General features: G+C 61.4%; 103 protein-coding genes, 2 tRNA genes and 1 pseudogene (1 of these 106 running past the window's edge). 53 read left to right on the top strand and 53 right to left on the bottom strand.

The window, feature by feature from the left end; genetic code table 11:
• Nucleotides 1–59 precede the first annotated feature (59 nt).
• The gene (locus EOC83_RS22985) at nucleotides 60–959 is read left to right on the top strand and encodes a LysR family transcriptional regulator (RefSeq protein ID WP_013532748.1); all 900 of its coding nucleotides are present in this window, start codon (nucleotides 60–62) and stop codon (nucleotides 957–959) included.
• 86 nt (nucleotides 960–1,045) lie between these two features.
• Here EOC83_RS22985 and EOC83_RS22980 read toward each other — a convergent pair whose 3' ends face one another.
• The 4 genes from EOC83_RS22980 to EOC83_RS22965 all read right to left on the bottom strand — a co-directional run bounded on the left by EOC83_RS22980 (nucleotide 1,046) and on the right by EOC83_RS22965 (nucleotide 4,945).
• Nucleotides 1,046–1,918 carry a phytanoyl-CoA dioxygenase family protein gene (locus EOC83_RS22980; RefSeq protein ID WP_164745819.1) on the bottom strand — a complete coding sequence of 291 codons (873 nt, stop codon included), beginning with the start codon at nucleotides 1,916–1,918 and terminating at the stop codon, nucleotides 1,046–1,048.
• Nucleotides 1,919–2,086: 168 nt separating this feature from the next.
• On the bottom strand, nucleotides 2,087–4,177 hold the full coding sequence (locus EOC83_RS22975) for a glycosyltransferase family 25 protein (RefSeq protein WP_013532746.1): 2,091 nt from the start codon (nucleotides 4,175–4,177) through the stop codon (nucleotides 2,087–2,089).
• A gap of 221 nt (nucleotides 4,178–4,398) precedes the next feature.
• Nucleotides 4,399–4,473 (bottom strand) — tRNA-Gln (locus EOC83_RS22970).
• A gap of 127 nt (nucleotides 4,474–4,600) precedes the next feature.
• Nucleotides 4,601–4,945 carry a VOC family protein gene (locus EOC83_RS22965; protein ID WP_013532745.1) on the bottom strand — a complete coding sequence of 115 codons (345 nt, stop codon included), beginning with the start codon at nucleotides 4,943–4,945 and terminating at the stop codon, nucleotides 4,601–4,603.
• 222 nt (nucleotides 4,946–5,167) lie between these two features.
• On the opposite strand from EOC83_RS22965, the gene ppdK reads away from it, so the two are divergent.
• The 3 genes from ppdK (at nucleotide 5,168) to EOC83_RS22950 (ending at nucleotide 9,977) form a co-directional block, all read left to right on the top strand.
• On the top strand, nucleotides 5,168–7,846 hold the full coding sequence (ppdK, locus tag EOC83_RS22960) for a pyruvate, phosphate dikinase (RefSeq protein WP_013532744.1): 2,679 nt from the start codon (nucleotides 5,168–5,170) through the stop codon (nucleotides 7,844–7,846).
• 118 nt (nucleotides 7,847–7,964) lie between these two features.
• Entirely contained in the window at nucleotides 7,965–9,068 is a 1,104-nt protein-coding gene (locus tag EOC83_RS22955; protein ID WP_013532743.1) for a glycosyltransferase family 9 protein, read from the top strand.
• Nucleotides 9,069–9,236: 168 nt separating this feature from the next.
• Entirely contained in the window at nucleotides 9,237–9,977 is a 741-nt protein-coding gene (locus tag EOC83_RS22950; protein WP_013532742.1) for a polysaccharide deacetylase family protein, read from the top strand.
• A gap of 35 nt (nucleotides 9,978–10,012) precedes the next feature.
• Here the strand turns inward: EOC83_RS22950 and EOC83_RS22945 are convergent, their stop codons facing one another.
• Both EOC83_RS22945 and EOC83_RS22940 read right to left on the bottom strand, forming a co-directional pair.
• Nucleotides 10,013–10,402, bottom strand: a complete 390-nt coding sequence (locus EOC83_RS22945; protein ID WP_013532741.1) for a DUF427 domain-containing protein — start codon at nucleotides 10,400–10,402, stop codon at nucleotides 10,013–10,015.
• 147 nt (nucleotides 10,403–10,549) lie between these two features.
• Entirely contained in the window at nucleotides 10,550–10,906 is a 357-nt protein-coding gene (locus EOC83_RS22940; RefSeq protein WP_013532740.1) for a hypothetical protein, read from the bottom strand.
• Nucleotides 10,907–11,088: 182 nt separating this feature from the next.
• Between EOC83_RS22940 and EOC83_RS22935 the strand changes: the two genes are divergently transcribed.
• Complete coding sequence (locus EOC83_RS22935; RefSeq protein WP_063167687.1) at nucleotides 11,089–12,717, top strand: fatty-acid--CoA ligase; 1,629 nt, start codon at nucleotides 11,089–11,091, stop codon at nucleotides 12,715–12,717.
• An 80-nt stretch (nucleotides 12,718–12,797) separates the two neighbouring features.
• Complete coding sequence (locus tag EOC83_RS22930; RefSeq protein ID WP_013532738.1) at nucleotides 12,798–13,583, top strand: DUF1499 domain-containing protein; 786 nt, start codon at nucleotides 12,798–12,800, stop codon at nucleotides 13,581–13,583.
• Between the two features lie 31 nt (nucleotides 13,584–13,614).
• Here EOC83_RS22930 and EOC83_RS22925 read toward each other — a convergent pair whose 3' ends face one another.
• Nucleotides 13,615–14,523: an MBL fold metallo-hydrolase gene (locus tag EOC83_RS22925; protein WP_013532737.1), complete on the bottom strand. Its 909-nt coding sequence runs from the start codon at nucleotides 14,521–14,523 to the stop codon at nucleotides 13,615–13,617.
• A 117-nt stretch (nucleotides 14,524–14,640) separates the two neighbouring features.
• Here EOC83_RS22925 and EOC83_RS22920 point away from each other — a divergent pair, with 117 nt between their 5' ends.
• Complete coding sequence (locus EOC83_RS22920) at nucleotides 14,641–15,231, top strand: biotin transporter BioY (protein ID WP_027164125.1); 591 nt, start codon at nucleotides 14,641–14,643, stop codon at nucleotides 15,229–15,231.
• A 92-nt stretch (nucleotides 15,232–15,323) separates the two neighbouring features.
• On the opposite strand, the gene EOC83_RS22915 is transcribed toward EOC83_RS22920, so the two are convergent.
• Entirely contained in the window at nucleotides 15,324–15,836 is a 513-nt protein-coding gene (locus EOC83_RS22915; protein ID WP_244514275.1) for a hypothetical protein, read from the bottom strand.
• A 6-nt stretch (nucleotides 15,837–15,842) separates the two neighbouring features.
• Nucleotides 15,843–15,896 (bottom strand): annotated as a pseudogene (locus EOC83_RS33600) (Fic family protein); the annotation flags it as partial.
• A gap of 482 nt (nucleotides 15,897–16,378) precedes the next feature.
• Between EOC83_RS33600 and EOC83_RS32860 the strand changes: the two are divergent.
• Both EOC83_RS32860 and EOC83_RS22910 read left to right on the top strand, forming a co-directional pair.
• The gene (locus tag EOC83_RS32860; protein WP_158515784.1) at nucleotides 16,379–16,531 is read left to right on the top strand and encodes a hypothetical protein; all 153 of its coding nucleotides are present in this window, start codon (nucleotides 16,379–16,381) and stop codon (nucleotides 16,529–16,531) included.
• The gene (locus EOC83_RS22910) at nucleotides 16,531–17,556 is read left to right on the top strand and encodes an NAD-dependent epimerase (RefSeq protein ID WP_063167688.1); all 1,026 of its coding nucleotides are present in this window, start codon (nucleotides 16,531–16,533) and stop codon (nucleotides 17,554–17,556) included. Before EOC83_RS32860 ends, EOC83_RS22910 begins: the two co-directional genes overlap by 1 nt.
• Nucleotides 17,557–17,578: 22 nt before the next feature.
• On the opposite strand, the gene EOC83_RS22905 is transcribed toward EOC83_RS22910, so the two are convergent.
• From EOC83_RS22905 to EOC83_RS22875, 6 genes are all read right to left on the bottom strand, one after another.
• Nucleotides 17,579–17,872, bottom strand: a complete 294-nt coding sequence (locus EOC83_RS22905; RefSeq protein WP_013532734.1) for a hypothetical protein — start codon at nucleotides 17,870–17,872, stop codon at nucleotides 17,579–17,581.
• A gap of 6 nt (nucleotides 17,873–17,878) precedes the next feature.
• Nucleotides 17,879–18,088: a hypothetical protein gene (locus EOC83_RS22900; protein ID WP_013532733.1), complete on the bottom strand. Its 210-nt coding sequence runs from the start codon at nucleotides 18,086–18,088 to the stop codon at nucleotides 17,879–17,881.
• A gap of 11 nt (nucleotides 18,089–18,099) precedes the next feature.
• Nucleotides 18,100–18,279, bottom strand: coding sequence for a hypothetical protein (locus EOC83_RS22895; protein WP_013532732.1), 180 nt, complete (start codon nucleotides 18,277–18,279; stop codon nucleotides 18,100–18,102).
• A gap of 558 nt (nucleotides 18,280–18,837) precedes the next feature.
• Entirely contained in the window at nucleotides 18,838–19,548 is a 711-nt protein-coding gene (locus tag EOC83_RS22885) for an SOS response-associated peptidase (protein WP_013532730.1), read from the bottom strand.
• A gap of 192 nt (nucleotides 19,549–19,740) precedes the next feature.
• On the bottom strand, nucleotides 19,741–20,520 hold the full coding sequence (locus EOC83_RS22880; RefSeq protein ID WP_244514276.1) for a thermonuclease family protein: 780 nt from the start codon (nucleotides 20,518–20,520) through the stop codon (nucleotides 19,741–19,743).
• Nucleotides 20,521–20,569: 49 nt separating this feature from the next.
• On the bottom strand, nucleotides 20,570–20,995 hold the full coding sequence (locus EOC83_RS22875; protein WP_224674090.1) for a calcium-binding protein: 426 nt from the start codon (nucleotides 20,993–20,995) through the stop codon (nucleotides 20,570–20,572).
• A 77-nt stretch (nucleotides 20,996–21,072) separates the two neighbouring features.
• Here EOC83_RS22875 and EOC83_RS33290 point away from each other — a divergent pair, with 77 nt between their 5' ends.
• The 8 genes from EOC83_RS33290 to EOC83_RS22840 all read left to right on the top strand — a co-directional run bounded on the left by EOC83_RS33290 (nucleotide 21,073) and on the right by EOC83_RS22840 (nucleotide 27,659).
• Nucleotides 21,073–21,822, top strand: a complete 750-nt coding sequence (locus tag EOC83_RS33290) for a hypothetical protein (RefSeq protein WP_244514277.1) — start codon at nucleotides 21,073–21,075, stop codon at nucleotides 21,820–21,822.
• A complete protein-coding gene (locus EOC83_RS33285) occupies nucleotides 21,815–22,303 on the top strand; it encodes an O-antigen ligase family protein (protein WP_244514278.1) in 489 nt (162 codons plus the stop codon). The genes EOC83_RS33290 and EOC83_RS33285 overlap by 8 nt, the downstream gene beginning before the upstream one ends.
• 143 nt (nucleotides 22,304–22,446) lie before the next feature.
• Nucleotides 22,447–23,328: a glucose-1-phosphate thymidylyltransferase RfbA gene (rfbA, locus tag EOC83_RS22865; protein WP_013532727.1), complete on the top strand. Its 882-nt coding sequence runs from the start codon at nucleotides 22,447–22,449 to the stop codon at nucleotides 23,326–23,328.
• Nucleotides 23,329–23,883 (top strand): dTDP-4-dehydrorhamnose 3,5-epimerase, encoded by a 555-nt coding sequence (rfbC, locus tag EOC83_RS22860; protein ID WP_127325984.1) that lies wholly within the window; start codon nucleotides 23,329–23,331, stop codon nucleotides 23,881–23,883. It begins immediately after the preceding gene.
• 22 nt (nucleotides 23,884–23,905) lie between these two features.
• A complete protein-coding gene (gene rfbB / locus EOC83_RS22855; protein ID WP_013532725.1) occupies nucleotides 23,906–24,976 on the top strand; it encodes a dTDP-glucose 4,6-dehydratase in 1,071 nt (356 codons plus the stop codon).
• Entirely contained in the window at nucleotides 24,973–25,860 is an 888-nt protein-coding gene (rfbD, locus tag EOC83_RS22850; RefSeq protein WP_013532724.1) for a dTDP-4-dehydrorhamnose reductase, read from the top strand. The genes rfbB and rfbD overlap by 4 nt, the downstream gene beginning before the upstream one ends.
• A gap of 94 nt (nucleotides 25,861–25,954) precedes the next feature.
• Entirely contained in the window at nucleotides 25,955–26,704 is a 750-nt protein-coding gene (locus tag EOC83_RS22845) for a class I SAM-dependent methyltransferase (RefSeq protein ID WP_063167689.1), read from the top strand.
• Nucleotides 26,705–26,876: 172 nt separating this feature from the next.
• Nucleotides 26,877–27,659, top strand: a complete 783-nt coding sequence (locus EOC83_RS22840; protein ID WP_064995165.1) for a sulfotransferase family 2 domain-containing protein — start codon at nucleotides 26,877–26,879, stop codon at nucleotides 27,657–27,659.
• On the opposite strand, the gene EOC83_RS22835 is transcribed toward EOC83_RS22840, so the two are convergent.
• Genes EOC83_RS22835 through EOC83_RS22810 form a run of 6 tightly spaced genes read right to left on the bottom strand, consistent with a single transcriptional unit; the run spans nucleotide 27,645 to nucleotide 36,014 of the window.
• Entirely contained in the window at nucleotides 27,645–28,340 is a 696-nt protein-coding gene (locus EOC83_RS22835; RefSeq protein WP_013532722.1) for a class I SAM-dependent methyltransferase, read from the bottom strand. The genes EOC83_RS22840 and EOC83_RS22835 overlap by 15 nt on opposite strands.
• 32 nt (nucleotides 28,341–28,372) lie before the next feature.
• Entirely contained in the window at nucleotides 28,373–29,824 is a 1,452-nt protein-coding gene (locus EOC83_RS22830; RefSeq protein WP_013532721.1) for an ABC transporter ATP-binding protein, read from the bottom strand.
• A complete protein-coding gene (locus tag EOC83_RS22825; RefSeq protein WP_013532720.1) occupies nucleotides 29,814–30,608 on the bottom strand; it encodes an ABC transporter permease in 795 nt (264 codons plus the stop codon). Before EOC83_RS22825 ends, EOC83_RS22830 begins: the two co-directional genes overlap by 11 nt.
• Nucleotides 30,605–33,415 carry a glycoside hydrolase family 99-like domain-containing protein gene (locus EOC83_RS22820; RefSeq protein WP_013532719.1) on the bottom strand — a complete coding sequence of 937 codons (2,811 nt, stop codon included), beginning with the start codon at nucleotides 33,413–33,415 and terminating at the stop codon, nucleotides 30,605–30,607. Before EOC83_RS22820 ends, EOC83_RS22825 begins: the two co-directional genes overlap by 4 nt.
• The gene (locus EOC83_RS22815; RefSeq protein ID WP_013532718.1) at nucleotides 33,415–34,299 is read right to left on the bottom strand and encodes a class I SAM-dependent methyltransferase; all 885 of its coding nucleotides are present in this window, start codon (nucleotides 34,297–34,299) and stop codon (nucleotides 33,415–33,417) included. Before EOC83_RS22815 ends, EOC83_RS22820 begins: the two co-directional genes overlap by 1 nt.
• Nucleotides 34,296–36,014: a sulfotransferase family protein gene (locus EOC83_RS22810; protein ID WP_013532717.1), complete on the bottom strand. Its 1,719-nt coding sequence runs from the start codon at nucleotides 36,012–36,014 to the stop codon at nucleotides 34,296–34,298. Before EOC83_RS22810 ends, EOC83_RS22815 begins: the two co-directional genes overlap by 4 nt.
• 565 nt (nucleotides 36,015–36,579) lie before the next feature.
• On the opposite strand from EOC83_RS22810, the gene EOC83_RS22805 reads away from it, so the two are divergent.
• The 3 genes from EOC83_RS22805 (at nucleotide 36,580) to EOC83_RS22795 (ending at nucleotide 40,253) form a co-directional block, all read left to right on the top strand.
• A complete protein-coding gene (locus EOC83_RS22805; RefSeq protein WP_063167692.1) occupies nucleotides 36,580–38,565 on the top strand; it encodes a nucleoside-diphosphate sugar epimerase/dehydratase in 1,986 nt (661 codons plus the stop codon).
• Between the two features lie 93 nt (nucleotides 38,566–38,658).
• Nucleotides 38,659–39,594 carry a glycosyltransferase family 2 protein gene (locus EOC83_RS22800; protein WP_013532715.1) on the top strand — a complete coding sequence of 312 codons (936 nt, stop codon included), beginning with the start codon at nucleotides 38,659–38,661 and terminating at the stop codon, nucleotides 39,592–39,594.
• 122 nt (nucleotides 39,595–39,716) lie between these two features.
• The gene (locus EOC83_RS22795; protein ID WP_013532714.1) at nucleotides 39,717–40,253 is read left to right on the top strand and encodes a sugar transferase; all 537 of its coding nucleotides are present in this window, start codon (nucleotides 39,717–39,719) and stop codon (nucleotides 40,251–40,253) included.
• Nucleotides 40,254–40,288: 35 nt separating this feature from the next.
• Here EOC83_RS22795 and EOC83_RS22790 read toward each other — a convergent pair whose 3' ends face one another.
• From EOC83_RS22790 to EOC83_RS22780, 3 genes are read right to left on the bottom strand one after another with little or no spacing between them, the layout of a single operon-like run.
• Nucleotides 40,289–41,224, bottom strand: coding sequence for an NAD-dependent epimerase/dehydratase family protein (locus tag EOC83_RS22790; RefSeq protein ID WP_013532713.1), 936 nt, complete (start codon nucleotides 41,222–41,224; stop codon nucleotides 40,289–40,291).
• The gene (locus EOC83_RS22785; protein ID WP_013532712.1) at nucleotides 41,221–42,519 is read right to left on the bottom strand and encodes an O-antigen ligase; all 1,299 of its coding nucleotides are present in this window, start codon (nucleotides 42,517–42,519) and stop codon (nucleotides 41,221–41,223) included. Before EOC83_RS22785 ends, EOC83_RS22790 begins: the two co-directional genes overlap by 4 nt.
• Nucleotides 42,516–43,004 (bottom strand): hypothetical protein, encoded by a 489-nt coding sequence (locus EOC83_RS22780; protein WP_127224166.1) that lies wholly within the window; start codon nucleotides 43,002–43,004, stop codon nucleotides 42,516–42,518. The genes EOC83_RS22785 and EOC83_RS22780 overlap by 4 nt, the downstream gene beginning before the upstream one ends.
• On the opposite strand from EOC83_RS22780, the gene cysD reads away from it, so the two are divergent.
• Genes cysD through cysQ form a run of 3 tightly spaced genes read left to right on the top strand, consistent with a single transcriptional unit; the run spans nucleotide 43,003 to nucleotide 46,650 of the window.
• The gene (gene cysD, locus EOC83_RS22775; RefSeq protein WP_013532711.1) at nucleotides 43,003–43,908 is read left to right on the top strand and encodes a sulfate adenylyltransferase subunit CysD; all 906 of its coding nucleotides are present in this window, start codon (nucleotides 43,003–43,005) and stop codon (nucleotides 43,906–43,908) included. The two genes, EOC83_RS22780 and cysD, sit on opposite strands and share 2 nt — an antisense overlap.
• 2 nt (nucleotides 43,909–43,910) lie before the next feature.
• Entirely contained in the window at nucleotides 43,911–45,848 is a 1,938-nt protein-coding gene (gene cysN, locus EOC83_RS22770) for a sulfate adenylyltransferase subunit CysN (protein WP_024503688.1), read from the top strand.
• Nucleotides 45,849–45,858: 10 nt separating this feature from the next.
• Entirely contained in the window at nucleotides 45,859–46,650 is a 792-nt protein-coding gene (gene cysQ, locus EOC83_RS22765) for a 3'(2'),5'-bisphosphate nucleotidase CysQ (RefSeq protein ID WP_063170189.1), read from the top strand.
• Between the two features lie 14 nt (nucleotides 46,651–46,664).
• On the opposite strand, the gene EOC83_RS22760 is transcribed toward cysQ, so the two are convergent.
• The 4 genes from EOC83_RS22760 to EOC83_RS22745 all read right to left on the bottom strand — a co-directional run bounded on the left by EOC83_RS22760 (nucleotide 46,665) and on the right by EOC83_RS22745 (nucleotide 50,647).
• Complete coding sequence (locus EOC83_RS22760; RefSeq protein ID WP_013532708.1) at nucleotides 46,665–47,807, bottom strand: DegT/DnrJ/EryC1/StrS aminotransferase family protein; 1,143 nt, start codon at nucleotides 47,805–47,807, stop codon at nucleotides 46,665–46,667.
• 247 nt (nucleotides 47,808–48,054) lie between these two features.
• The gene (locus EOC83_RS22755) at nucleotides 48,055–48,978 is read right to left on the bottom strand and encodes a carbohydrate kinase (protein ID WP_013532707.1); all 924 of its coding nucleotides are present in this window, start codon (nucleotides 48,976–48,978) and stop codon (nucleotides 48,055–48,057) included.
• Complete coding sequence (locus EOC83_RS22750) at nucleotides 48,975–49,421, bottom strand: RbsD/FucU domain-containing protein (protein WP_013532706.1); 447 nt, start codon at nucleotides 49,419–49,421, stop codon at nucleotides 48,975–48,977. The genes EOC83_RS22755 and EOC83_RS22750 overlap by 4 nt, the downstream gene beginning before the upstream one ends.
• Nucleotides 49,421–50,647, bottom strand: a complete 1,227-nt coding sequence (locus EOC83_RS22745) for an ROK family protein (RefSeq protein WP_013532705.1) — start codon at nucleotides 50,645–50,647, stop codon at nucleotides 49,421–49,423. The genes EOC83_RS22750 and EOC83_RS22745 overlap by 1 nt, the downstream gene beginning before the upstream one ends.
• Nucleotides 50,648–50,875: 228 nt before the next feature.
• Between EOC83_RS22745 and EOC83_RS22740 the strand changes: the two genes are divergently transcribed.
• The 10 genes from EOC83_RS22740 to EOC83_RS22695 all read left to right on the top strand — a co-directional run bounded on the left by EOC83_RS22740 (nucleotide 50,876) and on the right by EOC83_RS22695 (nucleotide 67,144).
• Nucleotides 50,876–51,892, top strand: coding sequence for a sugar ABC transporter substrate-binding protein (locus EOC83_RS22740; protein ID WP_024503693.1), 1,017 nt, complete (start codon nucleotides 50,876–50,878; stop codon nucleotides 51,890–51,892).
• A gap of 159 nt (nucleotides 51,893–52,051) precedes the next feature.
• Nucleotides 52,052–53,113 (top strand): ABC transporter permease, encoded by a 1,062-nt coding sequence (locus tag EOC83_RS22735; protein ID WP_013532703.1) that lies wholly within the window; start codon nucleotides 52,052–52,054, stop codon nucleotides 53,111–53,113.
• The gene (locus tag EOC83_RS22730) at nucleotides 53,089–53,898 is read left to right on the top strand and encodes an ATP-binding cassette domain-containing protein (protein WP_224621066.1); all 810 of its coding nucleotides are present in this window, start codon (nucleotides 53,089–53,091) and stop codon (nucleotides 53,896–53,898) included. The genes EOC83_RS22735 and EOC83_RS22730 overlap by 25 nt, the downstream gene beginning before the upstream one ends.
• Nucleotides 53,899–54,130: 232 nt before the next feature.
• The gene (locus EOC83_RS22725) at nucleotides 54,131–56,599 is read left to right on the top strand and encodes a glycogen/starch/alpha-glucan phosphorylase (RefSeq protein WP_013532701.1); all 2,469 of its coding nucleotides are present in this window, start codon (nucleotides 54,131–54,133) and stop codon (nucleotides 56,597–56,599) included.
• A gap of 108 nt (nucleotides 56,600–56,707) precedes the next feature.
• Nucleotides 56,708–58,921 (top strand): 1,4-alpha-glucan branching protein GlgB, encoded by a 2,214-nt coding sequence (gene glgB / locus EOC83_RS22720; protein WP_013532700.1) that lies wholly within the window; start codon nucleotides 56,708–56,710, stop codon nucleotides 58,919–58,921.
• 52 nt (nucleotides 58,922–58,973) lie between these two features.
• Nucleotides 58,974–60,239 carry a glucose-1-phosphate adenylyltransferase gene (gene glgC / locus EOC83_RS22715; RefSeq protein WP_013532699.1) on the top strand — a complete coding sequence of 422 codons (1,266 nt, stop codon included), beginning with the start codon at nucleotides 58,974–58,976 and terminating at the stop codon, nucleotides 60,237–60,239.
• A 3-nt stretch (nucleotides 60,240–60,242) separates the two neighbouring features.
• Entirely contained in the window at nucleotides 60,243–61,688 is a 1,446-nt protein-coding gene (gene glgA / locus EOC83_RS22710; protein WP_013532698.1) for a glycogen synthase GlgA, read from the top strand.
• 3 nt (nucleotides 61,689–61,691) lie between these two features.
• Nucleotides 61,692–63,320 (top strand): alpha-D-glucose phosphate-specific phosphoglucomutase, encoded by a 1,629-nt coding sequence (locus EOC83_RS22705; RefSeq protein WP_013532697.1) that lies wholly within the window; start codon nucleotides 61,692–61,694, stop codon nucleotides 63,318–63,320.
• Between the two features lie 199 nt (nucleotides 63,321–63,519).
• Nucleotides 63,520–65,535 (top strand): glycogen debranching protein GlgX, encoded by a 2,016-nt coding sequence (glgX, locus tag EOC83_RS22700; RefSeq protein ID WP_013532696.1) that lies wholly within the window; start codon nucleotides 63,520–63,522, stop codon nucleotides 65,533–65,535.
• Nucleotides 65,522–67,144: an alpha-glucosidase family protein gene (locus EOC83_RS22695; RefSeq protein WP_013532695.1), complete on the top strand. Its 1,623-nt coding sequence runs from the start codon at nucleotides 65,522–65,524 to the stop codon at nucleotides 67,142–67,144. Before glgX ends, EOC83_RS22695 begins: the two co-directional genes overlap by 14 nt.
• Nucleotides 67,145–67,154: 10 nt before the next feature.
• Here the strand turns inward: EOC83_RS22695 and EOC83_RS22690 are convergent, their stop codons facing one another.
• Nucleotides 67,155–68,936, bottom strand: coding sequence for a TadG family pilus assembly protein (locus EOC83_RS22690; protein WP_013532694.1), 1,782 nt, complete (start codon nucleotides 68,934–68,936; stop codon nucleotides 67,155–67,157).
• Nucleotides 68,937–69,350, bottom strand: a complete 414-nt coding sequence (locus EOC83_RS22685; protein ID WP_174299092.1) for a TadE/TadG family type IV pilus assembly protein — start codon at nucleotides 69,348–69,350, stop codon at nucleotides 68,937–68,939.
• Nucleotides 69,351–69,762: 412 nt separating this feature from the next.
• Here EOC83_RS22685 and EOC83_RS22680 point away from each other — a divergent pair, with 412 nt between their 5' ends.
• From EOC83_RS22680 to EOC83_RS22665, 4 genes are all read left to right on the top strand, one after another.
• Complete coding sequence (locus EOC83_RS22680; RefSeq protein WP_013532692.1) at nucleotides 69,763–71,355, top strand: peptide ABC transporter substrate-binding protein; 1,593 nt, start codon at nucleotides 69,763–69,765, stop codon at nucleotides 71,353–71,355.
• A gap of 164 nt (nucleotides 71,356–71,519) precedes the next feature.
• On the top strand, nucleotides 71,520–72,443 hold the full coding sequence (locus tag EOC83_RS22675) for an ABC transporter permease subunit (RefSeq protein WP_013532691.1): 924 nt from the start codon (nucleotides 71,520–71,522) through the stop codon (nucleotides 72,441–72,443).
• Complete coding sequence (locus EOC83_RS22670; protein ID WP_013532690.1) at nucleotides 72,436–73,560, top strand: ABC transporter permease subunit; 1,125 nt, start codon at nucleotides 72,436–72,438, stop codon at nucleotides 73,558–73,560. The genes EOC83_RS22675 and EOC83_RS22670 overlap by 8 nt, the downstream gene beginning before the upstream one ends.
• Nucleotides 73,561–73,607: 47 nt before the next feature.
• Nucleotides 73,608–75,227, top strand: coding sequence for an ABC transporter ATP-binding protein (locus EOC83_RS22665; RefSeq protein WP_013532689.1), 1,620 nt, complete (start codon nucleotides 73,608–73,610; stop codon nucleotides 75,225–75,227).
• Between the two features lie 33 nt (nucleotides 75,228–75,260).
• On the opposite strand, the gene EOC83_RS22660 is transcribed toward EOC83_RS22665, so the two are convergent.
• The 5 genes from EOC83_RS22660 to EOC83_RS22640 form a co-directional block, all read right to left on the bottom strand.
• Nucleotides 75,261–75,563: a hypothetical protein gene (locus tag EOC83_RS22660; protein WP_224621054.1), complete on the bottom strand. Its 303-nt coding sequence runs from the start codon at nucleotides 75,561–75,563 to the stop codon at nucleotides 75,261–75,263.
• Nucleotides 75,564–75,828: 265 nt separating this feature from the next.
• Complete coding sequence (locus EOC83_RS32855; RefSeq protein ID WP_063167694.1) at nucleotides 75,829–76,269, bottom strand: hypothetical protein; 441 nt, start codon at nucleotides 76,267–76,269, stop codon at nucleotides 75,829–75,831.
• A gap of 6 nt (nucleotides 76,270–76,275) precedes the next feature.
• Nucleotides 76,276–76,491 carry a hypothetical protein gene (locus EOC83_RS22650; RefSeq protein ID WP_024503705.1) on the bottom strand — a complete coding sequence of 72 codons (216 nt, stop codon included), beginning with the start codon at nucleotides 76,489–76,491 and terminating at the stop codon, nucleotides 76,276–76,278.
• Between the two features lie 207 nt (nucleotides 76,492–76,698).
• Complete coding sequence (locus tag EOC83_RS22645; RefSeq protein ID WP_013532685.1) at nucleotides 76,699–76,989, bottom strand: hypothetical protein; 291 nt, start codon at nucleotides 76,987–76,989, stop codon at nucleotides 76,699–76,701.
• Between the two features lie 538 nt (nucleotides 76,990–77,527).
• Nucleotides 77,528–77,604 (bottom strand) — tRNA-Pro (locus tag EOC83_RS22640).
• 201 nt (nucleotides 77,605–77,805) lie between these two features.
• Between EOC83_RS22640 and EOC83_RS22635 the strand changes: the two genes are divergently transcribed.
• Both EOC83_RS22635 and EOC83_RS22630 read left to right on the top strand, forming a co-directional pair.
• Entirely contained in the window at nucleotides 77,806–79,326 is a 1,521-nt protein-coding gene (locus EOC83_RS22635; protein WP_013532684.1) for a phosphomannomutase/phosphoglucomutase, read from the top strand.
• A gap of 11 nt (nucleotides 79,327–79,337) precedes the next feature.
• A complete protein-coding gene (locus EOC83_RS22630; protein WP_013532683.1) occupies nucleotides 79,338–81,578 on the top strand; it encodes a mannose-1-phosphate guanylyltransferase/mannose-6-phosphate isomerase in 2,241 nt (746 codons plus the stop codon).
• Between the two features lie 8 nt (nucleotides 81,579–81,586).
• On the opposite strand, the gene betB is transcribed toward EOC83_RS22630, so the two are convergent.
• From betB to betI, 5 genes are read right to left on the bottom strand one after another with little or no spacing between them, the layout of a single operon-like run.
• Nucleotides 81,587–83,050: a betaine-aldehyde dehydrogenase gene (betB, locus tag EOC83_RS22625; RefSeq protein WP_013532682.1), complete on the bottom strand. Its 1,464-nt coding sequence runs from the start codon at nucleotides 83,048–83,050 to the stop codon at nucleotides 81,587–81,589.
• Between the two features lie 57 nt (nucleotides 83,051–83,107).
• A complete protein-coding gene (betA, locus tag EOC83_RS22620; RefSeq protein ID WP_013532681.1) occupies nucleotides 83,108–84,760 on the bottom strand; it encodes a choline dehydrogenase in 1,653 nt (550 codons plus the stop codon).
• Complete coding sequence (locus EOC83_RS22615; RefSeq protein ID WP_063167695.1) at nucleotides 84,753–85,757, bottom strand: threonine/serine dehydratase; 1,005 nt, start codon at nucleotides 85,755–85,757, stop codon at nucleotides 84,753–84,755. The genes betA and EOC83_RS22615 overlap by 8 nt, the downstream gene beginning before the upstream one ends.
• Complete coding sequence (betC, locus tag EOC83_RS22610; RefSeq protein WP_063167696.1) at nucleotides 85,754–87,283, bottom strand: choline-sulfatase; 1,530 nt, start codon at nucleotides 87,281–87,283, stop codon at nucleotides 85,754–85,756. Before betC ends, EOC83_RS22615 begins: the two co-directional genes overlap by 4 nt.
• Nucleotides 87,280–87,870 carry a transcriptional regulator BetI gene (betI, locus tag EOC83_RS22605; protein ID WP_013532678.1) on the bottom strand — a complete coding sequence of 197 codons (591 nt, stop codon included), beginning with the start codon at nucleotides 87,868–87,870 and terminating at the stop codon, nucleotides 87,280–87,282. Before betI ends, betC begins: the two co-directional genes overlap by 4 nt.
• Before the next feature lie 203 nt (nucleotides 87,871–88,073).
• On the opposite strand from betI, the gene EOC83_RS22600 reads away from it, so the two are divergent.
• Entirely contained in the window at nucleotides 88,074–89,240 is a 1,167-nt protein-coding gene (locus EOC83_RS22600) for an acetyl-CoA acetyltransferase (RefSeq protein ID WP_013532677.1), read from the top strand.
• Nucleotides 89,241–89,265: 25 nt separating this feature from the next.
• Entirely contained in the window at nucleotides 89,266–90,270 is a 1,005-nt protein-coding gene (locus EOC83_RS22595) for an asparaginase (protein WP_013532676.1), read from the top strand.
• On the opposite strand, the gene EOC83_RS22590 is transcribed toward EOC83_RS22595, so the two are convergent.
• Entirely contained in the window at nucleotides 90,263–91,639 is a 1,377-nt protein-coding gene (locus EOC83_RS22590) for a TIGR03808 family TAT-translocated repetitive protein (protein ID WP_013532675.1), read from the bottom strand. The genes EOC83_RS22595 and EOC83_RS22590 overlap by 8 nt on opposite strands.
• A gap of 121 nt (nucleotides 91,640–91,760) precedes the next feature.
• Between EOC83_RS22590 and greA the strand changes: the two genes are divergently transcribed.
• Nucleotides 91,761–92,234, top strand: coding sequence for a transcription elongation factor GreA (greA, locus tag EOC83_RS22585; RefSeq protein ID WP_013532674.1), 474 nt, complete (start codon nucleotides 91,761–91,763; stop codon nucleotides 92,232–92,234).
• A 32-nt stretch (nucleotides 92,235–92,266) separates the two neighbouring features.
• On the opposite strand, the gene EOC83_RS22580 is transcribed toward greA, so the two are convergent.
• The 3 genes from EOC83_RS22580 to EOC83_RS22570 form a co-directional block, all read right to left on the bottom strand.
• Nucleotides 92,267–92,419: a hypothetical protein gene (locus EOC83_RS22580; RefSeq protein WP_244514279.1), complete on the bottom strand. Its 153-nt coding sequence runs from the start codon at nucleotides 92,417–92,419 to the stop codon at nucleotides 92,267–92,269.
• 131 nt (nucleotides 92,420–92,550) lie between these two features.
• Nucleotides 92,551–94,674 carry a methylmalonyl-CoA mutase gene (gene scpA, locus EOC83_RS22575; protein WP_013532673.1) on the bottom strand — a complete coding sequence of 708 codons (2,124 nt, stop codon included), beginning with the start codon at nucleotides 94,672–94,674 and terminating at the stop codon, nucleotides 92,551–92,553.
• Nucleotides 94,671–96,113, bottom strand: a complete 1,443-nt coding sequence (locus EOC83_RS22570) for a methylmalonyl-CoA mutase subunit beta (RefSeq protein WP_013532672.1) — start codon at nucleotides 96,111–96,113, stop codon at nucleotides 94,671–94,673. Before EOC83_RS22570 ends, scpA begins: the two co-directional genes overlap by 4 nt.
• A 329-nt stretch (nucleotides 96,114–96,442) precedes the next feature.
• Between EOC83_RS22570 and EOC83_RS22565 the strand changes: the two genes are divergently transcribed.
• The gene (locus tag EOC83_RS22565; protein WP_013532671.1) at nucleotides 96,443–97,990 is read left to right on the top strand and encodes a helicase HerA-like C-terminal domain-containing protein; all 1,548 of its coding nucleotides are present in this window, start codon (nucleotides 96,443–96,445) and stop codon (nucleotides 97,988–97,990) included.
• Between the two features lie 32 nt (nucleotides 97,991–98,022).
• Here the strand turns inward: EOC83_RS22565 and EOC83_RS22560 are convergent, their stop codons facing one another.
• Entirely contained in the window at nucleotides 98,023–98,847 is an 825-nt protein-coding gene (locus tag EOC83_RS22560) for a L,D-transpeptidase (protein ID WP_013532670.1), read from the bottom strand.
• Nucleotides 98,848–99,017: 170 nt separating this feature from the next.
• Entirely contained in the window at nucleotides 99,018–99,680 is a 663-nt protein-coding gene (locus EOC83_RS22555; RefSeq protein WP_013532669.1) for a haloacid dehalogenase type II, read from the bottom strand.
• 157 nt (nucleotides 99,681–99,837) lie between these two features.
• On the opposite strand from EOC83_RS22555, the gene EOC83_RS22550 reads away from it, so the two are divergent.
• The 4 genes from EOC83_RS22550 to EOC83_RS22535 all read left to right on the top strand — a co-directional run bounded on the left by EOC83_RS22550 (nucleotide 99,838) and on the right by EOC83_RS22535 (nucleotide 102,976).
• Nucleotides 99,838–100,716, top strand: a complete 879-nt coding sequence (locus EOC83_RS22550; protein WP_024505546.1) for a branched-chain amino acid aminotransferase — start codon at nucleotides 99,838–99,840, stop codon at nucleotides 100,714–100,716.
• 106 nt (nucleotides 100,717–100,822) lie between these two features.
• A complete protein-coding gene (locus EOC83_RS22545; RefSeq protein WP_013532667.1) occupies nucleotides 100,823–101,422 on the top strand; it encodes a superoxide dismutase in 600 nt (199 codons plus the stop codon).
• A gap of 156 nt (nucleotides 101,423–101,578) precedes the next feature.
• Nucleotides 101,579–102,019: a cytochrome c gene (locus EOC83_RS22540; protein ID WP_013532666.1), complete on the top strand. Its 441-nt coding sequence runs from the start codon at nucleotides 101,579–101,581 to the stop codon at nucleotides 102,017–102,019.
• A 9-nt stretch (nucleotides 102,020–102,028) separates the two neighbouring features.
• A complete protein-coding gene (locus EOC83_RS22535) occupies nucleotides 102,029–102,976 on the top strand; it encodes a cytochrome c (protein WP_013532665.1) in 948 nt (315 codons plus the stop codon).
• Nucleotide 102,977: 1 nt separating this feature from the next.
• Here EOC83_RS22535 and EOC83_RS22530 read toward each other — a convergent pair whose 3' ends face one another.
• From EOC83_RS22530 to EOC83_RS22520, 3 genes are all read right to left on the bottom strand, one after another.
• Nucleotides 102,978–103,385 (bottom strand): SET domain-containing protein-lysine N-methyltransferase, encoded by a 408-nt coding sequence (locus tag EOC83_RS22530; protein WP_013532664.1) that lies wholly within the window; start codon nucleotides 103,383–103,385, stop codon nucleotides 102,978–102,980.
• Nucleotides 103,386–103,542: 157 nt separating this feature from the next.
• Nucleotides 103,543–104,169 (bottom strand): LysE family translocator, encoded by a 627-nt coding sequence (locus EOC83_RS22525; RefSeq protein ID WP_013532663.1) that lies wholly within the window; start codon nucleotides 104,167–104,169, stop codon nucleotides 103,543–103,545.
• Nucleotides 104,166–106,289: a S9 family peptidase gene (locus tag EOC83_RS22520; RefSeq protein ID WP_013532662.1), complete on the bottom strand. Its 2,124-nt coding sequence runs from the start codon at nucleotides 106,287–106,289 to the stop codon at nucleotides 104,166–104,168. The genes EOC83_RS22525 and EOC83_RS22520 overlap by 4 nt, the downstream gene beginning before the upstream one ends.
• 160 nt (nucleotides 106,290–106,449) lie before the next feature.
• Between EOC83_RS22520 and EOC83_RS22515 the strand changes: the two genes are divergently transcribed.
• Complete coding sequence (locus EOC83_RS22515; protein WP_164745941.1) at nucleotides 106,450–106,821, top strand: SH3 domain-containing protein; 372 nt, start codon at nucleotides 106,450–106,452, stop codon at nucleotides 106,819–106,821.
• Between the two features lie 444 nt (nucleotides 106,822–107,265).
• The gene (locus EOC83_RS22510; protein ID WP_013532660.1) at nucleotides 107,266–107,691 is read left to right on the top strand and encodes a MucR family transcriptional regulator; all 426 of its coding nucleotides are present in this window, start codon (nucleotides 107,266–107,268) and stop codon (nucleotides 107,689–107,691) included.
• 92 nt (nucleotides 107,692–107,783) lie between these two features.
• Here EOC83_RS22510 and EOC83_RS22505 read toward each other — a convergent pair whose 3' ends face one another.
• Entirely contained in the window at nucleotides 107,784–108,212 is a 429-nt protein-coding gene (locus EOC83_RS22505; protein WP_013532659.1) for a SufE family protein, read from the bottom strand.
• 100 nt (nucleotides 108,213–108,312) lie between these two features.
• Entirely contained in the window at nucleotides 108,313–108,666 is a 354-nt protein-coding gene (locus EOC83_RS22500; RefSeq protein ID WP_013532658.1) for a DUF5330 domain-containing protein, read from the bottom strand.
• Nucleotides 108,667–109,201: 535 nt separating this feature from the next.
• Between EOC83_RS22500 and EOC83_RS22495 the strand changes: the two genes are divergently transcribed.
• The 3 genes from EOC83_RS22495 (at nucleotide 109,202) to EOC83_RS22485 (ending at nucleotide 112,124) form a co-directional block, all read left to right on the top strand.
• Nucleotides 109,202–110,935 carry an ATP-binding protein gene (locus tag EOC83_RS22495; RefSeq protein WP_013532657.1) on the top strand — a complete coding sequence of 578 codons (1,734 nt, stop codon included), beginning with the start codon at nucleotides 109,202–109,204 and terminating at the stop codon, nucleotides 110,933–110,935.
• A complete protein-coding gene (locus EOC83_RS22490) occupies nucleotides 110,910–111,707 on the top strand; it encodes a peptidoglycan-binding protein (RefSeq protein ID WP_013532656.1) in 798 nt (265 codons plus the stop codon). The genes EOC83_RS22495 and EOC83_RS22490 overlap by 26 nt, the downstream gene beginning before the upstream one ends.
• Nucleotides 111,708–111,776: 69 nt before the next feature.
• On the top strand, nucleotides 111,777–112,124 hold the full coding sequence (locus tag EOC83_RS22485) for a DUF1491 family protein (RefSeq protein ID WP_013532655.1): 348 nt from the start codon (nucleotides 111,777–111,779) through the stop codon (nucleotides 112,122–112,124).
• Here the strand turns inward: EOC83_RS22485 and EOC83_RS22480 are convergent.
• Nucleotides 112,102–113,136 carry a hypothetical protein gene (locus EOC83_RS22480; protein ID WP_063170191.1) on the bottom strand — a complete coding sequence of 345 codons (1,035 nt, stop codon included), beginning with the start codon at nucleotides 113,134–113,136 and terminating at the stop codon, nucleotides 112,102–112,104. The two genes, EOC83_RS22485 and EOC83_RS22480, sit on opposite strands and share 23 nt — an antisense overlap.
• A 186-nt stretch (nucleotides 113,137–113,322) precedes the next feature.
• Here EOC83_RS22480 and EOC83_RS22475 point away from each other — a divergent pair, with 186 nt between their 5' ends.
• Complete coding sequence (locus tag EOC83_RS22475; protein ID WP_013532653.1) at nucleotides 113,323–113,511, top strand: hypothetical protein; 189 nt, start codon at nucleotides 113,323–113,325, stop codon at nucleotides 113,509–113,511.
• Between the two features lie 139 nt (nucleotides 113,512–113,650).
• On the opposite strand, the gene EOC83_RS22470 is transcribed toward EOC83_RS22475, so the two are convergent.
• Nucleotides 113,651–114,109, bottom strand: the 3' portion of a protein-coding gene (locus EOC83_RS22470) for a DUF1254 domain-containing protein (RefSeq protein ID WP_013532652.1). Its footprint extends 111 nt past the window's final position; the window shows 459 of its 570 coding nt (coding positions 112–570); its start codon lies beyond the right edge, outside the window; its stop codon occupies nucleotides 113,651–113,653.

The following is a 114,109-nucleotide window of genomic DNA, read 5'->3' as shown; positions in this document are numbered from 1 at the left end:
CTGTTTTCTACAAGACGCAGCGGATGGCGGCGGGGCCGCGACGGCGAGGGGAAGGCAAGATGAATCTTCTGACGGCGATGCGGGTGTTCGATCGGGTCTGCCTGCTGGGCAGCCTGTCGGCGGCGGCGCGCGATCTCAACATGTCGACGACGGCCGTCAGCCGCACCATCAAGGAACTGGAAGACGACCTCGGCGTCCGGCTCATCAATCGCACCACAAGGCGCCTCAGCCTCACAGAGGCGGGCCGCGACTATGCTCCGCGTGCCCGCATCCTGCTCGACGACATTTCCGAACTGCAGGATTCGACGCGCGGCCTTCACAAGGAGACGCGCGGCCTGATCCGGGTTTCCTGCTCCAATGTTCTGGGCCACACGCGCATAACCAAGCTGGTGCCGAAATTCCTCGAAGAGAACCCGCTCACCACGATCGAGTTCGACCTCACCGCGCGTTATGTCGTCGGCATTGTCGAGGAAGGCTACGATGTCGCCATCCGCTTCGGCGGTCAGGCCGATTCCGCCTTGATTGCCCGCCGGCTTGGGGAAGTTCGCAACTATGTCTGCGCCACGCCCGATTATTGGGACACAAACGGCCGCCCGGTCCACCCGGATGAGCTGGCAAGCCATTCCTGCGTGCTGAGCAATTTCGCCAAGCGGCTTGGCACATGGCCTTTCATCGGACCAGACGGCCCTTTCGATGCGGCTGTCGGCGGGCGCATCTCGACCAACAGCGTCGAGGCCGCCTACCAGATGACCACCGCCGGTTTCGGCATCGGCAATCTGCCCAGCCTGCTGGTCGATGCTGCGATCAGCGACGGCCGGTTGGAAGTGCAGCTGGATGAGTTTCGCCCCGGCTCCAGCCCGATCTACGCACTCTATCCGCACCGCACCTATATTGCGGCCAAGGTGCGCGCGTTCGTCGATTTCCTGATCCGCGAACTGTCGGCCGACTTCACCGCCTGAAATGCTGCCCGATTGCCGGCCAACGCCGTCAGGGGCCTGGCGCGAACGCCAGGCCCCTGCTGCCCCCGTCGCCCGACGCGGCAGCGTCATTTCCACCAGGCGGTGGTGTCGTACATCGGTCCCGGCTCCTCGAAGAGCTTTTCGTATTTGCACAGTGCCGGCGTCTTGCCGAGCGGCACCGAAACACCGTCCCTGAACGCCCATTCGCCACGTTGCGTCGTATCCGCCCGCACATAGCTGGACAGTGCAAAGGCGCGGTCGTGCTGTGACCTGTTGGGCGAGGAGCCGTGCACGGTGAGCAGCCCCCATAAAGCAAGATCGCCCGGCTCCAGCACCAGCGGAACGATGGTCGCCGGGTCGATGCCGACCTTGCGCAACTCTTCTTCGGCGGTCAGACCCTTCATCAGCTCGCCGGTTCCCTCGTCCGACAGGCCGAGATAGCCGAGCTTGTGGCTGCCGGGCACGACCTGAAGACAGCCATTGTCCAGCGTCGCCCGATCGACCGCGAGGCCTGTTGTCACGGTGGCGTCGGCGACATTGTCGAAGGCGGCCTGGTTACGGAAGCGCAGATCCTGGTGGAAGCGATAACCCGTGACATTGGCGCCGGGCGGCTTCCAGTGCAGCTGTTGGGCGATCTGTTTTATGTCGCGGCCGATCAGACCCTCGAGCAGCTTCAGATAGTCGGGATTGCGGCGGAACTGCTCGAAATAGGAATTGATCCAGGAAAACCAGTAAGCCTGCAGCACATATCGTTGGCCAAAGTCCGATTCAGGCAGGATCTGGAAATTCAGGTTGCCGTGCCGGAAAGTGGCGTGATGCTTGAGGCCATCGGCATAGACCGCATCGGTTTCCTTCTTCAGCCGGATCATCTCGTCGCCGTCGACGAATTGTCGAACGACCGCATATCCTTCCTCGCGGTACTGCTCCACCGCTTCGCGTGCCTGCCTGTCCGTCAGCATATCCGTGACAACCCCCGTCTGTGATCTGTGTCGATCGTAACAAACGGGTTGCCGGCGATAAGCCGTGGATTTTGGCATCGACTTTCCCGATTATCGGGAAATTGAGCGGGGCCTCAAAGGTGCATTGGCCGCAACCGGCTGATCAGATACGTGCTGCGCCGGCAGGCCCTAAAAATAGGTTCGCGGCGCGACAAGGTTCTTCTGCTGGCGAACATAAAAACAATAGAAGCCGAACGCCGCGGCAAACCACATGAAGGCCTCACCCATGGCCAGCCGGTTGTTGGAATTGGTAAGGATGCTGAGGGCGAAGAAAACCAGTGTGGAGATGTAACAGGACCATGCGGCCGGAGCGACAAGCTTGGCTCGCATGGCCAGCAGAACCTGCCTGGCCGACCAGGTGTAGAGAAAGGCAAAGAACGCCAGTCCGACCACACCATAGCGCACGACAATTTCCAGATAACCATTGTGGAAGACGTTTAAGATCATGGGATGATAGGTTCTGTTCTCCCACTCGGTCAGCCAGCTGGAACTGGCTCCGAAGATCGGGTGGCGTTTCCAGATATCGATCGCATCCGCCCACAGCATCAGCCTTTCCTTGGCTGCAAGCGGAACCGCATCGCTCGCGATGGCGCGGTCGAATGCGGGAAGGACGCCATGCCTGAACACATCCGGAACCAGGGTTTTGACGAAGGTCATGGTGTCGCCGGCGGTGGACGAGAAGATGTTGTGTGTTGCGACAATGCCGGCCGCCACGATCGCCAGCACGCCACCCGAAACCAACAGTTCGCGGCGATGGCCTCTCGCCAGGGTCATGACCGTCAACAGGAGCAGCGCAAGCGCAAGCGCAAGCCACACGCCCTTTGACCGCATCTCGATGATATTGACGACGGCAAGCAGCAGGACGGCTGTCGACAGCGCCCAATAAAGGTTCTTGGTTGCTTTCCCGAGGTCCGTTCTCTGGGCCGTGTAAGCCATGAATTGCAGCGTGCAGAGGAAGATGAAACCGGCCGCCACCGACGCGTGGATGGGATTGTTGAAAAGCCACGGGGCCGGTTGGATATCCTGAAACATGTTCGAACAGGCGGTGTCCGCCGCCAGGAAGACAAGACTGAGGATCATGAACCAGAGGACCAGCCGTGCGGGCTGCCTGACAAACAGCAGAAAGGCGAATCCGGTCGTCGCATAGAACAGCGGAAACATGTAAATGCCTTCGGCGCCACCCAACTGGTGGGTGCCGAAATAGACGATCGCCAGTCGGATGAAGACATAGAGCGACCAGCCCAGACACAGGAAGCCGACCCAACCGATCAGTGGTTTGCTGTAGGTCCACAAATCCACCCTGAACCAGCGGATGACCGCGACCAGGGCCAGCGCCAGGCCCGCATAGCGGTAGGTGTCTGCCTCGCGCCACACCGCGGAAACCATGGCGAGAACGGCGAGTGCCGCAAGCAACAGAAGCAAGGTGTGGCGCGGCGCGTTGTCCTTGGCATAGTCCAGGGTATCTCGCGGCAAAGGGGGCCGCAGCAGGACGTGATGCAGGCGGCGCAGCTCGTCACTGGCCCGCAACACCCCGGCACGTAGCCGGCTCGGCCCCCCCAACCTTGCGGATTTGTAGCTTCCCGAGGGACCGGCTATGCCGGAGATCTCGCTGCTGGCGGCGAAGCCAAGCACGTTTTGGCGGGCCGAATAGACCTTCAGACCGGTATCCCAAAAGCGTTCGAGCGCGACGTCCCATGGCATTTTCATGACGGCGAGCGCCGACAACAGACCCTGCGCGCCCTCCCGCGTCACCAGATAGGCGGCGGCCGAGCCTTGCGGGCCATGCAGCGCACGACCGATCTCGTCGCCTTCCGCCGTCTCGACGGCGCGCATGAAGAAGCTGATGCGATGGTTGATCAGTTTGATGACGTCGAAATCCGGCACCGCCGCGATGACGGCCTCGATGCGCCGCATGGTGTCTTCGCTGAAGAGGACGTCGTCCTCGACGATCAGGCCATGGGCGCTGCCACCGGCCACGAACGTTTCCAGCGCCTGGATATGGCTGCGGTAACAGGCATATTCGCCGGAAAGGATGTCGCGCCCGCTCAGCTTGCGTGCGGCTGGCAGATCGATCTCCGTCCAGGCCTCTTTGGCAAGCGCATGGCCGTCGACGGCGGCAATGCGCTGCAAGGTCAGGCCTGCCGCTTCGGCGCTGGCGAGCAATTCGCTCCAGCGCTGGGTCTCGCGATCGAGGTTGATGGCGAAGATAGGAAGGTTCATTGAAGTTCCATGTTGAGCCGCCACCCACCCGGCCGACCTATGTATGGAAAGAAGGAGATGTTCAAGGCGACACTATCCAGATCATGTGCAAGACCTGAATTTGCCGCGACGGCTTTGGCTCATCTGAATTTATGACACAATCGAACTGTTAGCCGATCGGCTTCATGGAAGATCGCAAAGGTACTCTCGGTCCTAAGTGTCCGGAACGGACCTGAGCGGGATGGCTGGGGCGCCAGGATTCGAACCTGGGAATGTCGGTACCAAAAACCGATGCCTTACCACTTGGCGACGCCCCAATTGCCGTCAGAGTCGCTTGTGCGGCGCGTTATTAGCAGAGCAGCCAAAAAGCACAATGCCCCATGAATGGTGGTGAGAACGCCTGTTTGGGCAGCAAAAGCAACGCCACCAGACGGCACCAGCTGGCTATTCGGACCACACCGCCATCTCGTTGCCGGCCGGATCGGCAAAGTGGAAACGGCGGCCGCCAGGGAACGCGAAGATCGGTTTGACGACCGTGCCGCCGGCGTTTTCGACAGCCTCGAGGGTCGCCTCCAGATCCCTGCTGTACAGCACCGGCAGCGGCTTCGATGGCGCTTCGGCGGCGTCGGCCTGAAAACCCCCGTCCAGGCCTTCGGCAAAGGCCGAATAGGTCGGCCCATAGTCAGTGAACGACCAGGCAAAGGCGGAACTGTAGAAGGCCTTCAGCCGGTCCAGCGTTCCGCCCGTAGCCGGCATTTCCAGATAGTCGAGTTTTCCGGACAGTTTCATAGCCACCTCTTTGTTCACTGTATGTTCTACTCCAGAATCCCCGGCATAGCAAACCTTTTTGCCGCATCCTGAGGCACGGCTTTGCTTAATCGATTGTAGTGGCCGGGCGGCTTTGCCGACGCCTTGCCTTTCGCACTGCAGCATCATATCGCTCCAAGGGCGGACCGGCGGAACTTTCCGTTTCGCCAATCTTTCCAATCTCCTGCAACCGGAGAGCGATGCATGACCAAATGGGTTTTCACCTTTGGCGATGGTGCGGCGGAGGGCCGTGCCAGCGACAAGAATCTCCTGGGCGGCAAAGGCGCCAACCTAGCCGAGATGTGCAGCCTGGGGCTGCCGGTGCCGCCGGGCTTCACCATCACCACGGAGGTCTGCAACGCCTACTACGCCAACGGCCGTATTTATCCGGCCGGGTTGGAAGCCGATGTCGCGGTCGCGCTCGATCACATCGGCCGGCTGACCGGTCGTCGGTTCGGCGACCCGTCGAAACTGCTGCTGGTGTCGGTGCGTTCTGGCGCTCGCGCCTCGATGCCCGGCATGATGGACACCGTCCTCAATCTCGGCCTGAACGACGAGACGGTCGAGGCGCTGGCCGCCGATTCCGGCGATGCGCGCTTTGCCTATGACAGCTACCGCCGCTTCATCCAGATGTATTCCGATGTCGTCATGGGTCTCGACCACGAAGTGTTCGAGGAAATCCTGGAGGACCAGAAGGGCGGGCTCGGGCACGAGCTCGACACCGAACTGACGGCGCTCGAATGGCAGGGCGTCATCGCGCTCTACAAGGCCAAAGTCGAGGAAGAGCTTGGCAGGCCGTTTCCGCAGGATCCGCATGAGCAGCTCTGGGGCGCGATATCAGCCGTGTTCTCGAGCTGGATGAACAACCGCGCCATCACCTATCGCCGCCTGCACGATATTCCCGAAAGCTGGGGCACGGCGGTCAACGTCCAGGCCATGGTGTTCGGCAATATGGGCGAAACCTCGGCCACCGGCGTTGCCTTCACGCGCAACCCATCGACCGGCGAAAAGATGCTCTATGGCGAGTTCCTGGTGAACGCGCAGGGCGAGGACGTCGTTGCCGGCATCCGCACGCCGCAGAACATCACCGAAGCGGCGCGTATCGCAGCAGGCTCGGACAAGCCGTCGCTGCAGAAGCTGATGCCTGACGCGTTCCAGTCCTTCGTCACCATCTCCGATAGTCTGGAGAAGCACTACCGCGACATGCAGGATCTCGAATTCACCATCGAGCGCGGCAAATTGTGGATGCTGCAGACCCGCTCCGGCAAGCGCACCGCCAAGGCGGCGCTGAAAATTGCCGTCGAGATGGCGCGCGACAGGCTCATCACGAAAGAGGAAGCCGTTGCCCGTATCGACCCGGCCTCGCTCGACCAGTTGCTGCATCCCACCATCGACCCCAAGGCCGCGCGCGACGTCATCGGCATCGGACTGCCGGCCTCGCCCGGTGCCGCTACCGGCGAGATCGTCTTTTCCTCAGCTGACGCCGAGGACTTGAAGACACAAGGGCGCAAGGCGATCCTAGTGCGCATCGAGACCAGTCCCGAAGACATCCACGGCATGCATGCGGCGGAAGGCATCCTGACCACGCGCGGCGGCATGACCAGCCACGCCGCGGTGGTGGCGCGCGGCATGGGCAAGCCTTGCGTCTCGGGTGCCGGCTCGCTGCGCGTCGACTATAGGGCCGGCACGCTGCTCTCGATGGGGCAGACCTTCCGCAAAGGCGACATCATCACCATCGATGGCGGCAACGGCCAGGTGCTGAAGGGCGCGGTTGCCATGCTGCAGCCTGAACTGTCAGGCGATTTTGCCGCCATCATGGAATGGGCGGACGCGGTGCGGCGCATGAAGGTGCGCACCAATGCCGAAACACCGCTCGATGCGCGCATGGCGCGCTCCTTCGGCGCCGAAGGCATCGGGCTTTGCCGCACGGAGCACATGTTCTTCGACGGCGACCGCATCGTCGCCATGCGCGAGATGATCCTGGCCGACACCGAAAAGGACCGGCGCGCCGCACTCGCCAAGCTTCTGCCCATGCAGCGCTCGGATTTCCTCGAACTGTTCGAGATCATGGCCGGCCTGCCGGTGACGATCCGACTGCTCGATCCGCCGCTGCACGAATTCCTCCCCAAGACCGAGGCTGAAATCGCCGAGGTCGCCGCCGCCATGAACGTGTCGCCCGACAAGCTCAGGCAGCGCACCGAGGCACTGCACGAGTTCAACCCGATGCTCGGCCATCGTGGCTGCCGCCTGGCCGTCTCCTACCCCGAGATCGCCGAGATGCAGGCACGGGCCATTTTCGAGGCGGCCGTGGAGGCCGGCAGGAAGGCCGGCGCCCTGGTGGTCCCCGAGATCATGGTGCCGCTCGTCGGCCTGGTGAAGGAACTCGACTACGTCAAGGCGCGCATCGATGCGGTTGCCAAGAGCGTCATGGAGGAAACCGGGGTCAAGATCGACTATCTCACTGGCACGATGATCGAGCTTCCCCGCGCCGCCATCCGCGCGCATGTCATTGCAGAATCAGCCGAATTCTTCTCCTTCGGCACCAACGACCTGACCCAGACGACCTTCGGCATCTCGCGCGACGATGCGGCCTCGTTCCTGGAAACCTACCGCCAGAAGGGCATTATCGATCAGGACCCGTTCGTCTCGCTCGACATCGAGGGCGTCGGCGAACTGGTGCGCATGGCCGCGCAAAAGGGCAAGGCGACGCGGCCCGACATCAAGCTCGGCATCTGCGGCGAACATGGCGGCGATCCGGCCTCGATCCGCTTTTGCGAAGAGGTCGGCCTCGACTACGTGTCCTGTTCGCCCTATCGCGTGCCGATCGCCAGGCTGGCGGCAGCGCAGGCAGCGGTGCTGGTTGCGAAAACAGGCCGCGGATAGGATCCATCCAGCTTACCGTTTTGTAAGACAATTCACGCGAACGTGCTGGCCGCGCCGCGTAATCTCGACATTGTTCCTGCCCAATTTGCGGCCATCCGCAAATTGCTCCCGGAAACAGATGCTGCAGATCTCTCCCGCGCCGCTCCGCTCGATCCTGGTCATTCAAACCAAGTTCATAGGAGATCTCGTCCTCGCCTCGGCGCTCGCCAAGAACCTGCGGCTCGAATTCCCCGGCGCCAGCATCGTCTTTCTGTGCGAGGCCCGCTTCGAGAGCTTCGTGATCGCCCATGGTATCGCTTCCGAGGTGGTCGCATTCAGGCGCGACCGCATGCGCGGCACGCCCTTGGAGCGCGGGAAGGAGCTCTACGCCATGGTGCGGGCGTTGCGCCGCTTCCGCTTCGACCTGACCATCGACCTGACCGATTCGAAGACGTCGCGCATCCTCACCGGGCTCGTCCACGCAAAGACCCGTGTCGGATACAATCCCTCCGAAAGACCCTTGCGTATGCTGGAGCGGCAGCCCGCCAACGTCCTTGCCAAGCCCTACGGCTTTGATGGCCAGCATTTCCTGTACCGCTACCTCTCGCCGCTCGAAGCGCTCGGCATTGAACTTCGCACGGTGATTCCGAACCTTCAGCCGCTGCCATTGGAGATGGCGAAAGCATTGGCGCTCCTGGATAAACACCATCTGCGGCCAAATGCCTTCATCGCCGTGCATGCGGGTGCAAGCTTCGAGGGGCGACGTTGGCAGCCGGAGCGGTTTGCAGCAGCGATCGTCGAGATTGCCGGCGAGACCGGCCTGGACGTCGTCCTGGTGGGCGGCCCGGACGAGCGCGAGATCGCCGAACGCATCGTCGCCAGGACCGCGCCGCCGGTCGTCAATCTCGTCGGTGACCTGTCGCTTGAAAGCCTGCTGGCGGTGCTGAAACAGGCCCGGCTGTTTCTCGGCAATGAGAGCGGCCCGATGCACATGGCGGCAGCCACTGGGACCCCGGTTGTCGGGCTGTTCGGTCTGACGGAGCCGTCGCGCTGGGGTCCCGTCGGCGTGCCCAGCATCTCGCTCCAGCCGCCGATGCCTTGCGCCTGCATGGCCGAGGACCTTTGCCGCGCGCCGGATCCCAGCAAGGCATGCTGCGTCTGGGGCCTGGAAGTCAAGCCGGTGGTCGACGCGGTGCGCGAGGTTCTTTCGCGCACCGAAATGCAGCTGGAATGCGTCATCTGAGATCATGGGTCGCATGCACGACTCTCGACGCGGTGGAATGACCCCTTCGCCACAGGCACGGTCACATTGTCGCGTGGAGCGCTTTTCTGCTATGCATCATCCTGATTTCCGCCTTCATGCGGGTCTTTGGGATGCCTGCTTGAAATGACGGGTCAGGAAATCGGTTTGATGCGCCTGCTGCAAAAAAATCTCTGGATGATCGCCATGTCGTTGGCGATGGCATCCGCCGGCCATGCCGCGCCGCTCGTCGAGCCGACGCTGCACATCAGGCCGCAGGCGAGCGGCGCCGGCCGTGTGGCACTCACGCTCGATGCCTGCGGCGGACAGACCGACAGCCGGATCCTTTCGGCGCTGGTGGACAACAAGATCCCCGCCACCATTTTCGTGACCGGCATCTGGCTGAAGCGAAACGCCGCCGCCGTCGAGATCATGCGGGCGCATCCCGATCTGTTCGAACTGGAAAATCACGGCGGTCACCACATCCCGGCGGTCGACACGCCGCGGAAAATCTACGGCATCCGCAGCGCCGGCAGCCCGGATGCGGTGCTGGCCGAGGTCGAATCGGGGGCCGCCGCTCTTGCCGGGACCGGCGAGCCGGCGCCGAAATGGTTTCGTGGCGCAACCGCCGAATACAGCCCGTCGGCAATCGCCATGATCCGCAAGCTTGGCTTCAAGGTCGCGGGATTCTCGATAAACGGCGACGGCGGCTCCTTGCTCGGCGCCAAGGAAACCGCGCGGCGCATCGCGGCGGCCAAGGACGGCGACGTCATTATCTCGCATATCAACCAGCCGACCCATGCGGCAGGCGAAGGCGTGGTGCAGGGGCTGCTGGCGCTCAAGGCCAAGGGCTTGACCTTTGTGCGGCTCGACGATGCCGAGGGCATCGGCAATAACGGCACCACGGAGTGAGTGGCCAGCCGAGCGTATCCCGCTTCGGCGTTGGCTCAGTCCGGTTTGGCTTCGATCGTGACCTTGCTGGCGTAGAATGCGCCGTGGTTGCCGATTTCAGCCATCTCGTCGAAAGGCCGTTCATAGGCCCACATGGCGTTCTGGCCGGTCTCGCCGGCAGGCAGCACGCTCCAATAGCTTGCATCGCCCTTGTAGGGGCAATGGGTCGAGTGGTCGGTGCGGCCAAGCTTGCCGAAATCGATGTCGGCGAACGGAATGTAGAAGGCCGCCGGATAGGGAGCTTCGGTCAGCACCTTGGCCTTCGCTGTTGAAGCGATGACCACGTCTCCGGCGCGCACGGTAACGGTGCCGGCATAGGGCTCGATGGTGATGATTTTGTCCGGGTTGCGTTGGAAACCGGGTGCGGGGTTGGCGATCTGATCCATGCGGCGGCTCTCCTTGCGTCGACTTTGAGATGTGTCGCGCAAACGCATTGTTCAAGGCCTGCCGTCGCCATGCAACACGCAAACACCTGCCCAGGCCGGCACTGCCGGATCGCGCCTCCGAATATCCTCGATACTTGTCGTCAGCTGTCAGGCAGCGGCCTTGAACACGTCCATGAGACCCGCATAGGCGGCAGCAATACCGGCGACCGGGTTGCTGCTTCTCGATACGGTCTCGACCTTCAGGGAACCACCGCCGGTCGGCAAGGTGAGCAGCAGGAACTGGCGGTTTCCGCCATCGCCGACTGACGCGGCTGCGACGTGCTGGTCCTCGCCCTGGTTCTGGACGCACATCTTGAACAGCAACGTGCCGCCGACCGCTTCCAGCGCGCCGCCGACAACTTCAACAAATTCATCTTCGGAAACAGTCTTTGTGTCCGGCACCAGATCGGCCAGACTTTCGGCAAGCGTACTCTCGAGAGCCTTGTCGTCGAGCTGCGCGTCCATGCGAACCTCTTTCAGTCGCCAATCGCACCCCTTTGCCCGTTAACGAAGCTTAACGCCGACGATGGCCGGATTGTGGCGGTTGTTCCCAATGCAGTGCTCGGCCGTATTGGCGGCTGGACAATCCGTCGGTTCGCTCCACAATGGGACAAAAAGCACAACGCAAAAGCGTGAGGGAGGACCGAATGCTGGGACTGATGCAGGAATGGCCGCTGCTTTGCCATAAGCTCATCGACAATGCCGAGCGGCAGCATGGCATGCGCGAGATCGTGTCACGCTCGATCGAAGGGCCGATCGTGCGCACCACCTACGCCGACATCCATCGTCGCGCCCTGAAGGTCGCCCAGCGGCTGGAGCGCGACGGCTATGGGTTGGGCGACCGCATCGCGACGCTGGCCTGGAACACCGCCCGCCACATCGAGGCCTGGTACGGCATCATGGGCATCGGCGCCATCTACCACACGCTCAATCCGCGGCTGTTTCCCGAGCAGATCGTCTGGATCATGAACCATGCCGAGGACAAGGCAGTCTTCGTCGACCTGACTTTCGTGCCGCTGCTCGAGAAGATCGCCGGCGCCGTCAAGTCGCTGAAACAGGTGATCGTGCTGACCGACAAGGCACACATGCCGCAGACGACGTTGCCCAATGTGGTCGCCTATGAAGAGTGGCTTGACGAGGCGGATGGCGACTTCGCCTGGAAGACCTTCGACGAAAGCACCGCCGCAGGCATGTGTTACACCTCCGGGACCACGGGCGATCCCAAGGGCGTCGTCTACAGCCACCGTTCGAACGTGCTGCACGCCATGATCGCCGCCATGCCCGACGCCATGGGGTTGTCGTCGCGCGACACGATCCTGCCTGTCGTGCCGATGTTTCACGCCAATGCCTGGGGCCTTGGCCAGAGCGGGCCGATGATCGGCGCCAAGCTGGTCATGCCCGGCTGCAAGATGGACGGCGCCTCGATCTATGAACTGCTCGATACCGAGAAGGTGACCTTCAGTGCGGCCGTGCCGACCGTCTGGATGATGCTGCTGCAGCATCTGGAGGAGACCGGCAAGAAGCTTCCCTATCTCAATAAGGTCGTCATCGGCGGCTCGTCCTGCCCGCGCGCGATCATGACGAAGTTTCAGCAGAACTACGATGTCCAGGTCATCCATGCCTGGGGCATGACCGAAATGTCGCCGCTCGGCACGCTGTGCACCCTGAAGCCGGACTATGCTGGTCTTGAGGGCGAAGCCCGGCTCGATGTCCAGCAGAAACAGGGCTATCCGCCGTTCGGCGTCGAAATGAAGGTGACCGACGACGACAACAATGCGCAACCCTGGGACGGCAAGACATTTGGCCGCCTGAAAGTGCGTGGGCCGGCCGTTGCCCGTGCCTATTATGGCGGCGCCGGCGTGGAGCAGTTCGACGGGGACGGCTGGTTCGATACCGGCGACGTCGCCCACATCGACGCGGGCGGCTATATGCAGATCACCGATCGTGCCAAGGACGTCATCAAGTCCGGCGGCGAATGGATTTCGACCATCGACCTCGAGAACCTGGCTGTCGGTCACCCCGATGTCGCCGAGGCGGCAGCCATCGGCGTCCACCATTCGAAATGGGGCGAACGGCCGCTGCTGGTCGTCGTCCGCAAACCGGGCAAGGAACCGAGCAAGGCTGATATTCTCGACTTCATGGACGGCAAGGTGGCCAAATGGTGGATGCCGGACGATGTCGCCTTCGTCGGTGAAATTCCGCACACCGCCACCGGCAAGATCCAGAAGATCACCTTGCGCCAGCAGTTCAAGGATTATCGCCTGCCGACGGATTGACGCGATGTCGCATGTTTCGGCTTCATGGCATCGCAAAAAGGTTCTAAGTCTCCGTTCGGGTTGGGGTGGTGCGGCAATCGATGGCAAGTATTCCTGAACGGCAAACGTCGAGGGCGGCCGGATGGTCGCGGCGCACGGCCGCTTTTTCGTTGGTGCTGCTGCTGACGGTCTTTGTCGGCCATCGCTTCGATCTCGTCGAAACACCTGTCTTTCTGTGGGTGCTCGGCATTGTCGCGCTGCTGGCGGCGATGGCGCTGTTGTTTGCCGGGTTTGCCTTTTCGCGGCTCTGGAATTTCGGCGACCGCGGCGGTCGCGACCTGACGGTCGGCGCGCTGCTGGCGCTGCTGGTGCTCGCACCCTACGGCGTCGCCGCCTACTGGGCGACGATCTATCCGCCGCTCAGGGACATCTCGACGGATTTCGACGAACCGCCGGCGCTCGACGTGAGCGACCGCAAGAAGGATATGAACGTGCTTGCGCCGTCGACGCCTGGGGAACAGCGGCTGCAGACCGATAGCTATCCGCTGGTCAGCGCACGCAGCTACGACCTGCCGTTCGAGACTGTCGTCAATGCCGTCGAAACCGTACTCGACCGGCGCGACTGGGATCTATCGGAACCCTATCCTGATCTCGCCGGGCAAAGCGAGGTGACCATCACCGCCGTCGCCAAGGGCTTCGTGATCGGCCTTCCCGCCGATGTGGCGATCCGCGTGACGGACGATGGCGATACGGTCATCGTCGACATGCGGTCGGCGTCCCGCTACGGTCGCTACGACCTTGGCGACAATGCCGCGCGTATTGTCGATTTCCTTGCCGAGCTCGACCAGGAAGTCGCCGGTCAGGTTGGCGCCGCGCCGGCCGAGTGAGGCACGGGCACTTGGCAGTGGGCTGCGTTGCCTATCCGGCCGGCGTGAAAATGCCGTCGATGGCCGGTGCGGCATCGGTCACAACCAGACCGCGCGCCGTCAGATCCTCGAGATGGGCAAGCACCGACAATCCGGCGGCGCCATGCAGCCGCGGATCGGTATCCCTGTAGATCGCCCTGACCATGTCGGGAATCGTCCGGTCGCCTTCTCTGACCCGCTCCAGGATGGCTCGCTCGCGCATCTTGCGGTGCGTCTTCAGCCCGCGCATGAAAGCGCGCGGTGCCGTCACCGGCCCGCCATGTCCGGGCAGCAGCAAGCGGTCCTCGCGGTCGATTAGACGGTCCAGCGAGGCCATGTAATCGGCCATCGCTCCATCCGGCGGGGCGACGATGGAGGTTGCCCAGGCCATGACATGATCGGCCGAAAACAGGATGCCGGTTCCTTCCAGCGCGAATGCCGCATGATTGGCGGTGTGGCCCGGGGTCAGAACCGTCCTGATCGACCAGCCGTCGCCATCGACCGCCTCGCCGTCGGAAAGGGCGATGTCGGGAACGAAAGCCATGTCTGCACTGGCGTCGAGCGCATTGGTCTCGCCGATGTGCAGGGCTCTTGCCGGCCGGTGCGGCCCCTCGGCCAGCACGATGGCGCCGGTGCGCTCTTTCAGCCGGGCCGCCAGCGGGGAGTGGTCGCGATGCGTATGGCTGACGAAGATATGGCTGACTGGCCGGCCTGCGATCACTTCGAGCAGGGTCCGCAGATGCGCCTCGTCATGCGGCCCCGGATCGATCACCGCCAGCGTATCGCGGCCAATTATGTAGCTGTTGGTGCCGTGAAAGGTGAAAGGGCTTGGATTGCGGGCCGTGATGCGCTGGACATCGGGCGCGACGCTCACCCCCTGGCCATAGAGGGGGTCGAAGCCGGTCTCGAACTTCAGTGCCATGCATCGGTGCCTTGTTTGGGGAAACGGCAAAACCGATTGCCGCATAACACGCAAGCCAATATAGGAGGATGTGAGGCCGCGAACATCTGGTAGCGGCAATCGGATTGGGGAAATACCATGGCAATTGCAACTACGATGCGTCCGCTTGTTTCTCTGGCTCTGCCGCAAAGCGGCGCGGCGCGGCTGGCAACGCAGCTTTTCCTGGCCATCGCCGGAACGCTTGTGCTGACACTGTCGGCCAAGACCAAGGTGATGCTCGGGCCGGTCGACATTTCGATGCAGACGCTGGCCGTGCTGCTGATTGCCGCCGCTTTCGGCATGCGTCTCGGCGTCGCCACCCTGCTGCTCTACATGGCCGAGGGCGCCATGGGCTTCCCCGTCTTCCAGAGCACGCCTGAAAAGGGTCTCGGCATTGCCTACATGCTCGGCTCGACCGGCGGCTATCTCGCCGGCTTCGTGGTCATGGCGGCCATTGTCGGCTGGGCGGCGGATCGCGGCTGGGACCGCCATCCGATCAAGCTTTTCAACGCCATGCTGGTTGGCGAAGTCGTCATGATGGCGATGGGCTTTGCCTGGCTGGCGCTGCTCATCGGTCCGGAAAAGTCGTGGCAGTTCGGCGTCGTGCCGTTCATCGTCGGCGACCTGATCAAGGTGGCTCTCGCGGCAAGCCTGGTGCCGGCCGTCTGGACGCTGCTCAAGCGCGGCTGAAGCCCGAGCAGACCAGCGGCTTGAGCAATCAAGCCTTGGCTGGCGTGGGGTGATTGGCGGATTTCAGCGTGGCGTCTGCCAAGTAATCACACTTAGGTTTCTGGAAACAGCTTCGGAAACAGTGAATCCAATGCGTTGGCCGGAAAGCGTATCGACACCGGACCTTTGGGTGTTTCCGACGCCAACAGACCGAGCGCGATCACCTCATTGAACACGCGACGCGCCGTGCGTTCGGGTAGTCCGCTAATGCGAGACGCTTCGCCGCGTTCAAATTCGCCGCGCATTAGCGCTTCCTCCAGGAGGCGGGCGGCTTCGGGTTTGAGGCCACTGCGCTCGACGTAGCGACGCAGCCGCTTCGCGAGCGTGTCGAGATCGAACAAGCCGGTCATAAAGTTCACCTGATCGATGCACACCTGCATGAACCATAGCGTAAAGTCGCCGAGTGCGCGCTCGGAGAGGTTGCCCCGTCCGTCGAGATCACCCTGGCGGGGCATATCGGCATGATCCATCATGCGCTTGTAGTCCGTGCGGCTTTTCACGCCGCGCGCTAGACCGCGTGAGATCGACCACAGCCCGTGCGCGGCGATCCCAGCCTCATGGGCCATGGCGTGGCTCATCAAACGGCTGACGCGGCCATTGCCGTCGGGGAACGGGTGAATGTAGTTGAAACGCTTTCTTCCATGTCTGGCCGATCTTGGCTTCTGCTAAATACGTAATTATAAAGATATATTTCGAATTTGCCCGGATGTTTGGCCGATCTTATGGCCGATGATCGGTACCCTCCGCCGGCCATACGCATCTGATTAGGTTGCCGTCCCGACGACACCAACATACAGCTGCTTCGGAACGCAATATCTCCGCTCTCTAGATCGATCTGTCTCGGCTCCCAGGCGACTTGCCAAGGGGTTGATCGCCGAAGCGGTGCTGGAAATTACATCGCATTATTGGCCCTATCGTTCGGCGTTGGTGCGTTGCAGACGGTATCTTTTCAATCGCATAAAGCAATGCTGTTGATCAAAAGTTCCCGCACTGTTGATCCGAGAAATAGATGCTTGCTGGAGCAGCCGCGCTGTCGTAGCTCTTGGTCGTTGGCAGTCGGATTCTGGTGATGGGGGTGGCCTTTGAGGAAAATGTCCGGACCTGAGGAATGAAGGACATTGACGTCGTTATCGTGGCCGTCGGCCACAGGCAGTTCCGCGCTCTGGGCGTCGACGGCCTGCAGGCTCTTTGCAAGACCCCCGGCGTCATTTACGACATCAAGGGTCTGTTTCCCAGGCATGTCACGGATGGGCGCTTCTGATGAAGGTTCTGGTCACCGGCGCGGCCGGCTTCATAGGGTATCACGTAGCCAAGCGGCTGCTGGAGCGCGGTGACGAGGTCGTCGGCATCGACAACGTCAACGACTACTACGATCCGGAAATCAAGGAGGCGAGACTGCGGCTCCTGGACGAGGCGAGCCGCAAGACCAATGCCGGCTACCATTTCATCCGCGGCAATCTCGCCGACAAGAGCGTGGTCGACGCCTGCTTTGCCGACCACGCATTCGACCGGGTGATCCATCTCGCCGCCCAGGCAGGGGTTCGCTACAGCCTGGAAAACCCGCACGCCTATGTCGAAAGCAACATCATCGCCTACACCAACATGCTGGAGGCCTGCCGCAACAGCGCCGTCGCGCACCTGACCTATGCCAGCACCTCGAGTGTCTACGGCGCCAACACCGACATGCCGTTTTCCGAGCATCGTCCGGCCGACCACCCGCTGCAGTTCTACGCCGCGACCAAGCGCGCCAACGAGCTGATGGCGCACAGCTACAGCCATCTGTTCGGGCTGCCGACGACCGGGCTTCGCTTCTTCACCGTCTATGGCCCCTGGGGGCGCCCGGACATGGCGCTGTTCCTGTTCACCAAAAACATCCTTGCTGGCGAGCCGATCAAACTGTTCAACAACGGCAACCACACGCGCGACTTCACCTATGTCGACGACATCGCCGAAGGCGTGATCCGTGCCAGCGACAGCCCGGCCACGGGCAATGCCGCCTGGGACTCCAGCCGTCCGGATCCGGCCACAAGCAGCGCCCCCTGGCGCATCTTCAACATCGGCAACAACAACCCGGTTAAGTTGACCGCCTATGTCGAGGCGCTGGAAAACGCGCTCGGCCGCAAAGCCATCGTCGAACTCTTGCCGCTGCAGCCCGGCGATGTGCCCGATACCTTCGCCGACACCTCGGCGCTGGAGCAGGCGGTCGGCTACCGCCCGACGACGACAGTGACCGAGGGCGTCGGGCGGTTCGTCGAGTGGTACAAGGCGTATTTTGCGCGGGCATAGCGGAAGACGCCGGGTTTCATGCTCAGATTTTAAATGGTGTCTCGTTGCCTTCGTCAAGCTCTAGCGGAACAGGCAGATAAGCATTGGCAATTAGCCAGTCGCTGACGATCGTTTTGATCAAATCGGACTTGGAAACTTCCATCTCCGCTGCGATTCCAAAAAGTAATTCGTCTGTTCTCGTGCCCAGATCGACACCGGCGACGTTTCTAAGCATCAGGGCGGCCCTACGAAGTACAATTTGAAGGTCGGCGCGGGATATGTCCGCTATCTGGTCGGCGGCGCTCTCAAGCTCTCCTGCAAAGATCAGGCGGCTCATTGAAGGTCACTCCAGCACAGGCGGAGTAGGATCGTACCCGATTGAAACTATCCCCGGATGCCGATGGGCGATGGCGAGTATCTGGGTCTCAAGCTCACAGTTGTAGGCCATGAGCGCCTTCACGGTCTCAAGAGGGCTGTCGTAGCGGGCGATCAGCTTCACCGCTTCAGAGTGCAGTTCGGATTTGGCTTCGGTGTCGAAGTGCATTGTGCCCATGGTGCCTACTCCTAACGCGTCGCGCGGCGCTGCGGGGTGAGTGCGTCAAGTCGTTCCTGAAGGTGCCCGTTGAGCACGATCATTTCCTTGAGCGCTTTCATCACATCACCCTTGTGGACTGCAATGAAATCCTCGGCGTGGGCCTGGAGGGCAGCCTCCTGGCGGCTGTTCAGTGTCACAATTCGATCCATGGCATTACTCCATACGCTGCATGGGCGTAGTGAACAAAAAGGGAACATAAATGTCAAGAGTGAATTGACTCGGCGAGGAACTCATTCCTATTTTTGGCTATGCCGGAACAGAGCAGACGACCGCGCCGCCTTGTCCAGACCCTGTGCCGAGCGCATGAGGTTGGTCAGCTAATCCGTGTCCGGTGCATCAACTGCAACATTACACGCCACTATCTCCCCGGGGACCTCGCCAAATTGGTGGGGGACATTCCGTTTTGGGACGTTGACCGGCACATGCGCTGCGAGCGCTGCAAACGCCGCGAGCTTGATGTGGACATTCTGCTGCCAAGCGCATCGGAGGGCATGAAGATACGCGTGAGGCGACTTGTTGAAATCCGCATGGTACGACGCGTGATCTGGAGGGATGAATAACTGGCGCTAACAGCCCAACATTTCAATCACGTGCCGCCGATTTGCTTAGCGCCGCTTACGACGAAAAAACATCACGACCAAGATTGTAAGAAAGATGGCAATCGCAAGGCCCGGTGCAACGTCCGAGAGTATCCGAAGGCCAGCCATCTAGAACAACGAGCCTTGGCTTGGCGGTACTGGTGCCTGCTCGGGAAACTTGATCTGTGTGGCAGGCTTCTCGACAATCACAAGAGCATCATCCGGCGCTGTGCGTTGTAGCCGCTTCGCTTCCGACCATGGCGCTGTCAGCCAAGTCTCTGTTTCCTCTTGCGTCCTCAGGATCACCGGCATAGCTTTTTCATGGATCGGCTTGATGAGGGCATTGGGCGCGGTCGTCATGAAACCGTAAAGCTCGAAATCGCCGGGGCCGTCCTTTACCTTGCGGACCCCATGCCATGGCGTCCAGAGGCCAGCGAAGAAGAATAACGGGCGGTCCTCATTGAGCGCGAACCAATAGTTCCGCTGAATGCCTGTCTCGCGGTCTTTATCGCCGGGAGTTGGGCTGGGCTCTGCGAAGCTTGTTACCGGCACCACGCAACGGTTCTCGACGCCGACATACTGTTGCCAATGGCTGTACTGCGGGTTGCGAATGTTGGTAGTGCCGTAGTCAGCCTTGCCCTTGACGCGCTCGGCCGGCGTCGGCATTCCCCACAGGAGATTGGCTAGCTCACGGCCTTCAGGGGCGTTACGCACCACTGGGCCGGGCTGGTTGGGATAGATGTCAACGGACGGTTCAAGGTTGCCTAGGATGTCCCGCAAAGTCCGGGTCCACTGGCGGACCGCCTCTTGTGACGTGGTGATGTTGTAGAGATTGCACATGCGGTGAATGTGCCTAGCAGCGAACCGATCAGCAAGCCCCAACGGGGATATCCTGTTGCGACTAGCCCCGGTAATAGATCACCGTAGGATCAAACCAGTGTACCCGTACCGACCAAAAGAGAGAAAGAGGGGCTCCAAACCGGAATTTCTCGACTGTTGGGCCACTGACCAGTCCTCCGTCGTTCTCGGTATTTAGCAAAGCGTTTCGCACGCAATCCCGTCACTATCGCGATCCAGCCTGCCGCCCCATGAGCAGTTGCTGAGATACCATTGGGCTTCAGCGCAAGAGCTTATCTGAGAGCATTTACGGCGAGGCTCGCACGAATAGCCTTGTGACTGAGCCTGACGGCCTATGATACCGAGAGGCTGATTGGCCGCGGGCTGCGTATCTTCGGCGTGCTCGGCGCGCCACGTCCATGGGTCTTCGAAGAAGCCTTTCCACAGGCCGAGCTTGGCAGCCTTGGCGACCGCTTGTTGGGATGCATAGCCGCCATGGCTGTATTTGGGCCAGTCGAGGGCCAGCCCATTCTTGACGAGCCAGGCCGCCACGTCGGCTCCGTCCGCCCGGTAGCAATTGCCAACGAAGCGTCCGTATTGATCCCAAGTGACAAACTCGCATCGTAAGGGCTTCGATTTAGCCATGAATTTTTCGAGGGAAGTTTTGGCCTGCCATCCACATGAATACCGAAAGTGCTTCGCATCCTCGCACTGTTGATCATACTCGGGTGCGTCGATGCCGTTGAACCGAACGCGCGTCCCATTGATCTCAATTGTATCGCCATCAACTGCCGATGCGCGGCCTTGAAGCACTTCCCCGTTGGTTTGCTGACTGGGTGCGGCCGGTTCCTCGACCTGCCGTGTAACGCTCTGGGTGAGATTGCTGGCCTCCGGTCTGATCTCAACGGTGGCCTTTGGATTTGGCGAGGTAATGCCCGGTCTCTGGTACGGAACGGGATAATAATACGCGGCCAACGCAATGACTGCGAGCCAGCCTAGCCCTCCTTTCCTTGTTCGAGACAACCTATTTTCCCTCGCACCCAATGCCGTCGCGATCACCATCGAGCCCGTTAGGATCAGAGCCTGTGATCTGCACCCCAGGGGCAACCACTGCATTGTTTCCGCTGCCGCCTGCACAGTCCAAATCAGCGCTACGGGCTCGGGTCGCACCTCGGTATCCGTTGAAGACTGCCACCGCGCGCGCTCCGTCGCCTTCAATACGCGTGTTTTGGCTATTCGGATTGAACGGATCGACAGTTTGCAAAAGCATATTTGAGCGGTTCGCATCGCCGGCAGCGAGCGTCACCGAGTCATAATTATTCAAATAGTCGGCAGTGCAGCCTGAGATGAACGCAACAACTGTTGCGGTCGAAAACCAACGCCAATTCATGAAGGTATCCCCCGACACCAAACCCATCATGCACCTTTTGAATTTTGTTGTCGAATCCACTCTCTAATCCGTTTGCCTTGTGACTGGGCGTTTCCCATACAAGGCGCCGGGAGTGCTTTATTGGGTAAGGTCGATTCTTGAGCTATTGGGTATTTTTGGGTATTTTTTTAGGTATGGCCATGAAGATCGGTTTCCTGCAAATCACCCCTGAAACCCTTGCTTTGGTCTCGGAGATCGACGAATTCAAAGGGGCCGTGTTCTGTTTTCAAATCGTGCCGCTGCCTGCCGCCCTGTTGAGCGGATTGCGGCCTGAGGTTCTACTTGCAAATCCGTGGCTGAGCGGTGAAACCGGGCTGCGTTTCGTCAGTGTCGGCGTGGGACGTACGATCGAGTGTCTGTTGTATTTCGTGGCGATGGCTGCATTCTTTCTGAGCGTCACCCGCTTGCGCCCAGATCAGGTCTACGGCCTTCTGCCCTTCTTTTTCATGGGTGTCATCTGTAACGGATTGGCTGCGGCGATCCAGTATTCACTCTCCGATACGGTTGCCATACAGGGTTTGTTGCCGTTCACGATCAATGCGGGACTGTTTGCCAACCAGAACCATTTTTCAGCTTTGCTCTTCGTCTCCATCCCCTTCGTTGTCTACTACGGCCTGTTTCGCGGGCACCTTCTGTCCGGGTCGCTCGGCTTGATAACGCTGCTGCTGTTGCTTCTGGCCGCCGGTTCGCGCGCCGGTATTCTGATAGGGCTGGCGATCACCATGGTATCAGTCGTCTTTCTGTCCGCGCGCTCGAGGCTGGGCGGGTATGGAATACCCGCTGTCTTCATCGGGCTTTCACTCTACACGATCGGGGGCGTGGACGAAGATCGATGCGGAAGTGGTTGACCCGGCCTTTGGACGGGCCGAATTTGCCCGCACGACGATCGCGGGAATTGAAGAGAACTGGGCGACGGGCGTCGGCTTTGGGAGTTTTCCGAAGGTCTATCAGATTTACGAAAAGGGAGAGATGATCTTCAAGCCCTACGTCAATCACGCCCACAATGATTATCTGGAATTGGCACTTGAAGGTGGCGCTCCTGTTGTCTTTCTGGTCGCAGCTTACGCGATATTGCTTTTTGCGTTTTCCGTTACGGCACGGCGAGATCCGCTGCAGAAAATGGCGTTTCTCTCAGTATCGTTTCTGCTCGTTCATTCTCTGGTCGATTATCCCTTGCGAACGGCGGCACTGGCGATGACCTTCGCCTATATGAATGGCGTTATCTTTCACAAGGGACTTGCTGAGCGGCTGAGCCAGAGAGGCGAGTCGACCGCCGCCCATGATGACAATCTGCTTGTTCCCGTCAGGCCGGCCCTGGCAAGACGATAGCAATGCGTCGCCTGAATTGGCCATGGATTGGCGCCGGATCGTGACCCAGTCATTTGACGAACGCCGAGATTGACAAGCCAGTGCATGGAACCTAAGCACGGGCGGCTAGGGCCGGGGGGTTCAGGCATGTCAAGGAGAGCTTCTTGAAAGGAATTATCCTTGCTGGAGGCAGTGGAACGCGTCTTTATCCACTAACATTAGCAGTCTCTAAGCAAATTCTGCCGATATACGACAAGCCGATGATCTATTATCCGCTGAGCGTTCTGATGCTCGCGGGTATCCGAGAGATTCTGATCATTTCGACGCCGCGTGACCTGCCGGTTTTTCGCGATCTGCTTGGCGATGGATCGGAGTTCGGGCTCGACCTGTCCTATGCCGAGCAGCCGCAGCCCAACGGGCTGGCGGAAGCCTTCATCATCGGCCGCAATTTTATCGGCAAGGACAACGTGTCGATGATCCTCGGCGACAACATCTATTTCGGCGATGGGCTGTCGCAGCTTTGCCGCGACGCTGCCTCGCGCGAAAAGGGCGCTTCGGTGTTCGCCTATCATGTCGAGGATCCCCAGCGTTATGGCGTGGTTTCCTTCGACAAGGCCACGGGAACGGCGCTGACGATCGAGGAAAAGCCGCAGGTGCCGAAATCCAACTGGGCGGTCACCGGTCTCTACTTCTATGACAACGATGTCGTCGACATCGCCCCTGCCATCCGTCCCTCGGCGCGCGGTGAGCTCGAGATCACGGCGGTCAACAACGTCTACCTTGAGCGCGGCCAGTTGCATGTGCATCGGTTGGGGCGCGGCTATGCCTGGCTCGACACCGGCACCCATGACAGCCTGCATGAGGCCTCGTCCTTCGTGCGCACCATCGAGCACCGCCAGGGCATCAAGGTCGCCTGTCCCGAAGAGATAGCCTTTGAACAGGGTTGGCTGACTGTGGACCAGGTTCTGCGTCGCGCCGATCACCTGGGCAAGAACGAATATGCCGCCTATCTGCGCCGGCGTGTCGTCGACCTGTCGGAGGCCTAGGTGCTGGAAGTCAGGCCCCTTGGCATCGATGGCGTTCTGGAAATCGTTCCGAAGCGACATGGCGACGCGCGCGGCTTCTTCGTCGAAACCTACAATGCCGAGCGCTTTTCGCAGGCCGGCATAGACTTGGCTTTCGTGCAGGACAATCATTCTTATTCCGCCGCGGCGGGCGTCTTGCGAGGGCTTCATTATCAGCTTGCGCCGCGCGCCCAGGACAAGCTGCTGCGCGTCATCCGGGGCAGCATTCTCGACGTTGCGGTCGACATTCGCCGCAGCTCCAAAACTTTCGGAAAATGGGTCGCTCTCGAAGTGTCGGCCGAAAAGGGCAACCAGATTCTGGTGCCGAAAGGCTTCGCGCACGGCTTCGTGACGCTCGTGCCCGACACCGAGGTCCTGTATAAGGTGACCGATACCTATTCGCAGGCGCATGACCGGTCGATCCGTTTCGACGATCCCGCCATCGGCATCGAATGGCCGTCATTGACCGGCGGGTTCCCGCTCTCGGACAAGGACCTGAAGGCGCCGCTGCTGGCTGCCGCCGAGGTGTTCGCCTGATGGGTTATTTGAGGACAGCGGCATGAATTTTCTGGTGACGGGCGGTGCTGGCTTTATCGGTTCGGCGGTATGCCGGCATCTATGCGCCAACCCGGCCTATCGGGTGACCAATCTCGACAAGCTGACCTATGCGGGAAACCTGGCCTCGCTGCGGCCGATCGAGAACGCACACAATTATCGCTTCGCGCAGGCCGATATCTGCGACGAAAGGGCCGTGCTCGACATCCTCCGGCGCGACGATATCGACATCGTCATGAACCTTGCCGCCGAGAGCCATGTCGACCGCTCGATCGATGGGCCGGGCACTTTTATCGAGACCAACATCGTCGGCACCTACAAGATGCTCAATGCCGCGCTGGAGTACTGGCGCGGCCTGCCCGAGGACAGGAAGAGCCATTTCCGCTTCCATCATGTCTCGACCGATGAGGTGTTTGGCGATCTTCCGTTCGATGGCGGCATGTTCGTCGAGGAAACGCCCTACGCGCCATCCTCGCCCTACTCCGCCTCGAAAGCGGCCTCGGACCATCTGGTGCGGGCCTGGCACGAAACCTATGGCCTGCCGGTCGTGCTTTCCAATTGCTCGAACAACTACGGACCCTATCACTTTCCCGAAAAGCTGATCCCGCTGGTCATCCTCAATGCGCTCGACGAAAAGCCGCTGCCGGTCTATGGCGCCGGCGCCAATGTGCGCGACTGGCTGTTCGTCGAGGATCACGCACGCGCGCTGGAACTTGTCGCGACCAGGGGACTGTCCGGCGAAAGCTACAATGTCGGCGGCAATTCCGAGCGGACGAACCTTGGCGTCGTCGAGACGATCTGCGATCTGCTCGACAGCAGGCGGCCGCGGGCAGGGGGCAAGAGCTATCGCGACCTGATTTCCTTCGTCACCGACCGCCCCGGTCACGATCGCCGCTATGCCATTGACGCCTCGAAGATAGGCCGGGACCTGGGCTGGACGCCCAATGAGAATTTCGACAGCGGCCTCGCCAAGACCGTCGACTGGTTTCTCGACAACAAATGGTGGTGGGGACCGATCCGCGAGCAGCGCTACGCCGGTGAACGGCTGGGCGAAGCACGCAAGGGGGCGGCGTGAGGCTGGTTGTCACCGGACGCGACGGGCAGGTCGCGGCAAGCCTCCTGGAGGCCGCCCAGGCGGCCGCCGGCGTTGAGGTCATCGCCATTGGCCGTCCGCAACTCGACCTTGCAAGACCCGACACGGTGATCGAAGCCATCGCGGCCGTGAAGCCGGATATCGTCGTGTCGGCTGCCGCCTACACGGCGGTGGATCAGGCCGAGGACGAGCCCGATCTGGCATTCGCGGTGAACGCCGTCGGCGCCGGCAAGGTGGCGCAAGCGGCGGCGCTGCTTGGCGTTCCCGTCATCCATCTATCGACCGACTATGTCTTCGACGGCACCGCCCATGGCGCCTATGTCGAGACCGACGCCACTGCACCGCGCAGCGTCTATGGCGCCTCCAAGCTTGCCGGCGAACAGGCGGTTGCATCGGCCAATCCGCGCCATCTGATCCTGCGCACGGCATGGGTCTACAGCCCGTTCGGCAAGAATTTCGTGAAAACCATGCTGCGGCTGGCCGCTGACCGCGACGAGATTTCGGTTGTGGCCGATCAGTGGGGAAATCCAACATCGGCACTTGATATCGCCGACGGCATCTTTCATATGGCGCGGCACCTCAAGGCGGACCTGAAGTTTGCGGAGTGGGGCGTCTACCATGTGGCGGGCGACGGCGACACAAATTGGGCCGAGTTTGCACAGCGCGTCTTCGTAACGAGTCTGGAAAGGGGCAGGCCGTACGCTGCGGTGCGCGGCATTTCGACGTCAGACTATCCGACGAAGGCGAAACGTCCTGCGAATTCACGCCTCAACTGCGGTAAAATGGCCGCTACGTTCGGCTGGCGGTGCAGATCTTGGTACACCGCGTGCGACGAGGTGGTTGAGCGGCTGACGGCCCGTTTGTAGGACCTTGCCAAAGTCATCTGATTGCAGTGTCAGGCCACGATGATACGAGCGGCAACCACACAGATCAATATCGACTCGCCTGGAGTACTTGCGAATGAAGGATGCCAACCACGGACCAGATGTCGTCGGGAAAAGCTACCTAGAGACGATCGCCGATATCCACTCGGCCCTAAGGCCGCGATCCTATTTCGAAGTTGGAGTCCAGTTTGGAAATACTCTTGAGCTGGCCAAGTGTGAAACGGTAGCGGTCGATCCCTACTTTGTCTGTGCAAAGAACATCATTGGCTCCAAGCCCCGCTGCTTTCTCTATCAGCAGACCAGCGACGATTTTTTCAAGAAAACGCGTCCGAGCAAGATTTTGGGCAAGCCTGTAGATTTGGCCTTTCTAGACGGCATGCATCTGTTCGAGTTCCTCCTGCGCGACTTCATCAACACCGAAAGAGAGTGCGCGGAAGGCTCAATCATTCTGCTGCACGACTGTCTCCCTCCCGGCTACAAGATGACCACCAGGGATATGAAAACGGCGATCGAACCTGCTGACAACAACTTTCCAGGGTGGTGGGCAGGTGACGTATGGAAGGTAGTTCCCACCCTGCTGAAGTATCGTCCCGATCTATCCGTGACTGTCACGGACTGCGCGCCGACCGGGTTGGTCGTCGTTACCAATCTCAACCCCGAGAGCACGGTTCTGCAGGACGCCTATGATGATATCTTGAAGACATTCAAAGCTGACAATCGGGACGAGTATGACGACTATTGGAAGTCGGTCAAAATCGTTCGTGAAACGGCGCTCAATATCGCGGCAAGGCACCGGCCGTTCGACGGATGCGGAAAGAGTTCCTGATATGGAAGCGATGGCCGAGCGGGTGACTGGGTTGGTCTCGTCTGCCCCCCGCGCGCCCGCTCCTATAAGTCGGAAGATCGCATCTTTTCGAAAGGCGACAGCCCAATTGACTCTGCGACGCTGTCAGCGCAAGTAGGTTTTCACTTTTCCGTTATCTGGATGTGATACCTGCATGATACCTGCTCTATTCCTTCATATTCAGAAGACCGCCGGGACGTCCATACTTGCAAAGGCATCCGAGCTGTATGGTCGAGAAAATTGCTGCATGCACGGCGATTATCTCAGCCGCACACCGGAACAACTCGAACCCTTGATGATGGTATCCGGCCATTTCGGTTTCGATTACGCTGAACGCTTCATGACGGGACGTTACAGCTTTACCTTCCTCCGGGATCCCGTTGAACGGCTGCTTTCATATTACAGCTACTGTCGTGGCGCGACGAGAGATGAGTATGAAATCAATACGTTGGCACATGACAACGATGCTGAAATGTTCTTTCGGGCAGGAGAGACGGCTGACTCCAAGTTCGCTTCGCACATGTGGAATCATCAAGCATGCCAACTGGCGTCGGGCTGGGGCGCCTCGTTGGTCGGCAAGAGCGATATCGAGCCAGGCGGGTTGCCGCCGGACGAGCTCCTCGATCGGGCCAAAGCCAACCTAGCTCGCTTCGATTACGTTGGGCTGGTGGAGAATTTCGAGGCCGACAACGCCGCAATCTTCGCCGCGCTTGGCGATACATCGTCGAACGTTTTCCGGATCAACGCAGCGCCGGTCCGAACGATGCGAGAAGAACTGCCGTCATCGACCCTGGACCTGTTGGCGACGTTGACCGAGATCGATCAGCAACTCTACGGCTGGGCGGTCCGATGGCGGGCGTCAGCGTATCAAACCCATAGAGATGGTACTGCGGCGGTTGCCGAATACGGGGCACGGCGTGCGTCACGCCGTGGCTAGCACGAAGCAGCGCTGGCTTCGAGGATGATCGAAGCGAACTTCTCTTTCGATGTGCCAGCCTGTCGATCCCGCCATAAACTCAATGTCGGCGACCTTATAATGATACGGGTCCGCGTCACCGTAAGTGGTTATGCCGCCTCTCGGATGTGAGATAGGCCGCCACAATGGCAGGCCATCATCACACACAAAAAAAGTCGCGAACAACCTACCGTCAGTCGCCATTGTCGGCCGAAGCTTCTCAAGGCAAGTTCGAATGAGGTTGATTGGCAGGTGCGTGAACAGCGACAAGGCCAAGGCGTAGTCGAACGTGGTACCCAATTTGCCAACGTCAAAATCACCGGTCACCAGCAGATTGGCCCGCGGCACTTTGTTGGCCAGTCCCAACGGCGCCAGTTCCCTGTCGTATCCGGCGTCCATGATGCTAGCATTTATGTCCGCGCCGAAATAATTACCCGCGTCAAGATAATTGGCGAAGTGGACCCCGCCCCGGAAACTGCCGCAGCCAAGGTCAATCAGCCTGTGACGGGGCTGCAGGCCATTATCGACCAGCAAGTCGAATTGCAAGCGGCCGATTTCATCCCACATTCCACCGATGATCTGGCGATGGTCGCCTGACTCCATCGCTCGGGCGATGGCGTCCGTGCGATGATAAGCGCTTGGAAGTCTTTGATCGTTGGTCATCGAACGGTGCCCCGAATGGATGCGGAACAAATTCAGGCGGCTGCAATCTTGCGAACTAGGGGCGTGTCCGAGGTCAAATCAGCGGGGGTCAACTTGAAGGTCATTCCCAGGCTGAAGAAGCCGTAGTCAATCTCATCCGGGGCCGGCATAACCTTGAAGATCACGGCATCAAGTATGCGATGAAGGTATTGTCTTTCAAAATTTGCATTCCCCATCGCTCCAACGTTGATGAAATAAACTCCGGCCCGTAGCAGGCACTTAAACTCAAAGTTGACCTGCACAGACTCGCCTACCCCTAAGCTCTTCAGCCGAAGATCCGGCACCCGATCAGTATTTCCCCCACACAGTTCCACACCGTAAGGGGATTTGAACAGGGTGCCAAACGCGAGATCGTCGACGTCCGTGGTTGCAGTGAAGGTATATTGCACCGCGTAGACACAGCCTTGGGTCAGCACGTTGACCATTTCCCCACCGGTGTTGACAATCCGCACGTCGGCAATGCGCCCACCAGTCTCTTCATAGGGCGTGATGGTCTGGCTGGTAAGCGCAGGGTCCCAAAAACCATCATCAACGATCTCCGACTGTTCGGGTCTCTGCGTCGGCAACTTCGTCGCTGGTGCATGATTGCCAATCACCGGCGGGCCGTCCGAATCGCTAGTGCCGGCAAGCGTCTTGATCTCTTCACGCACTTGTCTGGCCTCTTCGCCACGAAGATTGACAAGCCGCTGATATTGGCTGGCCACCCGCTTGGGTGTGCCCTCCAATATCTTCTCGCCGCCATCGATGAGAATTGCGCTGGTACACAATTGAATGATCGTCTGGGCGCCATGCGAGGTAAACAGGATAGTAGCTCCGGCGTCCTTGATCTGCTCGATGCGGGCCATGCATTTGCGCTGGAACGCCTCATCGCCCACCCCAAGCGCTTCGTCGACGACCAGGATGTCGGGATCGACATTGATCGCGGTAGCGAAGGCAAGTCGCATATACATGCCGGACGAATAGGTCTTGACGGGCTGATCGATGAAGTCGCCGATCTCCGCAAATCTTTCGATCTGCTCGAAACGCCAGGCCATCTCCTCCCGTGGGACGCCGAGAATGGAGGCATTGAGGTGGACATTCTCACGCCCGGTGAATTCGCGATTGAAGCCGGCACCGAGTTCAAGCAAGGCCGCGATCCGGCCGTTGACTTCAACCGTACCGCTGGTCGGTGGAAGCGTTCCGCAGATCACTTGCAGCAGCGTGGATTTTCCCGATCCATTACGGCCAATGATGCCAATCACTTGGCCGTGGCCGAGTTCGAAGGAGATGTCGTTGAGAGCCGCGAAGTCCTTGTAATAGCGGCGGGGTTGCATGCCCACTAAACGTTCCAATCGCGGCACGATCATCTGCTTGAAGCGGTCTTCCGGCCGCTCGAACATCGTGTATCGCTTGGTGACGTTGCGAACCTTGATCGCAAAGGGCCGGCTATCGCGCTCAGATGACATCGGCAAATCCCCCTCGTGTCTTCTCGAAGAACAGCCTGCCTAGCAGCGCGACGATCAAGGCAACGCAGAAATAGGCGGCCAGCGCCCACCATGAAGGCAGGGTATCCATGAGGACGACGGCACGGAAATTTTCGATCGGCACCGTCAGCGGGTTTAAAACCACCCAGGGCCGAAGCCATTCCGGCATCGATGTTCGGGGCGTGAACATGGGCGAGAGAAACATGGACGCCGTCAGAACCGGACCGATCATCTGGCTGATGTCGCGAAAATAGACCCCCAGAGAGGCCAAGACCCACGCAATTCCCTGCACCAGCAGGACGAAAGGAACAATCGTAAGGGGAGCGAGCAAGATATAGAGCGACAGGCTTCCGGTTATGATCAGGGTAAAGACCAGCAGCACGGCCAGACTGATTCCGAGTTGCACCATCGCGGAACCGGTGACCACCGCCGGCAGAATTTCGATCGGAAAGACGATCTTTTTCACGAAGGTCGCGTTGTTCAATATAGCCCCCGTCGATTTGGACAGAACCTCGGCATAGAAGTTGAAAAACATGAGGCCACAAAACAGGGCAAGCGCAAAGAATCCGACGGAGTGGTTCTGGTTGGCACCTGCGGCGGCCCATTTGACGCCGAACACGGAGCCAAACATCAGGGTGAAAACGGAAAGGGTGAGCAACGGCGTTAACAGCGCCCAACCAATCCCGAAAAACGAACCCTTGAACCTGCTGCTCACGTCCCTGCGAACAAGATTGGACAAGACCTGAAAATCGCGCTGACTAATCATCGGGTGGCCTTGTGTAGCTCTTTTATCGCCTGATCGATGTGGTCCATGGCCACTTCAACGTCAACCGTGGACTGCATGGCATAGGTCTTTGGCTGCCACGTTTCAGATGATCCATTAGAGTCACATAATATGACATTGTAGTCGAACTTCTTCAGGGCACAGATACGGCTGATCCATAATTCGACTACTCCGCCGCCGGCACCCCAGAAATTGATCCAGGCGTCGGGCATCAAGTCGAAAACCACCGTTCCCGCCTTCGACCATATCAGGTTGGCAAAGGCGGACCCATGCGCTCCGACGATAATTTCGGCATCTGTGAAAAGGTCGATCTGGTCCGAATAAGCCAGCACGGCCGGATCGATGACCTTGAAACCACGCTTGACCAGCGCAGCCTGAAGCGCGGCTTCGTTGGCTATCGTCCTACCGGAATTTGTGGTTTCGCTTGAACGCCCGAGATATATCCGTCTGGCACGATAGTCTTGAACCGCCGGGGGAAGCACGAGCGTTCGCGACATCAGATCGGCTGTTTCCGGATGCGGGAAGAACGTGGTGAACGTGGTCAGAGCATTGGAGACAATGGCCGAACGGAACTTGTAGACAGCGGTGCTGGCCGCGTCGAGGATAAGAAAATGGTGTGGAAGGAAGCCCCAGACCGACAGCATCCTGATCAACCATTTTGGCGCTTTCGTCGACAGGACAACACGCAACCGCTCAGCAATGATCTCATCACGAAACGCCAACAATTGTGGAACCATATCAAAGACCACATGGCCGAACGCTTGGGAGTAGTGCATGGGAATGATCACGTCCGCATCGATCTCGGTCGCTGTTTCAGCCTTCAGATGCGCGCCTGCATCGTCTTCCACCAAATATTCAAGCTCTGTCACTTGCGACCTGACATAGCGGTAGATGCGCATCGTTTCGGCGATGACCTGGTTGTTCCGGGTGACGAGAGCCACGGCGATCGGATGCGCCACACAATTGTGAAACCGACCGAACCGCAATGGCGCTGCCTCATAGGGAACCGTCTTCAGCATGCGAGCGAATTCGTCGCCATTGACCACGCCTTTCGCGACGTGCAGTCGCGGAGCTAGTTCAGCCTCGACGTTGCAGGGAGAGAACGCGGTCCAAATGCAATCCTCGTTCGAAGTGAGCATTTCTTGTTTGCTCGACGCCACCCTGCCAATGGATTCGAGCGAAACCTCCTGGACATCGTGCCCTTCCAACTGGTGACGACTAGAGGCCATCGCAACCTGGTCCGGGAGATCAGCGATTACTTTTTTTTTTTGCGCCGGCTCGGTTGCAGAGGACGGATTAACCACGCGTTTCGCGGCACGATAGGCAAAGCGGACGGCCTTGAACATCATTGGCCTGTCGTAAAGCCGGTGCGCCACCCTGAACTTCAGGGGCACCTTGATCGAACCGGGTTCAGGCATCGTCAGGACCGCCGGGCTCGTCGTCGTCAGCTTCGGCTGAGGTTGCTCAACCGCTTGGGCGTCCCGCGCCTTTTGAATGCTTCTCGCCGCAGTTTCCGTGATTTCGCGCTGCGGCTCAGGAGCGGTTTCATTCCCGGACTGCAAGCGGCTGGCTTCCTGCTTGAGCAAAGTCACCTTGCCATCGAGGTCAGCGACTTCCCGGATTTTTGCGGCACGGAGCTTTGCGATTTCGGCGTCCCTGGCTTCCTCGGGGATCGCCGCTAATTGCTGCCTGAGTTCGAACCGCACGCGTTCCGGCGCAACGTCGTAAATATCGTCAACCATCGACATGCCATTTTTCACGCGAAGCGTGGCCTCCAGGAACCCCCGGCCGTGTCTCCGGTCTGGTTCGAGATAGCATCCCTCGGCCCATTCGTTCCAAGCATTGATGAAGACCAGTTGATCGCCTTCCGCGCGATTGGCGCGCGTCAGCGAACTCGATCCCCGCAGCCAGCGCTCATAATTTGCAACGGTGGAGCCAAGAACGATCAATGAGCGATTCTTTACCCGGGCCGTATTGTCCCAATCGGGGAAAACGGTTCGATAGATCCGCTTGCGGCTATGGTCCCTCGATAGGAAATCGCGCGCAACGTTGGCATATTCGACCGGGTAGCCTTCGAATGGCTTATAGGTCGGCACGATCTCCTTCACACCATGGAATTTCATGTTGTGCGGCGGGAACTCGACGCCTGCGTCGAACTCATACTGCTCGTAGTCGTTATTGCCGTGAACGAGCGCGTTCACGATGTGAATTTCGCCGATACCCATCTTGCGGCAATGCTCCCGCCAGCGCTTACCTGCGGCCTTGGCGTCAGGAAGATGCTGCGGCCGGTAGACGACCAGCAACGGCTTGCCATCGACCCGCAGATAGCGGGGATCCTTGAAATAGGGAAAGAGGCTTTCGATGAAGCGCAACTCCCAATCCGGACCATAGGTCTGCGCGATTAGAACCTCGTGCTCGGCGGCGTCCCATCGGCGGGTCCAGTTTTCGTTCGCCCAGCACAGGCAGAAGCCCATGTCGATGCTCTTGTCGGTCAGGAAAGCATCGACCGGCTTCTCCATCAGCCGGTGGCCGTCGAACCAGTAGTAGTGAAAGCAGAAAGCGTCGATCCCGTGCTCCCTAGCGACCTCGGCCTGATCGCGGATGGTGTCCAGGACGCGAAGGTCGTAGTAGCCGAAATCGGTCGGATAGCGCGGTTGATTATGGCCATCGTAGAGCGGCTCCGCCTTCGCAACGTTGGTCCATTCGGTGAACCCTTTGCCCCACCATTCATCGTTCTCGGGGAACGGATGGAACTGCGGCAGATAGTAGGCAACATAACGCAGCGCCATTATCGCATGCTCAGGATCGACTTCACGATGCGACGGCCGGTCGGGCCGAGCATGCGGCCAACCATCGTTCTGAACGTCGGTCGCTGCTGTGGCGAATAGTGTGGCGGCGGGACAAACGGCAAATTCGAAACAGGCTTGCCGATTTTCGGGGGCGCGCGATCGAGCAGGACAAACTCATTCTTCGGCGAGTTCGCCAGTTCTGCCTTCACGACCGTCTGATAGATCTGCGAATAGGCGCCGAGTTCCAAAGCTGCCCGGACTTGTTCGGGCGTTTTCTTCCAGTTCTCGGCGAACTCTGTCATCTCGGGCGTCCGCACGACAAAGAGCGCGTCGACGATCTTCAGATTGGCTTGGCGGAAGAGGTGCTGAAGGTTCTTGGCGCCAAAGAAGCGGATATGTGTGCGATCGAGAAGGCCCCAGTCCCGGTAGTCGACATTGTCATCAAGCATCATCGCCATCATTGCGGCATGATTGGCGTTGGGGATCGACGAGACCACGCTGCCGCCAGGCCGCAGATAGCGGGTGACCTCCCTCAATGTCTCCCAGGGATTGACCAGATGCTCGAGCACATCCGCGATGACGACGGCATCGAAGCGTCGCTCACCGAAGACCTCGCCCCATCCTGGCGTGTTGAGATCGCCCTGGACCGCGTCGACGCAAAAGCTCTTCAGGATCGGAATGCAGTTCGGATCATATTCGAGCGCGGTAACCCGACAGCCGTTCAGAGCTATCAGTGGCTTGGCGATCGACCCCGGTCCGGCGCCGATTTCGAGGACATCCTTATCCCTGCCGACTAACCGCAACACATTTGCCGCAGCCGTGTCCGAATTCGGGTCGACATCGAAAACGTAGATATCTGCTGATGTCTTCTGTTTTGCGCTCACTTATCCGTGCCTCGTGTGTCTGCGCCAATCTTTCGGATCGGCAAAGCAAGCTTTGACAATGCTTTCGCAACTTTCCACGATTTGCTCTCGTGGATAAGCGTTAGCTCGCGCGCCGCTGCCTGAAGGCTTTCCGTCACGGCCGCCAATTGGCCTCTCAGGGCCGAAACGTCAAGGCCCTGCTTGTCGTACTGCTCGGTGAGCGATCCTAAATCCGCTTGGAGAGCTGACATCTGGCTGACATGCTTTGCGATTTCCTGTCTCGCATCTGTGAGTTGTGCCGAGCGCGTTGAGAGCTCGGCATTCAAGCTCGCGATCTCATCGATTCTCGTGGCCAACTCGCTTGACTTGGCGGCGATCTCCAATCGCAGTTGTTCTGCTTGGTCCCTCAGGGTCGAAACGTCCAGGCCCCGGCTGTCGTACTGCTCGGTGAGCGATCTCAAATCTGCCTGGAGAGCTGACATCTGGCTGACATACCTTGCGATTTCCTGTCTCGAATCTGCGAGTTGCGCCGAGCGCGTTGAGAGTTCGGCATTCAAGCTCGCAATCTCACCGATCCTTGTGGCCAACTCGGTGGCCAACTCGCTTGACTTCAGTCGCTCTGCTCTTATCTCACCCTCGACCGCCTGCCCTTCCATTGGGTTCTGGTCCTCAACCATCGCTACGATCTTTGATTTCAACGCATCGCGTTCCGCGCTAAGTTGATCGACTTGAGACATCAGCGCCCGGACATTGCCGACCAGTCTTAACTCTGTGGCGGCGTAATCGGTTGTCGGCGCGAGGCGCGCCTTGGTCTCACGCGCCAGCAATTCGGCAAACATGACTTGGCCAGCCGGCAGCCAACTGTCCTCAAATTCGTCATAGATTGCATCGAGTTCGGCGGTCGCTGCTGGCGAAGACGCGTCTTCCTCGAGGTCGAGCATGGCAACATAGGCTCGCTTGACCAGATCCGGCACGCCATCATTAGCCATGAGCAAGTCGACGCTCGCCAGATGGTGCTGGTGATCAGTCGACAGATAAGCTGCAATTTCTTTCTCGACAGAGCTAATCTTGCGCGGCCATTCGATCGAAAATCGTTCTGAGATCTTCTCCAGGGCAGGCCCGAAATCTCGAACCATCGACTCGTACGACAAGAAGACACGAGGTGAATTCCTAGTGCTTCTCTCGGAGGCCAGAACGTAGTTCAGCCAAACGAGGGAGGCGAATCCCAGATCCATTCCGTCGCGCTTTGCCAGCGATTTGGCGACCGACAGTGGATTGCGAGTGATCGTTACATAGTCAGTCTTGTACCTGAGCGATGTAAGCAGTTGCTGATAGATCGGCACAATGCGCGAAATCCGCGGCTCCTTGAGCACGATCGTTGGCATGCCGCCATATTCGCCATCGAGTAGGCGAGCGATCTCGTCGTGGTAGAATCTTAACCGGCTTGCCGACAGTTCCTCGACCCGGACCGGCCTCCAATCGTCCCACCGGCTACCAAGTTCGAGCAAGAGCTGCTCGTTCAGCAGGGCCAGATGCAATGGTTCCCAATAACCTGTCCGGTTGCTTTCGTCGGCGGGAATCAAGTTCTTTGGTGGAGCAACACCCAGCAGTTGAAGCACGCCGGCCAACGCGCTGGTGCCGGACCGATGCATGCCAAGAACCATCAAGCAGGTGCGCTCGCCCTGGCTTTCTCGCTTTAACTTCGAACTCTTCATTGTCGTCGCGGCAACAGCCATAATTGTATCCCATGGATGGGCAAGCCACAGAGCTGGCTTCTGCGATCATGAGCCTTGCCTGTACTCTACGCCGGTTTTGGAAGCTGCAACCGAGTCATTACGTCTCTGAAGGCCGTCCCAGTATGGAAATGGCCAGCGTGCCATCATGTCGCGACATGTTATGACTATAATGTGGCGCGCCCGCGCCCCACCTCTGGTAGCTTTGTCCTCTGCACGCACTCGACCCGCAAACTTGGCCTTCATAGCCATTTCGACCAGTTGCGTCGTAGCGAGGTCGAGAGCAGAGTCAATTGCGGCAAAACCGAAACAACGCTGACGCGGCGGCAGTGTCCAAATCGCAACGCACCGATCGGACTCCACCGATCCAGTAACAGGGCGTCAAGCTTACTCGTATTCACGCTCTTGTCCGAAAAAACCTCTGGCTATGCCCTCGCACCCGCAGTATGCGATACAGGACGGCGGGGGTCGGGGATGGCACGTGGGTAAGGTGATTGATCGCGAAGTATCTTCGTGTTCGCACTTCGCTGGTGTCGATGCCCTTGAGCCTGGAGTCTAGTGCCGTCCAATGAATTCCCATCTAGAAGCTGTGTTCGGGCTCAGGCCACAGATGCGGCGCGCCTTCATCATGGTCCAGGACGTGGTCATGGTCCTGGTCGCCGTGGCACTCAGCCTTATTCTTTCGCGGTCGAATCTTTCGTTCGAAGCGTTCTCCAACGAGGGTCTGGCGACATGGGCGGGCATCGTCGTCATCAGCCATTTGTTGTTCCGCTACAGTGGCCTTTACACCACTGTCTGGCGCTTCGCCTCGACGCCGGACTTTTTCAACATCCTGAAGAGCTGCGCGATTTTGACGTTCACTCTTTACATGGCGTCGCTGCTGCTGCGTTTTTACCGGCCGGTGGCGGGGCTCAACGAGCGTCAGTTCATCGTCTTCTTCCTCGTCTCCTTCACCATCATATCGGCACCCCGGCTGTTCTACCGCTTCCTGCGTGACGGCGCGAGCTGGGGGATTCTGAGCCGCAAGACCGACCAGCAGGCCAAGCGCGCTCTGTTTGTCGGCCGGCTCGGCGAGGCCGACCTGATCATTCGCTTCACGCGCACGGCGCAACCGGCGGACTATTCCATCGCAGGCATCATGGCCACCGAGCGCGGCGCACCGTTGGGCACGCGGATTCAAGGTGTTCCCGTGGTGGCGACAATGCCGCGCCTGATCGATGTCCTGGAAGACTATGCGACCGGCACCAAGAGCCTGGACTTGCTGATTTTCGGCAGCGGCGCCGAGCACGAAATCGAGGACTATTCGGAACTTGTGCGCATTGCCCGGCACGGCGACATAAATGTGGTGCAGTTCTCAGGCCTTTCGGAGTTGGAACAGCACGGAAAGCTGGTTCTCGACACCGTCGAGATGGAAACGATCCTGCGCCGGCCGACGGTCGCGTCCGATATCCAGCGTATCGGCGCCTTTGTCGGCGGCAAACGCGTTCTGGTGACCGGCGGTGCCGGTTCTATCGGTCAGACGCTGGTCAGGCGGTCGCTGGAACTCGGAGCCGAGGCGGTGCTGGTCGCCGACAACTCCGAGTTCGGCATTTTCCAGCTGAGCCAGTATGTTGACGAGAAGGACCACGACCGCCTCAAGGTCCGCATCGTCGATGTCGCGGACCGGCGCCAGATAACGCGTGTCGTCACGGAATTCCGGCCGGACATCATCTTTCATGCCGCGGCCCTCAAGCATGTTCCGCTGCTCGAGGAAAACTGGGATTCGGCCATCCAGACCAATATCTTCGGAACGCTCGTCTGTGCCGAGGTCGCCGCCAAGTGCGGGGTTGCGCAATTTGTCCTGATATCGAGCGACAAGGCGGTGGATCCCTCGTCAGTGCTCGGCATGACGAAGCGGGCCGCCGAACAGATCATCAGCGCCTTGCATGGCACGCCGGCAGGCGAGACAAGCGGGCGTCGCCCGGCCACCAAGTTCATTGCAGTGCGGTTCGGCAACGTCTTCGGCAGCAATGGTTCGGTGGCGACCATATTCCAGGCGCAGATCGAGGCCGGAGGGCCCGTCACCATCACCGACCGGCGCATGACACGCTATTTCATGACCGTGGCCGAAGCCGTCGATCTCGTCATCATGTCGGCGGCCGATGCCGCGTCGCGGCAGAGCGGAGACGATTATGCCGTCTATATGCTCGACATGGGCAAGCCGGTACCGATCCTTGAAGTGGCCGAAACGATGATCCGCTTGTCCGGAAAGAGCCCATACAAGGACGTCGCGATCCGGTTCACCGGCATAAGGCCGGGTGAAAAACTCCACGAAACGCTGCATGGCGAAGACGAGGAACTCGTCGAACTCGGCATCTCGAAGATTTTCGGCCTCAGCACGGACGTCGTGGAATGGTCGGATGTCCAGGTCGCGCTCACGGCGCTGCAGCAGTCGGCGAAAAACCAGGACAAGGCTGCCGCGCTCGCCGCATTGGCAGGTCTCGACCGCGCCAAGAAGGCCAGGGCAAGTGCACGTCAAGACGCGATTCCGAAGACGGCCGGGCAGGCGACCTAGAACAATTCCGGGAAAAGCGCACGGCGCTTACCTTTGGGAATTGCGCCAAATCAAAGAGATAGATCCAATCAGAATCAGAAAGCGATCTTGCTCGTGAGCAAAGATGATCTGCGCATCGCGGTCCTGATGGGCACGAAAGACGGCGCCGCCTTCATCGAGGAGCAGCTGCAGTCCCTGCTCGAGCAGTCGCACCCTCTGGTCGACCTGTGGATATCCGACGATGGCTCCGTCGATGGCACGACCGCCATCATCGAGGCATGGAAATCCCGCTGGCGGCCCAAGTGTCGAATGACGCTCGTCGAGGGGCCGCGGCAAGGCTTCGCCGCCAATTTCCGCTCCATGATCGTCGATCGACGCATCGAGGCGGACTGCTATGCCTTCTGCGACCAGGACGATATCTGGGAGCCCGACAGGCTGGAGAGCGCTATCGACTGGATGCGGACCCAGGATGCGAAAATCCCGCTGATGTTTTGTTCGCGAACCGCGACCATGACGGAAACAGGAAGCCTTGTCGGCCATTCGCCTTTGTTTGCCCGGCCGCCAACCTTTCGCAACGCGCTTGTGCAAAGCATCGCCGGCGGCAACACCATCCTGCTCAACGCAGCGGCACGCAACCTGCTGGCCAGGGCCTGCATGCGGACCGGGTTCGTCAGCCACGACTGGTGGGCCTATCTCATCGTGACCGCCGCCGGCGGCATCGTCCGCTACGATCCGCGGCCGCTGGTGCGCTACCGGCAGCATGCGGCAAACCTGGTCGGCGCCAACGTATCCTGGAAAGCAAGGGTGTCCCGGCTTGGCCGCCTGTTTAAGGGGGAATTCGCCGGCTGGACGGACCTCAACCTTGACGGTCTTGCCGTCAATCGCGACCTCCTGACCGAGGACGCGATGGTGTGCCTCGACCTTTTCACCCGCGGGCGCGACGGCGGCCTTTTCCGCCGCTTGGCAGGCTTGCGCCGAAGCGGCGTCTATCGGCAGACCGTTTCCGGAAACCTGGGGCTCTATCTCGCCTTCGTCCTGGGGCGCATCTGAACATTGCGACGGCTGCGTGGCGCGCTTGGTCAAGAGATCGGCTCATGCTACGTCGACCGGATTGACGGCATTGGCCTGCGGCATTGCCTCGGGACTTCGGCAGGGAGCACTATCGGCCGTTCATGAAGGCAGCCAAGCAAATCTTCGATCTTGCCGGTGCGGCTCTGCTGCTGGTGGCGACATCTCCTGTCTTGGCGCTCACCGTCCTTGCCGTTCGGGCATCGTCGCCGGGCCCGGCTATTTTTTCACAGGTGCGGGTCGGCCGTGACGGTCGGCTTTTCCGCTGCCACAAGTTGCGCACGATGTATGTCGGGACGCCGTCGCTACCCTCGCATGAGGCGCCGGCGGATTCCGTGACATCGGTTGGAAAGGTCTTGCGGAAGTTCAAGCTCGATGAGCTGCCGCAATTCTGGAACGTCTTGAAGGGGGAAATGAGCCTGGTCGGGCCGCGGCCCTGCCTGCCGACCCAGACGGAATTGATCGAGTGTCGCAGGCGGCTGGGGGTTTTGGCGGCGCTGCCGGGCATAACCGGCCTGGCCCAGATCAGGGGCATCGACATGTCTAACCCGGAGCTCTTGGCGCAAACGGATGCTGCCTACCTCCGCACCGCGTCGTTCTGGCTCGATCTTCGGATCCTGTTTGGAACGCTCTACCGCTGAGCAGACCATGAAAAGATCATGGTCAAGCAAGAAAGTCAGGATCTGCTGAGCCGCGCCAGCTCGGCCAGCCGCTCAAGCGTGCCGGCTTCGGGCGTCCACCCCTGCGATACCAGCAGGGCGGGGTCGCATATTTGTGTCGCGGTCAGGCTGTCCCAGAACGCCCGCCTGCCGAGTGCGGCCACCACCGGCCGTATCAGCCCGGCCGGCATCGCCATCAGGCGCACAGGCCGCCCCAAACCTCTGCGAAAGACGGCGATGACGGCGTCGAGGGCGACCGGCGGCACATCGGCGCCGACATAGATCGGGCGAAGCAGCCCGGAATGGCTGAGCAGGTGCGACACTGCTCGCACCGCGGCCTCGGAAGACATCAGCGAACGGATTCCGGTCAAGGCACCAGTCGGCAGCGGCAGCGGCGTATCGGCAAGGCGCATCAGCGTTGCCAGATTTCCCCTCATGCCACTTCCATAGACCGGAGGCAGGCGCAACACGGCGGCGTCGGAGCGGCCATGCGACGCATAGGCGTCCAAAACCGTGATCTCGCTTTCGCGCTTCGAGCGTCCATAGGCGCATTGTGGGGCAGGAAGCGTGTCCTCGTCGATCGTTGCGCTGACGTGCGCGCCGATCACCGCCCGGATCGAGGAGAGATGAATGAAACGTCCGCTTATCTGGGCCGCCGCTGCATGCGCCAGCCTTGCGCTCAGTTCCACATTGGCCGCCTGGTAATCGGCTTCGGTTGCATTTCCCCGATCATTGTTGAGGCCAGCGCAATGGACGACGTCAGTCATATGCCGGGTCAGTTCCAGGAAGGCGGCGGCCGGCGCATCGAAGCCGGGCATCGGCACAGTCTCGTTCTCCGAACCAAGCCTCTCGGGATGGCGGGAGGCGAGGCGAAGCTCGGCACCGGCTTCGCGTAAGTGGCGCACGACAAGACGCCCGATGAAACCTGTCGCGCCCGTGACCAGAACCTTCATGGCCTTGCCCGAGACAGGTCTTGCGTGACTGGTGCAAGTGCCGGTTCGTCCAGCAAAGGAACATGACGTCCGGAGGCGAGATATGTTCCGCTCACCAGGAAGACCATCAGCACCGAGTCCAGAATGTCATGGCCGACCAGGATGCCTGTCATTCCGGCCGTCAGATAGGTGATCACCACGACGACAATCATGGTGGCGCCGAACCGCTCGTTCGGATCGCTGCTGCTTCGCAAGACCCGGGCGGCATTTCCAGCGGCAACGATAAAGATCGCTGCCAGCGTCACGGCGCCCAGAATTCCTGCTTGCACCAAGGCGGTCAGGAAGCCGTTGTGGAAATGGTTGAAGCCTGTGTCCATCGCGAACTGCTCATGAAAGCCCTGTTTGATCAGAAGCTGGGTTGCACCCACACCGTGCCCGAACAGTGGCATGTCATGGAATGCTTTGAGGCCGATCTCCCAAAGCGCAACACGTATTCCCAACGAGGTGTCGTAGTTGCCGCTAGCTCCAAGCGCACCCCAATCGGAGCGCAAAAAGTCGACCCGCCCGGATATCGCCTGGAAGCTGGAAGCGGCGATCACGACGCCGACTGCCGCCAGCAGCAGCAGCAGGCGAACGGCATTCCTGCCCCTGAGCCTGTGCCGGTTGATCAACATGACGGCTATGCCGGCAATCAGCAGTGCCAGCCAGATGGTACGCGAGCCGGAATAGATGACGGCGATCGTCCCGGCCAGTGTCGCGTAGAAGAGGGGTGTCCGGGCTTGCTCAATACTGGACAAGGCGCCAGCCACACACGTCACCACGGCAAGGCAGACGACGGTTGCGAAGACGATCGGATTTCCGGCTCCCCCCTCCGCCCTGACGCCAATCCAATATTGCTGGATGACGGCCATGAGCAGCGCGACAAAGCAGGCGGCCATGCTGGAAAGCACGACGATGCGGGCAAGCGTGGTTTTCTGCGTGTTGCTCCAGGTCGAATAGGACACGGGAAAAAACAGGAAGGTGACGAGCGGGATAAGATGCGGCGCATCCCGGACAAACGAGTTGTTGACGATGGACGCCAGGAGATTGGCGGCGCAGTAGGCATAGATCGCGACCGTCATCCAGATCATGGGCCGGTCGGCGTTGAAGCGCCTTTTCCCTAAAGCAATCAGCAGGGCGGACGAAAGGCCTCCGCAATTGAACACAAAGCTGACCACCGACCCCAGAACCGGTGGAAAAAAGAAGCAAAGGATGGAGAAGTAGTTGTTGATCCGCGAAGGCGAGAATTGCTGTGTGAGGGATGAAAGCCGGTTCAATTTTCGGGCTCGCTGTTTTCGGCAAGTGTCATGCGGCGGATCTTGTTTAGCGAAGTTGAATGCGCTCGCCTCGAAATTGCCCATGCCTCATAACGCGCTTGCCCGCTGCCGAAGCTGGTATAGCGGCCGCCCCCCGTTTTCGATAGTGTATCTGGTGGATTGCCACCGAAAATCGGCGGCAGGCGACGGTCGGCCAAGGGAAGTCGCTTGAAAGCCGTAGCCGGCCATTCAAGCAATATTTTCCCCGCGTTTTCTCGGTTGTTGAGCTTGCGGGCAGGAATTTCCGGGTTTGATGGTATCTGTGGAAAATTCATTCTCGAACCATGTGCGGCCGGGCCAGTCTTGCATTGTTCTTGACAACGGCGATCTGCTAGAACGCCGGCACGAGGAAGATTGTCCAGAAACAAGGCTCGAACCGGGCGCAAAAGCTCGATGATTTGAGGCAGGTCTTCTGTTGGAAATACGAAAGAACGCCCACGGTCCATGACAACAGCGCTTACGCATCTTCAGCGGCTTGAGGCCGAGTCCATCCATATATTCCGCGAGGTTGCGGCCGCCTTTGCCAAGCCGGTCATGCTCTATTCGGTCGGCAAGGATTCATCCGTGTTGATGCATCTGGCGATGAAGGCGTTTTATCCCGCCAAGCCGCCATTTCCCTTTCTTCACGTCGACACGACGTGGAAGTTCCGCGAGATGATCGCCTTTCGCGATCAGATGGCGCAGAAACTCGGCTTCGATCTCCTGGTTCATGTCAACGAAGACGGCGTGCGCGACAACATCAATCCGTTCGACCATGGTTCGAACACCCACACCCATGTCATGAAGACCGTGGCGCTGCGCCAGGCGCTCGACAAATACGGCTTCGACGCGGCCTTTGGCGGCGCACGTCGCGACGAGGAGAAATCGCGCGCCAAGGAGCGCATCTTTTCCTTCCGCAATGCCCAGCATGTGTGGGATCCGAAGAACCAGCGCCCCGAAATGTGGAAGATATTCAACACCCGCATCGCATCGGGTGAATCGATCCGCGTCTTTCCGCTGTCGAACTGGACCGAGCTGGATATCTGGCAGTACATCCTGCAGGAAAGTATCCCGATCGTGCCGCTCTATTTCGCCAAGGAACGGCCGGTGGTGGAACGCGACGGCATGCTGATCCTGCGGGACGACGAGCGCATGAAACTCCGCCCCGACGAGACAGTGGAGAACCGGCTCGTGCGGTTCCGCACGCTTGGCTGCTATCCGCTGACTGGCGCCATCGAATCGGAGGCCGACACGCTGGAAGCCATCGTCGGCGAAATGCTGACGGCACGGACATCCGAACGGCAGGGGCGCCTGATCGACCGCGATGAAGCCGGCTCGATGGAAAAGAAGAAGCGCGAGGGGTACTTTTGACCATGCGCCACATCATGGCAAAGAGCCTCGCCCCCACCGACGGCGTTCGCGACTATCTGGCGGCGCAGGAGAAGAAGTCGCTGCTGCGCTTCCTGACCTGCGGCTCGGTCGATGACGGCAAGTCGACGCTGATCGGGCGCCTGCTGTCCGACACCAAGCAGATTTTCGAGGACCAGCTCGCCGCGCTCGAACGCGATTCGCGCAAGCATGGCACGACGGGCGACGACATCGATTTCGCACTGCTGGTCGACGGCCTCGAGGCCGAGCGTGAGCAAGGCATCACGATCGACGTCGCCTACCGTTTCTTTGCCACGCCGAAGCGCAAATTCATCGTCGCCGACACACCTGGTCACGAGCAATACACCCGCAACATGGCCACCGGCGCCTCGACCGCCGACCTGGCGATCGTGCTGATCGATGCCCGGCAGGGTGTGCTTCGCCAGACAAGGCGACATTCGATCATCGCCTCGCTGCTCGGCATCCGCCACGTCGTGCTGGCCGTCAACAAGATCGATCTTGTCGATTTCGATCAGACGGTTTTCGACCGGATCGTCGAAGACTACGGGCAATTCTCGCGCGATCTCGGCTTCCAGACCATTGTGCCGATCCCGATGTCGGCCCGTTATGGCGATAATGTCAGCCGTCGGTCGGAAAGCATGGAATGGTATTCCGGCCCAACGCTGATCGAGCATCTCGAAACCGTGTCGGTCGACCAAGCGATGGTCGAACTGCCGTTCCGTTTCCCGGTCCAGTATGTCAATCGTCCCAATCTCGACTTTCGCGGCTTTGCCGGCACGGTCGCTTCCGGCTCGGTTGCGCCCGGCGACGAGGTCGTTGTCGCCAAGTCGGGCAAATCCTCGCGCGTCAAGCGGATCGTCTCGTATGGCGGCGATCTCGCCCAGGCGGCTGCCGGACAGGCCGTCACGCTCGTCCTCGACGACGAAGTCGAAATCTCGCGCGGCAACATGCTGGTTTCGCCTGCCGCACGGCCGCAGGTCGCCGACCAGTTCGCCGCCAACATCGTCTGGTTCGACGAGCATGCGCTGCTGCCGGGCCGCTCCTACATCCTGCGCACCGAGACCGACCAGACCAGCGCCACCGTCACCGATCTGAAATACCGGATCAACGTCAACGACTTTGCCCATGAAGCGGCCAAGTCGCTCGAAATGAACGAAGTCGGCATCTGCAACATCTCGACGCGGACGCCGATCGCCTTTGATCCCTTCGCCGAAAACCGCACAACCGGCGCCTTCATCCTGATCGACCGCATCTCCAACGCCACGGTCGGCGCCGGCATGATCCTGCACTCGCTGCGTCGTGCCGAAAACATCCATTGGCAGTCGCTCGATGTCGGCAAGCGCGTGCGCGCCGACATGAAGAACCAGCGGCCCGCCGTGTTCTGGTTCACCGGGCTGTCGGGATCCGGCAAGTCGACCATCGCCAACCTGTTCGAAAAGAAGCTGTTCGCCACCGGCCGTCATACTTATATCCTCGACGGCGACAACGTCCGTCACGGTCTCAATCGCGATCTTGGCTTTACCGATGCCGATCGCGTCGAGAACATCCGCCGCGTCGCCGAGGTGGCGCGTTTGATGGCCGATGCCGGGTTGATCGTCATTGTTTCGTTCATTTCGCCGTTCAGCGCCGAACGGCGCATGGCACGTGAATTGATGGCCGACGGAGAATTCGTCGAGGTGTTCGTCGATACGCCCTTCGAGGAATGCGCCAGGCGTGATCCGAAGGGCCTCTATGCGCGCGCGCTGAATGGCGAGATCAAGAATTTCACCGGCGTCGATTCCCCTTATGAAGCGCCGGAAACCCCGGAGATCCATCTGCAGACACTCGGCAAATCGGCCGAAGAGATGGTCGACGCCCTGGAACACTGGCTGAACGAGCGCGACATTGCCGAAGACCAATACGATAGCGGCGGCGGCATCTGACGACAGGCTGATGCTTGAAATCTTCGAGCGCCTGGCCTTGTCGGCCGGGCGCGAGGTGATGCGCGTGTTCCACGCCGGCTGTGCGGTTGACCGCAAGTCCGACGCCTCGCCGGTGACCGAGGCGGACCGCGAGAGCGAAAAGATCATTCTCGCCGGACTGCGTGCCGCATTTCCCGATATCCCCTGCGTGGCCGAGGAAGAAGCTTCCGCCGGTATCGTGCCGCCCGACCTAAATGGGGCTTTCTTCCTGATCGATCCGCTCGACGGCACCAAGGAATTCGTCAACCGCCGCACCGATTTCACCGTCAACATAGCGCTGGTTCGCGATGGCGTGCCGGAAGTCGGCGTCGTCTTTGCGCCCTGCGCGGGCCGCTTCTTTTCCGGCCTGCCGGGAAGGGCGGAATCTCTCGAAATCGATGGCGGCTACCAGATCGTCGGCCGCCGGCCGATCTCGGTGAGAAGGGCCGTGGCGCCTCTGGCCGTCGTCGCCAGCCGTTCCCACAACACGCCGGAAACCGAGGCCTATATTCGCGACCTTGGTGCCGCCGAAATCGTCTCGGTCGGTTCGTCCTTGAAATTCTGCCTTCTCGCCAGTGCCGAGGCTGATGTCTATCCGCGCTTCGGCCGCACCATGGAATGGGACACGGCGGCAGGCGACGCCATCCTGCGCGCCGCCGGTGGCATGACGCGCACGCTCGATGGCCAGCCTCTGGTCTATGGGAAGCGCCGGCAAAGCGACGACGAGGATTTCGCCAATCCGCATTTCATTGCCAGCGGCGGGGCAGGGGTCAGCCCCGCCTGAGAAGGCCCGGTAGCTTACTCGGCCGCTGCCTGCGCCGAATTCGAGCCTATATAGTTGCGGATCGTCTCGATGATGCGGTCCTGGTCGGCTTCGCTGAGATAAGGGTGCATCGGCAGGCACAGGATCCGCTTCGGCAGGTCTTCCGAAACGGCAAGGCCGGTCGGCGTGCGCGGATAATCGCGATAAGCGACCTGGGCATGCAGCGGCTTCACATAGTAGATGACAGACGGAATGCCCTTTTCGCCGAGATGCGCCCTCAGCCCGTCGCGCTTCGGCGTCTCGATGGCGTATTGCGCCCAGGCCGAACGGCTGCCGTCCAGATTGCGGGCGGCGGTAACGACGTCGCCAAGCCCATCGGCATAGCGCTGTGCCACGACCTGCCGGGCGACCATCTCGTCTTCGAGAATGGCCAGCTTCTCGATGAGGATCGCCGCCTGTATCGTGTCGAGCCGCGAATTGATTCCGACGCGGACATTGTCGTACTGCGTCTCGCCCTTGCCATGAAAGGCGAACGAGCGAAGCTGTTCGGCCAGCGCATCGTCATTGGTGAACATCGCGCCGCCGTCGCCGTAGCAGCCAAGCGGTTTTGCCGGATAGAAGCTGGTCGAGCCGACCGCACCGAAGGAGCCGCACATCTTGCCGTCGAGCGAACCGCCCATCGACTGGGCGGCATCCTCGATCACCATCAGGCCTTCGCGGTTGGCGATCGCCATGATCGCCTCGTAATCGGCGGCAAGGCCAAACAGATCGACGGGAATGATTGCCTTCGGCTTCAGCCTTCCTTCCTTCTTGATCATGGCAATGGCCGCTTCGAGGCTGGCAATGTCGATGTTGTAGCTGTGCGGGTCGACATCGACGAACACCGGCGCGGCCTTGGCCAGCGCCACCACTTCGGCGGTGGCGGCGAACGTGAAGCTCGGCACGAACACCGCGTCACCCGGGCCGACGCCGGCTGCAAACAGCGGCAACAGCAGCGCGTCGGTGCCGTTGGCGCAGGCCACGACATGCTTGGTACCGATATAGGCGGCAAGCTTGTTCTCGAATTCGGTGACTTGCGGGCCAAGAATATAGCGGCCCTCGTCAACGACACGGTCGATCGCGGCCTTCAGCCGGTCGCGGATTCGTTCGCGCTGCGCGCCAAGATCGATGAACTGCATGTCGGCCTCAAAATGGGTTAGCCAGATAATCGGCCGCTGGTACCAGAGTTGCGCTTGCCGAGAAAGCCGGGCAGGCGGAGCCCTAAATTGCGGAAGTGTCGCAGTCCGTTACCAGTTTTCCCGGCGAATGTCAGTCAGATGCCGGAAATCCGGGCTTCGTCGGGCGCCATCCCGCCCTTATAGCCTTGGAAAGAGCCCCTGCGAAACATAAAGTGATCGATTGGGCTCAACTTATGTTGAGCGTTGCTCAGGCGATTTCATGTCGCCAGGGTGGATTGGCGCCGGCCCGCGACACGGTCACTGCCGCCGCCTTCGCGCCGAGCGCCAGCGCCTTATGGATGGCGTCTTCCGACAGTCCGGAAATCGCCGCCTTCGTCAGCAGGCCTTGCTCGTGCAGCGAGGCGAGGATGCCGGCGTTGAACGTGTCGCCGGCGCCGACCGTGTCCGCCACCTCGACCCTTTCGGGCATCACCGTGACGGCGTGCTCCTTGCTGTAGCCGATCGCGCCTTCGCCGCCATGGGTGACGACGATCAGCTTCGGGCCGCGGTCCAGCCAGTTGCGGATGACATCCTCATGCGAGCCGGCTTCGCCGAACCAGTTCAGGTCTTCGTCCGACAGTTTCACGATGTCGGCCATCGCCATCATGGTGCGAATGCGCTTGAGGTGCTTGGGCTTGTCCGGGATGAAGTTCGGCCGGATGTTGGGGTCGAGCATCATGACGCGGCTTTCATGCTCGCGCCGCATGAACTCTTCATAGGCACTGCCGGCCGGCTCGGAAATCAGGCTGATGGCGCCGAACAGCATGGCTTCGATCTCGTTGCCGAGCTGCGGCAAATCGTCGATCGTCAGCATGCGTCCGGCGGTGTTCTCGTCATAGAAAGTGTACGTCGCCTGGCCGTTGGTGAGCTTGACGAAGGCCAGCGTGGTTGGCCGTGGCGAGGTGTGTGCATAGGTGGAACTGACCTTGCTCGCCCCAAGCGCATCCCGGAATTGGCCGCCGAACAGATCCGACGACAGGCCGGAAAAGAAGCCGGCCGGCGCGCCGAGCCGGCCAAGTGCGATTGCCGTGTTGAATACGGCGCCGCCGACATAAGGCGCAAAGGCCGGCTCGCCCGCTGTCGTCGTGCGCGGCAGCATGTCGATCAGGGCTTCGCCGCAGCAGAGGATCATGGCTTCTTGGTCTCCGGCGGATAGATCACGCCCTTGCGTATGATGATGTTGGCGTAGAGCCGCGGCTCGCTTGTCGCGACGATGGCATGCGCCGATTTGACCCGTGCATAGAAGTCGGCGCCGGCCAGCGCAACCACCTTGCGGCCTGGCGCCCGTTTGGCGCAGATCGCTTCGATCTCATGATGGACAGGATCGGCAAGCGAGGGATCGCCTCGGACCGAGGCGCGAAACAGCGCCTCCGGCACGGCGTCATCGACAGGCAGGACACTCAATATCGCATCGAGTACCGGGATAAGAGGGTGGCCATCGGCGCGTACCAGTCGGGTTGCCTGCTGTTCCGCCGGATAGTTTCCGTCGACAAGGGCGATTTCGTCGCCATGGCCCATGCCGCGCAGGATCGCCAGAAGCTCCGGACCGAGCAGCGCCGGGATTCCGATCAGCATCAGGCGCTCCTGGAAATCGTCGTCGAGCCGATCAGGAAGCGTTCGGAAAGTGGCAGGCTGGCGCCGCCGAGCGCCCGGGCATGGATACCGACGGTTCCCTCGCGAATGGCGGGCAGCTTCAAGCCTTCGCCGTCGATCGTGGCGATTGCCGCAATGATGGCGTCGACCAGCTGGCGGCGCACCGCCTTCGGCATCCAGCCGTCGATCACCGCCGCTTCGAAATCGATGATCGAGGATGCGGCGACGATGGCGTAAGCGAGCGCCCTTGAGGCGCTGGCGATCCAGCCGTCGAGTTCGGGTCCGATCTCGCCCCAGTCGTCCGGCGAGGTCCACAGATGCGAGGCCTCGATGCCGCGCGCATTGAGCGCCTTTTCGAGCATGGCGATGGAAGCGACATCGATCAGTTGGGTCGGCTTGCCGTCCGGCCCGGGCACGGGCATGGAGCCGAGCGCTCCGGCATTGCCGGTCGGGCCGCCGAAAAGCCGGCCGTTCAGCACAATGCCGCCACCGGCAAAGGCGCCGATATAGAAATAGACGAAGTCACGCGCAGCGCCCGCCTGCCCGAAGACGAGTTCGGCGCCGCAGGCCGACGTGGCGTCGTTCTGCAAATAGACCGGAAAATCGCATTGCGCCTGGATGTCGGCCCTGATGTCGCGGTGACGCCATTCGTCCATCACGTCGCGCGGGGCGCCGGCGGTATCGGCCCAGTTCCACAATTCGAACGGCATGGCGATGCCCAGCCCGGCGATGCGCTTGTCTTGCGCGGGCGTCAGCTCGCCGCGCATCTGCCGCATGCCGTTGCTGACGAAGTCCACCGTCTCGCGCGGCGCCGGGTAGCGATAGGAATGCTGTAGCATCGAACGGACATTGCCAAGGAAGTCGATCAACACCAGTTCAGCGCTGCGGCGGCCGATCTTCAGGCCGATGAAGAAAGCGCCTTCGGGATTGAGCGCCATCGGGATGGAAGGCTGGCCGATCTTGCCGCGCAACGGCGCCTGACGCAGCAGGAGGCTTTCTTCCTCCAGCTCGCGCATGATGACGGAAACCGTCTGCGCCGAAAGTCCGGTCATGCGGGCGATGTCGGATTTTGCCAGGCTGCCGTGTTGACGCACCAGCGACAGCACCAACCGCTCATTGTGGTCGCGCATGCCGCTCTGGTTGGTGCCGCGGTGAATGAGACTGTCATTCACCTCGGGCGAACCGTGCCTCGCAATGGCCGTTTCCACCCTGTTCCTCCCGTCGTTTCCCCTCAATGCTTTTGGGCCAGAATGGGTGAACGAAGCAATGCTGTCAATAATAAATAAGAGTGATTTAATTATTGACACGGGCTTCGGCCTGGTGTCTGTTAAGGCAGCGTCCACGCTGGGAGAATTTCGTTGGATGCGCTGCAGGTGCCGGTTGGCCGGCATCGGAATGGTTCCACTGGGAGGAAAATCGTGACCAATACAAAATTGTTGAAATCGACCGTGTTTGCCGCCGCGGCTCTGGGGCTGATGGCGTTTGCCTCGTCCGCATCCGCGGCCGGTGTCGGCGCCTGCCTGATCACCAAGACCGACACCAATCCCTTCTTCGTCAAGATGAAGGAAGGCGCGACCGCGAAGGCCAAGGAACTCGGCGTCGACCTCAAGACCTATGCCGGCAAGATCGACGGCGACAGCGAGAGCCAGGTCGCGGCGATCGAAAGCTGCATCGCCGATGGCGCCAAGGGTATCCTGATCACCGCATCCGACACCAAGGGCATCGTGCCGACCGTGAAGAAAGCGCGTGATGCCGGCCTGCTGGTGATCGCGCTCGACACGCCGCTCGATCCGATCGACGCCGCCGATGCGACCTTCGCGACGGACAATCTCGAAGCAGGCAAGCTGATCGGGGCCTGGGCCGCCGCCACGCTCGGCGACAAGGCCAAGGACGCCAAGATCGGCTTCCTTGACCTGACGCCTTCGCAGCCGACTGTCGACGTGCTGCGCGACCAAGGCTTCATGATGGGCTACGGCATCGATGTAAAAGATCCCAACAAGATCGGCGACGAGACCGATCCGCGCATCGTCGGCCATGACGTCACCAACGGCAACGAAGAGGGCGGCCGCAAGGCGATGGAGAACCTCCTGCAGAAGGACAACACCATCAACGTCATCCACACCATCAACGAGCCCGCCGCTGTCGGCGCCTACCAGGCGCTCAAGGCTGTCGGCCTCGAAAGCCAGGTGCTGATCGTTTCCGTCGACGGCGGCTGCCCCGGCGTGAAGTCGGTGGCCGAAGGTGTCATCGGCGCCACTTCGCAGCAATACCCGCTGCAGATGGCTGCACTCGGCATCGAGGCGATCGCCGCTTTTGCCAAGGACGGAACCAAGCCGAAGCCGACCGAAGGCAAGAACTTCTTCGACACCGGCGTCAACCTGGTGACCGACAAGCCGGCCACCGGCGTCAAGTCCATCGACACCAAGGAAGGCCTCGCCAAGTGCTGGGGCTGATGCCGTTCTGACCGGCATCCAAGGAACCTGAGCGGTCGGGGCTTGATCCCCGGCTGCTTCGGGTGGACGATGGCTCGCGTGACCGCGAACAATCCCGGCAGCAGACCGGAAAGGCGTGGACTGGCGTCGGCGTTTGGCTGAAGCCTACGGGGAGAAAACATGGCTCAAGCTCAGGAATTCGAGAAGGTTCTCTCGAGCAGCGACACCAGCGTTGCTGCTTTTGACGAGCACAAATCGGCCGTCAAGCGTATCCAGCATTTCTTGCATTCGACGCCGGCCGCGGTGCCGCTGATCGTCCTGGTTCTGGCGATCATCGTCTTCGGCATCACCATCGGTGGGCGTTTCTTTTCGTCCTACACGCTGACGCTTATCCTGCAGCAGATCGCCATCATCGGCATTCTGGGGGCTGCGCAGACATTGGTCATCCTGACCGCAGGCATCGACCTGTCGATTGGTGTGATCATGGTGATTTCAGCGGTGATCATGGGCAATTGCGCGGTCTCCTACGGCATGCCGAGCGCGCTCGCAGTGGCGATCGGGCTTGCCGCCGGCGCCGCCTGCGGGCTGCTCAACGGGGTGCTTGTCGCCTACATGAAGCTACCACCCTTCATCGTGACGCTTGGCACCTGGAACATCGTCATGGCCACGAACTTCATCTATTCGGCCAACGAGACGATCCGCGACACCGACGTCGATACCCAGGCGCCGCTGCTGCATCTCTTTGCCATCAGCTTCAAGGTCGGCACTGCGGTGCTGACGCTCGGCGTCATTGCCACGGTCCTGCTCGTGATGATCCTCTGGTACGTGCTCAATCACACGGCGTGGGGCCGCCATGTCTACGCCGTTGGCGATGACCAGGAGGCGGCGAAGCTGTCGGGCATCCAGACCAAGAAGGTGTTGATGACGGTCTACACCTTGGCCGGCCTGATCGCCGCTTTCGCGGCCTGGGTCTCCATTGGCCGCAACGGCTCGATCTCGCCGTCGGCTGCCGTCACCGACTACAATCTGCAGGCCATCACCGCGACGGTGATCGGCGGTATTTCCCTCTTCGGCGGACGCGGCTCCATCCTGGGCACGCTGTTCGGCGCGATGATCGTCGGCGTCGTTTCCATGGGCCTCAACATGCTGGGCGCCGATCCGCAATGGAAGGTGCTGCTCACCGGTGTGCTGATCATCGGCGCCGTGGCAGTCGACCAATGGATCAGAAAGGTGTCGGCATGACCATGACCCAGGAGCCCATCCTCACCGCGCGTGGCCTGATCAAGCGCTATGGCCGTGTCACCGCCCTCGACAATGCCGACTTCGACCTTTATCCCGGCGAAATCCTCGCCGTCATCGGCGACAACGGCGCCGGCAAGTCGTCGCTCATCAAGGCGATTTCCGGCGCGGCCGTGCCCGACGAAGGCGAGATCCGGCTTGAAGGCAAACCCGTCGCCTTTAAATCGCCGATGGAGGCACGCGAAGCCGGCATCGAGACCGTCTACCAGAATCTGGCACTGTCGCCGGCGCTCTCGATCGCCGATAACATGTTCCTTGGCCGCGAGATCCGCAAACCGGGTTTTCTGGGCGATTGGCTGCGTATGCTCGACCGTCCGGCGATGGAAAAGCGCGCCCGCGACAAGCTTACCGAGCTTGGCCTGATGACCATCCAGAACATCAGCCAGGCTGTGGAAACGCTCTCGGGGGGCCAGAGGCAGGGCGTTGCGGTGGCGCGCGCGGCCGCCTTCGGCAGTCGTGTGGTGATCATGGACGAGCCGACGGCCGCCCTTGGCGTCAAGGAAAGCCGCCGCGTGCTCGAGTTGATCCTCGACGTCAAGAAGCGCGGCCTGCCGATCGTGCTGATCTCGCACAACATGCCGCATGTGTTCGAAGTGGCCGACCGCATTCACATCCACCGGCTCGGCCGTCGCCTCTGCGTCATCGATCCCAAGCAATATACGATGTCCGATGCCGTGGCCTTCATGACCGGAGCAAAGGTTCCGCCCGAGGCAGCGCTGGCGGCCTGATACATGTCGCCCAAGTGCTGGAGGGTTGGCGGCACGGCAGGCACGGAACAGGAATTTGAAGCGCGTCGCGCGACCGTCTTGGCGCGTCACACTTGCGAATTGCCAAATTGCCGCAGGGGGCATGCCGGTTCGGGCATGTTTAAATCGATTGAATATATAGCGGTATCAGCTAGCATGGGCTGGGAGGAGCGATGAAAGCCGGTATGATCATGGCAACCGCACGAGAGGCATCATGACGAGCGCGATGACATCCGAACCCCTTCCTCCACTGCTCGAAAATCCTGATCCCAAGACACTCGCACGTGAAGTCTTGGTGGCCCTCAAATACCGGGTCGGCAAGGATACCGCCGTTGCGACCCAGTACGACTGGCTGACCGCCTCGATCAAGGTCGTGCGCGACCGGATCGTCGATCGCTGGATGCAGGCGACGAAGGAGGCGTACGATCAGAAGGAAAAACGCGTCTATTATCTGTCTCTGGAGTTCCTCATCGGCCGCCTGATGCGCGACGCCTTCTCCAATCTCGGCCTGATGGACAACATGCGCGAGGCCCTGTCGTCCCTGGGCGTCGATCTCGATCTCATCGCCGCACTCGAGCCGGATGCCGCACTTGGCAATGGCGGCCTCGGGCGGCTTGCGGCCTGCTTCATGGAAAGCATGGCGACCGTCGACATTCCCGCGCATGGCTACGGCATCCGCTATGCCAACGGCATGTTCCGCCAGGAGATTCACGACGGCTGGCAGGTCGAATTGCCTGAAACCTGGCTCGATCACGGCAACCCGTGGGAATTCGAACGCCGTGAGCGCTCGTTCGAGGTCGGTTTCGGCGGTTCGGTGGAATCGATCACCTCCAAGGACGGACGCCTCGAACGCCATGTCTGGAAGCCGACCGAGCATGTGCTGGCCGTCGCCTATGATACGCCCGTCGTCGGCTGGCGGGCCAACCGCGTCAACACGCTGCGGCTCTGGTCGGGCATGCCGGTCGATCCGATCCTGCTCGACAAGTTCAATGCCGGCGACCACATCGGCGCGCTCGCCGAAAGCAACAAGGCCGATGCCTTGTCGCGCGTGCTCTATCCCGCCGATTCCCACAAGGCCGGGCAGGAACTGCGGCTTCGGCAGGAATATTTCTTCTCCACCGCATCGCTGCAGGACATCGTTCAGCGCCATCTCAGCCAATATGGCGACCTGAAGTCCTTGCCCGACAAGGCTGCGATCCACCTGAACGACACCCATCCGGCCATCGCTGTGCCGGAGTTGATGCGCCTGTTGATGGACGTCCACGGCATGGACTTCGATCAGGCCTGGGACATCACCCAGCGCACCTTCGGCTACACCAACCACACGCTGCTGCCCGAGGCACTGGAAAGCTGGCCGGTGCCGCTGTTCGAGCGGCTTTTGCCGCGCCACATGCAGATCGTCTATGCCATCAACGCTGAAGTGCTTCTGGAGGCGCGTGCGTCCAACCAGTTCTCGGACGAGCAGATCGGCCGCATCTCGCTGATCCAGGAAAATGGCGACCGCCGGGTGCGCATGGGCAATCTGGCCTTTGTCGGTTCGCACTCGATCAACGGCGTTTCGGCGCTTCACACCGACCTGATGAAGGAGACGGTGTTCGCCGATCTGCACAAGCTCTATCCCGATCGCATCAACAACAAGACCAACGGCATCACGCCGCGGCGCTGGCTGATCCAGTGTAATCCCGGGCTGACGTCGCTTGCCCGCGAGGCGATCGGCGACCGCTTTCTCGATGACATCGACGCCATCAAGGATCTCGACGGTTTCGCCGGCGATGCCGCCTTTCGCGACAAGTTCGCCGCCGTCAAGCGAGCCAACAAGGCGCGGCTGGCCAACCTCGTCGCCGACCGGCTCGGCATCAAGGTCGATCCCTCGGCGCTTTTCGACATCCAGATCAAGCGTATCCATGAATACAAGCGCCAGCTTCTGAATATCCTCGAGGCGATTGCCCTCTACGACCAGATCCGCTCGCATCCCGAGCGCGACTGGATGCCGCGCGTGAAATTCTTCGGCGGCAAGGCGGCGCCCAGCTACCACAATGCCAAGCTGATCATCAAACTCGCCAACGATGTCGCCAAGGTCATCAACCGCGATCCGGCCGTGCGCGGTCTGCTGAAGGTGGTGTTCGTGCCGAACTACAATGTCAGCCTTGCCGAGATCATGATGCCGGCCGCCGATCTGTCCGAACAGATCTCGACCGCCGGCATGGAAGCGTCGGGCACCGGCAACATGAAGTTCGCGCTGAACGGTGCGCTGACCATCGGCACGCTCGACGGTGCCAATGTCGAGATCAAGGAATGCGTCGGCGACGACAACATCTTCATCTTCGGCCTGACCACCGCCGAGGTCGCCGAGCGGCGCAACAACGGCTACGATCCGCGCGCCGTCATCGAAGGCTCGCCTGAGCTGGCGCAAGCGGTTGCGGCTGTTTCGTCAGGCGTCTTCTCGCCGGACGATCCGGAGCGTTACCGCGATCTCATCAACGGTCTCTACAACAGCGACTGGTTCATGGTTGCCGCCGATTTCGATGCCTATGCCGCCGCCCAGCGTGAGGTCGATGCGGTCTGGCGCAACAGTCCCGACTGGTACGCCCGGGCAATCCGCAACGTTGCGCGTGTCGGCTGGTTCTCCTCCGATCGCACGATCCGCCAATATGCGAAAGAAATCTGGAACGTGCCTGTCTGATGTGATTGCATGAGGCCGCAAACAATGTGGTCCCGGTGATGTGAATTTGAATGTTGGATTTACATCACTAGAAACAAACACTTGGTGCCCGGGGAGGGACACTGCCTGATGAAGAAGCCGCGCGCGACCGCTGCGACAAGCGGGCCGGATGGACTGGCGCCAGCCGGCGATGTTGCGGCGATTGTTGCCGGCACGCACGGAGATCCCTTCGCCGTCCTTGGTGTCCATGAGGTCGGCAAGAGCCTGTATGCCCGGTGCTTTGTTCCGAATGCCGAATTCGTCACCGCCTACACGCTGACCGGCACCATCGCGGGTGAACTGTCCAGGCGCAACGATGGCGGCTTTTTCGAAGGCAAGCTCTCGATCAAGAAGCGGCAACCCCTGCGCTATCATGCCAGGAACGCCGGCGGCGACTGGTGGCTGACCGATCCCTATTCGTTCGGTCCGGTGCTGGGCCCGATGGACGATTACTACATCGCCCAAGGCTCGCATCTCAGGCTGTTCGATAAGCTCGGCGCCCATGTCATTGATCACGAAGGCGCCACCGGAGTGCATTTCGCCGTCTGGGCTCCCAATGCGCGGCGCGTCTCGGTGGTCGGCGACTTCAACGAGTGGGACGGCCGCCGGCACACCATGCGAGACCGCCGCGACACCGGCATCTGGGAACTGTTCATACCCGACATCGGTGCCGGACGACCCTACAAATACGAGATCATCGGCCCCGATGGTGTGAGGCTGCCGCTGAAGGCCGACCCGTTCGCCTTCAAATCCGAACTGCGTCCGGCTACTGCTTCGGTCGTGGCGGTGCCGCCGGCGCACGAGTGGGGCGACGAGGCGCATCGCAATTTCTGGCGCAATGCCGATCACCGGCGAGAAGCCATCTCGATCTACGAGGTCCATGCCGGCTCCTGGCAGCTTCGCGACGACGGAACGTTCCTGTCATGGGACGAGTTGGCCGACCGGCTGATCCCCTATGTGGTTGAGACCGGTTTCACCCACATCGAATTCATGCCGATCTCTGAACATCCCTACGACCCGTCCTGGGGCTACCAGACGACCGGCCTTTACGCGCCATCGGCCCGCTTTGGCGACCCGGACGGCTTTGCCCGTTTCGTCGATGGCGCCCACCGCGCCGGCGTCGGCGTCATCCTCGACTGGGTGCCGGCACATTTCCCGGTCGACGCGCATGGCCTGGCCAATTTCGATGGCACCGCGCTCTATGAACATGCCGATCCGCGCAAGGGTTTTCATCCCGACTGGAACACCGCGATCTACAATTTCGGCCGCCGCGAGGTGGTGTCGTTCCTGGTCAACAATGCGCTGTTCTGGGCCGAGAAATACCATGTCGACGGTTTGCGCGTCGACGCGGTCGCCTCGATGCTCTACCTCGACTATTCACGCAAGGCCGGCGAATGGATCCCCAACGAGAAGGGCGGCCGCGAGAATCTCGAGGCGGTCAGCTTCCTGCAGAAGATGAACAAGGAGGTCTACGGCCATCATCCGGGCGTCATGACCATAGCCGAGGAATCGACCTCATGGCCGAAGGTCTCGGCACCGGTGCATGAAGGCGGCCTCGGCTTCGGCTTCAAGTGGAATATGGGCTTCATGCACGACACGCTGGAGTATTTCTCCAAGGAGCCGATCTTCCGAAAGCACCACCACAACGACCTCACCTTCGGCCTGACCTACGCCTTCTCGGAGAATTTCGTGCTGCCGCTCTCGCATGACGAGGTTGTGCACGGCAAAGGCACGTTGCTTGGCAAGATGGCCGGCGACGACTGGCAGAAGTTTGCGACGCTACGCGCCTACTACGCTTTCATGTGGGGCTATCCCGGCAAGAAGCTGCTTTTCATGGGGCAGGAGTTCGCGCAGCGCCGCGAATGGAGCGAGGCGCGCGCGCTCGACTGGAACCTGCTTGAATTCCGGCCGCATCGCGGCGTTTGGCAGACGGTGCGCGATCTCAACTATCTCTACCGTTCGCGCCCGGCGCTGCATGGCCGCGACTGCGAACCGGAAGGGTTTTCCTGGCTGATCGTCGACGACAGCCAGAATTCGGTTTTTGCCTGGCTGCGCAGCGCGCCGGGCGGCAGCCCGGTGGCCGTCATTTCCAATTTCACGCCGGTGCCGCGCGATAATTATCGCGTGCCGTTGCCGACATCAGGCAAATGGCGCGAGATCATCAACACCGACGCTTCTGAATATGGCGGTTCCGGCAAGGGCAATGGCGGCATGGTCGAGGCACGGGCGGAGGAAGGAAGCATCGCCGCGACGATGCTCTTGCCGCCGCTGTCCACGATCATGCTCGAGCTCGTCGCCGACTGAACCCATCGACACTGAGTAACATGTCGAGATCGAGTAACTTGGGAGGGTAGAAATGGCAGACTTGAAACGGACCCAGCCGCTGGCGCGCGATGCCATGGCCTATGTATTGGCCGGCGGCCGTGGCAGCCGCCTCAAGGAACTGACCGACCGGCGTGCCAAGCCGGCCGTCTATTTCGGCGGCAAGACGCGCATCATCGACTTCGCGCTCTCCAACGCGCTTAACTCCGGCATTCGACGCCTCGGCGTTGCCACCCAGTACAAGGCACATTCGCTGATCCGTCATTTGCAGCGCGGCTGGAACTTCCTGCGCCCAGAGCGAAACGAAAGCTTCGACATCCTGCCGGCCAGCCAGCGCGTCTCGGAAACGCAGTGGTATGAGGGCACGGCTGACGCCGTCTATCAGAACATCGACATCATCGAGGCCTACGGACCCGAATACATGGTCATCCTGGCTGGCGACCACATCTACAAGATGGACTACGAGATGATGCTTCGCCAGCACGTCGACGCCAATGCCGACGTCACCGTTGGCTGCCTCGAAGTGCCGCGCATGGAAGCCACCGGCTTCGGCGTCATGCATGTCGATGGCAAGGACAACATCATCGCCTTCGTCGAAAAGCCCGCCGATCCGCCCGGCATTCCCGATAAGCCGGAGTTTGCCTTGGCCTCGATGGGCATTTACGTCTTCAAGACCAAGTTTCTGATGGAGCAGTTGCGCCGCGATGCGGCCGAGCCGGGCTCGAGCCGCGACTTCGGCAAGGACATCATCCCCTATATCGTCCAGCACGGTAAGGCGATCGCGCACCGCTTCGCCAAGTCCTGCGTCCGTTCGACCGCCGAGAACGAGGCCTACTGGCGCGACGTCGGAACGGTCGACGCCTATTGGGAAGCCAATATCGACCTGACCGATATCACGCCGGAACTCGACCTCTACGACCGCGACTGGCCGATCTGGACCTATGCCGAATTGAAGCCGCCGGCAAAGTTCGTGCATGACGAGGATGGCCGCCGCGGTTCGGCTGTGTCTTCGCTGGTTTCGGGCGATTGCATCGTCTCGGGGGCTTCGCTGAAAAAAAGCCTGATCTTCACCGGCGCGCGCATCAATTCCTATTCGACGCTCGAAGAAGTCGTCATGCTGCCCGACGTTCATGTCGGCCGGAACGCAAAGTTGAAGCGCGTGGTCATCGACCATGGTGTTAGGATACCGGAAGGGCTGGTGGTCGGCGAAGATCCTATTCTCGACGCCAAGCGCTTCCGCGTTTCCGAAAAGGGCATCTGCCTGGTCACCCAGGACATGATCGACAAGCTGGGGCTCTGACGCATGCAGGTTCTGTCGGTCACGCCGGAAATTTTCCCGCTCATCAAGACCGGTGGGCTTGCCGACGTGACCGGCGCGCTGCCCATTGCCTTGGCGGCCAAGGGCGTGACCGTGCGCACGCTCATGCCCGGCTTTCCGACCGTCATGGCTGCCTTCAAGAAAAAGCGGGCGGTTCTGCAATACCCCTTGCTGCAGGGCGGCAAGGCCTCTGTCCATTCCGTCCAACTCGCCGGGCTCGAACTGTTCGTGCTCGATGCGCCGCATCTGTTCGACCGTCCCGGCGGCCCCTATGGCAATGCGACCGGCGTCGACTGGCCAGACAATTGGCGGCGTTTCGCGGCGTTGAGCCAGGTCGGCGGCGACATCGCCGGCGGCGCCATCTCGGGCTACCAGCCCGACATCGTGCACGCCCATGACTGGCAGTCGGCGATGACGCTGGCCTATATGCGCTATGGCAAGGCGGTCGGCGTGCCTTCGATGATGACCGTCCACAACCTCGCCTTCCAGGGCCAGTTCGGCGCCGGCATTTTCGGCGAGCTTGGCTTGCCGGCGGCGGCGATGGCGCTCGACGGCGTCGAATATTATGGTGGTGTCGGCTTCCTCAAGGCGGGCCTGCAGGCCGCCTGGGCGATCACCACGGTCAGTCCGACCTACGCGCAGGAAATCCGCTCGCCCGAATTCGGCATGGGCCTCGACGGCCTCATCAACATGCGCTCCAGCGATCTCCATGGCATCGTCAACGGCATCGACACCGGCATCTGGGATCCGGAAACCGACAAGCATCTGGTGTCCAACTACACGGGCAGCACGCTGAAGGCGCGCGCACCCAACAGGGCTGCCGTGGAGGATCGCTTCAGCCTTGAGCGCGATGACAGCCCGATCGTCTGCGTGGTCAGCCGCCTGACCTGGCAAAAGGGCATGGACATATTGGCGCTGGTGGTCGACGGCATTGTCGCGACGGGTGCGCGGCTCGCCATCCTGGGATCGGGCGATGCCGGTCTCGAAGGCGCGCTGCTTGCCGCCGCCGCCAGGCATCGCGGCCGCATCGGCGTCGTCGTCGGCTACGACGAGGGGCTGTCGCACATCATGCAGGGCGGCTGCGACGCCATCGTCATCCCCTCGCGCTTCGAACCGTGCGGGCTGACGCAGCTTTACGGCCTGCGCTATGGCTGCGTGCCGGTGGTCGCGCGCACCGGCGGCCTCGCCGACACGGTCATCGACGCCAATGAGGCTGCCGTCTCTGCCGGCGTCGCCACCGGCTTCCAGTTCGCGCCCAACAATGGCGGCGCCTTGCTGCACGCTATCCGCCGCCTCGTCGACGCCCATGCCAGTCCGACGGTCTGGGAATCACTGCAGCGCCAGGGCATGAAAGCCGATGTGTCGTGGGACAAGAGCGCGGAAAAATACGTCGAACTCTATCGTTCGCTGCTTTCGAAAAGGGTTGCCTGAAGCATGATACGGACCGTTCCCACCAAGCCTTATTCCGACCAGAAGCCCGGCACGTCGGGCCTGCGCAAGAAGGTGCCTGTCTTTCAGCAGGAGCACTATGCCGAGAATTTCATCCAGTCGATCTTCGACGCGCTCGACGGTTTCAAGGGCAAGACCCTGGTGATCGGTGGCGACGGCCGCTTCTACAACCGCGAGGTCATCCAGAAGGCCATCGCCATCGCAGCCGCCAACGGCTTCGGCAAGGTGATGGTCGGGCAGGGCGGCATCCTGTCGACGCCAGCCGCTTCGCATGTCATCCGCAAATACAAGACCTTCGGCGGCATCATCCTGTCGGCCAGCCACAATCCGGGCGGCCCGCATGAGGATTTCGGCATCAAGTACAATGCCGGCAATGGCGGCCCGGCGCCGGAAAAGCTCACCGACGCGATCTTCGAAAAGACCAAGGCGATTTCGAGCTTCAAGATCGCCGATATCGATCCGATCGACATCGACACAACAGGCACGGTCAAGGCCGCCGGCATGACGGTCGAGATCATCGATCCGGTCGTGGACTATGCCGCGCTGATGGAAAGCCTGTTCGATTTCGACGCCCTGCGCAAACTCTTCAAGTCCGGCTTCCGCATGCGCTTCGACGCCATGCACGCGGTGACCGGTCCCTACGCCAAGGAGATCCTGGAAAACCGGCTCGGCGCGCCCAATGGCACCTGCCGCAATTTCAAGCCGCTGCCGGATTTCGGCGGCCATCACCCGGACCCTAACCTCGTCCATGCCAAGCACCTCTATGACGAGATGATGGGACCGGACGCACCGGATTTCGGCGCCGCCTCGGATGGCGATGGCGACCGCAATCTGATCATCGGCAAGGGCATTTTCGTCACCCCGTCGGATTCGGTCGCCATGCTCGCCGCCAATGCGCGTCTGGCGCCCGGCTACAAGGCCGGTTTGAAAGGCATTGCACGCTCGATGCCGACCAGTGGCGCGGCCGATCGCGTTGCTGAAAAACTCGGCGTCGGCATCTATGAGACTCCGACCGGCTGGAAATTCTTCGGCAATCTGCTCGATGCCGACATGGCGACGATCTGCGGTGAAGAGAGTGCCGGCACCGGCTCCAACCATGTCCGCGAAAAGGACGGCCTGTGGGCGGTGCTTTTGTGGCTCAACATCCTCGCCGCGCGTGGCGAAAGCTGCAAGCAGATCGTCACCGAGCACTGGGCGACCTACGGTCGCAACTACTATTCGCGGCATGATTATGAAGAGGTCGAGAGCGACCGCGCCAACGCGCTGGTCGACGAACTGCGTGCCAAGCTCGGCTCGCTGCCTGGCACCAGCGTGCGCGGCCTGAAAATCGCCAGTGCCGACGATTTTGCCTATCACGATCCGGTCGACGGTTCGATCAGCGAGCATCAGGGCATCAGGGTTCTGTTCGAAGGTGGTTCGCGGGTCGTCTTTCGGCTGTCCGGCACCGGCACGTCGGGCGCGACGTTGCGCGTCTACATCGAGCGCTACGAGCCGGACAAGTCTCGGCACGATCTCGACACCCAGGCCGCCCTTGCCGATCTGATTGCCGCGGCTGACGATATTGCCGGGATTCACAGCCATACCGGCCGCCCCAAGCCGAGCGTGATCACTTGAGAGTGGCTGCGCGCGTTTCACCTTCTCCCCTTGTGGGAGAAGGTGGCCGAGCGAAGCTCGGTCGGATGAGGGGTGCTCCAGCTTGGCGCAAACCGATGTCCAGATCACTAACGCCGCGTTCCTTTCAACACCCCTCATCCGTCTCGGCGCTGCGCGCCGATCCACCTTCTCCCGCGAGGGGAGAAGGTGAGGCGCGGGCATGACCCAGCTCGGCGCCACAGTCACCCGCGAAGGCATCCGCTTTGCCGCCTGGTCGCAGGCCGCCCGTCGGCTTTGGGTCTCGATCTTCGACGAGCAGGGCATGCGGGAAATCGAACGGCTCGAACTGCAGCGGGAAGGCGAGGGCGTCCACGCGCTGTTCGTTGCAGGTCTTGGCTCCGGAACCCGCTACGGTTTCCGCGCCGACGGGGACTATGCGCCGGAGCATGGACTGTGGTTCGACCCCGACAAATTGCTGACCGATCCCTACGCCGTCGAGATTGACAGGCCTTATGCCTATGACTGGCGGCTGGCCGATCGCCGGGGCGAGGGGGGCGATACCGCGTCGCTGATGCCGAAGGCGATCGCGGCTGCGCTACCGAAGCCTGTGCAGGCTGCGCCGCCGCTCTTCCGCGCCGGCGGCCTGGTCTACGAAATTCCGGTGCGCGCCTTCACCATGCTGCATTCGGACGTTCCCGAAAAATTGCGCGGAACAGTCGCCGCACTTGCTCAACCGGCGATCGTCGAGCACCTGAAAAAACTCGGCGTTGGCGCGGTCGAATTGATCCCGGTGACCGCGTCGATCGACGAACGGCATCTGCCGCCGCTCGGGCTGCGCAACGCCTGGGGCTACAATCCCGTGACGTTCATGGCCCTCGATCCGCGCCTTGCGCCGGGCGGCATCATGGAACTGCGAAACACGGTCGCTGTGCTGCGCCAGGCTGGTATCGGCGTCATCCTCGACCTCGTCTTCAACCACACCGGCGAGAGCGACAGGCTTGGTCCCACGCTGTCGCTGCGCGGCTTCGACAACCAGGCCTACTACCGGCACACACCTGATGGCAGGCTGGCCAACGACACCGGTACCGGCAACACAGTCGCTTGCGACCATCCTGTGGTCCAGGAGATGGTCCTCGACACGCTTCGCCATTTCGTCAGGGATGCCGGTGTCGATGGCTTCCGCTTCGACCTCGCTCCCATTCTGGGGCGGGTCGAGGGCACATTCGATGCCGAGGCGCCGCTGCTGAGAGCGATGCGCGATGACGCACTGCTGGCCGATCGCGTGTTGATCGCCGAGCCGTGGGACATCGGCCCCGACGGCTATCAGCTCGGCAATTTTCCAGCGCCCTTCCTCGAATGGAACGACAAGTATCGCGACGATGTAAGACGGTTCTGGCGTGGCGACGCCGGCATGGTCGGCGCCCTGGCGACCCGGCTCGCCGGTTCGTCAGATGTGTTTGCCGCGAACGGGCAAGGCGCCAGCCGCAGTGTCAATTTCATCGCCGCCCATGACGGCATGACGCTCGCCGACATCGTGCGCTACGAGCGCAAGCACAACGAAGCCAATGGCGAGCAGAACCGCGACGGCCACAATGAAAACCTGTCCTGGAACAACGGCGTGGAAGGTGATGCGGACAACCCGGCCGTGGCAGCGGCTCGCCAGAACGACCAGCGCGCTCTGCTCGCCGCGCTGTTTGCCTCGCGCGGCACCATCATGCTGACCGCGGGCGACGAATTCGGCCGCACCCAGCAAGGCAACAACAACGCCTATGCCCAGGACAACGAGATCACCTGGCTCGACTGGGCCGGCCGCGACCAGGCGCTGGAGCGCTACACGGCGGAACTCTCGAGGCTGCGCCGATCGATGCCGGCGCTTTCCGACACAAGCTTCCTCACTGGCCAGCCGCCGGCAGGTTCGGAGATACCGGACGTCGCATGGCTTGCTGAGACGGGCGCGCCGCTCGATGAACAGAGCTGGCAGGATCCGCAGCGGCACCGTCTTGTCATGGTCCTGAGTGGCGCCAGCGATGACGACCGCCGTCTTGCGGTGCTTGTCAACGGCGATCGCCGGGCCTGCATGTTCACCTTGCCTGAACGAGACGGATTCTTCTGGGCCCCAGCTATCGAAGCGCCGGATGCGGCGGATATCTCGCGGCCAATATCCGGGCGGACGATGATCTTCATGATCGAACGAGCGCAGGCCGGCACAAGGGAGAAGCGCAATGGCGGCGAGTGACAAGAAGGGATGGTGGCGCGGTTGCGCCATCTACCAGATCTATCCGCGCTCCTTCCAGGACACGACCGGCGATGGCAGCGGCGATCTCGCCGGTATCACATCGAGGCTCGCCCATGTCGCCTCGCTCGGTGTCGGCGCCATCTGGCTGTCGCCTTTCTTCAAGTCGCCGATGGCCGATATGGGCTACGACGTGTCGGACTACTGCGATGTCGATCCGATGTTCGGCACGCTCGAGGATTTCGATGCGCTGGTCGCCGAGGCGCATCGTCTCGGCCTGAAGATCATCATCGACCAGGTGCTGTCGCATTCATCCGACAAGCACGACTGGTTTGTCGAAAGCCGCGCCAGCCGCGATAACCCCAAAGCCGACTGGTATGTCTGGGCCGATACCAAGCCAGATGGCAGCGCGCCAAACAACTGGCTCTCCGTCTTCGGTGGCCCGGCCTGGGAATGGGATTCTACCCGCCGGCAGTATTACATGCACAATTTCCTCCCCTCGCAGCCCGATCTGAATTTCCACAATCCGGAGGTTCAGGACGCGCTTCTGGAAACTGTGCGCTTCTGGCTGGAGCGCGGCGTCGACGGTTTTCGGCTCGATACGGTCAATTACTATGTCCACGACCGCTGGTTGCGCAGCAATCCACCCTTGGCATCAAGCGTCGCCGGCACCAACAGCGAGACCAACACCTACCTTTACCAGGAGCACCTGTTCGACAAGACGCAGCCGGAAAACCTGGCGTTCCTGCGCCGCTTCAGGGCGCTGCTCGACGAATATGACGACCGCGCCGCCGTCGGCGAGATCGGCGATGAAGGCCGCTCGCTGCAGACGCTCGCGGCCTACACTTCAGGCGGCGACAAGCTGCATATGTGTTACACCTTCGACCTGCTCGGTCCGCAGTTCTCGGCTGCGCATGTGCGTGGCTGCGTCGAAGCCTTCGAGGCGGCCGTCTCCGACGGCTGGGTCTGCTGGGCCTTCTCCAACCATGACGTGGCGCGCCATGTCAGCCGCTGGACAAGGCCGGACAGCGAGCCCGACGCGGTCGCAAGATTCTCGATCATGCTGCTCGCCTGCCTGCGCGGCTCGATCTGCCTCTACGAGGGCGAGGAACTCGGGCTGGAGGAGGCGGAGCTGGCCTATGAAGATCTGCGCGATCCCGTCGGCATCCGCTTCTGGCCAGGCGTCAAGGGCAGGGATGGGTGCCGCACGCCGATGGTGTGGGAGGCCGGCGCCGACAATGCAGGCTTCTCCACGGCCAGGCCCTGGCTGCCGATACCGGCCAGCCATCGCGCTCGCGCCGTTGACGTCCAGAATGCCGACACGGTCTCTGTGCTCGCGTCCTACCGGGCTGCGCTGGCCTTGCGCGGGGAGCATGAGGCGCTGATATCCGGCTCGATCCGCTTTCTCGACGCCAAGGGTGACCTGCTCGCTTTCATCCGCGACGGCGGCGGTGAAAGACTGCTCTGTGTCTTCAATTTCGCCGGAGGACCGGCCAATTGGCCGTTGCCGGGGGACATCGGAGCGGTTGCGCAGCTGGATGGCAATGCCGCGGTCGTCGAGACTGAGCTTTTGCTGCCAGCGCTCGGAGCCTTTTTGGGCAGGCTCGACTGATATCCCGACGTTACTGCACCAGCACGGCACGTCCGCATGTCGCGCCGGTGACCCGGACATCGGCCACGCCGAGATGCACGCCGAGCGTATCGAGTAGATTGTAAAGCAATGTGTCGACTGGTGCGGTCACGGTTTTCAGAAGCGTCGTCACAGCTGGCTTCACGGTGCCGAGCAACGCCGTTACGTCAAGCCCGAGGATACCAAGCGCATTGACGGAAAGCGACAACTTGTCGACCAGTGACGTTGTCAGCGTCTGGGTAATGTCCCGTGTCGGCGTCGTCTTGATGGTTTTGGCGGCGATCTCGGTTTTGTTGAAGACCAGGTTGGTCGGGCTGACGTTGGTGATGTCGGCACCCGCCGAACCCTTCACCAGTATTAGCGGGATTTTTAGCAGCAGCAGATTGAGGCTGACATCCGCGATGTTGGCGTCGGAGAACGACTGCGGGTTGCTGAAATCCGCGAAGGCGGTGGGGCTGTTATCGGCATCGCTGGCGGCAAGGTTCACCGCCGCGATGCCGGGCTTCGCGGCAATGGTAACCTTCAGGCTGTCGGGGCCGGTCGGGCAGTTGATGTCGGTCAGCTTGGCCTCGGCGTAGGCTACTTCGACATTCAGCGGCAGCTTGACCGACAGCAGGCTGATACCGCCGCCCAGGTTTGGGTTGCCGACGCCGACCGTGACAAGCAGCTTAATGCGCGTTTGCGCGGTGCGAACCACGGTGCCGGCTTCTCCAACCGCCAGCCATGGCGAGGATTGCGGTGGTTCGCCGATGGCGATGGCGAGCGTGGTCGACAGCACCCCGGGAATGGTGGCTCCGAGGGCGACGTCGACCTGTTTTGAACCGTTTGCCAGTCCGGCGGCGGCCGTCAGCATTCCCAAGGCGCTGGCGTCGACGCCGAGGCCGGCGGGCCTTTGGCCGAGGCCCAACTTGCCGACGGAGCCGAGATCGACCAGATGACTGAGCGGGATCTGGACCGTGCTGGTCGACTTGGACGCGATCGTCTGCAGGGCGACCTTGGCCGTGTTGCCAAGCCCAGGCACATTGGCCATGGCCGTGGCGATCTGGCCGACGGTCGCCTTCGATGCCAGCACATCCGAATACGAGACGCCGGTCAGGTTCAGCTGTGTGGCAAGGCCGTCCACGAAGGAGAGCACGCTCACATCCGCGGAGATCAGCGCGTTGTAGTCCATGACACTGAGCGAGATGTTGCTGCCGAGCAGTCCGCCGAGAAGCGCGTTGAGGATACCGCCATCGAGGCTGGCGAGCCTCGATCCGACCGAGAATGTCGCCTGTGGCGTCATGCTGGCGGTGGCTTGGGTGCCGATGACGGGAGTGGGGATCAGGGAACTCGCGAAATAGCGGGCGGGGATCTTCTTCAGGGTGACACGGACGGCATTGTAGGGGGTTATGCTGGCCTGGAAACGCTGGCCCACATTGGCCCCGGATGCCACATATCGCCCGGGCGTGACCGTCACGACGGTTTTGCCGACCGCCGGCTCGATCGTCTGTCCCGAGCTTTGAACGACAACCCCTGGCATGCCGTTGTCGGTCAGCGTGGTAACGACCGCTGTATTGACATTGGTCATGTTCGAGGCGGCGGTGATCGCCGCCAGATCCACCATTGCCTGCGCTTCGCGGCGCTCGGTGTAGATCGAGGCTTCGTCGATGGCCACTGCGGCCAGCGCCAGCGCCACCGGCGCGCTCAATGCCGCCATGACGGTGAAGTTCGCTTTCCTGTCACTCAGCATCAACCGGGCAAGCCGACCGATCCCATTGCACGCATGCAGCAGCATTCAAATGCCCCCGACCCTGATCGTTGACTGGCGCCTGATCGTGGTCCCGGGCATGGCTATGCCCGGGAAAAGGTTCCAGATCGGCAGGTTGCGGGCGTCGTATTGGATGGACACCACGAACTGGCTTCCATCGGCCGTGCTGTCGTTGGCCTGGTAGGTCAACTTGCTGACATCCACGAAGGGATATCCGCCGGCATTGTTGGTGACGAAGCTGGTTACGAGCGTTTGACGTTCGGTCTGGTTCAACCCGGCAATTGCCGTGCGGGCGGCATCCGCTGCGATCTGCTGGATCGAGTTGGCGGCGCCGAAGTATATACCGTATGCAACCATTCCGAGTAGAAGAAGAATGAAAATCGGTGAAAGCAAGGCAAATTCAACCGCAGAGGTACCGCGCTCTTCTTGAAAGTTCCGCATTAGTTGACGGATTTTGGGCAATTTACTTGCTCCGTTACTCATAGCCGCCGCGCGTCTGAAGCTCGAACCGTATAGAAGGTACTCGTAATGTAACCTCAGGTTGCTTAAGAACGCATTAAGACATTCCGGCAAACTGGCATGGCTCCCGATTCGCGGTGAAAAATAGCGTCGAGGTGAAGAAACCAAGTCAAGCTTTTGGTTTCGGCTGGTGTTTCAGCGGCCACACCATAGCTTTCGTCCGCCTTACTTTGGGTGACCCAGAGAGTCTGTTGAAATAAAAATTCTCCGCGTTAGTGTCTGGGCACGAGCCGCAGGACGGGAACCAGCGGCGCGCTCAAAGGGGTCAGATATCGGCTCCAGGGCGTCAACACTTAATAGGCGCGCCAACGGCGGCGCCGACAGGGAGAACTTCATGCTGAAAAACATGCTGAAGGCGACTGTGTTCGCCACGACGATGACGCTGGCCGCCGGGACGTTCTACACGCAGGCCTTTGCCGAGACCGTCTATAACAGGGGCACCGCCGCTGAATCGGAGTCGGTCGATCCGCACAAGACCTCGACGGTTTACGAAGCCAATGTCCTGCGCGACCTGTTCCAGGGCTTGGTCATGCAGGACCAGAAGGCCAATCTCATTCCTGGTGCCGCCGAGAGCTGGACGGTTTCGGACGACGGAACCGTCTATACGTTCAAGCTGCGCAAGGACGGCATGTGGTCGGATGGCAGCCCGGTTACGGCTGACGATTTCGTCTATGCCTTCCACCGGCTGGAGGATCCGGCGACCGGCGCCGAATACGCCTCGATGCTGTATCCGGTAAAGGGTGCGGAGGACGTCAACACCAAGAAGGGCAAGCCTGAGGACATGGGCGTCAAGGCGATTGACGCAAATACGCTGGAGGTCACGCTGAAGGCGCCGACGCCCTACTTCCTGGAGATGCTGACCCACCAGGCGACCTATCCGGTGAGCAAGGCCTCCATCGAAAAGCTCGGCGCCGATTGGATCAAGCCCGGCAATCTCGTTTCGAACGGCGCCTATACGCTGGCCGAATGGGTTCCCAACGATCATATGAAGCTGGTCAAGAACCCGAAATTCTGGGATGCGGCGACCGTCAAGTTCGACGTCGTCAACTACATCCCGACCGAGGACCGCTCTTCGGCGATGAAGCGCTTCGAGGCAGGCGAACTGGACAGCTACGACGACCTTCCGACTGAACAGCTCGCCGATCTCAAGACCAAGTTTGGCGACCAGATCCACGTTGGACCGTATCTCGGCACCTATTATTATGCGATCAAGACCGACAAGGCGCCGTGGGATAATGTAGAGCTGCGCAATGCCATCTCGATGGCGATCGACCGCGACTTCCTCGCCGAAAAAGTCTGGCAGAACTCGATGCTGCCCGGCTATTCAATGGTGCCTCCCGGCATCGAAGGCTACACGCCGGCAATGGCCAAATATGCGGACATGCCGCAGATCGACCGCGAGGATGCGGCCAAGAAGATCCTCGAGAAACTCGGCTATACGCCCGAAAAGCCGCTGAAGATGGAAATCCGCTATAACACGTCGGAAAACCACAAGAACACTGCGGTGGCGATCCAGGAACAGCTGAAGCCGCTTGGCGTCGACGTCACGCTGCTCAACACCGACACCAAGACCCACTACTCCTTCCTCGAGCAGAAGGGCAACTATGATCTGGCACGTGCCGCCTGGATCGCCGATTACAAGGATCCGGAAACCTTCCTCGGCATCTCGCGCAAGGCCAGCGGCAACAATTATTCGGACTACAACAGCCCGGCCTATGAAGCGGCCATGGACAAGGCGGCCGCCGCCGGGGGCAACCCCGAACAGCGCATGAAGGAACTGGCCGACGCCGAACGCATCCTGGTCGACGACGTCGGCCAGATACCGCTCCTCTATTACAGCTACCACGATATCGTCTCCTCGAAGCTGCATGGCTTCGTCGACAACGTGATGGACGTGCATCCGTCGCGCTTCGTCAGCAAGGACTAACCCTGGCCAAGCCACCGCGCCTTCCAGGCGCGGTGGCGATGGTTTGCCATCGCATCGGCCCGGGTACCGGAATTCGATTTCGGCAAATGTCGGTGCGAAGATTTGAAAGCTGGAGCGCGGCCGTCCAACTGGACGCGCGCGGCTCTGGATCAAGCGGGGCACCGATGCTGCGATACGTATTACGGCGGCTTCTGACCGCCATTCCAACGCTGTTCGTCATCGTGACAATGGCGTTTTTCCTGATGCGCGTCGCGCCGGGCGGTCCATTCAACCAGGAGCGGGGGCTCAGTCCCGAGATCAGGGCCAATCTCGAAGCCCAGTTTGGCCTCAACGACCCGCTCTGGCTGCAATTCGTCCACTATCTCGGCAATCTGTTGCGCGGCAATTTCGGCCCGAGCTACAACATGCCGGATTTCACCGTCACCGAACTGTTCGCCAAGGGGCTGCCGATTTCGGTCCAGCTCGGCGCCTCGGCGCTTGTCCTGGCGCTGCTGCTCGGTTCCGTGCTCGGCACCATTGCGGCGCTCAATCAGAACAAGCTTGGCGACTATACGGTGATCGCGCTGGCGACGGCCGGCAGCACCATCCCAACCTTCGTCATCGCGCCGGTGATCCAACTCCTGTTCGGGCTGACCTGGAGGCTGCTGCCGATCGGTGGGTGGGGCGATGGCGCTTTCATCAACAAGGTCGGTCCGGTGCTGACGCTCGCCCTGCCGCAGATCGCCATCGTCGCCCGGCTGATGCGTGGCTCGATGATCGAATCCTTGCGGTCCCACCACATCCGCACGGCGCGCGCGCTGGGCCTGTCCGACTGGTCGGTGGTGGTCAAGCATGCTTTGCGCGGCGCCATCCTGCCGATCGTCTCCTTCACCGGTCCGGCGGCGGCGGCACTGCTGACCGGCTCGGTCATCGTCGAGACGATCTTCTCCATCCCAGGCGTCGGCCGCTATTTCGTCGATGCCGCGCTCAATCGTGACTACACGCTGGTGATGGGAACGGTGGTGGTGATCGCCATCTTTACCATTGTCTTCAACCTGATCGTCGACGTCATGTACGCGGTCGTCGATCCGAGGGTGCGCTATGACTGACATCGCGGCCACAGTCGCCCCCACCGTCATCGGCCGTTCGCTCTGGGGGGATGCCTGGGCGCGGCTCAAGGCCAATCGCGCCGCCATGTTCAGCCTGTATTACCTTGCCCTGATCGGTGTCGTCAGCGTGTTCGGGCCGTGGTTCGTGCCGCATCAATACACCACCATCTATGCCGACTATGTGCGCATGCCGCCAAGCCTGTCAGCCTATCCGAAGGCCGACATGATCGAGACGGCGCTCACCGAAGCGATCAAGCGCATGCGGGTCGACATCAAGGAATGGCGGCAGGAAGGCAACCAGGTCTTCGTCACCGTCAAGTCGACCAGGCCGATCGACGATCGCAACATCCGCTATCTTGACCGATCCGATGCCTTTGACGACACCAAGATCGAGAGCAAGTCGCCGGACGGTCTCGAAGTGACGATGAGCGCCTCGATCAAGCAGCAATATTTCCTGTTCGGCACCGACAACACCGGACGGGACCTGTTGTCGCGCACGCTGATGGCCGGGCGTATATCGCTGGCCATCGGCCTGCTCGCGGGCGTCGTGGCGGTGGTCATCGGCGTGGTCTACGGGGCCGCTGCCGGTTTTGCCGGAGGCAAGGTCGACGAGGTGATGATGCGCATCGTCGACGTGCTCTATTCCTTGCCCTTCATCTTCTTCGTCATCATGCTGGTGGTGTTCTTCGGCCGCAACTTCGTGCTGATGTTCCTGGCCGTCGGCGCCGTGCTGTGGCTCGACATGGCGCGCATCGTGCGCGGCCAGGCACTGTCGATCCGCCGCCAGGAATATGTCCAGGCGGCGGAAGCCATGGGCGTCGGCCAGCGCGGCATCCTGCTGCGCCACGTCATCCCCAACCTGCTCGGCCCGGTGGTCATCTACATGACGCTGCTGGTGCCGCAGGTGATCATCCTGGAAAGCTTCCTATCGTTTCTCGGCCTCGGCGTGCAGGAGCCGATGACCAGCTGGGGCGTTCTGATCTCGGTCGGCGCCAAGAACATCGGCACCGCCAACTGGCTGCTCCTGTTCCCCGCCTTCTTCCTCGTCTCGACGCTGTTTGCGCTGAACTTCGTCGGCGACGGCCTGCGCGACGCACTCGACCCGAGGGATCGCTAAGATGGGGATCGCTAAGATGCGGGTCGATAAAGAGGGGGACCGCTGAGATGGCTGCTTCCGAAACGATCCTCAGCGTCAAGGATTTGCGTGTCCGCTTCCGCACGCTCGACGGCGCCGTCGAGGCGGTCAAGGGCATAAACATCCATGTCAAATCGGGCGAGACCGTTGCCGTGGTCGGCGAATCCGGCTCCGGCAAAAGCCAGACGATGATGGCGGCGATGAGCCTGCTGGCGTCGAATGGCGAAGCGACAGGCAGCGTCGACTATCGTGGCCGCAATCTTCTAACACTCAGCAAATCCGAGCTCAACAAGGTCCGTGGCCGCAAGATCAGCATGATCTTCCAGGAGCCGATGACTTCGCTCGATCCGCTCTATTCAATCGGCAACCAGTTGATCGAACCGATCCGCCGGCATCGGGGCCTGAATGTCGCCGAGGCGCGTGAAGAAGCGCTCAAACTGCTGCGGCTGGTGCATATTCCCGATCCCGAGCGGCGGATGAAATCCTATCCGCACGAAATGTCGGGTGGCCAGCGCCAGCGTGTGATGATCGCGATGGCTCTCGCCAACGACCCTGACATATTGATCGCCGACGAGCCGACGACGGCGCTCGATGTGACCATACAGGCGCAGATCCTGATGCTTCTGGCCGAATTGCAGCGCAAGCTCGGCATGGCGATCGTCTTCATCACCCACGATCTTGGCATCGTCCGCCGCTTTGCCGATCGGGTCTATGTCATGCGCCAGGGCGAGGTTGTCGAGGAGGGGGAGGCGGAGGCCATCTTCGTCAACCCACAGCATGCCTACACGAAAATGCTGCTGGCGGCCGAGCCGACCGGCAGCAAGGCGCCGCCGCCCGCCAACGCCCCAGTGCTGCTCGAAGGCAGGAATGTCGAAGTGACGTTCAGGATCGGCGGCGGGTTTCTTGCTGGCGAACCGCTGATGCTGCGTGCAGTCGATCACATCTCGATCCGGCTGCAGCGCAACCAGACCATCGGCATCGTTGGTGAATCCGGCTCGGGCAAATCGACTCTTGGCCGCGCCTTGCTGCGGCTGTTGCCGAGTGACGGGCTCATCCGTTTCGGCGATCGCGACATTTCCCAAGCCGACAGGCAGGCGATGCGGCCGCTGCGGCGCCAGATGCAGCTCGTCTTCCAGGACCCGTTCGGCTCGTTGTCGCCGCGCATGACTGTCGGCCAGGTCATCACCGAAGGACTTCTGGTGCATGAGCCTGACCTTTCGGGCAAGCAGCGTGATCAACGCGCGGTCGAGGCCTTGCGCGAGGTCGGCCTCGACCCCAACGCCCGCAACCGCTACCCGCACGAATTCTCCGGCGGTCAGCGGCAGCGCATCGCCATTGCCCGCGCCATGATCCTGAAGCCCAGGCTGGTGGTATTGGATGAGCCGACTTCGGCGCTCGATCGCTCTGTGCAGAAACAGATCGTCGAACTGCTGCGCAAGCTGCAGGCGGACCACGAATTGTCCTATCTCTTCATCAGCCACGATCTGTCGGTCGTGCGCGCCATGGCCGACTACATCATCGTCATGAAACAGGGCAAGATCGTCGAGGAAGGGCCGACCGAGGCGATCTTCAGCAATCCGCAGCACGCCTACACACAGACGCTGATGGCCGCCGCGATCGACGTGACGCGATTTCGCCTGAGCGCCTGAACCGGGCTCTGCACCGAGGCGTTGGCTGTCCGCTCAATTCGCGGACCTCTGGCACTTGCGCGCTCGCACGGCGGCAATGGCATCCTGTTGCTGCTTAAGCCGGTCGATCCTGGCTGTTTCACGGTTGGCTACCGCGGTCTTCACGCGTGAGCCGCCGAGCAGCCAGCGTGGAACATTGGTGTTGGCGACCTTGCCGCGCGTGATTGCCGTTTGCGAGATGTCACGGGCGACGTCTCCCATCGCACTGTTGAGGTCGGTGCACGTCATTGAATCGTATTTCGCCGGATCGACGGTTCTGCCGAGCGATGAACAGCCAGCGACGAGAACCAGCGTCATCACAAGAATCAAGGGCGGGGCTGTGGTTGAATTCAAATTCATGTCGCACTCGGCCCGCCGTTTCACTCATTCCATCAGGTCCATCGACCCTAGAGCCGACGGGCCTTTTCGTCAAAATATGCGGCCGCGAAGCAACCTGCCACAGGGTTCGGCCATGCGGGCCGACGGCAGGAACATCCCCAGTCTGAATTGCTATCTGCCGGGTGTGGAGTTCAATCGCTGGCAAACGGAGAGTGCCGGTTCCGGCGACGTCGAGGCGGCTTTCCTAAGCTGCTTCGGCCACCAACGTCGACGGGGGACCGCCGAGCACTGTCTGAGCGATCTCGGCGTCATTTTCATCGACATGCGCCGTCACCAGGACGACGCCCTCGGCCACGTCCTGATCATCCGCCTTCATGGCGTGCAGGGCGAATGTTCCAAACAGACCGCCGGCAACGCCGCCACAGACCGCGCCAGCCACCGCTGTTGGCAATACGCTCGCAGCAACAGGATTGATGCCAACTGCCGCAACGACGCTCAGACATGCCAACCCGCCGGCAGCAGCGCCCAGTACCGATCCCAAAGCGGAAACCCAAACAGATCCTGTCTCGTCATTGTAAGGCCCGATGATCGCGATCTGTACGCGAGGAATTCCGGCCGCCACCAAGTCGCTAGCGACCCGCGTCGCATCGGCGTGGGAATCAAAAAGTCTGCTAATCGTCGGCATGGTCGCTTAACGCTTCGGGCTGTTCAGCAGCGTGTCGGTGAGGAATGACGCGGCAATCAGGTCGTCAACCTCGATTCGGCCCTCGCCGCCCTCCATGATGGCCGCGACCTTCTGGAAGGTCTTCATCTCGTCTTCGGTAATCTGGGCTTGCTGCATCCTGGCCTTGATCTCTGTTACTCGCGTGCTCAGGGCATCGGATCGTTTGGTCTCACGGTTCGACATGCTGCTGCTCTTGGTTTCATCGATCATTTTTGCCCGCCACCCCGAATTTGGGGCAAGCGCATGCGTTTCCAACCTGGACTTCGGTCGGGCAGGGGTCAGACCTAAGTCTGGCTAGGGGCAATTGTCTTGCCGACGGTGCTGCCAAAAGCATGATCAAAGGGCCTCTCGTGGCCCGATTCCTTCAAGAATCGGGCCGGAGATCTGTGGTCAGTACCCGTCGTTCTCGATCACCACGGGATGGTGCCGATGGTGGTGGCGATGGGTGGAAACGGAACCTGTCACGACAACGGTATCGCGGTGATGATGCCGGCGCCCATGGTCGTAGAACGCCACAGTACCATGGCGGCGGTGGTGCAAGCGCTGACCGTCTTCGTTGATGATCTTGACGCTGCCGTGATGTCGATGATGGGTTCTAACAACCACATCGGCTTCGGCTGCCGAAGCCACGACGGGCAGTCCAATGGAAATCGCCAACGCGCACATGATCATTGTTTTCATTGCAATTTCTCCATTTTCTTAATTAGCCCTTCATTGGATTAACTGCCCCTGATCACTTTGGTTCCGGTGGTCCGGCATCGGCCCGAACGTTCACTGGTCATCGCCGGATCTCGTCAACGACGGAACATTAGACGTGCCTGATGGTTTTATTTCTCGCAGCCGGGATCACGATTTGGTGTCTGCTGCGGATCAGTCGGCAAAGACTGGTCGGCCCGCGTTCTCCGCCAGAGGCGCGGGCTTCCCCCAGGCAACAGGAGAGAGATCATGAACAATATCATTTGGCTCGTTGGAGCTGTGGTCATCGTGATAGCGATCTTGAGCTTTTTTGGCCTCCGCTAGCCGGACGCGCGTGCCAGTTGAGATGTTTTCCGGAATCTGTCCGCGAGCGCACGTATGAAGGCATAAAGCGGCCGGTTGACCGTCTGGTTGCTGTCCAGTGCAACAGGCATCGCTGTCGGCCGGCGGGGAGACGCGAGTAATCTCGCTTGAGGGGCAGGTGGAGCGCCGAAGTCGGGATGCGCTAACTCTTTGTTTTTTCTGGTCGGAGTGGCAGGATTTGAACCTGCGACCCCCTCGTCCCGAACGAGGTGCGCTACCAGGCTGCGCTACACTCCGTGACCAGACCGCGGGCTTATAGCCGCCACACTTCGTTCCTGCAAGCGGCATGGCAGCACTTCTGTCGCATTTCATCGGCTTTCGTCGAGCATAGCCCGAAAGGCTCGGATTCCCTCCTGGGATAAACGTGGCTTAAAGCCTTCTGTGCTAAGCCGCAGTCCTCGACAACTCGTAATTTCCGCCACTCGGAGTTTTCCAGTCTTGTCCTTCAGCATCGTTGGCGACGCCCGGCCCAACAGTTTCGAGTTCGAAACCGAAGCGCTGATCAAGCCATCCGGCTTTCGAGAATATGATGCGCGCTGGTGGTTTGGCCATCCCGGCTCCGCGCAACTGCCGGAGCTCAATCTGAATGGCGTCCAGGCGCTCGGAATGGGGCTTGGCACGCTGATCCGCCGTGTCGGTGCCGGTCCCGATATCGTCACCGGGCACGATTTCCGCTCCTATTCGCTTGGCATCAAGCTGGCGCTGGTGTCCGGTTTGATGGCTGCAGGCGCTCGGGTGAGGGACATCGGACTGGCGTTGTCGCCGATGGCCTATTTCGCCCAGTTCGCACTGGACGTGCCTTCGGTCGCTATGGTCACCGCCTCGCATAACGAGAATGGCTGGACCGGCGTCAAGATGGGTGCGGCGCGGCCGCTGACTTTCGGGCCGGAAGAGATGAGCGCGCTGAAGCAGATTGTACTGGCCGGCGATTTCGATCTCGTCGGCGGCGGCTCCTACGATTTCGTTCGCGATTTTCGCGCTACTTATCTCGACGATCTGACCGAGGACAAGCGCATCACCCGAAAGCTGAAAGTGGTCGCCGCCTGCGGCAACGGCACCGCCGGCGCCTTCGCGCCGCAAGCGCTGCAGCGCATCGGCTGCGAGGTCATCCCGCTCGATGTCGAACTCGACCACACCTTTCCGCGCTACAATCCCAATCCCGAGGATATGCAGATGCTGCATGCCATCAGGGACAAGGTGCTTGAGACTGGAGCCGATGTCGGCCTTGGCTTCGACGGTGACGGCGACCGCTGCGGCGTCGTCGACAATGAGGGCAATGAGATTTTTGCCGACAAGGTCGGTGTGATGCTGGCGCGCGATATCTCCAGCCAGCATCCGGGCTCGACCTTCGTCGTCGACGTCAAGTCGACCGGCCTGTTCAACACAGACAGCGTGCTGCGCGCCAACAGCGCCGTCACCGACTACTGGAAGACCGGCCACTCCTACATCAAGCGCCGCGTCGCCGAGCTTGGCGCCGTCGCCGGTTTCGAAAAGTCGGGCCATTTCTTCTTCAACCCGCCGATCGGGCGGGGTTATGACGATGGGCTGGTCACCGCCATTGCCATCTGCCAGATGCTGGACCGCAGCCCCGGCAGTTCGATGGCCGATCTATACCGCGCGCTGCCGCTGACCTTCGGCACGCCGACCATGTCGTCGCACTGCGCGGACGATGTGAAGTATGGCGTTGTCGAGCGGGTGGTTGCCGACTTTCAGGCCATGAAGCGGGATGGAACGGTTTTTGCGGGCCAGAAGATCGCCGACCTCATCACCGTCAACGGTGCGCGCGTTGTCGCGGACGACGGCACCTGGGGACTGGTGCGCGCCTCGTCGAACAAGCCGGAACTGGTCGTGGTCGTCGAAAGCCCGGTGTCGTCGCAGCGTCGACGGGAGATGTTCGAGGCTGTCGACACCGTGCTGCGCCGCAGCCCCGAGGTGGGCGCCTACAACCAGACCTTTTGAATGGTGGTTGAATGACCGAGCGGATTGTCAGTTTTGTCATGAGCGGCGGGGTCGGCTCGCGGTTGTGGCCGCTGTCGCGCGAGGACAATCCCAAGCAGTTCCACGATCTGTCCGGCGACGGCTCGATGCTGGCCAAGACCTTGCGCCGGCTGACGGCCCGGCCGGAAGGCGAAACGCCGATCTTCCTGATTGCCGCGGAGCGCCATGCCGACCGCGTTCACGCCGATCTTGCCGGCCTCGACCTCGCCGGCGGCGGGCCGCTGTTCGAGCCGACCGGGCGCAACACAGCCGCCGCCGTCGCACTGGCGACGCTGCGCACACTGTCCGAGTTCGGCGACAGCCTGGTGCTGGTGGTGCCGTCGGACCATGAGATATCGACCCCGCGCCAGTTCTGGCAGAGCGTCGAAGCCGGCACCGAGGCAGCGCGTAGCGGCCGGCTGGTGGTGTTCGGCATCAGGCCGACACAGCCCGAGACCGGCTACGGCTATATCGAGGTTGCGGCCGAAAGCGGCGGCATCTTCGACGTGTCGCGCTTCGTCGAAAAGCCGGATCTTGCGACTGCGCAAAGCTATCTCAAGGCCGGAAATTTCTACTGGAACACCGGTATCTTCCTTTTTCGCGCCAGCGCCATGCGTGATGCCTTCATAGCGTTCCAGCCGGATATCTGGCAGGCCACCGAAGCAGCGTACAAGGCAGCGACATCGGATTTGTCCGGCCTTTACATGCCGCTAGAACTCTACGCCGCCATTCCGTCGAACTCGATCGACTACGCCATCATGGAGCGGGCAAAAGACATCGCGATGGTGCCGGCCGGCTTCCGCTGGAACGATCTCGGCTCATGGCAGTCGCTGCTCGATGTCGGCCCCGCCGACGACCGGGGCAATGTCATCATCGGCGACGTCGTCGCCATCGATTGCGAGAATTCCTACATTCGCAGTGACGGCCGCCTGCTGTCGGCGATCGGCATGAAGGACATCGCCATCGTTTCGACATCGGATGCCACCTTCGTCGCTCCGGTCAGCCACAGCCAACACGTCAAGAAGATCGTCGAGCAGCTCGAAAAATCGGGTCGCCTGGAAACCAGGTTCACGCCGGCGCATGACCGCGTCATCGAAAGCGGCGCCTGGCGGCGGCGCGTGCATCACTGGCTGTTTCAGGAGACCTTGCCGCTGTGGTCGACATCGGGCGTCGACGAACGCCATGGCGGCTTTCACGAAGCGCTTGGCCTGGACGCTTCGCCGTTGATGAAGCCCAAGCGCATGCGCACCACGGCGAGGCAGGTCTATGCCTTCGCCGTTGCCCGGGCGCGCGGCTGGGACGGTCCGGCCGACCGGCTGATCAGCCACGGCATCGCCTTCATGGCCGGCAAGGGCCGCACCGACAAGGGCGGCTGGGTTCGGACGCTGAATGTTGACGGTTCGGTTGCCGACGCCACCGAGGATGCCTACGATCATTCCTGCGTGCTCCTGGCACTGGCGCATGCGCATATGTCTGGCAATCCCGACGCCTTGCGCCTCGGCGAGGAAACCTTCGCCTTTCTCGATGCGCATCTCGAAGACAGCCGCATGACCGGCTTCCTTGAGACATCGGATGGCAAAGGCGAGCGCCGCTCCAACCCGCATATGCACCTGCTTGAGGCCTTCCTCGCCTGGCACCAGGCGACCGGCGAGCGCGCCCATCTGCGCCGCGCAGCGCGCATCATCGACCTCTTCCGCAGTCATTTCTTCGATCCGGAAAGCTGGACGCTTGGCGAGTATTTCGATGCCGAATGGAAACCATCCGCCGGCGAGAAAGGCTCGTGGACCGAGCCTGGCCACCATTTCGAATGGGCCTCTTTGTTGGTCGATTTCGCCGGGCGCAGCGGCCAGGCCGAGTTGAGCGGCTTTGCCAGGAAACTCTACGCCTCGGCCATCGCCAATGGCCTCAACCGCGCCACCGGGCTTGCCTATGGCGCCGTCTCGCGGCAGGGCCTGCCGCTCGACCTGATATCGCGCAGCTGGCCGCAGGCCGAAGCCGTGAAGGCGGCGATCGCACTGGATGGCTCGGGCGGCCCCGATCTGAAGCCCGAGATCGAAGCGCGCGTCGGCCGGCTGTTCCGCTGGCACATCGACCCGGCGCCGCTCGGCCTGTGGATCGACCGCATCGACGAGCGCGGCCGCTCACTGGCATCGGACGTTCCGGCCAGCATCTTCTATCATCTGGTCTGCGCGCTGACCCAGTATCTGGACAGCACGGCCGACCTGAAGGCGTAAGGGCAGCCTCAGTACGGGCTCGCCACATCCCCGGTCTCGACATAGATCGACTTCAGCTGCGAATAGAGCGCCAGTGCGGCCAGTGAATTCTCACGCCCGATGCCTGACTGTTTGAAGCCGCCGAACGGGATTTCCACCGGCGTCAGATTATACGCGTTGATCCAGCAGGTGCCGGCCTGCAGTTCGGCGATGACGCGGTGGGCGCGCGGCAGGTCGCGCGTGAAGACGCCGGCAGCGAGGCCGAATTCGGTGTCGTTGGCGCGGTCGATCACCTCGTCCTCGCCGTCGAATTTCAACACGCTCATCACTGGTCCGAAAATTTCTTCACGGGCGATGCGCATGCCATCGGTCACGCCGGTGAACACCGTCGGCTCGACGAAGAAGCCGCCCTGAAAGCCCTGCAGCGAAGGCACATTGCCGCCGCAAGCAAGCGTCGCTCCATCCTGCTTGCCGATCTCGATATAGCCGGCCACCTTGTCGTGCTGCGCCTTGGAGACCAGCGGTCCCATCTGGGTTTCGGGATCGAGCGGGTCGCCGATGCGGATTTTCTTGGTCCGCTCTATCAGACGGTCGACAAAGCGGTCGTGGATGCCGCTCTGCACGAAGACGCGCGTGCCGTTGGAGCAGATCTGTCCGGTCGAATAGAAATTGCCGAGCATGGCGCCGCCAATGGCGTTCTCGATGTCGGCATCGTCGAACACGATCAGCGGCGACTTGCCCCCGAGTTCCATCGTCGCGTGCTTCATCTTCGAGCCGGCAAGCGACAGCACCTTGCGGCCGGTCGGCACCGAACCGGTCACCGAGACCTTGGCGACGACATCGTGGCCGACAAGCCCGGCGCCGACATCGCCATAGCCCTGCACAACGTTGAACAAGCCGTCGGGTAGCCCCGCTTCGCTGTAGATCTCGGCCAGTGCCAGCGCCGACAGCGGCGTGTTTTCCGACGGCTTGAACACCATGGCATTGCCCATGGCGAGCGCCGGTGCCGATTTCCAGCCGGCGATCTGGATCGGGTAGTTCCATGCGCCGATGCCGACACAGACGCCGAGCGCTTCGCGCCTTGTGTAGGCGAAGGGTCCGCCGAGATCGACCGACTCGCCGTTGTAGGCGGCAACGGCACCGCCGAAATATTCAAGGCAGTCCGCAGCCGAGGGCGCATCCGCCACCAACGTTTCCTGGATCGCCTTGCCGGTGTCCAGCGTCTCGATGCGAGCGAGGTCGGCGTTGCGGGCGCGTAATATGTCGGCGGCGCGGCGCAGGATGCGCCCGCGCTCGACCGGCTTCAGCCGCGCCCAGGCGGGCTGCGCCGCCCGCGCGGCCTCGACGGCGAGTTCCAGCACGTTCGGCGTTGCCGAACGCAGCATGGCGATGGTCTCGCCGGTTGCCGGATAGATGACCGGCAGCGGGGCGCCGCCTTCGTCCTCGATGTAGCGTCCGTTGACATAGTGCGATGCCGTGGGCTGAGCGCGCATGGAAGTCTCCAGATTGTCTTTCGCGGCATGCGGATCGTGCAGTCACACGATCATGCTCTATCTGTCCGACGCCTGCCAGCGCGGATTGATCCATGGTTCCTGGTTGGACGGCGCCAGCGGCGTGCGGCCAAGGATGTGATCGGATGCCTTCTCGCCGGTCATGATCGACGGCGCATTGAGATTGCCGTTGGTGACGCGCGGGAAGATCGAGGAATCGGCGACCCGCAATCCTTCGACGCCGATGACCCGGCACTCCGGATCGACGACGCTCATCACGTCGTCGGCGCGGCCCATCTTGCAGGTGCCGCAAGGATGGTAGGCGCTCTCCGCGTGATCCCGGATGAAGATGTCGAGATCGTCGTCCGACTGCACGTGGCTGCCCGGCGATATCTCCTTGCCTCGATAGGGATCGAACGCCGACTGGCCGAAGATCTCGCGGGTCAGCCGGATGCAGTGGCGGAACTCCGCCCAGTCGTCTGGATGCGACATGTAGTTGAAGTGGATCATCGGTTTCGATTTCGGGTCCGGCGAGCGCAGCGTCACCGACCCCCGCGACTTCGAGCGCATCGGTCCGACATGCGCCTGGAAGCCGTGCGACTTGGCCGCCGCCTTGCCGTCATAGCGGACTGCCGCGGGGATGAAATGGTACTGGATGTCGGGGTAGTCGACGCCGGCACGCGATCGCACGAAGGCCGCCGCTTCGAAATGGTTGGTGGCGCCTAGCCCGTTCTTGAGGAACAGCCACTGCGCCCCGATGAGCGCTTTCGAGAACGGATTCAGCACCGAATTGAGCGTGATCGGCAGCAATGATTCCTGCTGGATGTAGAGCTCCATATGGTCCTGCAGGTTGCGGCCGACGCCGGGCCTGTCGGCCACCACCGGAATGCCGTTTTCGCGCAGATGCTCGGCCGGACCGATGCCGGACAGCATCAGGATCTTGGGCGAATTGATCGACGATGCGGCGACGATTACCTCACGTCGCGCCTTAACGACCTGAATCTGTTTGTGAGCTTCGATCTCGACGCCGATGGCGCGCTGATTCTCGATGATCACCCGCCGCGCAAAGCCCTTGACCAGACTGACGTTTTTGCGCTTCAGCGCCGGCTTCAGATAGGCTGATGCCGCCGACCATCGGCGGCCGCCGCTGATGGTCTGCTCCATCGGCCCAAAACCTTCCTGCTTGGAACCGTTATAGTCCTCCGTCAGTTCGAACCCGGCCTGGCGGCCAGCCTCGACGAAGGCGCCATAGAGCGGATTTTTACGCGAGCCGCGCTGCACATGCAGCGGCCCGCCGTGCCCGCGCCAGCCATCCTCGCCGCCATCCGAATCCTCCATGCGCTTGAAATAGGGGAGCACGTCGGCGAAGCCCCAGCCGGCCGCACCCTCTTCGGCCCAATGGTCGAAGTCGCGGGCGTGGCCGCGCACATAGACCATGCCGTTGATCGAGGACGAGCCGCCGATAACCTTGCCGCGCGGTGTCGCCAGCACACGGCCGCCGAGATGCGGCTCCGGCTCGCTGGCAAAGCCCCAGTCGTAGAGGCTCATGTTGAGCGGGATCGACAGCGCCGACGGCATCTGGATCAGCGGCCCGATATCGCTGCCGCCGAATTCGATGACGATGACCGAATGCTTGCCGTCTTCCGACAGGCGATAGGCCATGGCCGAGCCGGCCGAGCCGGAGCCGATGATGACGAAATCCGCTTCAAGCATGGTTCATATGCGCCATGAAATCGGCGAGCGAGACATTGCCGCCGGTAGCCACAACAAGGACGGTCTTGTCCTTCACATCCACCTTGCCGCCGAGCAATGCCGCGATCGACGCCGCCCCCGACGGTTCGAGCACCAGCTTCATGCGCTCGAAGGCGATCCGCATCGCGCGCCGCACCGATTGGTCGTCGACGGTGATGCCGTGAACACCCGCCGTCTTGACCGCGGCAAACGGAGCATCGCCCGGCCGTCGCGACATCAAACCGTCGCAGATCGATTTCGGCCCGATCGGCATCGTCTCGATGCTGCCATGCGCCAGCGACGAGCCCATGCCATTGAAACCTTCCGGCTCGACGCCGATGATCTCTGTGGCGGGCGACAGATAATGGAAGGCGAGCGAAACGCCGCCGATCAACCCACCGCCACCGACCGAGCAGAACAAGAGGTCGGCGCTGGCACCTTTGGCTTCGAGTTGGTCAAGCGCTTCGAGGCCGGCGCCCGCCTGGCCGGCGACGATCTCCGGATCGTCGAATGGATGCAGCAGCGCCAGGCCCTCTGTCTCGGCGATCTCGCGCGCCTTGGCGGCGGCGACTTCCTCCCGCGCGCGCTCGCCATGGTCGGTCAGCACGACGCGGGCGCCATAGCCCGCCGTGGCATCACGCTTGGCGGCCGGTGCGTCGATCGGCATGACGATGGTGACGGGAACGCCAAGCGCCTGGCCGGCAGCCGCCAGCCCTTGCGCGAAATTGCCGGAGGAGTAGGCGACGACGCCCTTCTTCGCTTCGTCAACTGAAAGCTGCTTCAGGCGCCAATAGGCGCCGCGCACCTTGAATGAGCCGGCCCATTGCAGCGATTCCGGCTTGATGAAGACGCGGGCGGCGCCGGTCTCGCGGGCTAGTGCCGTCGATTCCAGCAGCGGCGTGATCTGCGTCGCCCTGGAGGTGACGGCATAGGCCTGCTTGAGATGGTCAAGGGAGGGGACGAGAAGGTCTGACATCATTCGCCTCGCGGATACCGTTTGCTCTCTTCGAGATTGTCGAGGTTCATGTGATTGCGCATGTAACGCTCGGACGCCTTTTGCAGGGGTTGGAAATCCCAGGGGTAATAGGCGCCGTTGCGCAGCGCCGGATAGACGACCCAGCGGCGCGCCTGGCTTTCGCGGACAGCGGCGTCGAAGCCGGCCATGTCCCAGCGTGTCTGGACCTTGTCCATGAATGCCGCCACCAGGCCCGCATTGGCCGCGTCGTCGGCCAGATTGTCCCGTTCGAGCGGATCGGCTTCGAGATCGAACAGTTGCGGCGGATCGAGCTCGCAATGGACGAATTTGTATCTGCCGTCGCGGATCGCCACCAAAGGCGCATTGGACCCTTCGGCGGCATACTCCATCAACACCGGCGCGGTGCGCTCGATGCCCTCGGTGAGCGGCAGCAGCGACTGGCCGTCGGTCCACGGCGCGATCGCAGCGATGTCGATGCCGGCGAGATCGCAAAGCGTCGGCGCCACGTCGAGATTGGAGACCGGCGTCTCGATCAGCCCGGCGCGAACGCCCTTGCCGGCAATCATCAGCGGCACCCGCGCCGAACCCTCGAAGAAGCTCATCTTGAACCACAGGCCGCGCTCGCCGAGCATGTCGCCGTGATCCGAGCAGAACAGGATGATTGTGTCGTCCGCCATGCGTGTACGCTCGAGAACGTCCAGGATCTCGCCCAGCTTGTCGTCGACATAGGAGATGTTGGCGAAATAGCCCTGCCGCGAACGACGCACCTGCTCCGGTGTGATCTCGAAAGAGGGATAGTCGCTGGCGTGGTACAGCCGCCGGGAATGCGTATCCTGCTGGTCATACGCGATGAACCCGGTTTCCGGGTCCAGCGCCCGGCAATGCTCATAGAGATCCCAATACTGCTTGCGCGCGACATAGGGATCGTGCGGATGCGACAGCGAGACAGTGAGGCACCAAGGCCGATGGTTCGCATCGTCCTGTTCGCGCGAAAGCTGATAGAGCTTCTGCGTGGCCAGGAACACGACCTCGTCGTCATACTCCATCTGGTTGGTGATCTCGGCGACGCCTGCACCGGTCACCGAGCCCAGATTGTGATACCACCAGTCGATACGCTCGCCGGGCTTGCGGTAATCCGGCGTCCAGCCGAAATCGGCTGGATAAATGTCGGTCGTCAGCCGCTCCTCGAAACCATGCAACTGGTCCGGCCCAACGAAATGCATCTTGCCCGACAGGCAGGTGTAGTAGCCGGCGGCGCGCAAATGATGGGCAAAGGTCGGGATCGATGAGGCGAATTCGGCGGCATTGTCATAGACGCCGGTGCGCGACGGCAATTGCCCGCTCATGAACGAGGCACGGCCCGGCGCGCAGAGCGGCGAGGCCGTGTAGTTGTTGGCAAAGCGCGCCGAACGCGCGGCCAACGCTTTCAGATGCGGTGTATGCAGAAACTCCGCCGGTCCGTCCGGAAACAGGGTTCCGTTGAGCTGGTCGACCATGACGATCAGGAAATTGGTTCGCTTCATTGTCACTGTTTGCGCCGCTCGCCAAGTTTGGTTTCGAGATAGTCCTCGACCAGCGCGATCGCGGTCGCGGCATCGGGCACGCCGTCTTTCAGCGCCCGCCTGATGTAGAGCCCGTCGATCATCGCCGCGGTCGCTTCGGCGGCGCGGTCGGCTTCGGCTCTGGGCAAGATCCCGGTCAGCCCGCTCATCAGGTTCGAGTGCAGCCGCCGCGCGTAGACCTTGAGCAGCCGGCGCAAGGCCGATGATTTCTGCGCCTCGACATAGAAGGCGAGCCAGGCGGCGATGGTTTCCGGCTGGAACTGGATGTCGGAGAAATTGACAGCGACCACCGCCGAGACCCTTTCGCGCGCGCTATTGGCCGAGCCAAGGGCGCGCAACGTATCGGCTGTAAGCTCCGCCAGTATGTGCCGCATCGTCGCCAAGAGCAGCTCGTCCTTGGCACCAAAATAATGATGGGCAAGGGCGGACGACACGCCGGCGCGTCCGGCGATCTCGGACATGGTCACGTCGAGCGAACCGCGCTCGCCGATCGCCGAGATCGTCGCGTCGATCAGCGCCTTGCGGCGCAGCGGTTCCATTCCGATTTTCGGCATCTCGCCATGATCCTTTGAGAGAACAGGATTATTTTTTATTGACGCGTCAATCAACAAAAAAATCGGCCGCGATCTCGGCTGTACCAAGCGATTGTACGCCTCCAGCCCTTCACGAAACCGGCACGATTGTTTATCTTTGAACAATAGATGCGAAATGCGCCGTGAGCCGACATGCCAGGCCGGCGCCAAGGATGGAGACCGCCATGACCGCATGCATCGTCGGATGGACGCATTCGCGCTTCGGCAAGCTTGAGGGCGAAACGCTCGAAAACCTCATCGTCAAGGTGGCAACGGACGCGCTCGACCATGCCGGCATCGGTCCCGACGAGGTCGACGAGATCGTGCTCGGCCACTTCAACGCCGGTTTTTCGGCGCAGGATTTCACCGCCAGTCTGGTGCTTCAGGCCGACGACCGGCTGCGCTTCAAGCCGGCGACGCGTGTCGAGAACGCTTGCGCCACCGGATCGGCGGCGGTCCGCCAAGGCATCCGCGCCATCGACGCGAATGCCGCTCGCATCGTGCTGGTGGTCGGCGCGGAGCAGATGACGACGACGCCGGGGCCGGAGATCGGCAAAAACCTGCTCAAGGCGTCCTATCTGCCCGAGGACGGCGAGACACCCGCGGGTTTCGCCGGCGTCTTCGGCAAGATCGCGCAGGCCTATTTCCAGCGTTATGGCGATCAGTCGGATGCGCTGGCCATGATTGCCGCCAAGAACCACAAGAACGGCGTCGACAATCCCTATGCGCAGATGCGCAAGGATTTCGGCTATGAGTTCTGCCGCCAAGAGAGCGAGAAGAACCCCTTCGTTGCCGGTCCTCTGAAGCGCACCGACTGCTCGCTGGTCTCCGACGGCGCCGCCGCCCTTATCCTTGCCGACACCGCCACGGCACTGAAGATGCGCCGTGCCGTTGCCTTCCGCGCCAACGAACATGTGCAGGATTTCCTGCCGATGTCGAAGCGCGACATTCTGACCTTCGAAGGCTGCGAGCAGGCCTGGAACCGGGCGCTGAAATCGGCCGGCGTGACGCTCGACGATCTGTCCTTCGTCGAAACGCATGACTGCTTCACCATTGCCGAACTGATCGAGTACGAGGCGATGGGCCTTGCCAAGCCGGGAGAGGGGGCGAAGCTGGCGTTGGACGGCACAACGGCCAAGGATGGTCGCCTGCCGGTCAATCCGTCCGGCGGGCTGAAGGCCAAGGGCCATCCGATCGGCGCCACTGGCGTGTCCATGCATGTCTTGACCGCCATGCAGCTTGTCGGTGAGGCCAGCGGCATCCAGGTGCCGGGCGCAAAACTGGGCGGCATCTTCAATATGGGCGGTGCGGCGGTCGCCAACTACGTTTCCATTCTCGACCGGATCAGATAAACCGCCCGCATTTGCGGGAGGTGACATGACAAATCCGGTTCTGATCGAAGTCTTGCGCGGCGCGATCGTCGAGAGCGCGCATCGCGGCTCAGTCGCGGTCTTCGATGGCGACGGCAAGCCCGTGTGGGAGATCGGCGATACGGCCAAGCCGGTGTTTCCGCGCTCGGCGGTCAAGGCGATCCAGGCCTTGCCGTTGGTCGAAAGCGGGGCGGCGGATGCCTATGGTTTCGGCAACCGCGAACTGGCGCTCGCCTGCGCCTCCCACTCGGGCGAGCCGGCACATGTCGACCTTGCGCGATCCATGCTGGCCAAGGCTGGGCTGGACGGATCGGCGCTCGAATGCGGCACGCATTGGCCATCCAATCATGACGCCGAGATTGCGCTCGCCCGCGCCGGCGGCTCGCCGAACGCCTTGCACAACAATTGTTCCGGCAAACATTCCGGCTTCCTCTGCACCTGCGTCCACGCCGGCATTGCGCATCGCGGCTATGTCAAGCCGGGACACGGCCTGCAGGACATGGTGCGCGACGCCATGCAGTCGGTGACGGGCGCTGTCCATGGTGAGGACCAGCGTGCCATCGACGGCTGTTCGATCCCGACCTACGCGGTGCCGCTCAGGAGCTTCGCGCTCGGCTTTGCCCGCATGGCCACGACATCAGGTTTTGGCCCAGAGCGAGCCAAGGCTGCAAAGCGGCTGCTTTCCGCCTGCATGGCCGAGCCCTTCTTCGTTTCCGGCAGCGGCCGCGAAGACGTCGCGTTGATGGAGGCCGCACCAGGGCGGATTTTCACGAAGGGCGGCGCCGAAGGCGTCCATTGTGCCGCAATTCCGGAACTTGGCCTCGGCATCGCACTCAAATGCGATGATGGCGCCGGCCGCGCCGGCGAAGCCATGGTTGCCGCCGTCCTTGCCAAACTGTTGCGTGCCGACGAGGCCTTGGCGGCGAAGCTGCTCGAATTGGCAAACACGCCCATCGAAAATCGCAACGGTGCCAAAGTCGGAGCGCTGAGGCCGACGGCAACTCTCAAGTGACGTGATTGCGCTCGACGGTCAGATGCGCGTAGCCGCTACCGTTTGACGAGGCGAGATCGCCTGTCGCGGGCTCCGCCCAGCGCTGGCCGACAACCGCACCGTTCAGCGCGCCGTCGATGACATTGTCTGAAATGACGGCCGTACCGGCGCCCTCGACCACGGATACGACGATCCCGGTTCCTGCCTTGCGGATGATGTTGCCGGTGGCGACGACATTGCGCAGGTACGGGCCCCAGCCGATCTGCATGCCATAGAGTGGCGCGTTCTCGATGACATTGTTGGAAACGGTGGTGTCGGCCTCAACGCCGATGCCGACGCCAAATCCCGGCGAGTCGGCGGGGTAGGGGCCGCTGGTCGACAGATTGCGCACGATGTTGCCGGAACAGACGCCCATGCGGCCGCCTTCGTTGAAATTGACGATCGAGATGCCGTTGGCGGCGCCGTCGACGATGTTGTTGCTGATGATGGCGCCTTCGAACGAGAACTCGGAATAGATCGCCGTTTCGCCAGAGCGCGAGCAGGTGTTGCCCGATATCTGCAGGTTGCTGGCGCTGTTGGCGCGGATGGCCGAGAAGGCGCAGTCCGAGACGATGTTGCCCGAGATGACGACATTGCCGGCGCGAAAGGCATTGATGCCGTTGCCGTTCTGCCCGGTTCCGCCGCTGCGTGCCTGGATCCCTTGGACGCGGTTGCCGGTGACCATGGTGCCGTCTTCGGCCACCTGCCAGCGGTGTACGAGGATGCCGCCATTGGCGCAGTCGGAAACGGTGTTGCCCGTGATGGCCAGCCCGCCGGCTTCGACCGAATAGATGCCGGCATCGGCGGCGCCCGATATCTCACAGCGCTCGATCCGGCCGATCGCGTGTTCCAGCGCCAGCCCGTTCTTGCCGCTGCCGGTGATCTGGCAATTGTCGATGGCGAGGTGCGCGACACGGCGAAGATCGAGCAGCCCTTGCGTGTAATCGCCCATCGCACGGTTCGCACCATCGAAGACCAGTCCGCTAAGTTCGATATGGTCGGCCTGTTCGGCCATGAACAGGTGGCCGTCACCGCCGTAAACGATGCGCGTCGCGCCCGGCACGCCGGAAAGACGTACGCGGCCGGGCAGCGAAAGATTGGAGACGACATAGGTGCCGGGCGGCAGGAACACCGGCATGTCGCGGCTGTTTGCGTCACGCAGCAGTTTGGCGAAGGCCTTGCTCTGATCGTCTGATGTGCCGGGCTGCACGCCGAGTTCGGTGGCATTGATCGAGCCGCGCATCGAGGCTTTCTCGATGCCGCTCAAGCTTGCGGCTACCGCCTTGCCGAGCGCAAGGCCCATGACGGCAAAGCCGGCGGTTCCAGTCAGCAGCGTTCGTCTGTTCAACATCGGCACAGAATCCCAGCGTTCAACCTTGGCGTCGCAGGAATCGTGCCAGACGGTTTGCCTCTCCTCTGGACGGAAACGACAATGGCTTGTCGAGCAGCCTCTGCGGGCCTAAGTTCAGGAAATGAGCAGAGCTTTCACCCGCGAGGAAGACAGCGAAAATGCCATCGCCGGTGTCGGTGAGCGGCCGGTCAGCCAGCATCGCAATCTGGTGACGGAACGCGGCCTGGCGCAGATCGAGGAAAATCTGGCCGATCTGCGCGACATACTGGCGAAGGCCGAACGCAAAGCCGACCGCGAGCGCATAGCGGTCGTGTCGCGCGATCTGCGTTACTGGACCGCCCGGCGCGAAAGCGCCGAACTCTCGGTGCCGGAGCCGGGCAGTGACGTTGTGCGCTTCGGCATGGGCGTCACGATCGAGAGCGATGACGGCAAGAAGGTGCATTGGAAGATCGTCGGCGAGGACGAGGCTGATCCCACCAAGGGCAGCATTTCGCATGTTTCGCCAATGGCTGTCGCCCTGTTCGGCAAGAAGATCGGCGACTTGGCCAGCGTCAACGGCAAGGAATGGGAAATCGTCAAGCTCTCCGAGAGCTAGGACGTCTCAAATCCGCCGCACTGATTGGCGCGTCATTTGGCGAGTTTCTGAAGCCCGACCCGATATTTGTCCATGACCTCGCGCGCGGCCTTCATCTGCCGTTCGAACCTGTCGGCCACCGGTCTTAAAATGATGCCGTGATCAGTTTCGATGATCTGGAGCTGATCGCCCGATTGCAGATTCAAGCTGTCCAGCATTCCCGTGGCAAGATCAGGGCATCTGATCCGTCGTCGAGCTTGTGGATGGTCGTCTTCACGGTTACCGCACCTTGGTTGCAGTGTCAGTCTAGCACAACCTTTTCAGAGATGCAGCAGTCCTAGTCCGTGGCCAGCAGGCGGTCCAGCAGGCGATCCGCTGCCTCTGGAATGACTGTGCCCGGCGGGAAGATTTCCGCAGCGCCGGCTTGCCGCACCGCGTCATAGTCCTGCGGTGGGATGACGCCGCCGGCGACGATCAGCATGTCGCCGCGGCCGAGCTTTTTAAGCGCGTCGCGCAGTTCCGGGATCAGCGTCAAATGTCCCGCCGCCAGCGACGAGGCGCCGACGATGTGGACGTCCTGTGCGACCGCCAGCCTGGCGATCTCATCCGGTGTCTGGAACATCGCGCCGACGGTGACGTCGAAGCCGAGATCGGCGAAGGCCGTAGCGATGACCTTCTGGCCACGGTCGTGGCCGTCCTGGCCCATCTTGGCGACGAGAATGCGCGGCTTGCCGCCGGTCTTCTTCTCGAAGGCGTCAAGCTTGTCCTGCAGCCCGTCGACCACGGGATGATCGCCAAGCGCCTTGCGATAGATGCCGGAAATGGTCTGCACCGTAGCGACGTGGCGCCCAAACGCCCTTTCCAACGCGAATGAAATCTCGCCGACCGTTGCATTGGCGCGCGCGGCTCGGATGGCGAATTCCAGCAGGTTTTCATTGCCTTGCGCGGCACGGGTCAGCGCATCGAGTGCGCTTTCGACGGCGGCGACATCGCGCGTGCCCTTCAGCCGTTGCAGCTTCGACAATTGCCGGGCCCTGACCTCGGCATTGTCGATCTTCAGCACGTCGACCTCGATGTCGGTCTCGGGCCGATGGGCGTTGACGCCGACCAGCATCTGCTCGCCGGAATCGATCCGCGCCTGCGTGCGCGCGGCAGCTTCCTCGATGCGCAGCTTGGGAATGCCCTGTTCGGTCGCCGCCGCCATGCCGCCGAGCGCCTCGACCTCCTCGATATGAGCAAGCGCGCGCGCCGCCAGATCATGCGTCAGCCGTTCAAGATAGGCCGAACCGCCCCACGGGTCGATGATGCGCGTGGTGCCGGATTCCTTTTGCAGGATGAGCTGGGTGTTGCGGGCGATCCGCGCCGAATGGTCGGTCGGCAGCGCCATCGCCTCGTCGAAGGAATTGGTGTGCAGCGATTGGGTGTGGCCCTGCGTTGCAGCCATTGCCTCGATCATGGTGCGGACAATGTTGTTGTAGGGATCCTGCGCCGTCAGCGACCAGCCAGAAGTCTGGCAATGGGTGCGCAGCGACAACGAGCGCTCGTCCTTGGGCGAAAAATTCTTCTGCATCAGGGTCGCCCACAACAGGCGCGCGGCCCGCAGCTTGGCGACTTCCATGAAGAAATTCATGCCGATGGCCCAGAAGAAGGACAGGCGCGGCGCAAAGCGGTCAATGTCGAGGCCCGCCGCGACGCCGGCGCGGGCATACTCGATGCCATCGGCGATCGTATAGGCGAGTTCAAGGTCGGCCGTCGCGCCGGCCTCCTGCATGTGATAGCCGGAGATCGATATCGAATTGAACTTCGGCATGTTCTTCGATGTGTACGAGAAGATGTCCGACACGATCCGCATCGAGGGTTTCGGCGGATAGATGTAGGTGTTGCGGACCATGAACTCTTTCAGAATGTCGTTCTGAATGGTGCCGGCGAGATCTTTCTGCGCAACGCCCTGTTCTTCCGCCGCGACAATGTAGAGCGCCATGATCGGCAGCACCGCGCCGTTCATCGTCATCGATACCGTCATCTCGCCGAGCGGAATGCCGTCGAAGAGCTGCCGCATGTCGAGAATGGAATCGATGGCGACGCCAGCCATGCCGACATCGCCGGCAACGCGCGGATGATCGCTGTCATAGCCGCGATGCGTGGCGAGATCGAAGGCGACCGACAGGCCCTTCTGGCCGGCGGCAAGGTTGCGTCGGTAAAATGCATTGGATTCTTCGGCCGTCGAGAAGCCGGCATATTGCCGGATGGTCCAGGGCTGCTGGACATACATGGTCGGGTAGGGGCCGCGCACGAAGGGCGGCAGGCCGGGATAGGTGTCGAGATGCGGCAACCCCTTGAGGTCGCTTTGATTGTACAGATGCTTGGCGACGAGCCCTTCCGGCGTGGTCCGCTGGCCTTTGACCTCGACGGGAGCGCGGCGTGGCGGGACCCAGCCGATCTGGCCGAAGTCCGGGATCAAGAGCCGGCTCCGATCGATTGGTCGATGCGGACTGGAAACAGCGCCTCGCAGACGGCAACGCCTTCGGTGAAGGCCGGCCGCCGTTCCGCCGCCAGCGTCTCGACCGGACGTTCGTCTTTCGATGGATAGAGCGTGGTGCCGATGATGGCCCGTTGGCCTGTGCGGTAGGCTGCATTGCGCTGCTCCGCAGCTGCGTGGACGCGCTTCTGGATGCGTCCGTCCTGAAGGCTGGACAGGACACCGCCCTCGGCTTCGATCGTCTGCAATTCCGTCCACGCCAACTCGCACAACTCCGCGGTCAACGCCTCGACGGCGCCGGAACCATAGGCGGGATCGGTGACATGATCGATATGGCTTTCATTGGCCATGATCAGCTGCGTGTTGCGGGCAACACGACGGGCAAAACCCGCCGGCAGACCATGCGCGATCGTGTGCGGCAGGATGGAGATCGAATCGGCGCCGCCGCACGCCGCGGCAAAGCATGCAATGGTGGTGCGCAGGATGTTGGTCTCCGGATCCATCGCCGTCATCATGCGAAACGACGTCTCGGCATGGATATTGGCGGTGGATGTCGGGATCGAACAAGCCTCCTGCACCCGCGCCCATAGCCTGCGCAGTGCTCGCATCTTGGCCGTCGACAGCAACTGGTCCTGGTCGACGCTGAGCGCAAAACCGATATGGGGTGCGGCATAGACAAGCGGCTGCCGCGCCGTCTCGAACATTCTGAGATAGGAGACAGCCGAAGCCAGCATGATGCCAAGTTCCTGCGCTTCCGTGGCGCCGGCATTGTGGAACACGCGCCCGTCAGCTTCCAGCAGCACGCCCGGAACGCCCATCGCGAAGAAGTGCGCCAGCGACTGTGGCATAGAGGCCTGCAGCGCCTCGATCGACATGCGCAGCCGACCGGTTCCCGCGAAGATCGCCGCTGGATCGATGCCGAAGGAGAGGTTGAGCTTTGCCGGGTCCGATCGCCGCTTGCTCAGGAACGCGACCAGCCAGTCGGCCACGGCGCGGCTCCAGGGATGGGCGTCGATGCGAACCTGGATGCGGTTGAGCGGTATGCCGTCCAGCACCGCCTCCAGCGCCTCCGCCGTTCTCGGCAAGCCGTAGCCGAACGCGTTGGGCGCCCCTTCGAAGACCAGCGACAATCCCGTGGCACCCTGTGCAACATCCTCCAGCGCTTGGCTTCTGGCACGGTCGATGTCCGGATCGTCGATGCGCTGGCTGACGATCCATGGCGATTTCGGGTTTGTACGCACGATCGGTTCCGCCGCGGTGCTGCGGTCGTAGAGCGGTTCGATACGGATGTTGTCATCGCTGTGCGAGACCAGCTTTTCCTCGAAGGAAGCGCCTGCCAATGCCTTTTCCGCCAAGGCGAGCCATCGCTGACGCTCGGCGTTCTCGGGTTCCACGTCCTGGATCAAGGCTCCGGCGCCCATCCGTCCTCCTCGTTTCATGCGGCCGCACCAGCCGGGAGCGGTTCAGTCTACGGTCCCCGGTCCGATATCGCAATGCAATGCGCTTTCAGAGACCGGATTCGATCCATCAGATATAGGTCAGTCCGCGTGGACGACGATTGCCAAACAGCGGCAAAATCCGCAAGCTCCAAAAACCCGATCTGAACGAATGGGGCCGATTTGGGCGAATGGCCCGGATTTGGACGAATGGCCCCGATTTGGACGAATGGCATTGTCGCTGTGCAATGGCCTCACTATACCTGCGGCAAGGCCACTGGCTTTAGACACATCAGTTTGCGGAGACCGGACATATGGCTGACGAGACCAGTATTTTCATCGGCGCCAGCCGAAAGCCCGACGACAGCTATCAGCGTGCCGAGCAGTTGTTGCTGCGATATGGGAATCGTCACGGCCTGGTGACCGGCGCCACCGGCACCGGCAAGACCGTCACCTTGCAGATCCTGGCCGAAGGATTTTCCAACGCCGGCGTGCCGGTGTTCTGCGCGGACATCAAGGGTGATCTGTCGGGCATCGCGATGATGGGCACGGCACAGGATTTCCTCGTCAAGCGGGCCGAACAGGTCAAGCTCGATCCGTATGACTTCCAGGAATTTCCCGTTATCTTCTGGGACTTGTTCGGCGAGCAGGGTCATCCGATCCGCGCCACGGTCTCGGAAATGGGGCCGTTGTTGCTGTCGCGCCTGATGAACCTGACCGAGGCGCAGGAAGGCATCATGAACATCGCCTTCCGCCTGGCGGACGAGGAAGGCTTGCTGCTGCTCGACATGAAGGATCTGCAGGCGCTGCTCGCCAACATCGCCGAGCGCGCCGACGAGATCGGCTCGCGCTATGGCAACGTGACGAAGCCATCGGTCGGGGCTATCCAGCGCACGCTGCTGGTCCTCGAACAGCAGGGGGCCGCAAACTTCTTCGGCGAACCGGCACTGCGTATCGCCGATATCATGCGCACCACCCGCGACGGACGCGGCGCCATCAGCGTGCTTGCCGCCGACAAGCTGATGATGAATCCGCGGCTCTACGCGACCTTCCTGCTATGGCTGATGTCGGAGCTGTTCGAGGTGCTGCCGGAAGTCGGCGACCCCGACAAGCCGAAGCTGGTGTTCTTCTTCGACGAGGCCCATCTTCTGTTCGACGAAGCACCCAAGGTGCTCATCGATCGCGTCGAACAGGTCGTCCGACTGATCCGCTCGAAAGGCGTCGGCGTCTATTTCGTCACCCAGAACCCTTTGGATATCCCTGAAAAAGTCCTGGCCCAGCTCGGCAATCGCGTCCAGCACGCGCTGCGCGCCTATACACCGCGCGAGCAGCAGGCAGTCCGGACGGCGGCCGAAACGTTCCGGCCAAATCCCGATTTCGACTGCATGACCGCCATTACACAGCTTGCCACTGGCGAGGCGCTGGTCTCGACGTTGGAAGCCAAGGGTGTTCCGTCCATGGTGCAGCGGACACTGATCCGCCCGCCATCCTCGCGGCTTGGGCCCATAACGGCCGCTGAGCGGCAAAAGCTGATCCAGGAAAGCCCGGTCGCCGGCCAGTACGATCAGGCCGTCGATCGCGAATCGGCTTTCGAAATGCTGCAGAAAAAGGCCAAGGACGCGCAGGATGCCGAAGAGCAGGCCCAGCAGGCCGGCAGCGGCGGCTCGCGCTGGACCATTCCGGGCTTCGGCAATGACGATCCCGCGCCGCAATCCGGTGGCAGGCGCACATCTGCACCGCGCCCGTCCAACCGCCAGACGGTCGCAGAGGCGGCGATCAAGTCGGTGGTGCGCTCGGTCGGCTCCTCGGTCGGTCGGGCAATCGTGCGCGGCATTCTGGGGAGCTTGTCGCGCGGGCGGTGACTGGAGGCAGCGGGCGCCGCTGCCTAGTCAGCTCAGAAAATCGAATTCGTGATCGCCTTGACCGGTCCAAGCAGCACCGAACCGTCCGGCACGCCGGCATCGATCGGGATCGCCTGTCGGTTGGCCGTCGCCACCATGGGTTGGCTGGCGTCGCTGGTCACGATGACCGGCGTCTTCGAGGGCACGCGATCATAGAGGTCGATAATGTCCTGGTTCATCAGACGCACGCAGCCTGACGACACCGACTTGCCGATCGAGCGCCACTCCGGCGAGCCGTGCAGACGGTAGAGCGTGTCGACATTGCCCTGGAACAGATAGAGCGCGCGTGCACCGAGCGGATTCTTCAGGCCGCCGGGCATGCCGCCATTGTCGGCGCTGTAGGGTTTCAGTTCCGGCTGGCGGGCTATCATTTCGTCCGGCGGCGTCCATTTTGGCCATTTCTGCTTCCACTGAACGACGGCGTCGCCGGACCATTCGAAGCCGGCGCGGCCAAGGCCGACACCGTAGCGTATCGCCTGACCGCCTGGACGAACCAGATAAAGGAAGTGGCCGGTCGTATCGACGACTATGGTTCCCGGCTTCTGTCCCGTCGGGTCGGGAACGATCTGACGCAGGAATTGCGGATCGATCTTGTCGACTGGGATGGCCGGCAAATCGAAGCCGCCGTCGCTGACTGCTGCATACATCGTCACATAGTCCGCCAGAGGCGGCTCGACATAGGTTGGTGGCGGCGGCTCGACCGGACCCGGCCCGGTGGTGGCGCATGCGGAAACCGCGATCGAAGCGGCGCCCAGGGCTGCGGCATTGAGAAAGCCGCGACGGCTCAGGCGAAAAGATTCGATTTCGGTTATGGACATGGTTGCCTTCTTTAAGTCTCAAATCGCAACAAAGCGTGAATTCGCCGACAGTTACGCGGGTGCCTGACAACACCTGGGGCGATAGGCGGTTCCGATTCTGGCCCGAACGTGGGCAAAGAAAGGCGAAGCTGTGACCAGGCTGCTACTGTGGCGCCAGAGACACAGGTCTCTTAGCTGCCGGGCACAAGGGCTTCGAGCGACGGCAGGATCAGGGCCGGTGGGAAGTCCCGGTATTCTTCGGGCTGGTTGGAGCGGTTGATCCACACCGTGCGAAAGCCGAATTTGGTGGCGCCTGCAATGTCCCAGCGATTGGACGACTGGAAGGAAACCGCGCCGGGGTAGAGGCGCCGGCCGGTGGCGACCATGTCGTAGACCGCGGGATCGGTCTTGAAGCGCCGCACCGTATCGACGGAATAGATATCGTCCAGAACCTGGTCGAGCGCGGCGGATTTGACCGCCGCCTGCAGCATTTCGGGCGAGCCGTTGGACAGGATCGCCAGCCTCGCTCCCGAAGCCTTGAGCGCCTTGAGCACGGCCGGCACTTCCGGATAGCAATCGAGCCGCCAATAGGCATCCAGCAATATCGCCTTGAGACCGGGGTCGGCCGAGGGAACCTTGCGCAAGGCGAAATCGAGCGCCTGTTCGGTCAGTTGCCAGAAATCGGCATAGGCGCCCATCAGCGTGCGCACCCAGGAATATTCGAGCTGTTTGGCGCGCCAGATCTCGGACAGCAATTGGCCGTCCGGCCCGATCCGGTCGGCATGACGGCGTACGGCGGCATGCACGTCGAACAGCGTGCCATAGGCGTCGAAGACATAGGCGGCGTATTGCATGACAGCAGTTTTGAGGGCAGGCGCGACAAGGTGCAAGCTTTGATTGCATTGCGCCCCGGCACTGGCCTCAACAAAACTCCATGATGCCGGTTGACGGCGCCCGCCAAAGCATCTTCCAATGGCTGTCACACGAGACCGATTGAGACGGGACGAGATGATGACACTGGCGGCTGCGGCGCAATCCACGACATGGACTTTCGTCGATGGTGATTGGCACGAAGGCAACGTCGCCATTCTGGGGCCGCGCAGCCACGCCATGTGGCTCGGCACCAGCGTTTTTGACGGCGGCCGCTGGTTCGAAGGCGTGGCGCCGGATCTCGACTTCCACGCAGCCAGGGTGAATTCCTCGGCGATTGCGCTCGGCCTGAAGCCGAACATGAGCGCCGACAAGATCGTCGGGCTGACATGGGATGGGTTGAAGAAGTTCGACGGCAAGACGGCGGTCTATATCAGGCCGATGTACTGGGCCGAGCATGGCGGCTATATGGGCGTGCCGGCCGATCCCGCCTCGACGCGCTTTTGCCTTTGCCTCTATGAATCACCGATGATTCCGGCGACTGGCTTTTCGGTGACCGTGTCGCCGTTCCGGCGTCCGACCATTGAAACCATGCCGACCAACGCCAAGGCCGGCTGCCTTTACCCCAACAACGGTAGGGCCATTCTCGAAGCCAAGATGCGCGGCTTCGACAACGCAATGGTGCTCGATATGCTGGGCAACGTCGCCGAGACCGGAACCTCGAACATCTTCCTGGTCAAGGATGGCCACGTCTTTACGCCTGCGCCGAACGGCACCTTCCTATCCGGCATCACCCGCTCGCGCACGATAGCGCTGCTCGGCGAATATGGCTTCAGGACCACGGAAAAGACGCTGTCGGTGCGCGATTTCCTCGAAGCAGACGAAATTTTTTCGACCGGGAACCATTCCAAGGTGGTGCCGATCACGCGCATCGAGGATCGCAATCTGCAACCCGGGCCGGTGGCCAAAAAAGCGCGCGAACTCTATTGGGATTGGGCGCATTCGACTTCTGCTGTTTGAGCGGATAAAAAGGCGATCGACGCTTCATCCGGAGTTGTCCCAACCCATTCCAGACCTATCTTACTCCGGTATCGACACCGGATTTTTCCACGAGGGAGTACTATCCATGGCCTTTGAATTGCCCGCTCTGCCTTACGACTATGAGGCCTTGCAGCCTTACATGTCGAAAGAGACGCTGGAATATCACCACGACAAGCACCACAAGGCGTATGTCGATAACGGCAACAAACTCGCCGCCGAGGCCGGCTTGGGCGATCTGTCGGTCGAAGAGGTGGTCAAGCAGTCGTTCGGCAAGAATGCCGGCCTCTTCAACAATGCCGCCCAGCATTACAACCACATCCATTTCTGGAAGTGGATGAAGAAAGGCGGCGGCGGCAACAAGCTGCCGGGCGCCTTGCAGAAGGCAGTCGATAGCGATCTCGGCGGCTACGACAAGTTCAAGGCCGACTTCATTGCCGCTGGCACGACACAGTTCGGCTCCGGCTGGGCCTGGGTCTCGGTCAAGGATGGCAAGCTGGCGATCTCCAAGACACCGAACGGCGAAAACCCGCTCGTCCATGGCGCGTCGCCGATCCTCGGCGTCGATGTCTGGGAGCACTCCTACTACATCGACTACCGCAACGCCCGGCCGAAATATCTCGAGGCGTTCGTCGACAGCCTGATCAACTGGGACCATGTCCTGGAATTGTACGAAAAGGCGAAGTGATCGATTTCCAGAAGCCCCGGTATCACCCGGGGCTTTTCTTTTCTGCGTCCCGCAAGAGCAAAGGTCCGGCAAAAATCATCAGGGGGAAGGGAATTTTCCCTCTGTAACATCCGTTGACGTCCTGTCCCGAAATGCCTTCATCATGGAGCCAATTGAATGAGAAAGCTTGTTATCGCCATCTCTATGCTCGCACTCGCGGCTTCGGCGGCCTTTGCCGACCCGATCCTCGACCGGCAGGCACTGATGAAGGAACGTGGAAAGATCGTCGGCGGCCTGTCGAAAGTGGTCAAGGGCGAGGAGCCGTTTGATGCCGCCGCGGTGCTGACGGCGCTGCAGGCGCTGCATGCGAATGCCGAGAAAGTCGACGTCGACGCGCTGTTTCCGGCGGGCAGCGACACAGGCGGCGATACCACTGCGTCGCCGAAGATCTGGGAAGACATGGCCGGCTTCAAGGCCACCAACGCCAAATATGTCGCCGACGTCAAGGCAGCGGCCGCTGCCGCTCCTGCCGACGTCGATGCGTTGAAGGCGCAATTCGGCGCCATCGGCTCCGATTGCGGCACCTGCCACCAGACCTACCGGGTGAAAAAAGGCTGATAGCGGGCGATGCCCTGGCTAAAGAAACTCGTCGGCGCCATCGTCATCCTCGGCGGCGTCGGCGCGGTTGCCGGGTGGGTCGGGTCGGCGCCGGTGAGGCTCGACAGGGAGACCCTGGCCAAGCTCGGTCCTGGCGACGCAGCCAGGGGCAAGCGCATTTTTTTTGCCGGCGGTTGTACATCCTGCCATGCAAAGCCGGGCTCACAGGGCGATGCGCGGCTTCAACTCGCGGGCGGTCTCGAGCTCAAGACGCCGTTCGGAACCTTCGTGCCGCCCAACATTTCGCAAGACGCCAAGGACGGCATCGGCGCATGGTCGGTCGAGGACCTCGCCAATGCCATGCTGAAGGGCGTGTCGCCTTCGGGCCGACACTTCTATCCGGCGTTTCCCTATGCGTCCTACGCGCGCATGAATCCGGTCGACATTGGCGATCTCTATGCCTTCCTCAAGACGCTGCCGGCCGTCGCCGGCAAGGCGCCTGCAAATTCGCTCGGTTTTCCCTTCAACATTCGTCGCGGCATCGGCCTGTGGAAATTGCTCTATCTTAGCGACCAGCCTGTCGTTCCATTTCCCGCTGCCACGCCCGATCCGGTCATGGCCGGCCGCTATCTGGTCGAGGGGCCGGGTCATTGCGGCGAATGCCACACGCCGCGCGACCTCGCAGGTGGTACGAAAAAGAACGTGTGGCTGGCCGGTGCGGTGGCTGCCGAAGGCAGCGGCGTCGTGCCGAACATCACATCGGGCGAGGGCGGTATAGGCGATTGGTCGGAAGCCGACATCGCCAACTACCTCGAAACCGGCTTCACGCCCGATTTTGATTCCGTCGGCGGCGCCATGGTCGACGTGCAGCGAAACATGGCCGAGCTGGCGCCGCAGGACCGTGCTGCCATCGCCGCCTATCTCAAGGCGATACCCGCGCATCCAAACGGCTATCCGGCCCGCAAGAGGGCGAACTAGTCTAGATCGAGTCTGCGGATGACAGGTGGCGGTCACCGAGAAAATCGAAGCCCGTTTCGAAAAAATGGTTGTAGTTGCAGGTCAACTCTTCGCCAGGCGCGATGTCGCGCAGCGCAAAACTCTCCTCGGGTGAGGAGACGTCGCAATTAGGCTCGTCGGCATGGTTCATGTAGCGCGCGTCGTCGGCTTCGAAGACGATGTAGTTCGGATCGCGGCGGTCAGGATAGGAGTAGCGGTCGAGATAGCTCTTCACCGGGCCGGCCGCCCGCTCATAAGTCTCGACCTCGATGAGCCGATCGAACCTTGGGTCTAACTTCCAGATCAGAGTACCGCGAGGAATGTGGTTCTTGGCAAAGACGCCGATTCCCTGGATGGGTGATTTGTCGAGATAGACGTCGACGAGCAGCATAATGAACCTTTACGCGATTGGAGGCTGTCAGGCCGGGAAAAGCCGCGCACTGGGTAGCGCGCGGTCGTCGCAATTGCGAGTGAAAATGAGCGACGGGAGCTTCAAAAAGTCCTGACACCCAGCCCTCTGGAAAGGGTGCGTCGATTATCGTCCAGAGTCAGCGTTGCTGCAGCGCCAGACGGACGCCCAAAGCGCAGTAGATGCCGCCGACAACTTTGCCCTGCAATCGTAACACCGACGGATTTCGGCGCAGGAACGTGCCGAGCCGGCCAGCGCTCACGGCAAAGACGACCGTGCTGAAAAGGCCCAGTATGACGAAGATGACCCCCAACGCGGCCATCTGAAGCATCACCGATCCGTTTTCAGGCCGCACGAACTGAGGCAGAAAAGCGAGGAAGAACAGAGCGGTCTTGGGGTTGAGCACTTCGGTCAGGACAGCCTGTCGAAACGCCTTGCCGGCGGAGATCGCGAGCGCACCGGCCGCCGGGTTGGCCGGTGTTTTCTCGATGATCGCGCGAATGCCGAGATAAACCAGGTAGGCCGCGCCGATGTACTTGATGACGCTGAACAGCGTCGCCGACGCGGCGATGATCGCCGAGATGCCGATCATGGCCATGACGGTATGAAAGACGTCGCCGGCAGCGATCCCGGCGCCCGTCGCGATGCCGACCCTGGTTCCGGAACTCGTTGCCCGGGCGATCGTCAGCAGGGTGGCGGGGCCTGGAATGAAGACGAAGCCGAGCACGACCGCGATGTAGGCGATCAGGGTGGTCAGGTCGATCATTTGTTGGTTGCTCCCGTAAGCTGCGCCTTGCCCATCACTTTCAGCGCGAAGGAGTAGGTGTAGGCGATCTCTTCCAGCCGCGAAAACCGGCCGGAAGCGCCTGCATGGCCGGAATCCATATTGATCTTGAACAGAACCGGATTGTCGCCGCTCTTGCGGTCGCGCAGCCGGGCCACCCATTTGGCCGGTTCCCAATAGGTGACGCGCGGATCGGTGAGACCGGCCAGCGCCAGGATCGGCGGATAGTCGTGATCAGAGACATTGTCGTAGGGCGAATAGGCAGCGATCGTCCGATAGTCGTCGGCGGACGCGATCGGGTTGCCCCATTCGGGCCATTCCGGCGGCGTCAGTGGCAGGGTCGCATCGAGCATGGTGGTGAGCACATCGACGAAGGGAACCTCGGCGACGATGCCGCCAAAACAATCCGGCGCCATGTTGGCGACGGCACCCATCAGCATGCCGCCGGCCGAACCGCCTTGCGCGACGATACGGTCATGCGCCGTGTAACGCTCGGTGACCAGATGGCGCGCGACGGCGATGAAATCGGTGAACGTGTTCATCTTGTTCTCCCGCTTGCCGTCATCGTACCAGCCATAGCCCTTGTCCTTGCCGCCGCGAACGTGAGCAATGGCGAAGACAAAGCCGCGGTCGACCAGCGAGAACCAGTTGGTGTTGAAGGCGGCCGGCACGGTGATGCCATAGGAGCCGTAGCCGTAAAGCAGGCAAGGTGCGGATCCGTCCAGCGGCGTGTCGCGATGATGCAAAAGCGAGATCGGCACCAGTTCGCCATCGCTGGCCGGCGCCATCAGCCGCCGCGTGACATAATGGTCCGCATCATGGCCGGACGGCACTTCCTGGGTCTTCAGCAGCACCCGCTCGCGGGTGCGCATGTTATAGTCGAACACCTGCGCGGGCGTCGTCATCGACGAGTAGGAAAAGCGCATGATCTCGGTGTCGTACTCATAGGAACCCGACAGGCCGAGCGAGAAGGCCTCCTCGTCGAGGGACAGAAGATGCTCCTCGCCGCTGATACGGTCGCGCACCACAATGCGCGGCAGGCCTTCCTTGCGTTCGAGCCGGACCATGTGGTCCCTGAAGCCGATCACCGACAGGATCAGCCGGCCGGGCTCGTGCGGCACCAGTTCCTGCCAGTTGGCGCGCACGGGATCGCTCGCCGGCGCCGTCATGATCTTGAAGTCCTTGGCGCCGTCGGCATTGGTCAGGATGAAGAAGATATCGCCGCCTTCTTCCAGCTCGTATTGAAGGCCAACCTCGCGCGGCGACACCAGTTTCGGTTCGGCAAACGGATCGTCGGCGCGCATCAGGCGGTATTCCGAAGTCTCGTGATCGTTGATGCCGATCATGATCCATTCGTTGTTGCGGGTGCCGTCGACATTCATGAAGAAGCCGGGATCGGTTTCCTCATAGATCAGCCGGTCGCTGTCCGGGCTGTCGCCCAGCGCATGGAAGAGTACCTTGGACGGGCGATGGTTGGGATCGAGACGGGTGTAGAAGAAGCCGTCATTGCCTGCGTTCCAGACGCCTGAACCGCCGGTGTCGGGGATCTGGTCGGCAAGCTCCTTGCCATCGGCAAGGTCACGCACGCGAAGCGTGTAGAATTCGGAGCCCTTGTCGTCGAATGCCCATAGCAGCTTGGCGTGGTCGGCCGAATGGTCGACACCGCCAAGACGGAAATAGGCCTTGCCCGCGGCCTCCGCATCGCCGTCGAGCAGGATATGCTCGGCGCCGCCGTCGCGCGACATGCGGAAATAGCGCGGCTGCTCGCCACCAAGTTTAAAGGACGAGCCGTAGGCATAGGGCCCATCCTTCATCGGCACGGAAGAATCGTCTTCCTTGATACGGCCCTTCATCTCCTTGAAAAGCTGCTTTTGCAGTTCGACCGTGTCGGCCATCAGCTTCGACTGGTAGGCATTCTCCGCCTCGAGTTCTGCGCGGATCCCCGCATCGAGCAATGACGGGTCGCGGAACATCTCCTGCCAGTTGTCGGCCCGTAGCCAGGCATAGTCGTCGGTTCGCGTGATGCCGTGATGCGTGTCGGAAACCGGCCGCTTCTCGGGCGTTGGCGGGCTGACGATCGGAAATATGGATGTCTTGGTCATTGCATCTCGCTTTGCCAGTATCTTCAATGGGCCAGTATCTTGAAGGGCCATCTCGAATGGAGAAGTATCTTGAATGGCAAATGAACACGCCGATCAGGGCAGGTTCAAGAGCCGGAGCGTATGGGTTGTGTCGGCTCCAGGAGATGAGCCGGGAGGAGAGATGATGACTATTTGGTCTCGGACTGCTGCGGCTTTCGCCGTTGCTTCGCTAACTCTGGGCTTTGCCGGCCAGTCTCATGCGACCGTATTCGCGGCTTGGCAAGTGGCCAATGTCCCGTTCGGCGACACGCTCAATGTACGCAAATACCCTTCGGGCACATCCCAAAAGCAGGCGGGATATCCGAACGGTACCGTTCTGCAGATGACCGGGCGATGCACCGGCGGAATAAACCTGCTCGACATCGCCAACCAGCCGGCATGGAAGCAGGCACAAAAGATTCGCTATCGCTGGTGCGAAGTCTGGCATGATCCGGTCCAGAACGGCAATTTCGTCACCGGCTGGGCCTATGGCAAATACATCATCCCGCATTGATTGACGCGGCAGCAATCAGCCGATCGGTCGGATGACTGGCATGTCGCCTGATTGCTTGTGTATGACCACGGCAACCTGTGGTTTTGTGGGCAAATGCGAACAACCAATATTTCTCGAGCGATAGCCAAGCAAGATCAAACATTAAAACCCGTTTCGTGAGTTGCCACGAATGTAACGGCGATCTGACGTTGCGTCAGCTGCCGCCGACGGGAACGCGAAATATCGATAAATTACACAATGCACGAAAGATTGAAGCTGATCGCGGAACATTTGATCAATATCGTTCAATATAGCGCGAGGGGTGAATTGACTTACTTGGTCTGCACGCTCATTGATGTGCCCGCGACACGAATCGTAGAAACTCTACCTGCACAAAATTCGTGCGATGCCCTGCTTGTAAAAAAGGGCGCAGATCGATGTAACTCTTGTTGGGGACCGAAGACCATGGATATTGTCGAAACACCTTCCAGAAACAGCGATGCGCTGATCGAATTGACCGCCGATGTGGTGGCCGCCTATGTCAGCAACAATCCCGTGCCGGTCGGCGAACTGCCGAACCTGATATCCGATGTCCATGCCGCACTCGGGCGTGTGGGCGGAACCGCCGAACAGCCGCCTGCCGACAAGCAGAAGCCGGCGGTCAACCCGAAGCGGTCGGTTCATGACGACTACATCGTCTGCCTTGAAGACGGCAAGAAGTTCAAGTCGCTGAAGCGCCACCTGATGACCCACTATGACCTGACGCCGGACCAGTATCGCGAAAAGTGGAACCTCGACCCTACCTATCCGATGGTTGCACCCAACTATGCAGCTGCCCGGTCCCAACTCGCCAAGAAGATGGGTCTCGGCCGCAAGCGCAAAGCGCGGTAATTGCTGCCAGCCAGATCGGATCGACATCAACGGCGCCTTCGGGCGCCGTTTGATTTTTGCGAGCCGCGACGCGCGGATCGGGTCGGGAAGCGTCAGGCGGTCTGCTTGAGCGCTGCCTCGGCGTCGCGCTTGATGCGCTTGACCATCGAGCGAAGGCCGTTGGCGCGCTGCGGCGACAGATGTTCGTCGAGGCCGAGTTCTTTCAATGTCGCTTCCGCATCGGTCTTCTGGATTTCGCTGGCGGTCCTGCCGGAAAACAGCGCCAGCATGATCGCGACCAGCCCACGCACGATATGAGCGTCCGAATCGCCGGAGAAGGTGATGACAGGATCGGCTCCAGCTCCGCGTTCAGTGGTCAGCCAGACCTGGCTGACGCATCCCGGCACCTTGTTGGCGGGGCTGCGCTGCTCGTCCGGAAACGGCGGCAGCGCCTCGCCGAGTTCGATGACATAACGATAGCGGTCTTCCCATTCCTCGAGGAACGAGAAGTCGTCGCGGATCGTCTGGATCGTCGTGGTCATGTCTGGGATATAGTCACGCGGCGGCTCCGCGTCACGGAAAAAACAAGGACACCGCGGGCGTCGAGAGGGCAGACAGCCCGCGGTGCGCCGTCGAAACGGCTTAATTCTGAGGCGGCAGGTTGACGGTCTCGGGCAAGACGATTCCTTCGGGCACGCTGCCGGTCATCGTCGACGTGTCGGGGCCGGCGGCGGACTTGTCGTCCATCATCGCTGCCGCGATCTTGGCGGTCTCTTTGGCGCGGGCGGTAATGGTGTGCATCGCCGACTTGCCGGTCTCGCAGACATCGGGTTTGCGTTCGCAAATGCCGGCGATATCGCCAACCGCTTCGCGTGCCGCAAACAAGGCTTGGATCGGTCCGACGCTTTCATGCCCCGCTTCATCGGGGCCGACACTCAATGGCAGCGCCAGCAGCACCAGCGAAAACCAGAAAGCCATTCTTATGAGGAAGACCATGCCCTTGCCCTCTCGTCGTGACCGGATCATGCATCCATATGGCATGACCTCTTTTGTAGGCAGGATTTTGGCACACAGGCGCAAAGGACGGCTTGCGGGCAAAGAGAGAATTTTCCTCAAATTTTAGGCAAATTCGAAACGAACCGTTCTGCAATCGACTTGTCTCAAATCCGAGCAATTTTCCTTAACAACAAATAACCATATATCCCCATGATTTCCCTGTGTTTTTCTTGAAATAGGGAAGTCCAGGTGCCGAGTGCGCCCGGCCGATGGGTGCAGTCGGCGGATAACTCTCCGTTTACTATGGCTGCATTTGTCCGTGCTTTCGGCCGCCGGCATCCCGATATTTGCCGCAGGCCGGGCCCTGGTCGGCCCTGCCTTATCCATTCCTTAAACGCTGGATGCGAGTTTCAAAGCCAACCAGAACCATCTGCAAAGCAGAGCTGTCCACGACAAGTGCGAGTGCGTTGAGTTGAGTTCAATCAAGGCCAGATACGTTGAATTGCCTGGCGCGATTTCGGCCGGTTGCGAACGTATGGTCCATCCGTCCATCCTTGGGCGGAGCGACCGCGAGCGCCAGCGCCGCTTTATCGGCGTCATGCTCGCCGCTCCTTTCTTTGTCGCCGGTGCCGCGGTCACGCTGGTTACTTCAGGCATGGGCGTCGCCGTCACCATGGCCGCCATTTTCGCCGCCTTTGGCCTGTGCTGGTTCGTCGCCTTGCTGGTGGCGGCGACCGGCAAGATGGCGATAGCGAGTTGGGTCGCCCTGGTGCTGGCCGGCATTTCTCTCGGCAGTCTCATTGCCGCCGCGGGCGGGCTGAGTTCGCCTGTCGCCATGCTTGTCGTGGCGCTGCCTTTTGAAGCCTGGTGGATCGGCGCTTCGCGGCGGGCGGCGCTGTGGGGAGCCGTGTCGGCCGCTGTCGCCATCTTGGCTCAGCCTTTGGCTGGAACCGTATTCCCGTTCGCAGGAGCGCAGATCGCGGCGTGGCACTGGTTGGTGCCGTTGGCCTGGACGCTCACACTGATCCCGCGCGCATCGGCATTTCAAAACACGGCCGATGCGGCTGATGTGCTCGACACTGCCGACCGGCTCGAAGACATCATCGATGCGGTGGTCTTGCGCGTCGCCCGTCATGGCGAGGTCCTGGACGCGTCGCCAAAAGCGCGCACGCTTTTGAAACTGCCGCCCGAACTGCTGTCCGGAAACGGCCTCTTCGATCGCGTCCATCTGTCGGATCGCGTTTCCTATCTCAGCGCAATGGCCGACATGCGCGACGGCGCACTGTCGCGCCGGCTCGAATTGCGCATCCGGCTGCCTCAGAATGGCAATGGCCTGACGGCCGACAATTACCGGCCGTTCTCGCTTGATCTCGTGCGTGGTGAGGAACAGGGTGATGTCTTTACGTTCGTCCTGAGGCAGAATGACGAGATCGCCCGGTTGCGCGAGGATCTGGCGGCAGCCAATGAGGCGGCCGCGTCCGCCGAGGTGGCGAAGGGACGCTTCCTGGCGGTGGTCAGCCACGAACTGCGCACGCCGTTAAATGCCATTATCGGCTTCTCGGATATGCTGCTGCATGAGATGTTCGGCGCCTTCAAGGATCCGCGCCAGAAAGAATATGTCGGCTTGGTACGGGATTCGGGCCAGCATCTGCTCGCCGTCGTAACCTCGATACTCGACGTGTCCAGGATTGAATCGGGCGTCTATGCGACCGAACCCGAGCCGTTCCGGTTCGCGGAGGCGGTCGATATGTGCCAGTCGATGATGCAACTGCAGGCGCAGGCCAAGAACATCGATCTGCAGGCGCAGATCGCGCCGGACGCCGGCGACATCAATGCCGATCAGCGCGCCGTGCAGCAGATGCTCATCAACCTGGTCTCCAACGCGATCAAGTTCACTCCCGACGGCGGCGACGTCGTCGTCGGCGCCAAGCGGATCGGTTCGCGCCTGCATTTCTGGGTCAGGGACACCGGCATCGGCATCGCCGAGGAGGATTTCGCCAATCTCGGCAAGCCCTTCATGCAGATCCAGAACGACTATACCCGCCGTTTCGAGGGGACTGGTCTTGGCCTTTCACTGGTCAAGGGCCTGGTGGCGCTGCACGAGGGCACGATGTCCATCGAAAGCATGCCAGGCGAGGGCACCACGGTGACCATCAGCCTGCCGGTGAACGGACCGAAGGGACATCAGGCGGAGAAGACCGGCGTGCTGACCATGCCTGTGGCGATGGCGAAAGGGGACAGAGATGGCTCGCTCCGCAAAACCGGCTAAGGCGGTCAAGCGCCGCAGCAATGCCTTTCAGGACGGCGCTGTCGCCGTCGGCGGCATGATCTCGCGCAATCCTGTCCTGGTGGGCGGCTCGACGGCGTTCCTGGTGACGCTGTTCTATGTCTCGGCCAATGCCTTGTGGTACCAACCTTTCCCGCATGCCGGCGCATTTTTTGCGACCCGCAGCATTGCGGGCTTTCCGCACGCGACGCCCGACGAACCGGAGACGACATTCAACATCGTGCGGCCATCCGGCGCGCCGGCACCGATCAAGGGCGATCCGGTTGTCGAGCAGGTGCAAGGCATATTGAAGGATCTCGATTTCTATTCCGGGACGGTCGACGGCATTTCCGGACCCAACACCCGCAAGGCCATCCAGGACTATCAGCAGAAGGTCGGGCTCAACACGTCCGGCGAGATCGACGCGCTTCTGCTCGATCAACTGGGCGCGACGCCGAAGACAGCTTCCGTCGTGCCCAGACCGCAGCCGCGCCCGGATATGCCGGCCGCCGTTCCGGTGTCTTTGCAGACAGGTTCGGGACAGACAAATTCCGGGCAGGCGGATGCCGCGACGCAAGCGCCCGATGCCCGCATCGTCAAGATCCAGGCCGGGCTCAAGGCGTTCGGCAATGACGACATGCAGCTGGATGGTGTCGTCGGCGCGCGCACAAAGGCGGCGATCAAGGAATTCCAGTCGCTGTTCGGGCTGCCGCAGACCGGCGAGCCCGATGAGATCGTCTATGTCAAGATGCGCGAGATCGGCCTGACCAACTGACGGCCGAAACGACGGCTCGCCGAGCGGCGGAAATATCGATAGAGAACCGGCAGTTTCGGGAGCTCTCTCATGCGCGTCACATCGGATCTGTGGGTTTCGGCCCTGTTGCGCCGGATTTTCGGCGCCGGTGGATTTGCCGCCGTGGTCAAGCGTGGCGCGACCGAGGCCGGCGCTGTGTTCGTGCTGGCGCGGGGCAGGCTGGGTGAGGTTGCCCTGTTCGGGCCGGCGCCGCAGACAAGCTATGATTCGGCCAAGCCCGACGACCGGTTTTTCACTCTGCTCGGAGCTGGTGACGATCCCGCGGTGCTCGAAGCCAGGCTGGAACGGGAGAAAAAATTCGATCCCGACATCTGGGTGGTCGAAATCGAGGCCGGTGCCGTGCCCGTCGAGGAGCTTATTTCCGTGAAGACGCCCTGAGGCCGGAAGAAGCCGCCGCATCGTCGCTGTTCGAAGCGGTGCGTGTATCGCTGTTGGCAGGTGCTGCGCCGCGAACCACCCTTGAAAGGATTTCCGCTCTCCACGACCGCATCTTGTCCTGGGCCGCCTCGCGATGCAGCAGCCGGTAGCGGTCGAGGAAAGTCCGGATAGCCTGCGGGTGCGGGAACTGGCTGGGATAGACGGCAACCGTGACCAGGAAGGCCCTGTCTTCGCTGAGGTCGAGCGAGCGCAAGGCGACAAGCAGCGAGGCATAATTCTGGTTGGCGGTGAGCGATCGCGCGGTCTCGAAATCGATGTCGAGCGCATCGGCGAGCGCGGTCTGGAAGAACGCGGCGTTTCCCGTCAGCGCTGTCTCGCGCAATTTCATATAGGTGTCGGCGCCCTTGAAAGGCTCGGCGGTCGCTGTCTTCTCGTCGCCGGTGCGCATCATCGAGCGCAGCCTGCGCCGTGCATTCTCGGCCGCGATGCCGAGTGTCTGTTCCCGGGCTGGCTCGCCGGAGGCGGTATCCGCGCTCGCTGGCGCGATCTTGTCTGCCCCAGCGGCGTTCGCATCCGGGTCCGGCGCGCGCACCAGGGTTGGCCTCTCGAGGGCCCTGATCAGGTCAGCAATGGTCGGGTTCAAGCCCTTGCGGCGCGCAATGGCACGCGCATGCGGCAGGCCATGTCGCCCGATCAGGGCGATGAGATCGATGTCGCTGACGGCGCGTGAGCGGATGAGCAACGGCGCGGCAATGTCGACCGGTTCCTCGCAAAGACGGCGCACCAGGGCGGCGGGTGCGTATTCGCATTCGGAAAGGGCGGCTGCCACGTAACGGCGGGATTCGACGGACACGTCATTGAACAGCGGCAGCGTCAGGTCTTCGAGCTGGCCGATCTCGCGGCGTGAAGGGCGGGTGAGCGAGCAGAACGCCGACACTGCGGCGCGGAACAGCCTTTCGGCCTTTCCCGAGTCTTTTCGTACCGCGATTTGCCTGAAGTCCGAAGATGACACGAAGGATACGCCCGTACTCGACACAAGCTTGGCGCGCTCGACCGGGATTGTGTCGGTTTCGCGAGCACCAAGAACAAAGATCAAGTTAGCGACGATCCGTTAGCGTTCCGTTAACCCTCTGCCGCCTTAATGACATTTGGAGGCGTTGCGTTGTGCTCCGGGGAAACCGAGAGGAATGCGCGAACCATGGGCATGGTACTGTCTTTCGTGCCGCGTACGGCACCAAACACCAGAGCAAAGCAAACCGCCGAAATGCCGGCGGCGGTGATCATCTTTCCCGGCATCCGCTATGAGCGGTCGCATGCCGGCGAAGTGCGGCCGGTCGATCCCGACAAGACGGGATCGCCAGGGACGAAGCCGGTCCCGCACCACTGAGTTTCGGCGGCCACGGACCTTTGGTCCGGGATCATGTCTAGTGCATGTCGCCCAAAAGTGACCTCGGTTTTGGAGAACGACATGCATGAAAACAAAGACCTAAAGCGGGTCGTCTGAATCCGTTCAGACGCGACACGCTCTAGAAGTCCTGCAACTCACAGGAACTCTGTTCGAAGAAGCGCGACACGATCGGCTTCCAGCTGCTGTCGGGGACGAAGGCACGGATGACGAAGATGCCTTCCTCGATCGGCGCTTCGACGAAGATCGCCCCCTGAAGATCCTCTGGAAGGTCCTTGCGCACGTCGATCATCTGCGCCGGCGTCAGCACCACGGCATCCAGAACGCCGCCGGTCGCTGTGTGGTCGTTGAAGGAATAGATGTTGTGGCCGCTGCGGTCATAGACCGACACCGACCAGAACGGGACATGTCCAGGTGCCTTGACGCGGACCAAACCTTCGCCCAGGTCGAACCGGCACGCCGTTGCATAAAACAGCGGGTCGACGGATTTCACCACGGGCGCCCCACCGGCCTCGGCATCGAGCCGCGTCATCTTGTAGAGATCCGAAGCCATGGACAGCCGCGACCAGGCGTCGCGTTC

This window comes from Mesorhizobium sp. Primo-A (genome assembly GCF_003997175.1).
GTDB lineage: Bacteria > Pseudomonadota > Alphaproteobacteria > Rhizobiales > Rhizobiaceae > Mesorhizobium > Mesorhizobium ciceri.
Note: the sequence above shows the minus strand (reverse complement) of the source record. Positions and strands in the feature narration are given on the sequence as shown.

Excerpts from the sequence above, each read along its gene's own strand:
- EOC83_RS22885 (WP_013532730.1), bottom strand. The coding sequence starts at position 19,548 with ATGTGCAATCTCTACAACATCACCACGTCACAAGAGGCGGTCCGCCAG.
- EOC83_RS22675 (WP_013532691.1), top strand. The coding sequence starts at position 71,520 with ATGCTGCGATACGTATTACGGCGGCTTCTGACCGCCATTCCAACGCTG.
- EOC83_RS22920 (WP_027164125.1), top strand. The coding sequence starts at position 14,641 with ATGGCAATTGCAACTACGATGCGTCCGCTTGTTTCTCTGGCTCTGCCG.
- EOC83_RS22810 (WP_013532717.1), bottom strand. The coding sequence starts at position 36,014 with ATGGCTGTTGCCGCGACGACAATGAAGAGTTCGAAGTTAAAGCGAGAA.
- EOC83_RS22975 (WP_013532746.1), bottom strand. The coding sequence starts at position 4,177 with ATGAACCTTCCTATCTTCGCCATCAACCTCGATCGCGAGACCCAGCGC.
- glgC (WP_013532699.1), top strand. The coding sequence starts at position 58,974 with ATGGCAGACTTGAAACGGACCCAGCCGCTGGCGCGCGATGCCATGGCC.
- EOC83_RS22515 (WP_164745941.1), top strand. The coding sequence starts at position 106,450 with ATGATGACTATTTGGTCTCGGACTGCTGCGGCTTTCGCCGTTGCTTCG.
- ppdK (WP_013532744.1), top strand. The coding sequence starts at position 5,168 with ATGACCAAATGGGTTTTCACCTTTGGCGATGGTGCGGCGGAGGGCCGT.
- EOC83_RS22705 (WP_013532697.1), top strand. The coding sequence starts at position 61,692 with ATGATACGGACCGTTCCCACCAAGCCTTATTCCGACCAGAAGCCCGGC.
- EOC83_RS22845 (WP_063167689.1), top strand. The coding sequence starts at position 25,955 with ATGAAGGATGCCAACCACGGACCAGATGTCGTCGGGAAAAGCTACCTA.
- glgB (WP_013532700.1), top strand. The coding sequence starts at position 56,708 with ATGAAGAAGCCGCGCGCGACCGCTGCGACAAGCGGGCCGGATGGACTG.
- EOC83_RS22985 (WP_013532748.1), top strand. The coding sequence starts at position 60 with ATGAATCTTCTGACGGCGATGCGGGTGTTCGATCGGGTCTGCCTGCTG.
- EOC83_RS22545 (WP_013532667.1), top strand. The coding sequence starts at position 100,823 with ATGGCCTTTGAATTGCCCGCTCTGCCTTACGACTATGAGGCCTTGCAG.
- cysQ (WP_063170189.1), top strand. The coding sequence starts at position 45,859 with ATGCTTGAAATCTTCGAGCGCCTGGCCTTGTCGGCCGGGCGCGAGGTG.
- EOC83_RS22600 (WP_013532677.1), top strand. The coding sequence starts at position 88,074 with ATGACCGCATGCATCGTCGGATGGACGCATTCGCGCTTCGGCAAGCTT.
- EOC83_RS22935 (WP_063167687.1), top strand. The coding sequence starts at position 11,089 with ATGCTGGGACTGATGCAGGAATGGCCGCTGCTTTGCCATAAGCTCATC.
- EOC83_RS22595 (WP_013532676.1), top strand. The coding sequence starts at position 89,266 with ATGACAAATCCGGTTCTGATCGAAGTCTTGCGCGGCGCGATCGTCGAG.
- EOC83_RS22685 (WP_174299092.1), bottom strand. The coding sequence starts at position 69,350 with ATGCGGAACTTTCAAGAAGAGCGCGGTACCTCTGCGGTTGAATTTGCC.
- EOC83_RS22560 (WP_013532670.1), bottom strand. The coding sequence starts at position 98,847 with ATGTCCATAACCGAAATCGAATCTTTTCGCCTGAGCCGTCGCGGCTTT.
- EOC83_RS22690 (WP_013532694.1), bottom strand. The coding sequence starts at position 68,936 with ATGCTGCTGCATGCGTGCAATGGGATCGGTCGGCTTGCCCGGTTGATG.
- EOC83_RS22475 (WP_013532653.1), top strand. The coding sequence starts at position 113,323 with ATGGGCATGGTACTGTCTTTCGTGCCGCGTACGGCACCAAACACCAGA.
- EOC83_RS22525 (WP_013532663.1), bottom strand. The coding sequence starts at position 104,169 with ATGATCGACCTGACCACCCTGATCGCCTACATCGCGGTCGTGCTCGGC.
- EOC83_RS22965 (WP_013532745.1), bottom strand. The coding sequence starts at position 4,945 with ATGAAACTGTCCGGAAAACTCGACTATCTGGAAATGCCGGCTACGGGC.
- EOC83_RS22565 (WP_013532671.1), top strand. The coding sequence starts at position 96,443 with ATGGCTGACGAGACCAGTATTTTCATCGGCGCCAGCCGAAAGCCCGAC.
- EOC83_RS22940 (WP_013532740.1), bottom strand. The coding sequence starts at position 10,906 with ATGGACGCGCAGCTCGACGACAAGGCTCTCGAGAGTACGCTTGCCGAA.
- EOC83_RS22495 (WP_013532657.1), top strand. The coding sequence starts at position 109,202 with ATGGTCCATCCGTCCATCCTTGGGCGGAGCGACCGCGAGCGCCAGCGC.
- EOC83_RS22550 (WP_024505546.1), top strand. The coding sequence starts at position 99,838 with ATGACACTGGCGGCTGCGGCGCAATCCACGACATGGACTTTCGTCGAT.
- EOC83_RS22945 (WP_013532741.1), bottom strand. The coding sequence starts at position 10,402 with ATGGATCAGATCGCCAACCCCGCACCCGGTTTCCAACGCAACCCGGAC.
- EOC83_RS22490 (WP_013532656.1), top strand. The coding sequence starts at position 110,910 with ATGGCTCGCTCCGCAAAACCGGCTAAGGCGGTCAAGCGCCGCAGCAAT.
- EOC83_RS32860 (WP_158515784.1), top strand. The coding sequence starts at position 16,379 with ATGAAGGACATTGACGTCGTTATCGTGGCCGTCGGCCACAGGCAGTTC.
- EOC83_RS22750 (WP_013532706.1), bottom strand. The coding sequence starts at position 49,421 with ATGCTGATCGGAATCCCGGCGCTGCTCGGTCCGGAGCTTCTGGCGATC.
- greA (WP_013532674.1), top strand. The coding sequence starts at position 91,761 with ATGAGCAGAGCTTTCACCCGCGAGGAAGACAGCGAAAATGCCATCGCC.
- EOC83_RS22505 (WP_013532659.1), bottom strand. The coding sequence starts at position 108,212 with ATGACCACGACGATCCAGACGATCCGCGACGACTTCTCGTTCCTCGAG.
- rfbB (WP_013532725.1), top strand. The coding sequence starts at position 23,906 with ATGAATTTTCTGGTGACGGGCGGTGCTGGCTTTATCGGTTCGGCGGTA.
- EOC83_RS22680 (WP_013532692.1), top strand. The coding sequence starts at position 69,763 with ATGCTGAAAAACATGCTGAAGGCGACTGTGTTCGCCACGACGATGACG.
- EOC83_RS22520 (WP_013532662.1), bottom strand. The coding sequence starts at position 106,289 with ATGACCAAGACATCCATATTTCCGATCGTCAGCCCGCCAACGCCCGAG.
- EOC83_RS22730 (WP_224621066.1), top strand. The coding sequence starts at position 53,089 with ATGGATCAGAAAGGTGTCGGCATGACCATGACCCAGGAGCCCATCCTC.
- EOC83_RS22485 (WP_013532655.1), top strand. The coding sequence starts at position 111,777 with ATGCGCGTCACATCGGATCTGTGGGTTTCGGCCCTGTTGCGCCGGATT.
- glgA (WP_013532698.1), top strand. The coding sequence starts at position 60,243 with ATGCAGGTTCTGTCGGTCACGCCGGAAATTTTCCCGCTCATCAAGACC.
- EOC83_RS22840 (WP_064995165.1), top strand. The coding sequence starts at position 26,877 with ATGATACCTGCTCTATTCCTTCATATTCAGAAGACCGCCGGGACGTCC.
- glgX (WP_013532696.1), top strand. The coding sequence starts at position 63,520 with ATGACCCAGCTCGGCGCCACAGTCACCCGCGAAGGCATCCGCTTTGCC.
- EOC83_RS22570 (WP_013532672.1), bottom strand. The coding sequence starts at position 96,113 with ATGGGCGCCGGAGCCTTGATCCAGGACGTGGAACCCGAGAACGCCGAG.
- EOC83_RS22590 (WP_013532675.1), bottom strand. The coding sequence starts at position 91,639 with ATGTTGAACAGACGAACGCTGCTGACTGGAACCGCCGGCTTTGCCGTC.
- EOC83_RS22540 (WP_013532666.1), top strand. The coding sequence starts at position 101,579 with ATGAGAAAGCTTGTTATCGCCATCTCTATGCTCGCACTCGCGGCTTCG.
- EOC83_RS22695 (WP_013532695.1), top strand. The coding sequence starts at position 65,522 with ATGGCGGCGAGTGACAAGAAGGGATGGTGGCGCGGTTGCGCCATCTAC.
- EOC83_RS22835 (WP_013532722.1), bottom strand. The coding sequence starts at position 28,340 with ATGACCAACGATCAAAGACTTCCAAGCGCTTATCATCGCACGGACGCC.
- EOC83_RS22535 (WP_013532665.1), top strand. The coding sequence starts at position 102,029 with ATGCCCTGGCTAAAGAAACTCGTCGGCGCCATCGTCATCCTCGGCGGC.
- EOC83_RS22895 (WP_013532732.1), bottom strand. The coding sequence starts at position 18,279 with ATGGATCGAATTGTGACACTGAACAGCCGCCAGGAGGCTGCCCTCCAG.
- EOC83_RS22820 (WP_013532719.1), bottom strand. The coding sequence starts at position 33,415 with ATGGCGCTGCGTTATGTTGCCTACTATCTGCCGCAGTTCCATCCGTTC.
- cysD (WP_013532711.1), top strand. The coding sequence starts at position 43,003 with ATGACAACAGCGCTTACGCATCTTCAGCGGCTTGAGGCCGAGTCCATC.
- EOC83_RS22790 (WP_013532713.1), bottom strand. The coding sequence starts at position 41,224 with ATGAAGGTTCTGGTCACGGGCGCGACAGGTTTCATCGGGCGTCTTGTC.
- EOC83_RS32855 (WP_063167694.1), bottom strand. The coding sequence starts at position 76,269 with ATGCCGACGATTAGCAGACTTTTTGATTCCCACGCCGATGCGACGCGG.
- EOC83_RS22925 (WP_013532737.1), bottom strand. The coding sequence starts at position 14,523 with ATGGCACTGAAGTTCGAGACCGGCTTCGACCCCCTCTATGGCCAGGGG.
- EOC83_RS22670 (WP_013532690.1), top strand. The coding sequence starts at position 72,436 with ATGACTGACATCGCGGCCACAGTCGCCCCCACCGTCATCGGCCGTTCG.
- EOC83_RS22930 (WP_013532738.1), top strand. The coding sequence starts at position 12,798 with ATGGCAAGTATTCCTGAACGGCAAACGTCGAGGGCGGCCGGATGGTCG.
- EOC83_RS22630 (WP_013532683.1), top strand. The coding sequence starts at position 79,338 with ATGACCGAGCGGATTGTCAGTTTTGTCATGAGCGGCGGGGTCGGCTCG.
- EOC83_RS22615 (WP_063167695.1), bottom strand. The coding sequence starts at position 85,757 with ATGATGTCAGACCTTCTCGTCCCCTCCCTTGACCATCTCAAGCAGGCC.
- EOC83_RS22755 (WP_013532707.1), bottom strand. The coding sequence starts at position 48,978 with ATGATCCTCTGCTGCGGCGAAGCCCTGATCGACATGCTGCCGCGCACG.
- EOC83_RS22795 (WP_013532714.1), top strand. The coding sequence starts at position 39,717 with ATGAAGGCAGCCAAGCAAATCTTCGATCTTGCCGGTGCGGCTCTGCTG.
- betB (WP_013532682.1), bottom strand. The coding sequence starts at position 83,050 with ATGCGCGCTCAGCCCACGGCATCGCACTATGTCAACGGACGCTACATC.
- EOC83_RS22805 (WP_063167692.1), top strand. The coding sequence starts at position 36,580 with ATGAATTCCCATCTAGAAGCTGTGTTCGGGCTCAGGCCACAGATGCGG.
- EOC83_RS22915 (WP_244514275.1), bottom strand. The coding sequence starts at position 15,836 with ATGGCCCATGAGGCTGGGATCGCCGCGCACGGGCTGTGGTCGATCTCA.
- EOC83_RS22760 (WP_013532708.1), bottom strand. The coding sequence starts at position 47,807 with ATGCAGTTCATCGATCTTGGCGCGCAGCGCGAACGAATCCGCGACCGG.
- EOC83_RS22645 (WP_013532685.1), bottom strand. The coding sequence starts at position 76,989 with ATGAAAACAATGATCATGTGCGCGTTGGCGATTTCCATTGGACTGCCC.
- EOC83_RS22825 (WP_013532720.1), bottom strand. The coding sequence starts at position 30,608 with ATGATTAGTCAGCGCGATTTTCAGGTCTTGTCCAATCTTGTTCGCAGG.
- EOC83_RS22650 (WP_024503705.1), bottom strand. The coding sequence starts at position 76,491 with ATGTCGAACCGTGAGACCAAACGATCCGATGCCCTGAGCACGCGAGTA.
- EOC83_RS22980 (WP_164745819.1), bottom strand. The coding sequence starts at position 1,918 with ATGCTGACGGACAGGCAGGCACGCGAAGCGGTGGAGCAGTACCGCGAG.
- EOC83_RS22905 (WP_013532734.1), bottom strand. The coding sequence starts at position 17,872 with ATGAGCCGCCTGATCTTTGCAGGAGAGCTTGAGAGCGCCGCCGACCAG.
- EOC83_RS22950 (WP_013532742.1), top strand. The coding sequence starts at position 9,237 with ATGCGCCTGCTGCAAAAAAATCTCTGGATGATCGCCATGTCGTTGGCG.
- EOC83_RS22900 (WP_013532733.1), bottom strand. The coding sequence starts at position 18,088 with ATGGGCACAATGCACTTCGACACCGAAGCCAAATCCGAACTGCACTCT.
- EOC83_RS22830 (WP_013532721.1), bottom strand. The coding sequence starts at position 29,824 with ATGTCATCTGAGCGCGATAGCCGGCCCTTTGCGATCAAGGTTCGCAAC.
- EOC83_RS22910 (WP_063167688.1), top strand. The coding sequence starts at position 16,531 with ATGAAGGTTCTGGTCACCGGCGCGGCCGGCTTCATAGGGTATCACGTA.
- EOC83_RS22780 (WP_127224166.1), bottom strand. The coding sequence starts at position 43,004 with ATGGACCGTGGGCGTTCTTTCGTATTTCCAACAGAAGACCTGCCTCAA.
- betI (WP_013532678.1), bottom strand. The coding sequence starts at position 87,870 with ATGCCGAAAATCGGAATGGAACCGCTGCGCCGCAAGGCGCTGATCGAC.
- EOC83_RS22500 (WP_013532658.1), bottom strand. The coding sequence starts at position 108,666 with ATGGTCTTCCTCATAAGAATGGCTTTCTGGTTTTCGCTGGTGCTGCTG.
- betA (WP_013532681.1), bottom strand. The coding sequence starts at position 84,760 with ATGCTTGAAGCGGATTTCGTCATCATCGGCTCCGGCTCGGCCGGCTCG.
- EOC83_RS22955 (WP_013532743.1), top strand. The coding sequence starts at position 7,965 with ATGCTGCAGATCTCTCCCGCGCCGCTCCGCTCGATCCTGGTCATTCAA.
- cysN (WP_024503688.1), top strand. The coding sequence starts at position 43,911 with ATGCGCCACATCATGGCAAAGAGCCTCGCCCCCACCGACGGCGTTCGC.
- EOC83_RS22725 (WP_013532701.1), top strand. The coding sequence starts at position 54,131 with ATGACGAGCGCGATGACATCCGAACCCCTTCCTCCACTGCTCGAAAAT.
- EOC83_RS22530 (WP_013532664.1), bottom strand. The coding sequence starts at position 103,385 with ATGCTGCTCGTCGACGTCTATCTCGACAAATCACCCATCCAGGGAATC.
- EOC83_RS22735 (WP_013532703.1), top strand. The coding sequence starts at position 52,052 with ATGGCTCAAGCTCAGGAATTCGAGAAGGTTCTCTCGAGCAGCGACACC.
- EOC83_RS22555 (WP_013532669.1), bottom strand. The coding sequence starts at position 99,680 with ATGCAATACGCCGCCTATGTCTTCGACGCCTATGGCACGCTGTTCGAC.
- EOC83_RS22510 (WP_013532660.1), top strand. The coding sequence starts at position 107,266 with ATGGATATTGTCGAAACACCTTCCAGAAACAGCGATGCGCTGATCGAA.
- EOC83_RS22660 (WP_224621054.1), bottom strand. The coding sequence starts at position 75,563 with ATGACGCTGGTTCTCGTCGCTGGCTGTTCATCGCTCGGCAGAACCGTC.
- EOC83_RS22665 (WP_013532689.1), top strand. The coding sequence starts at position 73,608 with ATGGCTGCTTCCGAAACGATCCTCAGCGTCAAGGATTTGCGTGTCCGC.